Annotated in this window: 98 protein-coding genes, 4 pseudogenes and 1 riboswitch (2 of these 103 only partly in view); of the genes and pseudogenes, 51 read left to right on the top strand and 51 right to left on the bottom strand. The window is 48.2% G+C overall.

All coding sequences use genetic code 11. From position 1 onward, the window contains the following. From JOY44_RS11020 to JOY44_RS32815, 3 genes and pseudogenes are all read left to right on the top strand, one after another. A pseudogene (locus JOY44_RS11020) lies at positions 1-215 on the top strand (IS630 family transposase) (it extends 846 nt beyond the left edge of the window). A 47-nt stretch (positions 216-262) separates the two neighbouring features. Then, positions 263-538 (top strand): transposase family protein, encoded by a 276-nt coding sequence (locus tag JOY44_RS11015; protein WP_171573587.1) that lies wholly within the window; start codon positions 263-265, stop codon positions 536-538. A 26-nt stretch (positions 539-564) separates the two neighbouring features. Beyond that, a pseudogene (locus JOY44_RS32815) lies at positions 565-672 on the top strand (IS701 family transposase); the annotation flags it as partial. 241 nt (positions 673-913) lie between these two features. On the opposite strand, the gene JOY44_RS11005 reads toward JOY44_RS32815, so the two are convergent. Then, positions 914-1,837 (bottom strand): IS630 family transposase, encoded by a 924-nt coding sequence (locus JOY44_RS11005; RefSeq protein WP_203031966.1) that lies wholly within the window; start codon positions 1,835-1,837, stop codon positions 914-916. A gap of 335 nt (positions 1,838-2,172) precedes the next feature. Between JOY44_RS11005 and JOY44_RS32810 the strand changes: the two are divergent. Further along, positions 2,173-2,924, top strand: a pseudogene (locus JOY44_RS32810) (IS1 family transposase). A 232-nt stretch (positions 2,925-3,156) separates the two neighbouring features. After that, positions 3,157-4,059, top strand: coding sequence for a DEAD/DEAH box helicase family protein (locus JOY44_RS10990; protein WP_197985128.1), 903 nt, complete (start codon positions 3,157-3,159; stop codon positions 4,057-4,059). A gap of 1 nt (position 4,060) precedes the next feature. Here JOY44_RS10990 and JOY44_RS10985 read toward each other — a convergent pair. Further along, a pseudogene (locus tag JOY44_RS10985) lies at positions 4,061-4,984 on the bottom strand (transposase family protein). Between JOY44_RS10985 and JOY44_RS10980 the strand changes: the two are divergent. Next, positions 4,961-5,494 (top strand): hypothetical protein, encoded by a 534-nt coding sequence (locus JOY44_RS10980; protein ID WP_203031965.1) that lies wholly within the window; start codon positions 4,961-4,963, stop codon positions 5,492-5,494. The pseudogene JOY44_RS10985 and the gene JOY44_RS10980 sit on opposite strands and share 24 nt — an antisense overlap. After that, complete coding sequence (locus tag JOY44_RS10975; protein WP_203031964.1) at positions 5,487-5,654, top strand: hypothetical protein; 168 nt, start codon at positions 5,487-5,489, stop codon at positions 5,652-5,654. The genes JOY44_RS10980 and JOY44_RS10975 overlap by 8 nt, the downstream gene beginning before the upstream one ends. Before the next feature lie 204 nt (positions 5,655-5,858). Here JOY44_RS10975 and JOY44_RS10970 read toward each other — a convergent pair whose 3' ends face one another. Then, positions 5,859-6,908: an aromatic ring-hydroxylating oxygenase subunit alpha gene (locus tag JOY44_RS10970; protein WP_171573585.1), complete on the bottom strand. Its 1,050-nt coding sequence runs from the start codon at positions 6,906-6,908 to the stop codon at positions 5,859-5,861. A gap of 70 nt (positions 6,909-6,978) precedes the next feature. Continuing rightward, on the bottom strand, positions 6,979-8,631 hold the full coding sequence (locus JOY44_RS10965; RefSeq protein ID WP_197985126.1) for a M16 family metallopeptidase: 1,653 nt from the start codon (positions 8,629-8,631) through the stop codon (positions 6,979-6,981). 69 nt (positions 8,632-8,700) lie between these two features. On the opposite strand from JOY44_RS10965, the gene thrC reads away from it, so the two are divergent. Then, the gene (gene thrC / locus JOY44_RS10960) at positions 8,701-10,014 is read left to right on the top strand and encodes a threonine synthase (protein WP_171573584.1); all 1,314 of its coding nucleotides are present in this window, start codon (positions 8,701-8,703) and stop codon (positions 10,012-10,014) included. Positions 10,015-10,182: 168 nt separating this feature from the next. Beyond that, the gene (locus tag JOY44_RS10955) at positions 10,183-10,458 is read left to right on the top strand and encodes a MoaD/ThiS family protein (protein WP_171573583.1); all 276 of its coding nucleotides are present in this window, start codon (positions 10,183-10,185) and stop codon (positions 10,456-10,458) included. Positions 10,459-10,775: 317 nt separating this feature from the next. Here the strand turns inward: JOY44_RS10955 and JOY44_RS10950 are convergent, their stop codons facing one another. The 12 genes from JOY44_RS10950 to purM form a co-directional block, all read right to left on the bottom strand. Then, positions 10,776-11,717 (bottom strand): DNA-methyltransferase, encoded by a 942-nt coding sequence (locus JOY44_RS10950; protein ID WP_171573582.1) that lies wholly within the window; start codon positions 11,715-11,717, stop codon positions 10,776-10,778. After that, the gene (locus JOY44_RS10945) at positions 11,714-12,154 is read right to left on the bottom strand and encodes a bis(5'-nucleosyl)-tetraphosphatase (RefSeq protein ID WP_171573581.1); all 441 of its coding nucleotides are present in this window, start codon (positions 12,152-12,154) and stop codon (positions 11,714-11,716) included. Before JOY44_RS10945 ends, JOY44_RS10950 begins: the two co-directional genes overlap by 4 nt. A gap of 155 nt (positions 12,155-12,309) precedes the next feature. Next, a complete protein-coding gene (locus tag JOY44_RS10940) occupies positions 12,310-12,906 on the bottom strand; it encodes a cysteine hydrolase family protein (protein WP_197985125.1) in 597 nt (198 codons plus the stop codon). Between the two features lie 50 nt (positions 12,907-12,956). Beyond that, on the bottom strand, positions 12,957-13,811 hold the full coding sequence (locus JOY44_RS10935; RefSeq protein WP_171573580.1) for an ABC transporter permease: 855 nt from the start codon (positions 13,809-13,811) through the stop codon (positions 12,957-12,959). Between the two features lie 91 nt (positions 13,812-13,902). Beyond that, positions 13,903-15,261, bottom strand: a complete 1,359-nt coding sequence (gene glnT / locus JOY44_RS10930) for a type III glutamate--ammonia ligase (protein WP_171573579.1) — start codon at positions 15,259-15,261, stop codon at positions 13,903-13,905. Positions 15,262-15,295: 34 nt separating this feature from the next. Further along, positions 15,296-16,093: an MBL fold metallo-hydrolase gene (locus tag JOY44_RS10925; RefSeq protein ID WP_171573578.1), complete on the bottom strand. Its 798-nt coding sequence runs from the start codon at positions 16,091-16,093 to the stop codon at positions 15,296-15,298. A 140-nt stretch (positions 16,094-16,233) separates the two neighbouring features. Further along, entirely contained in the window at positions 16,234-17,298 is a 1,065-nt protein-coding gene (locus JOY44_RS10920; RefSeq protein ID WP_242541740.1) for an ABC transporter substrate-binding protein, read from the bottom strand. Further along, a complete protein-coding gene (locus JOY44_RS10915; protein ID WP_171573576.1) occupies positions 17,267-18,091 on the bottom strand; it encodes an ABC transporter ATP-binding protein in 825 nt (274 codons plus the stop codon). The genes JOY44_RS10920 and JOY44_RS10915 overlap by 32 nt, the downstream gene beginning before the upstream one ends. 291 nt (positions 18,092-18,382) lie before the next feature. Beyond that, positions 18,383-18,514, bottom strand: a riboswitch (guanidine-I (ykkC/yxkD leader). A 282-nt stretch (positions 18,515-18,796) separates the two neighbouring features. Beyond that, the gene (locus JOY44_RS10910; RefSeq protein WP_171573575.1) at positions 18,797-19,156 is read right to left on the bottom strand and encodes a DUF3082 domain-containing protein; all 360 of its coding nucleotides are present in this window, start codon (positions 19,154-19,156) and stop codon (positions 18,797-18,799) included. Between the two features lie 33 nt (positions 19,157-19,189). Then, the gene (gene ispE, locus JOY44_RS10905; protein ID WP_171573574.1) at positions 19,190-20,134 is read right to left on the bottom strand and encodes a 4-(cytidine 5'-diphospho)-2-C-methyl-D-erythritol kinase; all 945 of its coding nucleotides are present in this window, start codon (positions 20,132-20,134) and stop codon (positions 19,190-19,192) included. Positions 20,135-20,163: 29 nt separating this feature from the next. Beyond that, the gene (rsmA, locus tag JOY44_RS10900) at positions 20,164-21,000 is read right to left on the bottom strand and encodes a 16S rRNA (adenine(1518)-N(6)/adenine(1519)-N(6))-dimethyltransferase RsmA (protein ID WP_171573573.1); all 837 of its coding nucleotides are present in this window, start codon (positions 20,998-21,000) and stop codon (positions 20,164-20,166) included. 4 nt (positions 21,001-21,004) lie between these two features. After that, positions 21,005-22,033, bottom strand: a complete 1,029-nt coding sequence (purM, locus tag JOY44_RS10895) for a phosphoribosylformylglycinamidine cyclo-ligase (protein WP_171573572.1) — start codon at positions 22,031-22,033, stop codon at positions 21,005-21,007. Between the two features lie 451 nt (positions 22,034-22,484). Between purM and JOY44_RS10890 the strand changes: the two genes are divergently transcribed. Continuing rightward, complete coding sequence (locus JOY44_RS10890; protein WP_171573571.1) at positions 22,485-23,702, top strand: septal ring lytic transglycosylase RlpA family protein; 1,218 nt, start codon at positions 22,485-22,487, stop codon at positions 23,700-23,702. A 165-nt stretch (positions 23,703-23,867) separates the two neighbouring features. Here JOY44_RS10890 and JOY44_RS10885 read toward each other — a convergent pair whose 3' ends face one another. The 4 genes from JOY44_RS10885 to pdhA form a co-directional block, all read right to left on the bottom strand. After that, entirely contained in the window at positions 23,868-25,073 is a 1,206-nt protein-coding gene (locus tag JOY44_RS10885) for a class I SAM-dependent methyltransferase (protein ID WP_197985124.1), read from the bottom strand. A gap of 168 nt (positions 25,074-25,241) precedes the next feature. Then, on the bottom strand, positions 25,242-25,439 hold the full coding sequence (locus JOY44_RS10880) for a hypothetical protein (protein WP_171573570.1): 198 nt from the start codon (positions 25,437-25,439) through the stop codon (positions 25,242-25,244). A gap of 610 nt (positions 25,440-26,049) precedes the next feature. Further along, positions 26,050-26,517, bottom strand: a complete 468-nt coding sequence (locus JOY44_RS10875) for an RNA recognition motif domain-containing protein (RefSeq protein WP_171573569.1) — start codon at positions 26,515-26,517, stop codon at positions 26,050-26,052. Between the two features lie 507 nt (positions 26,518-27,024). Then, entirely contained in the window at positions 27,025-28,056 is a 1,032-nt protein-coding gene (gene pdhA, locus JOY44_RS10870; RefSeq protein WP_171573568.1) for a pyruvate dehydrogenase (acetyl-transferring) E1 component subunit alpha, read from the bottom strand. Between the two features lie 206 nt (positions 28,057-28,262). Here pdhA and JOY44_RS10865 point away from each other — a divergent pair, with 206 nt between their 5' ends. The 3 genes from JOY44_RS10865 to JOY44_RS10855 all read left to right on the top strand — a co-directional run bounded on the left by JOY44_RS10865 (position 28,263) and on the right by JOY44_RS10855 (position 32,764). Further along, positions 28,263-30,698 carry an IMS domain-containing protein gene (locus JOY44_RS10865; RefSeq protein ID WP_171573567.1) on the top strand — a complete coding sequence of 812 codons (2,436 nt, stop codon included), beginning with the start codon at positions 28,263-28,265 and terminating at the stop codon, positions 30,696-30,698. 27 nt (positions 30,699-30,725) lie between these two features. After that, positions 30,726-31,292, top strand: coding sequence for a 2'-5' RNA ligase family protein (locus JOY44_RS10860; RefSeq protein ID WP_171573566.1), 567 nt, complete (start codon positions 30,726-30,728; stop codon positions 31,290-31,292). Between the two features lie 113 nt (positions 31,293-31,405). Then, complete coding sequence (locus tag JOY44_RS10855) at positions 31,406-32,764, top strand: NAD(P)/FAD-dependent oxidoreductase (RefSeq protein ID WP_171573565.1); 1,359 nt, start codon at positions 31,406-31,408, stop codon at positions 32,762-32,764. Positions 32,765-32,798: 34 nt separating this feature from the next. Here JOY44_RS10855 and JOY44_RS10850 read toward each other — a convergent pair whose 3' ends face one another. Both JOY44_RS10850 and JOY44_RS10845 read right to left on the bottom strand, forming a co-directional pair. Next, positions 32,799-33,800: an NAD-dependent epimerase gene (locus JOY44_RS10850; protein ID WP_171573564.1), complete on the bottom strand. Its 1,002-nt coding sequence runs from the start codon at positions 33,798-33,800 to the stop codon at positions 32,799-32,801. 145 nt (positions 33,801-33,945) lie between these two features. Further along, positions 33,946-34,647: a hypothetical protein gene (locus JOY44_RS10845; protein WP_171573563.1), complete on the bottom strand. Its 702-nt coding sequence runs from the start codon at positions 34,645-34,647 to the stop codon at positions 33,946-33,948. Between the two features lie 339 nt (positions 34,648-34,986). Between JOY44_RS10845 and dxs the strand changes: the two genes are divergently transcribed. Then, complete coding sequence (dxs, locus tag JOY44_RS10840; RefSeq protein WP_171573562.1) at positions 34,987-36,894, top strand: 1-deoxy-D-xylulose-5-phosphate synthase; 1,908 nt, start codon at positions 34,987-34,989, stop codon at positions 36,892-36,894. Positions 36,895-37,048: 154 nt separating this feature from the next. On the opposite strand, the gene JOY44_RS10835 is transcribed toward dxs, so the two are convergent. The 5 genes from JOY44_RS10835 to JOY44_RS10815 all read right to left on the bottom strand — a co-directional run bounded on the left by JOY44_RS10835 (position 37,049) and on the right by JOY44_RS10815 (position 43,126). Beyond that, on the bottom strand, positions 37,049-37,981 hold the full coding sequence (locus JOY44_RS10835) for a hypothetical protein (RefSeq protein ID WP_171573561.1): 933 nt from the start codon (positions 37,979-37,981) through the stop codon (positions 37,049-37,051). 94 nt (positions 37,982-38,075) lie between these two features. After that, entirely contained in the window at positions 38,076-41,114 is a 3,039-nt protein-coding gene (locus JOY44_RS10830; protein ID WP_171573560.1) for a DUF3769 domain-containing protein, read from the bottom strand. Between the two features lie 124 nt (positions 41,115-41,238). After that, on the bottom strand, positions 41,239-41,355 hold the full coding sequence (locus tag JOY44_RS10825) for a photosystem II reaction center protein I (protein ID WP_171573559.1): 117 nt from the start codon (positions 41,353-41,355) through the stop codon (positions 41,239-41,241). 141 nt (positions 41,356-41,496) lie between these two features. Next, on the bottom strand, positions 41,497-41,925 hold the full coding sequence (locus JOY44_RS10820; RefSeq protein ID WP_171573558.1) for a hypothetical protein: 429 nt from the start codon (positions 41,923-41,925) through the stop codon (positions 41,497-41,499). A 235-nt stretch (positions 41,926-42,160) separates the two neighbouring features. Beyond that, positions 42,161-43,126 (bottom strand): TIGR04168 family protein, encoded by a 966-nt coding sequence (locus tag JOY44_RS10815; protein WP_171573557.1) that lies wholly within the window; start codon positions 43,124-43,126, stop codon positions 42,161-42,163. A 180-nt stretch (positions 43,127-43,306) separates the two neighbouring features. Between JOY44_RS10815 and JOY44_RS10810 the strand changes: the two genes are divergently transcribed. Next, complete coding sequence (locus tag JOY44_RS10810; protein ID WP_171573556.1) at positions 43,307-44,470, top strand: hypothetical protein; 1,164 nt, start codon at positions 43,307-43,309, stop codon at positions 44,468-44,470. A gap of 101 nt (positions 44,471-44,571) precedes the next feature. After that, a complete protein-coding gene (gene cax / locus JOY44_RS10805) occupies positions 44,572-45,663 on the top strand; it encodes a calcium/proton exchanger (RefSeq protein WP_171573555.1) in 1,092 nt (363 codons plus the stop codon). 177 nt (positions 45,664-45,840) lie between these two features. Here cax and JOY44_RS10800 read toward each other — a convergent pair whose 3' ends face one another. Continuing rightward, complete coding sequence (locus JOY44_RS10800) at positions 45,841-45,957, bottom strand: photosystem II protein Y (RefSeq protein ID WP_171573554.1); 117 nt, start codon at positions 45,955-45,957, stop codon at positions 45,841-45,843. 188 nt (positions 45,958-46,145) lie between these two features. Next, positions 46,146-46,676: a gamma carbonic anhydrase family protein gene (locus JOY44_RS10795; RefSeq protein WP_171573844.1), complete on the bottom strand. Its 531-nt coding sequence runs from the start codon at positions 46,674-46,676 to the stop codon at positions 46,146-46,148. A 114-nt stretch (positions 46,677-46,790) separates the two neighbouring features. On the opposite strand from JOY44_RS10795, the gene JOY44_RS10790 reads away from it, so the two are divergent. After that, positions 46,791-47,300: a TIGR02652 family protein gene (locus JOY44_RS10790; RefSeq protein ID WP_171573553.1), complete on the top strand. Its 510-nt coding sequence runs from the start codon at positions 46,791-46,793 to the stop codon at positions 47,298-47,300. A gap of 68 nt (positions 47,301-47,368) precedes the next feature. Here the strand turns inward: JOY44_RS10790 and JOY44_RS10785 are convergent, their stop codons facing one another. Continuing rightward, complete coding sequence (locus JOY44_RS10785) at positions 47,369-48,181, bottom strand: creatininase family protein (RefSeq protein ID WP_197985122.1); 813 nt, start codon at positions 48,179-48,181, stop codon at positions 47,369-47,371. 47 nt (positions 48,182-48,228) lie between these two features. Between JOY44_RS10785 and JOY44_RS10780 the strand changes: the two genes are divergently transcribed. Then, complete coding sequence (locus tag JOY44_RS10780; protein WP_171573552.1) at positions 48,229-48,663, top strand: ribonuclease III domain-containing protein; 435 nt, start codon at positions 48,229-48,231, stop codon at positions 48,661-48,663. Here JOY44_RS10780 and JOY44_RS10775 read toward each other — a convergent pair. The 4 genes from JOY44_RS10775 to JOY44_RS10760 all read right to left on the bottom strand — a co-directional run bounded on the left by JOY44_RS10775 (position 48,644) and on the right by JOY44_RS10760 (position 53,588). After that, a complete protein-coding gene (locus JOY44_RS10775) occupies positions 48,644-49,345 on the bottom strand; it encodes a carbonic anhydrase (RefSeq protein ID WP_171573551.1) in 702 nt (233 codons plus the stop codon). The two genes, JOY44_RS10780 and JOY44_RS10775, sit on opposite strands and share 20 nt — an antisense overlap. Before the next feature lie 161 nt (positions 49,346-49,506). Beyond that, complete coding sequence (locus tag JOY44_RS10770) at positions 49,507-49,779, bottom strand: hypothetical protein (protein WP_171573550.1); 273 nt, start codon at positions 49,777-49,779, stop codon at positions 49,507-49,509. 91 nt (positions 49,780-49,870) lie between these two features. Beyond that, a complete protein-coding gene (locus tag JOY44_RS10765) occupies positions 49,871-52,567 on the bottom strand; it encodes a DUF3536 domain-containing protein (RefSeq protein WP_171573549.1) in 2,697 nt (898 codons plus the stop codon). 499 nt (positions 52,568-53,066) lie between these two features. Then, a complete protein-coding gene (locus JOY44_RS10760; protein WP_171573548.1) occupies positions 53,067-53,588 on the bottom strand; it encodes a hypothetical protein in 522 nt (173 codons plus the stop codon). 576 nt (positions 53,589-54,164) lie between these two features. On the opposite strand from JOY44_RS10760, the gene bchI reads away from it, so the two are divergent. Beyond that, the gene (gene bchI, locus JOY44_RS10755) at positions 54,165-55,244 is read left to right on the top strand and encodes a magnesium chelatase ATPase subunit I (protein WP_171573842.1); all 1,080 of its coding nucleotides are present in this window, start codon (positions 54,165-54,167) and stop codon (positions 55,242-55,244) included. A 156-nt stretch (positions 55,245-55,400) separates the two neighbouring features. Here bchI and JOY44_RS10750 read toward each other — a convergent pair whose 3' ends face one another. The 3 genes from JOY44_RS10750 to JOY44_RS10740 all read right to left on the bottom strand — a co-directional run bounded on the left by JOY44_RS10750 (position 55,401) and on the right by JOY44_RS10740 (position 58,022). After that, complete coding sequence (locus JOY44_RS10750; protein WP_245404910.1) at positions 55,401-56,516, bottom strand: LptF/LptG family permease; 1,116 nt, start codon at positions 56,514-56,516, stop codon at positions 55,401-55,403. Positions 56,517-56,637: 121 nt separating this feature from the next. Beyond that, positions 56,638-57,366: an LPS export ABC transporter ATP-binding protein gene (gene lptB / locus JOY44_RS10745; protein WP_171573547.1), complete on the bottom strand. Its 729-nt coding sequence runs from the start codon at positions 57,364-57,366 to the stop codon at positions 56,638-56,640. 68 nt (positions 57,367-57,434) lie between these two features. Continuing rightward, on the bottom strand, positions 57,435-58,022 hold the full coding sequence (locus JOY44_RS10740; protein WP_171573546.1) for an LptA/OstA family protein: 588 nt from the start codon (positions 58,020-58,022) through the stop codon (positions 57,435-57,437). A gap of 380 nt (positions 58,023-58,402) precedes the next feature. On the opposite strand from JOY44_RS10740, the gene JOY44_RS32360 reads away from it, so the two are divergent. From JOY44_RS32360 to JOY44_RS10725, 4 genes are all read left to right on the top strand, one after another. Continuing rightward, on the top strand, positions 58,403-58,531 hold the full coding sequence (locus tag JOY44_RS32360; RefSeq protein ID WP_281063291.1) for a hypothetical protein: 129 nt from the start codon (positions 58,403-58,405) through the stop codon (positions 58,529-58,531). A gap of 325 nt (positions 58,532-58,856) precedes the next feature. Next, a complete protein-coding gene (locus tag JOY44_RS10735) occupies positions 58,857-60,929 on the top strand; it encodes a TolC family protein (protein WP_171573545.1) in 2,073 nt (690 codons plus the stop codon). 98 nt (positions 60,930-61,027) lie between these two features. Next, positions 61,028-62,122, top strand: coding sequence for a M23 family metallopeptidase (locus JOY44_RS32355; RefSeq protein ID WP_171573544.1), 1,095 nt, complete (start codon positions 61,028-61,030; stop codon positions 62,120-62,122). 6 nt (positions 62,123-62,128) lie between these two features. After that, on the top strand, positions 62,129-62,302 hold the full coding sequence (locus tag JOY44_RS10725; RefSeq protein WP_171573543.1) for a PCP reductase family protein: 174 nt from the start codon (positions 62,129-62,131) through the stop codon (positions 62,300-62,302). Between the two features lie 11 nt (positions 62,303-62,313). Here the strand turns inward: JOY44_RS10725 and JOY44_RS10720 are convergent, their stop codons facing one another. Continuing rightward, the gene (locus JOY44_RS10720; protein WP_171573542.1) at positions 62,314-63,381 is read right to left on the bottom strand and encodes a tetratricopeptide repeat protein; all 1,068 of its coding nucleotides are present in this window, start codon (positions 63,379-63,381) and stop codon (positions 62,314-62,316) included. Between the two features lie 24 nt (positions 63,382-63,405). Then, the gene (locus JOY44_RS10715) at positions 63,406-64,596 is read right to left on the bottom strand and encodes an aminotransferase class V-fold PLP-dependent enzyme (RefSeq protein WP_171573541.1); all 1,191 of its coding nucleotides are present in this window, start codon (positions 64,594-64,596) and stop codon (positions 63,406-63,408) included. Positions 64,597-64,743: 147 nt separating this feature from the next. Between JOY44_RS10715 and groL the strand changes: the two genes are divergently transcribed. Further along, positions 64,744-66,432 carry a chaperonin GroEL gene (gene groL, locus JOY44_RS10710; RefSeq protein ID WP_171573540.1) on the top strand — a complete coding sequence of 563 codons (1,689 nt, stop codon included), beginning with the start codon at positions 64,744-64,746 and terminating at the stop codon, positions 66,430-66,432. Positions 66,433-66,503: 71 nt separating this feature from the next. Here the strand turns inward: groL and JOY44_RS10705 are convergent, their stop codons facing one another. Then, positions 66,504-67,703 (bottom strand): type IV pilus twitching motility protein PilT, encoded by a 1,200-nt coding sequence (locus JOY44_RS10705; protein ID WP_171573539.1) that lies wholly within the window; start codon positions 67,701-67,703, stop codon positions 66,504-66,506. Between the two features lie 315 nt (positions 67,704-68,018). Here JOY44_RS10705 and JOY44_RS10700 point away from each other — a divergent pair, with 315 nt between their 5' ends. The 5 genes from JOY44_RS10700 (at position 68,019) to JOY44_RS10680 (ending at position 76,943) form a co-directional block, all read left to right on the top strand. Then, complete coding sequence (locus JOY44_RS10700) at positions 68,019-69,248, top strand: DUF58 domain-containing protein (RefSeq protein WP_171573538.1); 1,230 nt, start codon at positions 68,019-68,021, stop codon at positions 69,246-69,248. A 35-nt stretch (positions 69,249-69,283) separates the two neighbouring features. Next, on the top strand, positions 69,284-69,730 hold the full coding sequence (locus JOY44_RS10695) for a DUF309 domain-containing protein (RefSeq protein WP_171573537.1): 447 nt from the start codon (positions 69,284-69,286) through the stop codon (positions 69,728-69,730). A gap of 246 nt (positions 69,731-69,976) precedes the next feature. Continuing rightward, positions 69,977-71,557 carry a serine/threonine protein kinase gene (locus JOY44_RS10690; protein WP_171573536.1) on the top strand — a complete coding sequence of 527 codons (1,581 nt, stop codon included), beginning with the start codon at positions 69,977-69,979 and terminating at the stop codon, positions 71,555-71,557. Positions 71,558-71,626: 69 nt separating this feature from the next. After that, on the top strand, positions 71,627-74,398 hold the full coding sequence (locus tag JOY44_RS10685; RefSeq protein WP_171573535.1) for an ankyrin repeat domain-containing protein: 2,772 nt from the start codon (positions 71,627-71,629) through the stop codon (positions 74,396-74,398). A gap of 532 nt (positions 74,399-74,930) precedes the next feature. After that, entirely contained in the window at positions 74,931-76,943 is a 2,013-nt protein-coding gene (locus JOY44_RS10680) for a S8 family serine peptidase (RefSeq protein WP_171573534.1), read from the top strand. Between the two features lie 108 nt (positions 76,944-77,051). Here JOY44_RS10680 and shc read toward each other — a convergent pair whose 3' ends face one another. Next, entirely contained in the window at positions 77,052-79,013 is a 1,962-nt protein-coding gene (gene shc / locus JOY44_RS10675) for a squalene--hopene cyclase (RefSeq protein WP_171573533.1), read from the bottom strand. A gap of 60 nt (positions 79,014-79,073) precedes the next feature. Between shc and JOY44_RS10670 the strand changes: the two genes are divergently transcribed. Together JOY44_RS10670 and JOY44_RS10665 are read left to right on the top strand one after the other, a co-directional pair. After that, entirely contained in the window at positions 79,074-80,378 is a 1,305-nt protein-coding gene (locus JOY44_RS10670; protein WP_242541766.1) for a glycosyltransferase, read from the top strand. A 279-nt stretch (positions 80,379-80,657) separates the two neighbouring features. Then, a complete protein-coding gene (locus tag JOY44_RS10665; RefSeq protein WP_171573531.1) occupies positions 80,658-82,415 on the top strand; it encodes a GMC oxidoreductase in 1,758 nt (585 codons plus the stop codon). Between the two features lie 63 nt (positions 82,416-82,478). Here JOY44_RS10665 and lexA read toward each other — a convergent pair whose 3' ends face one another. Together lexA and JOY44_RS10655 are read right to left on the bottom strand one after the other, a co-directional pair. Further along, the gene (lexA, locus tag JOY44_RS10660) at positions 82,479-83,102 is read right to left on the bottom strand and encodes a transcriptional repressor LexA (RefSeq protein ID WP_171573530.1); all 624 of its coding nucleotides are present in this window, start codon (positions 83,100-83,102) and stop codon (positions 82,479-82,481) included. Positions 83,103-83,147: 45 nt separating this feature from the next. Beyond that, positions 83,148-83,813, bottom strand: coding sequence for a phosphorylase (locus tag JOY44_RS10655; protein WP_171573529.1), 666 nt, complete (start codon positions 83,811-83,813; stop codon positions 83,148-83,150). Positions 83,814-83,933: 120 nt separating this feature from the next. Between JOY44_RS10655 and JOY44_RS10650 the strand changes: the two genes are divergently transcribed. Then, positions 83,934-84,314 (top strand): four helix bundle protein, encoded by a 381-nt coding sequence (locus JOY44_RS10650; RefSeq protein ID WP_203031963.1) that lies wholly within the window; start codon positions 83,934-83,936, stop codon positions 84,312-84,314. A gap of 302 nt (positions 84,315-84,616) precedes the next feature. On the opposite strand, the gene JOY44_RS10645 is transcribed toward JOY44_RS10650, so the two are convergent. Both JOY44_RS10645 and JOY44_RS10640 read right to left on the bottom strand, forming a co-directional pair. Next, positions 84,617-85,495 carry a ferritin-like domain-containing protein gene (locus tag JOY44_RS10645; protein ID WP_171573528.1) on the bottom strand — a complete coding sequence of 293 codons (879 nt, stop codon included), beginning with the start codon at positions 85,493-85,495 and terminating at the stop codon, positions 84,617-84,619. A gap of 155 nt (positions 85,496-85,650) precedes the next feature. Next, a complete protein-coding gene (locus JOY44_RS10640; protein WP_197985119.1) occupies positions 85,651-89,829 on the bottom strand; it encodes a CheR family methyltransferase in 4,179 nt (1,392 codons plus the stop codon). A 275-nt stretch (positions 89,830-90,104) separates the two neighbouring features. Here JOY44_RS10640 and JOY44_RS10635 point away from each other — a divergent pair, with 275 nt between their 5' ends. From JOY44_RS10635 to JOY44_RS10620, 4 genes are all read left to right on the top strand, one after another. Then, the gene (locus JOY44_RS10635; RefSeq protein ID WP_171573527.1) at positions 90,105-92,858 is read left to right on the top strand and encodes an efflux RND transporter permease subunit; all 2,754 of its coding nucleotides are present in this window, start codon (positions 90,105-90,107) and stop codon (positions 92,856-92,858) included. Between the two features lie 48 nt (positions 92,859-92,906). After that, positions 92,907-93,887 (top strand): hopanoid-associated sugar epimerase, encoded by a 981-nt coding sequence (gene hpnA / locus JOY44_RS10630; RefSeq protein ID WP_197985118.1) that lies wholly within the window; start codon positions 92,907-92,909, stop codon positions 93,885-93,887. 182 nt (positions 93,888-94,069) lie between these two features. Then, positions 94,070-95,092 (top strand): adenosyl-hopene transferase HpnH, encoded by a 1,023-nt coding sequence (gene hpnH, locus JOY44_RS10625; RefSeq protein WP_171573526.1) that lies wholly within the window; start codon positions 94,070-94,072, stop codon positions 95,090-95,092. Between the two features lie 706 nt (positions 95,093-95,798). Then, positions 95,799-96,623, top strand: coding sequence for a squalene/phytoene synthase family protein (locus tag JOY44_RS10620; RefSeq protein ID WP_171573525.1), 825 nt, complete (start codon positions 95,799-95,801; stop codon positions 96,621-96,623). Positions 96,624-96,677: 54 nt separating this feature from the next. Here JOY44_RS10620 and gcvH read toward each other — a convergent pair whose 3' ends face one another. From gcvH to JOY44_RS10605, 3 genes are all read right to left on the bottom strand, one after another. Next, positions 96,678-97,067 carry a glycine cleavage system protein GcvH gene (gene gcvH / locus JOY44_RS10615; RefSeq protein WP_171573524.1) on the bottom strand — a complete coding sequence of 130 codons (390 nt, stop codon included), beginning with the start codon at positions 97,065-97,067 and terminating at the stop codon, positions 96,678-96,680. Between the two features lie 125 nt (positions 97,068-97,192). Beyond that, on the bottom strand, positions 97,193-98,326 hold the full coding sequence (gene gcvT, locus JOY44_RS10610) for a glycine cleavage system aminomethyltransferase GcvT (RefSeq protein WP_171573523.1): 1,134 nt from the start codon (positions 98,324-98,326) through the stop codon (positions 97,193-97,195). Between the two features lie 57 nt (positions 98,327-98,383). After that, the gene (locus JOY44_RS10605; protein ID WP_171573522.1) at positions 98,384-98,536 is read right to left on the bottom strand and encodes a hypothetical protein; all 153 of its coding nucleotides are present in this window, start codon (positions 98,534-98,536) and stop codon (positions 98,384-98,386) included. A 255-nt stretch (positions 98,537-98,791) separates the two neighbouring features. On the opposite strand from JOY44_RS10605, the gene JOY44_RS10600 reads away from it, so the two are divergent. Both JOY44_RS10600 and JOY44_RS10595 read left to right on the top strand, forming a co-directional pair. Continuing rightward, a complete protein-coding gene (locus tag JOY44_RS10600) occupies positions 98,792-99,307 on the top strand; it encodes a helix-turn-helix domain-containing protein (RefSeq protein ID WP_171573477.1) in 516 nt (171 codons plus the stop codon). After that, the gene (locus JOY44_RS10595; protein ID WP_171571904.1) at positions 99,304-99,870 is read left to right on the top strand and encodes an IS630 family transposase; all 567 of its coding nucleotides are present in this window, start codon (positions 99,304-99,306) and stop codon (positions 99,868-99,870) included. The genes JOY44_RS10600 and JOY44_RS10595 overlap by 4 nt, the downstream gene beginning before the upstream one ends. A gap of 80 nt (positions 99,871-99,950) precedes the next feature. On the opposite strand, the gene JOY44_RS10590 is transcribed toward JOY44_RS10595, so the two are convergent. Beyond that, on the bottom strand, positions 99,951-101,015 hold the full coding sequence (locus JOY44_RS10590) for an IS4 family transposase (protein ID WP_171573521.1): 1,065 nt from the start codon (positions 101,013-101,015) through the stop codon (positions 99,951-99,953). Positions 101,016-101,153: 138 nt separating this feature from the next. Here JOY44_RS10590 and JOY44_RS10585 point away from each other — a divergent pair, with 138 nt between their 5' ends. The 11 genes from JOY44_RS10585 to JOY44_RS10535 all read left to right on the top strand — a co-directional run bounded on the left by JOY44_RS10585 (position 101,154) and on the right by JOY44_RS10535 (position 111,202). Beyond that, positions 101,154-102,122 carry a sodium-dependent bicarbonate transport family permease gene (locus JOY44_RS10585; protein WP_171573520.1) on the top strand — a complete coding sequence of 323 codons (969 nt, stop codon included), beginning with the start codon at positions 101,154-101,156 and terminating at the stop codon, positions 102,120-102,122. 4 nt (positions 102,123-102,126) lie between these two features. Then, positions 102,127-102,438, top strand: a complete 312-nt coding sequence (locus JOY44_RS10580; RefSeq protein ID WP_171573519.1) for a P-II family nitrogen regulator — start codon at positions 102,127-102,129, stop codon at positions 102,436-102,438. A gap of 180 nt (positions 102,439-102,618) precedes the next feature. Next, positions 102,619-103,335: a carbonic anhydrase gene (locus tag JOY44_RS10575; RefSeq protein ID WP_171573518.1), complete on the top strand. Its 717-nt coding sequence runs from the start codon at positions 102,619-102,621 to the stop codon at positions 103,333-103,335. A gap of 190 nt (positions 103,336-103,525) precedes the next feature. Next, a complete protein-coding gene (gene nadA, locus JOY44_RS10570) occupies positions 103,526-104,500 on the top strand; it encodes a quinolinate synthase NadA (RefSeq protein WP_171573517.1) in 975 nt (324 codons plus the stop codon). A gap of 160 nt (positions 104,501-104,660) precedes the next feature. Then, positions 104,661-105,668, top strand: coding sequence for a glycosyltransferase (locus JOY44_RS10565; RefSeq protein WP_171573516.1), 1,008 nt, complete (start codon positions 104,661-104,663; stop codon positions 105,666-105,668). Between the two features lie 84 nt (positions 105,669-105,752). Next, a complete protein-coding gene (locus JOY44_RS10560) occupies positions 105,753-106,556 on the top strand; it encodes a WecB/TagA/CpsF family glycosyltransferase (protein WP_171573515.1) in 804 nt (267 codons plus the stop codon). A 342-nt stretch (positions 106,557-106,898) separates the two neighbouring features. Continuing rightward, positions 106,899-107,408, top strand: a complete 510-nt coding sequence (locus JOY44_RS10555) for a helix-turn-helix domain-containing protein (protein ID WP_171573305.1) — start codon at positions 106,899-106,901, stop codon at positions 107,406-107,408. Further along, a complete protein-coding gene (locus tag JOY44_RS10550) occupies positions 107,402-107,971 on the top strand; it encodes an IS630 family transposase (protein WP_171572047.1) in 570 nt (189 codons plus the stop codon). The genes JOY44_RS10555 and JOY44_RS10550 overlap by 7 nt, the downstream gene beginning before the upstream one ends. Before the next feature lie 191 nt (positions 107,972-108,162). Then, a complete protein-coding gene (locus JOY44_RS10545) occupies positions 108,163-109,287 on the top strand; it encodes a site-2 protease family protein (protein WP_171573513.1) in 1,125 nt (374 codons plus the stop codon). A gap of 120 nt (positions 109,288-109,407) precedes the next feature. Continuing rightward, positions 109,408-110,724, top strand: coding sequence for a cytosine deaminase (locus JOY44_RS10540; RefSeq protein WP_171573512.1), 1,317 nt, complete (start codon positions 109,408-109,410; stop codon positions 110,722-110,724). Between the two features lie 73 nt (positions 110,725-110,797). Then, the gene (locus JOY44_RS10535; protein ID WP_171573511.1) at positions 110,798-111,202 is read left to right on the top strand and encodes a hypothetical protein; all 405 of its coding nucleotides are present in this window, start codon (positions 110,798-110,800) and stop codon (positions 111,200-111,202) included. 1 nt (position 111,203) lies between these two features. Here the strand turns inward: JOY44_RS10535 and JOY44_RS10530 are convergent, their stop codons facing one another. Beyond that, positions 111,204-111,947: a TetR/AcrR family transcriptional regulator gene (locus tag JOY44_RS10530; protein ID WP_171573510.1), complete on the bottom strand. Its 744-nt coding sequence runs from the start codon at positions 111,945-111,947 to the stop codon at positions 111,204-111,206. Positions 111,948-111,976: 29 nt separating this feature from the next. On the opposite strand from JOY44_RS10530, the gene JOY44_RS10525 reads away from it, so the two are divergent. After that, positions 111,977-113,059 (top strand): alkene reductase, encoded by a 1,083-nt coding sequence (locus tag JOY44_RS10525; protein ID WP_171573509.1) that lies wholly within the window; start codon positions 111,977-111,979, stop codon positions 113,057-113,059. A gap of 126 nt (positions 113,060-113,185) precedes the next feature. On the opposite strand, the gene JOY44_RS10520 is transcribed toward JOY44_RS10525, so the two are convergent. Continuing rightward, a complete protein-coding gene (locus JOY44_RS10520; RefSeq protein ID WP_171573508.1) occupies positions 113,186-113,776 on the bottom strand; it encodes a GIY-YIG nuclease family protein in 591 nt (196 codons plus the stop codon). 156 nt (positions 113,777-113,932) lie between these two features. On the opposite strand from JOY44_RS10520, the gene JOY44_RS10515 reads away from it, so the two are divergent. After that, positions 113,933-115,343 carry the 5' portion of a protein-disulfide reductase DsbD family protein gene (locus JOY44_RS10515; protein ID WP_171573507.1) on the top strand. The gene runs 836 nt beyond the window's last position, so the window shows 1,411 of its 2,247 coding nt (coding positions 1-1,411); the start codon lies at positions 113,933-113,935; its stop codon lies beyond the right edge, outside the window.

Genomic DNA, 115,343 nt, shown 5'->3' with positions numbered 1-115,343 from the left:
GTTTGCACCTGGAATTTCTCCCCCCCTATTCACCTGAGTTACAGCCCGCAGAACGCCTGTGGTCAATTTTGGATGAACCGATTGTAAATCGTATCTTTGAGAAGATTGAAGACCTTGAACAAGTACTCTGTGACCGCTGCTGTGCACTGCTTAAACAGCACGAATTTATTCGAGGTCTGACTCATTTTCACTGGTGGCAGGAAGCTAATGCTTAACGATAACTACTTAGCCGGATTTCATATTACCGTTTGTCTGCTCGCAATTGTGTTTAGCTGACCGAGGCTACCAAGGCTTTGCTAAACTTCACGCTGGCGCTTGTACTCCGACCAAAAAACCTCGCAAACAACCGCTGTCACAAGACGAAAAGCAGCATAACCGAGCTTTAGCACGACTGCGGGTGCGAGTTGAACATGTGATTCGCCGCTTCAAGATCTTCCGCATCTTTTCAGGACGTTATCGTAATCGTAGAAAGCGGTTTGGCTTACGCTTAAATCTGATCGCTGGCTTGTTGAACTGCGAATTGGCACATGCCTCATGATTTATGCAGGAGGTCTATTGCTCAGTGTTGCAACTCAGTACAGTCTGAGAACTTGGATTGAGTATGGCTTCAAGCAAGTTAAGCATCAACTGGGCTGGCACGATTATCGCTTAACCGACTACAACAGCATTGAACGCTGGGGGGAAATCGTGTTTAGTGCCTATTTGCTTGTCAGCATCCACGCCGATGCATTCAGGCAGAAACTGCAAAGTCACACGAATAAAACACCTCAGGCAACAGCAACGCCAGTGCCGTTTACTCAGCATCCGCACTGGGAACTTGGAACAACTTGGAAGAGTGCGTTGAACAATCTACGACCCTATTGGTGTTGGGGATGGTTAGAAGTCTGGTTACAGGTATTTCCGATGCCGGGACTCAAGCGTGCACTTCATCAATTGATGGACTGGATGAATACGTTCCGAATAGCTCTAATCCCTCTCCCGCAAGCGGCTTGACCGTCCTCACCTTAAACTCTCTCGCTAAAGTAACAAATGAGGGATGAAACCGTCCGTTGTCCACTTGAAGAATGTTGAGGCTATGGGGATAAGCTTGAGAAAACTCATCCAGGAACCATTGGTAGCACACTGTATCCACGTGAGAGAATTGCAGAAAGAAGGACTCTCCTGTTGCCGACTCCACTGCACCGTATAGCCAGAATGCTTTGAACAACCATTGCCACTGCCCAATCGGTTTGACCCCACAAGCCGTTATCAACCGTCCGATGAAGGTATGCAGTCCAAACCGGATCTCATCCTGAGCAAAGTAGCGAATGGGGCGCTCATGTTGCCCCACCCGGTGAGTGTACTGGCTCAGCAGGTTCAGGGCATCTGCAATGGTTTGCTTAAAAGCCTCTCGCTGCACACTGTCCTGCTTGCAGTTCTGAGGACGGGCAACCTTGAGTTTCGCTTTGAGTCGGTAGCGGGTCATCTGGTAGACCGCATGATACTCTGCCTCTATCCCCAGCGTTTCGGCCAACCACTGCTGCACTTTTCCATAACTGCTGAAGCCGTGATTGAGTTCTTGCAACCGCCTGCCTAAAGCCGTCTCTGCCCATTGAGGAATGACTCGTACGCCCCCTGGCGATTTCTTGATTTTGAACATCCCTTCCACCCCACCCTCTCGGTAGTTGGATAGCCATGTTTGCACCGTGTTTCGATGTTTCCCAACACCCTTAGCAATGGCACTGATGCTGGGTGCCGGGTCTTGTTTGAGCCAGTAAAGCACTTGTAATCGTTCTTTGGCACTTGGCGTTTCAGCTTGACGCAACTGTTCGCTCAACTCGCTCAAACCTTCCTTCACATCAATTGACGTGACACCAACTATTAGTAAACCTACTAAACGACTTTTCTCAGTCTGCCCCTTTTGCCTTGTATTCAACTTAAATTGGTATGAGTTCTTGAGCAGGGTTGACTTTAAAGGAACGCTGGTGAGAATAAGCTATAGCGCATCTAAAGCTGGTAGCACAGGTGTCGAGTTCTACATTATTTGGGTTTTTCCCAAGTTTTGAGAACTGATGGCGAATACTGCTTAGCATCTGAAAGCCTTGAAGACTCGTCCGGTAATGTTTCAAACTTGTTGCTATTGATAACAAAGATTACTCTGATAGAGGACTCAAAGATTGCGGAGACTCAAGCATGGTTCTAGAGCCGATTCACTGCCCTCAATGTGATGGAGTCGAAGTGATCAAACACGGCACCACTCCAGATGGCAAACAGCGCTACTTTTGTCAAAACTCCCAGTGCCATCGGCGCACTTTTATTTTGCAATACAAACATCCGGGATATGTGCGTGAAGTCAAGCAGCAAATTAGCGATATGGCGATGAATGGGAGTGGCATCTGAGATACGGCCCGTGTGCTTCACATTAGCCCGACTACCGTGACTAAGGAGTTAAAAAAAAGGAGTGTCAACTCAAAGCGGTGAATGCAGCTAAACTCGCTGAACTAGAACCTACTCAAAACATCGTCAAGCTCTGCCAGTGGGAGGATACAGAAGCAGAAGCCGATGAAATGTGGAGTTTTGTTGAGTCTAAAGCACAACAACGATGGCTGTGGCACGCCATTGACCATGCGAGTGGCACCGTATTGGCTTATGTCTTAGCATCGCATCAAGATGAGGCATTTATCCAGCTGAAAATCTTGTTAGAACCATTCGGGATTATGCAGTTTTACACCGATGGTTGGGGAGCTTATGAAAGACACCTCGATCCAACTCTTCACACGGTGGGTAAACGTAATACTCAGAAGATTGAGCGCAAGCATTTAACTTTACGCACTCGCATTAAACGACTGACTCGCAAAACCATTTGCTTTTCCAAGTCCGTTGTGATGCATGACATTGTGATTGGACTGTTCCTTAACCGTTATGAGTTTGGCTTACCTATCTAACCTGAAACAACAACTCTAGAACACGACCGCGGCAAATACGGCTCAACCCGACACCCATGACTATTCCGAAGCCCAGACTCGCGACTACTTCATTGACCTCTTACTTAAAGAAGCAGGCTGGTCACTGGATCAATCCAAAGACCGTGAATTCCCTGTGCAGGGGATGCCGACCGCATAGGGCAAAGGCTTTGTCGATTATGTCCTCTGGGGTGATGATGGCAAACCGCTAGCATTGGTCGAAGCCAAACGCACCCGCCGCGACCCCCAGGTCGGGCAACAACAGGCAAAACTCTACGCCGACTGCCTAGAGCAGCAGTTTGGTCAGCGCCCAATCATCTTCTACACCAACGGCTACCAGCATTGGCTATGGAATGATGCCAGCTATCCTCCCCGTCTAATGCAGGGCTTTTTCAAAAAGCCAGAATTGGATCTGATGATTCAGCGCTGCACCACCCGTAGATCGCTCCTGACTACAGATATCAACGACACGATCGTCGAACGGTATTACCAAACCCGTGCGGTTCGGCGAATTAGCGAAGAGTTCGAGCGCCACAATGAGCGGAAAGCCCTGCTTGTGATGGCAATAGGCGCAGGCAAAACCCGCACCGTGATCGCTCTCTGCGACTTGCTCATGCGTTGCAACTGGGTCAAGCGAGTCTTGTTTCTCGCCGATCGCGTTGCGCTAGTAAATCAAGCCGCGAATGTTTTCAAAAAACAACTGCCCGCCTCCAGTCCAGTCAATCTCGTGACCGAAAAGAACACAGAAGGACGAGTCTACGTCTCCACCTATCCCACCATGATGGGGTTGATTAATGAAGTCGGCAATGGGCAACGTAAATTTGGTGTCGGTCACTTTGATCTGATTGTGATCGATGAAGCGCATCGCTCGGTCTATCAAAAATATCGCGCCATCTTTGAGTATTTTGATTCTCTCCTGGTGGGGCTGACTGCTACGCCTAAGGACGAAATCGATCGCAACACCTACAGTCTTTTTAATCTGGAAGCTGGCGTACCCACCGACCTTTACGAATTAGAAGATGCCATCAATGATGGGTTTCTGGTTCGACCCAAGTCGGTTTCGGTGCCGCTTAAGTTTCAGCGCGAGGGCATCAAATACAATAGAACTCTTGCGTGAATCAAGAAGAGAGCGAAAGTTCACAGTTGATGATCGCCGCAATCAGGTTGAAGCGCAACCCGAAGCGCTTGCGTCGATTTCGATACCGTTCAGCGAGAATCCGAAAAATCTTGAGCTTCCGATTCACATGCTCAGCGACCACTCGTAATCGGGCTAGAGTGCGGTTGTGCTGCCGCTCAGCTTTGCTCAATTTGCCTTTACGGGGCTTTTTGGTTGGAGTGCAACTACAGGGATGTAGCTTTGCCATACCCTGATAGCCTCTGTCCGCTAAACACAACTGCTCCGGCAGCATCGGCAGGCGATGGAGCTTGAACAAGCGAAAGTCATGGACTCGCCCTTTGCCAAAGGCTGTGCAGATAATCTGTCCAGTCGCTTGATTGACTACCACTTGAGCTTTTAGGGTATGCCGCTTTTTCTTGCCGCTGTAGTAGCCTCGCTGTTTTTTTGGGGACGCTCAATGGGGCTTTCAGTCACATCCACTGCCACTACGCTCCAAGTACTGGCATTCTGGTAGAGTTGCTTTTTGCCGGGTAGCCGAAACTGGTCTGAATTGGTCAATATAGCGTTTCCGGCTCCCGTGAGGTGCAAACTAGAGCCTCAAATCCCTTCCCCGCTTTGTCCCAACTGCACCTCATCCGACAGAGAACCGCTATAATCCTTCCACCTTTTGAATCAATCGACATACGGCTGACTCGCTCATCCCCCACGTGGTGGCGATATGAAACTGTGTCCGGTATTCTCGCCAGTATTCAAGTACGACCAACAATTGGTCTTCTACGCTTAATTTGCACTGTCCACCCCGTTTTCCCCTGCGGTCAAGATCGGGACGCAATATTGCTACCATCTGCTCAAACGTTTCAAGGTGAACCCCACATCGACGTTTGAAAGCTCCGGGTTTAAGTTGGCTAAGTTGCTCGTAGGTCATAATATCCTCCTCCTTGACCTAGTTCTAGCTGCTTACATACATTCACGCAAGAGGTCTAGTTATCTGTCCGAGGATGAGAAAGAGCAGTGGGACGAACTGGATTGGGACGAAGACGGCAATGTCCCCGATCGGGTAGAAGCGGCGGCTGTGAATCAGTGGTTGTTTAACGAAGATACTGTGGATAAGGTGCTGGCTCACCTGATGACACGGGGGCTAAAAGTGGCAGGGCGCGATCTCCTGGGTAAGAACATCATCTTCGCCAAAAACAACGACCATGCAAAATATATTTATGAGCGTTTCAATGCTAACTACCCTCACTACAACGGCGACTTTGCCCGCATCATCACCCACAAAGTTGAATACGCTCAAAACCTGATCGACTCCTTTTCCCATCCTGACAAAGCACCTCACATTGCCATTTCCGTCGATATGCTCGATACCGGCATCAAGTGCCCCAGGCAACTCCCTCAGCAAGCGACTATTCACTGCGCGCTTAGAGCTATTGATTGAACTGGACAAACGAGTCAAGGTTAGGGTGGTCGCAGAACAGGCTGGTATGTATGGTGCAGAGACTCTTGAACCAGCGACAGAAGTCGAAGTCCGGCAAGCGATCACCACACGTCTACAAACCGAAGTGGCTGCCATGAACCTGAATAACTTCATCATCTAAAGCTTTTAGATTGACCTCAAGGTATCCCTCACCTTCGTCTGTCAGGCACCATTCGCCTTGTTCGTTCTTGGCAAACAAGTAAGGCGGCTGGCGGTTTTTGTATTTGACAGTCTCTGCGTCAGGATAGGTGTGAATCTGAAGCATCACCCAGATTTGATTACTGAGCTTTTGAGTTTTAGTGAGTGTCCAGTACTATTGAACCCATCAAAGAATCACGCCGTAGGTGATGCCGAGTTGCTTCAGCCATTTGCGATAGGCAAGAGAACCGCGATCGCAGGGCACATGAAACTCGGTCTGAAGATTCAGCGGCAAGCGTTTGGGGTTGTGAGATTCTAGATTGCCGAGGTCTTGGGCAAAGACCTTATCTTGAAAGGCGATCGCTGCTGATTCCTGACTGGCATCAATAAAATTTGCGCCGACCCACATCCATCCAATGCACTCTTCTTCACTAACCGGAGTAACACAATACAAAATTGTTAGGCACTCACCGGTAGGGGTATCTTTCCGAAAGTAGGCGGTGAGTGGGCGTAAAGCAGAATATTGATAAAGGACGTAAGCACCTTGTCCTGTGCCAATTGGATCAGGCTGCCAAACTCGGACGTTGTGCAAATGAACACCGCGCTCGTCCGTCGAAACTTCATAATCATCCACGGCGGTGATGGCTGGGTCGCCTAATATGTCGGCATGAATGAAGGGAAAGTGTGCCACATCCAAAAAGTTTTCGATCGCCCGATATCCACCCGTTTGGCAAAAATGTGGTCCTGAAAAAAAGTTGAGATAACCCGGTGCGTTCCACTCAGGAAACGGTGAAATGTCGTTTGCAGGCTTTCCCAAACACACAAACACCAATCCATAGCGCTCTTGAACTTGAAACGTGCGAACACAAGCCTGCTTGGGCGGCACATAGTTTGGATGGGCAGGCACTTTGATACAATGCCCTGCTGTGTCGTATACCATCCCGTGGTAGGGACACACTAGAGTATTACCGACTACTAAACCGTTCGAGAGCTTAACACTTCGATGGGGACAGCGATCTTCCCACGTAAAAATTTGTTGATCGTGTCCGCGCCATAGGACTAAATCCATTCCTAGCAAACGGACGCTATGACAGGTTCCGGGCGCTAGTTCGTCTACTTTTGCCACTACATGCCAGTCGTTTAATAAAACTGGATCGGTAGAAGTGCTGTTTGCGACTCCCGTGGATGTGCTTTGCGGAGTCGCGACTGTAGGGGAAAACGAGTTTAGTTGAACCATTGAGCAGTCCTTTCTCCAGACTTTTTGAAGTTCATTAGTGCGTTAAGCGCAACCGAAACGAACTTTACATCTATCCCTTTTTAGGCGGCGGAATTGTAACATCGATTGCCGTCACCTTAGTATTTGCGCTTAAAGCAGATAGGGGCGGCTGTATTTGAGCGGAACTTCCAACAACTAAAGTCACTAACTTTTCAGGTTTGAGATAAGTCTGAGCCACTCGCTGCACATCTGCTACGGTCGTAGCTTCAACTCCTTGACGATATTGAAAAATAAAATCTTTGGGGTAGCCAAAATATTCATACCGGAGTAGGCGTGCGAGAGTCTGCCCAGGATCTTGAAAGTTAAATATAAACGAGTTGAGGACCGTGTCTTTCGCGTAGGCAAGCTCTGTTGTTGTAACGGGTTGTGTGCGGATTTTATCAATTTCTGCAAATATGCTTTGGATGAACGGCACCGTGGCATCGGAGCGAGTTTGTCCACCGGCAACAAATGTTCCAGGATAATCATAGTTGGGTCGCCAAGCAGCGTAGACTGTGTATGCCAAGCCCTGACGTGATCGCACCTGATTAAACAACCGTCCGCCAAAGCCATTCAACACGCCGTTCATCACTGAAAGCGCCGCATAATCAGGACTGTTGATCTGCCCGCCCAAATGCCCAATTTGCACACTGCTTTGAGTCAGTTGAGGTTGATCCACCAAAAATACTCCGCCCTGATTTGCCTGGGATGCCGACGGGATGGCATCGGTTGGCTGCGCTGTCGCCGATTGTGTTGCAGTCGGCTTCCAGTCGCCAAATTTTGCTTCGATCAGCGAGCGCATTTTGACTGGATTAAAATCCCCCACAATTCCTAACAGGATGTTTTTTGGCAAGAAATACTGTTGATAGAAGCGGACTAAATCTTCCCGAGCAATGCCATCTAGCGTGGCGTATTCCACCGTGCGCGCATAGGGACTGGTGCTGCCGTAGAGTAGTTTTTCAAACTCTCGCCCTGCAATGCCACCGGGGGTATCGTTCCGCCGAGCGATCGCGCCCCGTTGTTGAGTTTTCGCCAGATTTAGCTTGGCTTCAGGAAAAGATGGATTGCGAACGACTTCAGCAAACAGCCCAAACACCGTCTCCAAATCTTCTGTTAAAGCACTAAATCCTGCACTCCCCGACGAATCGCTCATCCCCGTTTCTACGGAGGCCGCTCGACGTTCCAAAAATCGGTTCAGGTCATCTCCCGATTGGGTCGCAGTACCGCCCGTTCGCATTACAGTTGCCATCAAATCCGCCAAGCCCACTTGATCGACAGGTTCTAGGCGATCGCCCGTCCGAATGATTGCCGTGCCACCCACCAGCGGTAGCTCATGATCTTCCATTAGATAGATCACCATGCCGTTCGCAAGCTGAAATCGCTCATAGGGCGGCACCTTCAACTCCGGCAGGGGTGGAAAAGTTAGCTCGGTATAGTGTTTTGGCGTAGCGGCTTGCACTGGCAGCATCGTGGTCAACAGCAGTAAAATCAGCGGCACCAAAACCAGCGAAAATCCCACTGTCAATACCTTTACAAGTTTTCGCCGCCGTTGGGGTTGCTGTTCTAGCGATCGCATGTCGATGATTCCTTCTTCTACTTGTTTAGAGCTTAGCGCGATCTGCAAGCGAACAGAGCCATTATTATTAATCCCGACAAATTTAGTCGGGTATGTTTGACCTGTTTCAGTGCGAGTGTTACTATCCAAAACAATTAAGAAATAGTTTTATAAAAATCGTTAACGCTCCCGCACAACCACACACCAGGCATTCCACCCATGACTCAGGCAACCGCTCGTCCAATCGCCGTTCAACCCCAATCTTCCGCCACCTTCCGAGCTTTGAAATGTAAGGAATGTAGCGCTGAGTATGAACTCAAAGCAATGCACGTCTGCGAATATTGCTTTGGTCCTTTGGAAGTTGCCTATGATTATGATCAGCTTCGCCGCACCGTCACTCGTGAAACGATCGCTGCTGGTCCCAATTCAATTTGGCGCTACCGTTCATTTTTGCCCGTAGAAACCAATACTCCGATTGATGTAGGCACTGGGATGACTCCCTTAGTGCAGGCAAAACGGTTGGCGCGGCGCTTAGGTCTGAAAAACCTATACATCAAAAATGATGCGGTCAACATGCCCACCCTTAGCTTTAAGGATCGGGTGGTATCTGTAGCCTTGACTCGCGCCCAAGAATTGGGATTTTCGACAGTGTCTTGCGCCAGTACAGGTAATTTGGCAAACTCTACCGCCGCGATCGCGGCTCATGCTGGGTTAGATTGCTGTGTCTTCATTCCGGCTGATTTGGAAGCCGCCAAGATCATGGGCACCTTAATCTATAACCCCACTGTGATGGCAGTTAAAGGCAACTATGACCAGGTGAATCGCCTGTGTTCCGAAGTCGCAAACACTCACGGCTGGGGCTTTGTCAACATCAATCTGCGTCCCTACTATTCCGAAGGTTCCAAAACTTTGGGCTTCGAGGTGGCAGAACAACTAGGCTGGCAATTGCCCGATCACATCGTTGCACCGCTAGCATCGGGTTCCTTGTTCACTAAGATTTACAAGGGTTTCCGCGAATTTGTCGAAGTGGGTTTGGTAGAAGATAAGCCTGTTCGCTTTAGTGGTGCTCAAGCGGAAGGTTGCTCCCCGATCGCTCAGGCATTTCGGGAAGAGCGAGACTTTGTTACCCCAGTGAAGCCCAGCACGATCGCCAAATCTCTAGCGATCGGCAACCCAGCGGATGGAGTATACGCGATCGACATCGCCCGCAAAACGAATGGCAACATCGAATCGGTAACCGATGCCGAAATCATTGATGGCATCAAGCTGTTGGCAGAAACCGAAGGCATTTTCACCGAAACCGCAGGCGGCACGACGATTGCCGTTTTGCAAAAGCTAGTAGAAGCAGGCAAAATCAATCCTGATGAAACCACGGTTGTCTACATCACTGGAAATGGGCTGAAAACGCAAGAAGCAATTCAGGGATATATTGGTGAACCTCTAACGATCGAACCAAAGCTCGACAGCTTTGAACGGGCGCTAGAACGTGCCCAAACACTAGGTCGATTAGAGTGGCAGCAGGTTTCAGTTTGATTCGCAGTTCGTTGCAATGCAAAGACTGCCCTCACCAGCCTTCTTCTACCGGAGAGGAGACTAGAACGCTTAACCTCTTTCCCTTGAGGAGAAGGCTGAGATAAGGGCGAATTAGTTCCATGTCGATTCAATTCATTATTTCCACATCCACTAGTTGATTAATTTCTTATGGCTATCAAAGTTCTCATTCCCACTCCTTTGCAAAAATTAACTCACGACAAACCCACTGTTGAATGCAGTGGCTCTACCGTCGTTGAACTGCTGGAGTCATTGGAAAGTAATTGTCCTGGAATCAAAGGTCGTCTGTGCGATGATCAAGGCGAACTGCGCCGCTTCGTCAATTTCTATGTGAATAGCGAAGATATCCGCTTTTTGGATGGAATCAACACTGCGTTAAACGATGGCGATGAAGTCAGCATTATTCCTGCGATCGCAGGCGGTTAATAACTGCTGGTCTGTTGTAATCAGATTTTCTATGGAACTGCTTGCATCGTCTAGACAGAAACTCATTTGTGGATCTTGACTCAAATATTTTTGAGCGATCGCCATTAACGCACCATCATTTTCGACCGCAACACTCGTTGCGGTTAACTTATGCCGCTCAAAAAATAGGCAGTTGAAACTCTAGTTCCGACACAACTACTCTACAAAACCGTTTCAGACAGCTTCAAAATTTGAGAAATACACTGGCGCATCATCGTGAGCTTACCGATGTAACCATAAAAAATGGCTATGCAATCCTTACCTATCTTGCACTCATCCTAGCTCTTTAGCTTTTGCCGTCCTAGAGTATTGCGTTCCCAAAATACGCTATCTGCATAGCCCTGAATAGTTTTATCCAATTCTGCTAATTCCAGACGTTTCTCTGCCAACAGACAGTAGTCTTCGTTGAAATCGATGCCGAGATAGCGGCGACCAAGTTTTTTTGCAACAACAGATGTAGTGCCGCTGCCTAAAAACGGATCGAGAACGGTATCCCCAACGCTTGTGCTGGCAAGAATGAGGCGGGCAAGCAGCTTTTCACTTTTTTGAGTGGGATGATCCGTATTTTCGGGCATCGACCAAAAGGGAATGGTGATATCGGTCCACAAGTTAGAGGGATGAGTATCGCGGAAGTTGCCATCGGGGGTTTCTTGCCAGTCTTTGGGCAATCCGTTTTGGCGATAGGGGGCAAGCACTTTACGTCGCAGTTTGACGGCATCCACGTTGAAAGTGTAGGCATCAGACATGGTGCAAAACCAGATGTCTTCGCTGGAATTTTTCCAGTTCGATTTGGCTCCCCGTCCTTTTTCGCGTTCCCAAGTGATACGGTTGCGGACGGTGAAGTGGGCAGCGGCAACCGCAAAGGTGGAGATCGAGGAGAACCAGTCAGCACAAATATAAATGGAAGCCGTGGTTTTGAGTAACGGTTTCAGTGTGGCGATCGCGTCATCAAACCAGAGTGTGTAAGCCTCAATGGTTTGGCGGGTAAATCGATTGCCGTGAAAGTCTTTGGTCAGGTTGTAAGGTGGATCGAGAATCAATAGATCAACAAAGTTTTTGGGCAAAAGCGTTGCCCACGCCAAACAATCACCTAGCAGTGTTCCTTGAAGCGGTTCTTGCCAGCCCGTTACAGGCATTTCTGAGATTAACCGCGATCGCAACCGAGCGCGATCACCTTCAGTCAGTTCTAAAGTACGATTTTTAGGAGCGCGGGAAGTCATGCAGTCCTTTTTTCAAGATACTGCTGCACTTCGGCTAATACCCGTTTGGCTCCATCAAACGTCAGTCGCGCGATCGCGCGATCGTAGCTCAACCAATCGTAGGCTTTAATTTCTTCGGGCTGACAATTGACCGTTGCCGACTGCACAAATGCCGGGTAGTAAACCACGGTTTTGTTGAACTTTTTGCCGTCGCGGGTGTAAGGATATTGCTCTGAAAAAGAGGTGCCATCTAGCAACGTAAAACTCGTGATGCCTGTTTCTTCCTCAAATTCACGGCAGGCTGCCTGTACATCGGTTTCGCCTGCATCTGCGTGACCTTTAGGAAAGCCCCAATGCCCTGCATGGTGCTGAATCAACAAAAATTGATGCTCATCGCCACTTTGCAAAATGGGGACAATGCCAAAGGCTGCGTCTTTAGCGATGTTGAAGTCGTCCATACTGATGTTGCCGCTTTTGAACGATGAGAGTGCTTACAGAAGCGATCGCTCAGGTCTATCTTGCAATTAAACTTGTTGATCATACACCTAAGCAACTACAAAGACTGATTTGTAGAAAACGAATGGACTATTCGCTTTCTCAGATCTTTGTTAACTCATAGACATAGTGCCTTTTGAGCTACTGCCTCAACAAACTCATGCTGTTGAATCCGCGATTGCTTTTGGAGATATGCCATAGCATTTAACGCAGCCCTGTGTGCTTCCCAATCAGAACCAATACAGCAGTCCTCAATTACATGGAAATGGTAATCGCGCTGATGAGCATCCACGGCGGTGTAGTGAACACACACATTGGTCATTGACCCCATCAACACTAAAGTATCAACCTTGAGTCCTCGCAGCAGAATCTCCAGGTCAGTGGCAAAAAAGCTGCTGTAGCGACGTTTGCAGACAGTAAACTCTCCTGCGATCGGAGCCAGTTCTGGGTGAAATTGGGTGCTTGCCCAGGTTTCTAAACAGTGTACAGGTTCTGCGCCATCCAGTTCTCGCCCAAAGTCCACCATCTCTTGACGATGCATTTCCTGAACGTGGATGACAGGCACCTTGGCAGCACGAGCCGCCGCTAAAACTCCCTTTGCCTTGGGCAACACCTCTGTTGCCCCCACATAAGACAACGCGCAATCTCCTGTGAATACTCCCGTTTGAAAGTCAATGCAGATAACAGCGGTGCGTTGAACATCTAAGGTGAACATGATTGAATCCTCATAGTAGTAACAAGGGACGAAATAGTAATGACTCCTAACTAATGCCGAACTTGATCCGCCCAGGGGGTCAGCTTGTGAGAAATCCACTTCAACCCGTAGTCAATCACTAAGCCAATCACTCCAATCACGGCGATACAAAACAGCACTTTTTCAGTTTGCAGAAACCGTTGAGCCTGAATGATTTTGAAGCCCAAACCGTTTTGAGCAGCAACCAGTTCAGCAATAATCAAAAAGTTCCAAGCACCAGAGATGTTCACGCGCAACGTGTCGAGAATACTGGGAAAGGCGGCAGGCATAATGACCTTGAACAATACATCCCGGCGACTCGCACCCAACGTATACGCCACATTAATCATCTCGTTGGGAATGAACTTCACCGCATCGGCAACCATAATGGCGTTGTACAGCACAACACCCAGCATGATGATCAGCACCTTAGAGGCTTCACCCAAGCCTAACCAAATCACAATCAGCGGCACAAATGCGGTGACGGGCATGTAGCGCACCGTGCCAACCAGGGGTGCAAATAGGTTATCCATACTGTGAAAAGTGCCCATGGCAATTCCTAGGGGAACACCAATGATGGCAGCGACGATAAATCCCGCTAAAACTCGTCCGCTGCTCATCAGCACATCAAAGAGCAAATTGTCTTCTGCAAACATCTTGATTCCGGCAGCAATCACGACCGTAGGCGCTGGCAGAAAGAGGGGAGTAACCAAACCGCCGTAGCTGACTGCCGCCCAAATTATTAAGGGGATGATCAAGGAGACGCTGGCGATCGCCAGTGCCAATCGTCTTGAGAAGCCTTGCCGAATACTCCAAAAAACGGATGGTTGGAGATAGCGATATTGACGACCGCTGGGCTGAGGTTCTGTGAGGTTAGATGGGGTCATTGAGTTTTAAGTTTTAAGCTTTGGATTGGGATGAAACTGAAAACGAAAATCCTGTCTCCTAATTCAATATCTCCTGACTCCTATCCCTTGATTAAAAGAATTTTAGATATCGCTGAATTTCCCAGTCAGAGATGTGGGTGTGGTATTCTTCCCATTCTTGGGATTTGAATTGAATGTAAGTGTTGTACATCAGGGCACCGAATACGTTTTTGCTCAATGGGTCGCTGGCAAAGGCAGCGATCGCCTCACTCAGGTTGCGGGGCAAGCATTGGATTCCCATTTCGGCAAGTTGTTCCAGACTGTAGCTGTACATATTTTCGGTGTGGGGTTCTCCCGGATCTAATCCTTCCTGAATGCCTTCTAATCCAGCAGCTAAAATAATGGCTGCCCCCAGGTAAGGATTGCTAGAAATGTCTGCGGCACGGCATTCTACCCGTCCGCCTGCCAGGGGAATGCGGAGCATGTTAGTGCGGTTATTGTTGCCATAGCAGCGATACACGGGTGCCCAAGTGAAGCCGGACATACTGCCTCTGGCAACTAGGCGCTTGTAGCTGTTGACGGTGGGGGCAATGATGGCGCAAATCGCAGGAGCGTGTTTGAGGATGCCTGCAATGAATTGGTAGCCCAGCTTGGAGAGTTTGCAACCGCGTGGATCGTCGGAGTCGTAAAACAGGTTAGTTCCAGTGTTGATGTCTGCTAAGGACATGTTGTAGTGGGCACCGCTGCCCGTGCGATTGGCGAAAGGTTTGGGCATGAAGGTGGCAAAAAAGCCATGCTTGCGGGCAATTTCCTTGACCATCAGCCGAAAGAAGGTGAATCGATCTGCCATTTTGAGGGAATCGCAGTAGGCAAAGTCAGTTTCAAATTGTCCATTGCCGTCTTCATGGTCAAAGGAGTAGACATCCCAGCCGAGGCTGTTCATGGCTTCGACAATTTCGGTGACCCAACTGTAGTTATCCAACAGTCCTTGGAGGTCATAGCAGGGTTTTGCTAAGGTATCGCGATCGCTCACCGGAATGGGCTTACCGTCAGTTTCCTTGAGCATAAAAAACTCTGTTTCAATCCCCAAATTGAAGGTAAACCCCATACTTGCGGCTGATGCCAGCACTTTTTTAAGAATGCTCCGGCAGCAGGCTTCAAACGGTTCTCCTTTCAAATACAGATCGCTGGCGAACCAGGCAACCTCTGGCTTCCAGGGCAAAATCGTCATTGAGTCAGGGTCGGGATGAGTGGCCACCTCTTCATCATTGATATCTTGGGGTACACCATCCAAAGCTGCGCCCGTAAACAGTTCTGACCCCGCCATCATTTGCCCCAAATGGGAGAGCGGCACGGATTTCGCTTTACACATCCCGTGAATATCCACAAAACTAGCAAGAGCATATTTCACGCCCTTAGCTTCTAGGGATGCTTTCAAATCCTGCACTTGAGCAGTTAGATTTTCCATCATGTTTTTTACTCGATTAATTGAAAATAGGGTGAACCTAGAGGCAGGTGCCGGATATCAGGGGATCCAAAGTTGGGGAGTCAGACGGGCATCCGGGTTGGCGACGACACTCTAGATACTCACTGATGATTTGGTGATAGCGATCGCGCCCAAAAATGGGATAGTGACCGGGATACACCGTTTCTACAGGCAGTTTTCGTAGGCGATCGTAGGTGTCGAGGTAGGTGGGAATATGGCTGCAATGCAGTTCATCCAACAGTTCCCCGTCGTAAATCACATCACCTGAGAAGATCTCTTGGGATTGAGCATCATATAAGGCAATACATCCGGCTGAATGTCCTGGTAGATGCAGCACTTCAAAAGCGCGATCGCCCAGATCTAACACATCTCCTTCCTGCAAAATCTGGGTTGGTTCAGTTCCCTGAAGTGTATATTGCTCGACGGTGAAATCCGCCTGGGGCAAGCACTCAAAGTGTTCATCCTGTACCCAGCCCTGTTCTGGCGCGCACAGTGCTTCGTGGTCGTCGCCCTGTCTTAACGCATCGGCTTCAGCCGCATGGATAGCACGTTGCTCGAACTCATGCATTCCACCTGCATGGTCGAAGTGAATATGGGAGGCGATCGCCAGCAGCGGTTTATCAAGCAGAGAGGCAATATAGTTCCGCAAACTGGCAACTCCCAGCCCCGTATCGATCAGCAAATCCTGCGATCGTCCTTTAATCAGCCAGAGATTGGCGCGGTTATACCAGTAATAGTGAGGCTCTGTAATTAAGTACAGACCATCTTGAATGCGTTGGGTCGAAAACCATTTTTTGCAGACTGGCTTAGGGAGCATAGGGATCAGGAATTAGAGGCCAGGGGTTAGGGAGTCAGGGAGATAAGAGCGGCGAGTGAGGGCTGACGAATAGCGAGAGACTTCTCTTCCCCTTTACCCGGTTGACTCCCTCGGCTCCCTTACCTCTCCTTTCGCAAATCTCAGTTCATCGATTTCACAATTGAATCGTCGTACAAAGACTCGACTTTAAGCGGCTGGGAAACGATTTTGGACTCGTAGGCTCCCTTTGCCGTAAGTTCCAGGTTGCCAATCAGGCTGTTGGAATCTGCCTTGTTGAACCCAACCGACTTGTTACTTTCCAAGTCAAACAATTTTGCGCCTTGCAACTGTTCTTTAACTTCCTCTCCGGTCACGCCTAGTTTTGCGCCTGAAATTTTAAATGCCTCTGGATCGTTGGCATTCAACAATTTCACCGCTTTGTCTACTGCTCGAAAATAGGCTTGCAGGTCAGTCTTCCGAGCCTGAATCAGCGTGTCACGGGCAATCACCACGTCGGCGATCAGATTAGTATCTTTGGTGGAGAAAACAACTTCGCCACCGCCCTGTTTTGCGGCTTTAGTCAAGTAGGGTTCATAGGAGACCGCCATATCTACCCGTTTTGCGCCAAACGCCGCTGCGGCATCTGCGGCTGCCAGGTCTTTGATAATCACATCTTTTTCGGTCAGTCCTGCTTTTTTCAGGTAAGCCGCCAAAAGGATTTTTTCAAACAAGATATCTTCACGGGCGATCGTTTTGCCCTTGGCATCCTGAGGTGATTTAATGTCGCGTCCAAGAATGCCATCTGCACCATTGGAATAATCCACCAAGTAAATTATTTTGACGGTGGGATCTTTTGCCATAATCTGAACGGCATCGCCGGAGGTCAACCAGGCAATGTCAACTTTGCCCGCTAGAAAGGCAGTGATTTGTTCCGTATTACTTTGAAAGAAGAGATCTTGAACGTTGAGTTTTTCGTCTTTGAAAAAGTTTTTGCCGACTGCCACATGATGACTAGAATAGCCAACCCAATTATTGGTAGCAGATACTAGGGGCTGAGATTGGGGTGCGGTGCCGTTGGGCTGCTGAGCACAGGCAACGACCAGTAGCAAGGAAGCGAAGGCTAAGGACAGCGATCGCACAATGGCAGAGAACTTAGGCATAACAGAAGTATTTTTAAGGAATGAATGGGTCAAATTAAACGGCGATCGAATCGCCGCGTAGAGCATGAATTACTTGGCGTTTGATATCGACAAACTCAGGCGACAGTTTAATATCCAGTTCTCGGTGTTCGGGTAAGAGAATGGGAATCTCTGAGTGCATCCGTCCCGGTCGGGAACTCATTACATAAACCCGCTGAGACAGGTAGATCGCTTCTTCTACATCGTGGGTAATCATCAAGATGGTGACATGAGTTTGCTCCCATAGATTGAGTAAAAACTGCTGCATTTGCTCTTTGGTTTGGGCATCCAGTGCGCCAAAGGGTTCATCCATCAGCAACACGGCGGGTTCGTTTGCCAGGGCACGGGCGATCGCCACGCGCTGTTTCATGCCACCCGACAACTGCTTGGGATAAGCATCGGCAAAGGGCACCAGTCCGACAACATCCAAAAAATAATGGATGCGTTCGCGTTGTTCCGCTTTGGGTAGCTTTTGCAGTTGTAGTCCAAAGGCGACATTTTGAGACACCGTTAGCCAGGGAAAGAGCGTATAGCCCTGAAACACCATGCCGCGATCAGAACCGGGACGACCGGTAACACACTGCCCATCCACCAGCACTTGCCCCGATGAGGGCGCGACCAGACCCGCAATGATACTCAGCAGCGTAGATTTGCCACACCCCGATGAACCGACCAAGCACACCAGTTCTCTTGGATAAATCTGAAACTGGATATTTTCCAAAACAGATAATTGCCCACCCTGGGCTGGGTAGACTTTGCTGATGTTTTGAACCTCCAGCTTTGCGATCGAGATCGACGGGCTGACGGAATCTGTCATGGCTATAGGATCTTGATGTTTCATCGCTCAAACTTTTTCTCAGGGATACCCAGGCTCTTACTCAAATGCCTTATGACATGACTCATAGCGTGCAACAGGTTTTGTGAAATATTTATTTATGCGGTGCTTTATGTTTCTGTTTATATAGATATGAAATAGATGTGAGTTGTTATAGGTATGAGTCGTTTTTTTGCTGTTATCAGGTGTCACTTTCTAAAACCGATTCAGGATATTAGTCTGATGTACTGGTGTGCTTAAAAAGATATCTTCAACGGAAAAGCCCAAGAGAGCCACAATCTGTGAGCGATTGCCAGCTTCTCCCGGGCTTTTTTCCCGCCGTGTAACTCCTATCTAAGCTGCCGTTTAGCAAATTAGTGGGAGCTTGCCTCTCTCGGACCAGACGTTCAATGAGCGAATCATCAAACCGGAACCCTAGAGGCTAATTATTTAAAACTCATACGCTTAGGCATACCAACCCTATAAAATTGAAGCTGTATCAAAAGCCACATATTTTGCATATTATTAAGCTCAGTAGTGACTGTAATCTGCTGGGGTGTCTTACTTTCAGCCTCTTCCGCAGGGTTGGAGTAAGTTAAATGAATTCAGGCGTGAAGAAACAGTGCGATCACATTTCTACTGATCATTTCGTTTGCCGTGTATTGCCTGACGCTGCTTGTTTTCCAGTCCTTTTGCTGTAGCAATCCCAGTTAAGGCTGTTTCGCCAAGTGGCTATGAATCTTTTGAGGTTGGCGGTTGGTTGTTTTTTTGAATGATCAACTGAATTGCCAGAGCGAATAGCCCAAGTGCTGCGACTCCAAATACGCCCATTCCGAGGGTTGTCATGCCAATCACTAAAGTGCGTACAGCAGCAGAAATCCTTTGAACAATAAAGTTGTCAGACTGGATTTTGTGGGCGGCGAAAGATAGAGCGATCGCGCCACTCATTCGATACATGCCAAATGCCATTACGCCAGAAATAACGGAACCCAGCGCACAGCTTTGTGGGGTGAGTGGTTTAGTCGTTACCTCAGTTGAGCCAGCAACGGATGCTTGTGCCGTGGATTCTACAGGTTGGGGAAGATCACTCATAAAAGTGCCGATAGTTATGCCTACGTCTTTAGCCTATTGTGCGATGTGAATTCCACAGTGGCTAAACTTTGATAGCCATACCTCCAGATCAGGGTCTGCGATCGCGCTTTTCACTTGATCGTATAACCGCTGTGCTTCAGCCTGAGTATGGGTCAGAGCAAAGACCGTAGGACCCGAGCCAGACATCATCGTGCCCAATGGTTGCATTTCACGAAACCGTTTTTGTAAATCAGCCACTTTAGGATGATGAGGCAGCACCACTTTCTCTAGATCATTGTGAAGCAACTGCCCAATTTGGGCGCTGTCTCGATGGGCGATCGCAGTGAGGATAGCACCCGAACGAACTTCTCGACGACGGTTTACTTGAGCAGTCGGTTCGCGCAAGTAAGACGACTCAAATTGCTGGCGATAGGTTTGATAGGCCCAGGGCGTTGAAACTGACAGGCTACGGTATTTTGCTAACACAACATACAGCTTGTCTAGATCCGGTAGAGCATCTAACTGTTCACCGCGTCCCGTTGCCAAGGCGGTTCCACCCGCAACGCAAAATGGCACATCTGACCCTAGCAACGCACCTAATTCTTGAATTTCTGGTTGGGTCAGCCCTAGTTCCCACAGCAGATCCAGCCCTACTAGCACCGCCGCCGCATTGGTTGAGCCTCCGGCTAAGCCTGCGCCCACCGGAATTTGCTTGTGAATGGTAATGTCTACCGCACCAAACCGAGCAAAGGCTTGGGGAAACTGCTGACCTATCAGTTGAGCCGCACGATAGGCCAGATTACTCGCGTCGTTGGGAACATTGGGGTGATCACAGTGAACGCGGGTCATCTCAGTCCCATTTAATCGCAGATCGATTCGATCTGCCAAATCAACACTTTGCATCACCATCACCAGTTCGTGATAGCCATCGGGGCGATCGCCCAAAATCTCCAAATACAAATTGATTTTTGCGGGTGCAATTAAAGAGTAACTACGCATAAAAGTAAAAAATCTCTAATAATTAAAAGCTACGAATCGACAACTAACTGATTACTTAACAAAACCCATTGTTCCACGCTTAAATCTTCGGCTCGTGATTGAGGATTAGCACCTAAAATTTCTAATAATTGGGATAGGCGATCGCGATCAATCAAGCTTTGCAAATTATTTCGGAGCATTTTTCGCTTGCTGCCAAATCCTAATTTAAGCAAGGTTTCAAAAAAACGAAGATCGTTCGCGGCAGGCTGAAAAGACCGAGGTCGTAGACGAATCACGGCTGAATCGACTTTAGGAACAGGCTGAAATGCTTTAGCTGAAACATCACAAATAAAGTCACAGTCGGCTAAATATTGCACCCGCACGGTTAAGGCTCCAAAATTGGTTGAGCCGGGTTTTGCATTCAGTCGCAAAGCAACTTCTTTTTGCACCAACAATACAATTGATTCAAATGGGTTTTCGGCTGGGCAGGCGATCGTGCCTAACAGCTTTTCAATAATTGGTCCAGTAATATTGTATGGAATGTTGGCAACGACCTTATTAGGATTTTGAAACTCTGGTAAGGGCGCAAGCATGGCTGGTAGATCTACAGTCAAAAAGTCTTCTTGCAACAGCAGGAAGTTATCGATCTTGCCTAATTTTCTAATCAACAGTTCACACAAATCCCGATCAATTTCTACCGCAACAACGGAGTCCGCTTGAGGCAACAACTGACGAGTTAAAACGCCGGTTCCTGGACCAATTTCTAAGACGCGATCGCCAACAGTATCAGGACTAGTTTTTTTAAGCTCAGCCGCTGCAACAATGCTGCTCAGCGCTTTTTCACTCTGTAGCCAATGCTGACCAAACTGTTTGCGCGGTTGGGGCACAGAGTTACTCCGGTATGCCAACGACTTCACCCGATCCCGTAATCACTTCACCGATGGCAAAAGCGGCGATGTTTTCGGCAGCAAAATGCTGAAGGGCTAAGTTTACTTGAGCAGGCGGCACCAACACCACAAAGCCGATTCCCATATTAAAGGTGTTAAACATACCCGAAAGACTAACATTGCCCTCTTGTTTTAACCACTCAAACACAGGCGGCACCGTCCATGCGGCGGCATCAATCTGTACGGATTGCGCTTGTCCTAAACAGCGGGGAAGATTTTCGGGTAAACCACCGCCTGTAATATGTGCCATGCCGTGAATGGTTAAGCCAGCCTGACGCGCATTTAAGATTGGCTTGACATAGATTTGTGTGGGAGTGAGCAGCCTATTGCCCAAGGATTGCCCCTCAAAACTTGCAGGACAATCGCTGAGATTTAAGCCGCGATCGCTGATGATTTTCCGTACTAGGCTAAACCCGTTACTGTGAATGCCTTGACTTGCCAATCCGATCGCTACGTCTCCAATTTGCACCTGTGAGCCATCCAAAAGCAGGCTTTTTTCCACCACACCCACACAAAACCCTGCCAAATCATATTCTCCCACTTGATAAAATCCAGGCATCTCTGCGGTTTCGCCACCTAGCAAGGCGCATCCTGCCAAACGACACCCTTTGGTAATCCCTTCTACCACTTGGGTTAATTGCTCTGGCTCTAGATGTCCGGTCGCTAGATAATCTAAAAAGAATAGGGGTTCTGCGCCACAGGTCAACACGTCATTGACGCACATGGCGACTAAATCAATTCCAACTGTATCGTGCTGGTTAAGACTGTGCGCCAATTTGAGCTTAGTGCCAACACCGTCCGTTCCAGAAACCAAAACAGGTTGATGGTAGCCTGCGGGTAGCTCAAACAAACCGCTGAAACCACCAAATGAGCCTAAAACACCTGGACGAGTGGTGCTAGCGACTAAATTGCGGATGCGATCGACAAACGCTCGCCCCTTTTCAACATCTACTCCTGCATCCCGATATTCCATGCAGATCTGCCAGCAACGACTCGGATGTCATTGTACTCTTTCGTCTTCAAGAACTTAAAGATTTGTTCTTTGAATAAATAACGGGTGGCTAAATTTGCGATCGCAAATATAAAGTTTTGATGAAGCTGGAAATTAAAATCCTGATTAAAAAATCATCCAAAAGTCTGAACTAGTAGTCTTTATAGTTCTTTTCTGGACAGAAGTTTCTTCAGAAGCTTTTTGGGATCCTTTGGCAGCACTGATCCCCAATACGAAAACTTCATGATAATCTGTTGCAGTTCTCATTTATAGGAGCGAAATCGAACCGAGTACGGGTTAAGACCACGAGCTTTTATGCAGATTCGTTAATTTTTAGCATTCAAAACACATAGTTGAGACCTGTTGCTTGAAGAAACGCAGAAGAATTGTGCAGAACTCGAACCCGAATGATGAGCCTTTTACCCAATGGATTATGACTCAAAAACTTTTTAGCAGTCTAACTGCCTCCCTGTTGATTGCAACTCTGGGTGTTTCCACTTCAAGTAATGCCGCTCCTGTTGAACCTAGTAAACAAGGTTCTAGCGCAGACCTTAAGCCGATAAATCTGAAAGCAATCCCCAGCGAAATTGCAGCCGAAACTGCGCCTTCATCGAATAAATCTCTGAGTGCTGTACCCCAGGCGAGAGAGGTTGTGAAAGTCGGTGAACAAGTTACTAAGCCTGAGCTTGATACCATTAAAGAGGTGATTGCTAAGGTTCAGCCTCATGAACTATCTGGACAAAAAGCGGCAACGTTGTATGTTCGCAACATTCCAGTCTTAACCTTCAAGGGTTCCATCAAAGCTTCCAAGGATGATACAAAGCTCGGAACTCAATTAAAAAATTCTTCTTTTGCTCCGCTTCATACTAATGCTCAGTCTCTTAACCGAGCGAAAGCACAGTCTTCTTCCCTAACTTCGCTGCTGAATTCTTCTGAGTCTTTGTCTGAGTTAGATTCACAAGAATTGAACCTAAGCACTATTGATAGTTCTTCTGAAGATGATCCTGTTTGGAGAGCCGCTGCGATTGCTGCAAGACTGAATCAGCTTTATCGCAATGGGCTAGATGCAGACAAAATTACTGTGGCTTGGGGCAGTCAAGCCGATAGCGCATCAGCTGAGCGCGATCGCTATTTTATTCAGGCAGACACTACCAAAATTGCGGTGATTGACGCCAACACCGTTTTGCCCGATTCTACCCGCAACCTAGAAAAAGATGCGCTCCAAGCAACTAACCGTTTAAGGCGGCTTTTAGGCGATGCTACTCCACTGCGCGGGGTCATTGGAAAACCGATCGCTTGGAGAAATCAAATTGTCTCATTGGGACCCATCCAATTTAAGCTAACCGGATTTGCCTCGTGGTATGGACCTGGCTTTCATGGAAATCGCAGCGCTAGTGGCGAAGTCTTTAATCAAAATGCTATGACAGCTGCCCACCGCACCTTGCCGTTTGGCACACAGGTTATGGTCACCAATGTGAACAATGGACAATCGGTGATGGTCAGAATTAACGATCGCGGTCCCTTCCACGGAAACCGCATCATCGACCTGTCTACTGCGGCGGCTCGTGTGCTGGGTGTGGTGCAATCAGGAGTTGCCCTTGTTAAGTTGGAAGTAGTCGATTCTAGAAGTGCAGCGGTTGTCGGTAATTAAGCAGACTCCCACCCCGTCAAACTTCTCGTAAGAGTAGATTTAATAGTTAGTTTACGGGCAGAACCGTTGAGTCTTGGCTAAACATGGTCAACAACAGCGGTAAACTTTCTTTCGGAAATTTTCTCAGGCGTGAATGGCTCTTAGCTATTCACGCTTTTTGTTTTTTTAAGCATTTGCAATCTCACCCATGAGTCCCATAAGTGGCACCGTCGATTCAACTCCTTTGCTTTGAATTAAAACCCCAAAATCACCTAAACCAATTGGGTTAATTAAGCTGTGCAATGCATCACGACGACGGAGAACTTCTTGAATCGATTGAGCATCTGTTGCAGAGGACTGACTCAGAGCCATTAGGCGATCGCCTAACCCTAGTGCCATCAAAAACAATGCCTGCTTGGTATATCCGACGCATTTCAGTCCATGAAGTTCCCCCTGCTTTTCTAAAGCGGTAAAATTAACGTGAGCAGTGATATCTTGTTGCCCTACATTGCGATAGGGGTCGGAGTGATGCTGGTGCTGAAAGTAGCACTGAAGAGTGCCTGTCCGAGCAGGATGGTAATAGCGATCGCTGGGATAGCCGTAGTCAATCGTGAGGACATAGCCTCGCTCAAGGTGAGTGGCAACAGTCGTCATCCAATCTAGGGCTGCCAAATTCACTTCAGTGCGATATCCATCGGGGTAAGGGGGCGATCGCAGATCGATGCCAACAACGTCAAAATAATCTACAAGCTGAGAGGTTGAAAGGTCGCCAACGACTTCTACAAAATGAGTTTGCGAATCTTGCTGATTTACAGAGATGTAAATTTCCCTTAATTGCCCTGCTTCTAACACCACTTGATGTACAGACAGTGCATCAACTAATTCATTAGAGAAAAAGCAGCCTGTGATTGAATCGGGGATATCTGCAAAATCGCACCAATTAATCAAGACTCCTGCTGCAAGAAACTGTTGCAATTGGTGCTGTTGTACTTGAATCAGCGCTGCTGCCCGCTCGATAATCACATATTCTAAACAAGCAAAACAATTTGGGTGATTGTGTTGTAGAGCAGTCAGCACATCCATCGCCAACAATCCCTGTCCCGCTCCCATTTCCACTAGAGTAAAGGGCTTTGGCTGCTTTAAAAGCTCCCACATTTGAACAAACTGTTCGGCTAATAATTCGCCAAAATCGGCACTCAAGTGGCAGGAAGTAAAAAAATCTCCGGCTGCACCCATTTGAGCAGAGGATGACGCATAGTATCCATACTGTGGATGGTAGAGCGCCAAGTCCATATACTCTGCAAAAGAAATTCTATGGTCAGGACTCTCGATAATCCGTTGAGTGATAACGTGATCAAGAGTCCTTTGATTACTGTCTGTTTCCAGTTGCACTGCCTTGTCCCAATCCTGCTCTGGCTTTTATTGTTGCACAGCCGCTTAGATAGAAAAGGCTGCTGACTAACTGACAAAGATACTCTTTATAAACACATGCGCAGAGGCGCGATCGCTATTTATTTTTTTCAACCCTACACTCTGGAGTTACCGCAGACTTCTTGACAATTACTCAGCTTGAGTGGCATATTCTCGCGTATCACCATCAAATGAAATCGCAAACTTTCCTTGGGGCTGCATCTCCTTGAGAACTTTAAGATACGCTTCTGCATCGTTTCTACGGCGAAAGCGAATTACAGCGAGTTGTTTAAGGTTAGGCAGCAGTTTGCTAATGACCCAGGGATTTAATCTTGTTTGGTAGTCCATAATTCACTTCTCGCTTTTGATGTTGATGATTGCATCGCACTGGATAAACCGCTAGCGCTGGCTTGAAATAGATCCAATCCAGAGTGGCAAGCGCTGCATGTAGGGCTATCTACCAGTTGACACTACTATAGATAGTGTTTAAATCTTAGAACCGCAAGCTTTTTTACAATTCGCAACAAATTTTGGCTATCATTTCCCAGAAGCTATGCTATCGAGTTGATACAGCAACAAAGCGGAATGACAAAGATTCAGAATTAATTAATAAAAGAAAAGCTTAGAAATTTAAGAGGAAACGATGTAGCGTCCGTGGAGTGAGTCAGAGTCTAGCTATAACGCATTAACTTTTGGGTGAGAGTACAATTACCGCAGCGTAGCATCTCCAACCCGAGTAACCCTACTAATACCCATCTACCTGTGTGGTGTCCGGCTATCCTAAGACATCACACAAGTTACCTTTGTCAGCTCTACTTATAAGGAGGGAAGTATAAAATCTTCTGAGAATCCTTCTTCCAAAAAAAATTTCATAGTGGAAACTCAGTTGCACATAACGTTTACATGCAACTGATTAATCCCCACATATAACCAAACCGTATCCGACAACGGCTTGCAGTTATGAGTTGGTTGTTTGTGCAGCCAAAAGTTGCTTTAACTTCTCTAAATCTTGTGCCCATCGAGGATCAGGCTGAACACTTTCTAAATCGGGGCTAGATGTTCCACCTTTACGGGCTTTAGCATTAGAACCCTTATTTACACCACCTTTGCGTGCCCCACTTGGCGCGGGAACAGAAGCAGTACTAACAGCAGGCTCCAGGTCATCCTCTTTTTCTTTGGCTCTAGGTAATGCCTTCTCAATTTTGATCGGGTTGTCGTTTAGCACATGCCCATTGAACTTTTCAATGAATGCATCTGCCTCTTCATCCGTTTTGACAGTCACAAAGCCAAAGCCTCTACACTTATTCGTTTTCCGATCAGTAATGAGCTTGGTAGAAATTGAATCGGCTACTTCGGTAAAAACCGCCTCAAGTTCTTGGCGAGTTAAGTCTTCCGAAAGGTTGCCTATGTATAGACGAACGGACATGAAAGATACCTCTAGACTTGGATATTAACTAAACAAACTTTTTCTATTAACGCGACTCTTAATTATGCGGTGACATATACACCCAAGACCTGAACCAGCTACTTCTTGCATCAAACAAATACTTAAAACACAGCTTGATCAAAGCAATTGATAACTCACCAGTTTTGCGGTTGCGCTAACGCTAACTAAATAAGGCTGCAATAGCATGACCGTTACGCAAGACTTTAGATATAAATCATGGAACAAATTAGGTGGCTGCTCTAATGTGTTGCTTTGCTTGAGTACGTATGCCATCCACTAAGGTATCACGGTAAGCCTACCCCTGCCATTGCGAAGCAGAATTTCTGCCTATTGACTGACAGGGATTCGTTTTCTTTTCCAAAAGGATGTCTCCTACTAAGTTAAAAATGAACGTACTAAAAACACTATGTAATTTACTTCACTGTAGCAAAAGCACAGCGCCATGCTTAGAGACAGTTATCTCAAGAAGAACGCATTGAATTGGTTCTAGTCCTCAGCAAAGATATATCGATAAAGTTCGGCAGGGTTAGGCTCTGGACTTTCTAGGGCATATTCAACGGCTTGCTCAACTTCTGCTTGAATTTTCTTTTCGATCGCCTTTAGCTCATCGTGGGTAGCTAAATTTTGTTCAATCAAATAAGCTGAAAACTTTTTGATTGGATCGCGCGCAAACCAGAGTTCTTTTTCCTCTTTGGAGCGAAGTTCATCTGGATCTGCCAGTGAATGCCCTCGGAAGCGGTAAGTCAGGCATTCAATCAAGGTAGGACCTTCGCCAGCACGTGCCCTTGCCACTGCTTCTTGAGCCACCGTGTGAACTGCCATGATATCCATGCCATCCACTTCAACTCCTGGCAACCCAAATACACTTGCCTTTTTGTAGATTTCTGGCTGAGAGGTTGACCGCTCATGCGCCATGCCGATCGCCCACTTATTATTTTCCACCACAAACAGAATGGGTAATTTCCACAATGCCGCCATGTTTAGGCATTCAAAAAACTGACCATTGTTTGTCGTGCCATCGCCAAAAAAGGCGGCAGTTACTTGATCGGCAGTTTCATCCCCCAACACCTCCCGCCGATACTTAGATTGAAAGGCAGCTCCAGTCGCAACGGGGATTCCTTCACCAATAAAAGCAAACCCGCCTAATAAGCGATGCTCGGCGGAAAATAAATGCATAGAGCCACCGCGGCCTTTGCTGCAACCTGTAGCTTTACCAAATAGTTCTGCCATGACGTTTCGTGCTGGCACCCCAGCACTGAGGGCATGAACGTGATCGCGATAAGTGCTGCAAACATAGTCTTCACCAGGGCGCATCGCTTTAATGACCCCACTGGATATGGCTTCTTGCCCGTTGTATAGGTGGACAAATCCAAACATCTTGCCGCGATAGTACATTTCAGCGCATTTATCTTCAAAAAAACGCCCTAAAATCATGTCTTCATAAAGCACCATCCCTTCTTCTTTCGTGATGGTGACGATCGCGGATAGCAAACTGGGAACCGTTCTCTCCTGAACCATGGGCGCTGTTTTGACCTCAGACACTCTTTAACAAGCTTCCTAGAATTTATGTTGCTGACCAGAGTATTTTGCTTATTCTGGGTGTAAGCTTCCACTCTATTGACTGAATCAGTCAACTGTCTGTCTTTTTGGCATCTTGACAGGATGCTGTAAGACGCTAACATAGCATAGCTTAACCTTGCTTCTTACCGTTGGGGAAGTGTACTGTGCGTATTCCGCTTGATTATTATCGAATTCTGGGCTTGCCCATTCAGGCGACCAGCGATCAGTTGCGCCAAGCTCATCGCGATCGCACGTTGCAGTTGCCCCGACGCGAATATTCCGACGCGGCAATCACTACGCGCAAACAATTAATTGATCAAGCCTACGCGGTGTTGTCTGATGCAGAGCATCGACAGCGGTACGACACCAGTTTTCTTGCCAAAACCTATGAATTTTCTGCTGAGACTGACTTGCTCTCAGCCCATGCTCCTTCAGCCTATATAGGAGCCGTAGACACCGCTGAAATAGATCCCCATGCACCTAGCATCGAAATTGAGCAATCTCAATTGATTGGCGCATTACTGATCTTGCAGGAATTGGGAGAGTATGAACTTGTCCTTAAGTTGGGGCGACCCTTCTTGACTGGAGGAACTGCAACCTTAAAGGACGGGCGCTATGGAGAACCTGCAATTGTTTTTTCAGATGTTGTGCTGACTGTAGCGTCGGCATGTCTTGAGCTCGGGCGAGAACAGTGGCAGCAGACTCAATACGAAAATGCCAGTGAAGCTCTCGAAACTGGACAACAGCTTTTACTGCGAGAAGGATTGTTTGCAAATGTGCGCGGAGAGATTCAATCTGACTTGTATCGTTTGCGACCCTACCGCATATTGGAGCTACTAGCCGCTTCGCAAGAAGCGGTGGATGCCCGAAATAAAGGCATTGGGCTTTTACAGGCAATGCTGCAAGATCGCGGCGGTATGGATGGGGTGAATGATGATCAATCGGGTCTGAATGTAGATGACTTTTTGCGTTTCATTCAGCAGATCCGCGCCTATCTAACGGCAGAAGAGCAGCAGTTCTTGTTTGAGCGGGAAGCGAATCGCCCTTCGGCGGTGGCAACCTATTTAGCCGTTTATGCCTTGTTGGCAAGAGGCTTTGCCGACCATTACCCAGAGTTAGTGCAGCGTGCAAAGCAGTATTTGACTCGGCTGAGCGATCGCCAGGATGTGAACTTAGAAAAGGCAGTCTGTTCTCTTTTGCTGGGTCAAACTGAGGAAGCCAGTCAAGCGTTGGAACTCAGTCAAGAGCAAGACTCGATTGCATTTATCCGTCAGCATTCTCAAGACTCGCCTGACCTGTTGCCGGGGCTTTGCCTCTATACAGAGCGCTGGTTTCAAGATGAGGTATTTCCCCACTTCCGCGATTTAGCGCAGTGCCAAGCGGTACTCAAAGAATATTTTGCTGATCCCCATGTACAGAACTATTTGGAGCAGTTGCCAGAGGCGGAAGCGGCTAATCATCGAGTCCCCTTTCGGTCTTCAGAAGTTGCAGACCTATCCAGTCGGACTGCGCCTAATCGGTTAGCAGCGGTTACCTATGCATCCAGTAATGGGTTACAGTCCATTGCGGAAAATCGTGAACCCGTTGTCAACTCTGGCTCTTATGCAAATTGGGAGCGAGAAACTGATCACGAGTCACTGATTGCAGCGGCAAAAGCTCGAATCACCTCTCGTTCAGCGACCGCAACTCTAAGTTCTGACCTGTCAAATGGCTCGGCGATGCCAATGGCAGAGCGAGATGGCGAAGAACCAATCAGTGAAAAGCAGGAATTGCCCACGCGCCCCACGGAACAGATTCGTCGTCGCAGCGATCGCCCCAAATCAGAAGATAGCAGTGGGTCAAATCGGAATCAGCAGAGCAATCGTTCTAGAATCGCTCCCCAATTTGCTCGATGGTTATTGCCCGGATTGGCGCTCCTAGGGGTTATTGTCTTGGGCTTTTTCCTCTCTTTGCTTGCTAAAGGATGGCAAAATACCTCCAATCAGGTTGCCCAACAGCAAGACGAGAAACTACTGGTGCAGTTGGATAAACCGTTGATGGATCTAGGTGATGGCGCGATCGCGCCTGTCACTGCTGCAACCCTGGATAAAGAGTCGGCTCAGACAGTACTTTCCTCCTGGTTCGCGGCAAAATCTAAGGCAATGGGGTCTACCTACGAAATTTCTCAGCTAGACACTATCCTGATAGAGCCAAGTCTTTCAGCTTGGCGCACGGATGCAGAAGATCTCAAGCGCAACGGTGAGTATCGAGTTTATCAACACGATGTCACGGTTGAGAGCGTAGAACTATTGCCAGCCAGTGCCGGTCTGGATACCAGCACTCCCAGCCCTCAAGTCAGTCTTCCGGCTTCAGAAATCAATTCCAGTACTACAGGCACCAGTCCATCACCGATGGCTGCCGCAACTTCATCGGGTACGCCATCTTCAGCTGTTTCTACCGCCGCAAATGAAGCAAGGGTCGTTGCGGATGTGAAGGAAACGACGGAAATCTATCGCAATGGCGCTGTTGAGGGATCTCCTCAAACTGACAGCTTACGAGTTCAATACAATTTGGTGCGGAAAGATGGTGAATGGCGGATTCAAGATTGGCAAATGCTTTAGATTTATCTTTTAGTGAAGAGGATAGATTTGGAACCTAAGCCGCAACGCTTTTTTGTTGCTCTTGTGCCGCCCCCAGAGATCCAAGCGATCGTCGACGATATAAAGCGTCAGTTTGCTGAAGAGTATGCCAGCCAAGCCGCCCAAAAATCGCCACCTCATATTACGCTACAGCCGCCCTTTGCCTGGATGCCGCAAGAATTACCCAAAGTAGAAGAGCAATTAGCCAAATTTTCCATGCAGCAAACGCCTTTTGAGGTGGAGCTAAATGGATTTGCAGCGTTTCCTCCCAGGGTAATTTACGTTGATGTAGTCAAACCTGCTGCGCTGCTCAATCTGCAAACAAGTTTGATGGCTGATCTAGAAGCAACCTTAGAAATTGTGCATGAAGCCTCTAAACGGCGAAGTTTCACGCCCCATATGACTGTTGCTTCTCAAGATTTGACCCCGCCAAATTTCAACGCGGCATGGCAGTCATTTCAAGAGCGATCGCTTCAAATTAAATTTCTGGCATCTTCCCTCAGTTTGCTAATCCACGATGAGCAATGGCACATTCATAAGACATTTCCACTCTCTAAAAAAGTCCACTCTCCGTAGCCAATGCTACCCAGCTTAAAAAATTAGTCGGTTATGCTGTATTCTTATAAAGTTTTGTTTAGTCATCTGCCAAAAAATCTTAGCCACTTGTTCAAAGTAAGGATGTTACACCGATGACACAAGTTGCTGAAACCTCTCTTCATCGGGTTGTGATTGTGGGAGGAGGCTTTGGAGGGTTATATGCAGCAAAATCCCTGCGGCGATCGCCCGTTCAGGTCACCCTCATTGATCGACGTAATTTTCACCTATTTCAGCCACTGCTCTATCAAGTTGCTACTGGCAGCTTGTCACCGGCTGATATTTCTTCGCCTTTGCGCGGCATTTTGAGCAAATGCAGAAACACCAGTGTTTTGATGGATGAAGTGATCGATATCGATCCGCAGCAGCAAATTGTCAAAATGCAGGAACAGGACATTGCATACGATTCGCTGATTGTGGCAACGGGAGTCAGTCACCACTACTTTGGTAATGACCAGTGGAAAGCCACCGCGCCCGGACTGAAGACGGTTGAAGATGCACTGGAGATGCGCCGTCGGATTTTTGTTGCGTTTGAAGCGGCAGAAAAAGAACTTGATCCAGAGAAACGGCAGGCATGGTTGACCTTTGTAATTGTGGGGGGTGGACCGACAGGAGTAGAGTTAGCAGGTGCCATTGCGGATCTTGCCTTTAAAACCCTGAAAAAAGACTTTCGCAGCATCGACACCACCGAAGCCAAAATCCTCTTACTAGAAGGAATGGATCGCCTGCTGCCGCCCTATCCACCTGATCTATCCGAAAAAGCCGCGATCGCCCTAACTAAGTTGGGAGTCACCGTTCGCACCAAAACCATGGTGACGAATATTGAAGACAACACCGTCACAGCCAAACAGGGCGATCACGTAGAGCACATTCCTGCGTGCACTATTCTTTGGGCAGCCGGCATCAAAGCCTCTGGGATGGGGCAGACTTTGGCAGACTGCACTGGAGCTAGCCTTGATCGCGTGGGCAGAGTGATTGTGGAACCCGACCTCAGCATTGCGGGGCATCCCAATATTTTCGTGATTGGCGACCTGGCAAACTTTCTTCACCAGGGCGAAAAACCACTTCCCGGCGTAGCTCCGGTTGCCGTTCAAGAAGGAAAATATATTGCTAAGCTAATCACCGAACGATTACGTGGCAACACGCTACCTCCTTTCCACTATGAAGAGGTGGGTAACCTGGCAGTGATTGGTCAAAACGAAGCCGTTGCCGATTTAGGCTTCGTCAAGCTATCTGGCTTTCTTGCCTGGTTCGTTTGGATCTTTGCCCATATTTACTATCTGATTGAATTTGATAACAAGCTAGTGGTGATGATTCAGTGGGGCTGGAGCTACTTCACTCGCAATCGTGGCGCTCGGCTGATTACGGGTGAAAACCTCCCTATTCCTGTGGAAGCTTCCAGTAAGGATGACGGGCGATCGCCTCTGGAACGCAAAGCTCCCGTTGAGGTTTAGATGAACTGACAAGTCAGCGCAAGCTATTGCCTTTCTAGTGGTAATAGCTTTGATACCAATCGACAAACCGTTTAATTCCTTCCTCAATCGCTGTGTTAGGCGCAAATCCCAAATCTGTTGACAAAGCCTGGACATCGGCATAAGTGGTCAACACTTCTCCTGGCTGCATTGGTAACAAGTTTAGAGTTGCTTCTTTGCCGATCGCTTTCTCCAATGTTTGGATCAGCGTCATCAGTTCAATCGGATGATTGTTGCCGATGTTATAAACTCGGTAAGGCGCATTACTATTCGGCTGTTCTGCTAGATCTACGCGAGAATTTACTCCCTGAGGCGGGTGCCGCATCACTCGCACTACGCCTTCAATGATGTCGTCGATATAAGTGAAGTCGCGCTGCATTTTGCCAAAGTTATACACATCTATCGCCTCTCCGGCAAGAATGGCGCGAGTAAATTTGAAATACGCCATATCGGGTCGGCCCCAAGGACCATAAACCGTAAAAAACCGCAGTCCCGTCATGGGCAAGGCATATAGATGGCTGTAGGTATGGGCAATCAATTCGTTCGCTTTTTTGGTAGCGGCATAGAGAGACACGGGATGATCGGTGCGATCGCTTTCCGCAAAGGGCACTTTTGTGTTGGCACCATACACTGAACTAGATGAAGCAAAAACCAGGTGCTTAATTGATTGCTGGCGGCACCCTTCCAGCACATTCACAAAGCCTGATACATTGCTATCTATATACGTCCACGGGTTTTGCAAGGAGTAGCGGATTCCAGCCTGTGCTGCCAGATTTACCACACAATCAAAGGGCTGCTGTTGGAAGAGCGCTGCAACTCCATCGCGATCGCTCAAATCTAGCGCTTGAAACGTAAAGCCAGAGTAGGGTTGCAATAGGGCAAGGCGATCGCGCTTTAAACTGACCGCATAATACTCATTCAAATTATCAACACCATACACCTGCATCCCATCTTGCAATAGCCGCTGCGCCAGATGGAACCCAATAAAACCAGCCGTACCCGTCACTAAAACTTTCATCCAGCTATTCTACTTACGCGTTGGAATCTTGCTCAACGTTGCACCAAAATCAAAAGCCAGAAGTCATTGCATGGACAACGCTTCTGGCTTTTGGACTCCTAACCTCTGAAAATTTGGTATTTACAAAAGAACGTTTCCAAGTTCCTTAAAAAAGCCCACGAACAGGCGCTGGCTCTGGAGTTTGAGGAGACGGGACGGGCTGTGCGAAAGGAGGCGCGGTGCTTGGCTGAGGAGAAAAATCCTGTGGGATTTGCAGCGGCGATTCTACGTAGGGAATGAAAGTTGGATCGACTTCTCGCGGAAATGCTTGGGTCCCAATGCAAGAACTAAGCGCTACTGGAGATGACAATCCCGTTGTGCCACGACTAATGCCAACAACGCAATTCGCATATTGCACAGGTTGCAGACTGCGGCGGCAGCTATCCAATACCTCTCCTGCAACAGAATCTGTTAAATAACGACGAATACCTGTCACACAGAATGCCATATCTTCTGGGCGGCGAACTTGGCGACACGCATCAAGTGCATCAGTCGGCTCGTATGCGGTAACTTTTGGGGTAACTCTGCTGATGTCAATGACACAGGTGGACAAATTCTGTGGATATTGCGCCCGTGAACACGCAGAAACTGCTAGCTCTGGGGAAATCTTGAGGTTAATTAAAGAAGCAGCACAGTTCCGGTAATCTAGTTCGGAATCCTTACGAGCCGCAATCGCCGGTGGAATGGGAGCCGCGATCGCGACCAACCCAGAGAGCATCACCATGCGTGTCAAGGTTTTAGATAAACAAGTTGCCCACAAATGAGAGAGTTCAGACAAGCTAAATGGGCAGATCCGGAGTAATTTCATACCTTTTGCAGCATTAACAACATATCCAAGGGCAAATCAAGACAGACGGGTTGAGTTGAAAGCGTGAAACTAGAATAACCGTAATTCAGACAAAAGCAACGAGCAGACGATCCAAAATTGCGTTCATTGTCTCATATTCAAGCAGTTCCAGAAAATGCAGCAGTTCCAAAAAAGGCCACAGTTGATCGCGTTTTTTCCTCTGATTACATGAAGAAATTCTAATTTTTGCTGCATAACTGATACCAAAACGCCCCTAAGTCTTTAATTTCATGTCTGTTGATCTACTACAGTGATAAAGGTAGATGATAAATTCACTGATCTGCCAAGAGGATAGCCCGTATGCATTTGAGTGAGCTGACCCACCCTAACCAGTTACACGGTTTGTCTGTGTATCAACTTCAGCAAATTGCCCGCCAGATTCGCGAGAAGCATCTGGAAACCGTTGCAGCAATTGGTGGGCACCTGGGTCCTGGTTTAGGTGTGGTAGAACTGACGGTTGCTCTGTATCAAACTTTGGATCTCGATCGCGACAAAGTGATTTGGGATGTGGGGCATCAAGCCTATCCCCATAAAATGTTGACTGGACGCTACGCCCGCTTTAACACGCTACGCCAAAAAGATGGCATTGCTGGATATTTGAAGCGCTGTGAAAGCAAATTTGATCATTTTGGTGCGGGTCATGCTTCCACCAGCATTTCCGCAGCCCTCGGTATGGCGATCGCCCGTGATCTTCAAGGCGATAACTACAAAGTGGCTGCGGTGATTGGCGACGGAGCATTGACTGGCGGTATGGCACTCGAAGCCATCAACCATGCCGGACATTTGCCCAAAACCAACTTGCTTGTGGTCCTCAACGATAACGAAATGTCCATTTCACCCAACGTTGGAGCCATTCCCCGCTACCTCAACAAAATGCGGTTGAGTCCACCTGTTCAATTCCTTGCCGAAAATTTGGAAGAACAGATTAAGCATTTGCCGTTTGTTGGAGACACCATTTCACCTGACTTAGCCCGCATTAAGGAAGGAATGAAGCGGTTAGCGGTGCCCAAGGTAGGAGCCGTGTTTGAAGAACTCGGCTTTACCTATATGGGTCCAATTGATGGGCACAACTTGGAAGAATTGATTGCGACCTTTCAGCAAGCACACAAGCACATTGGTCCTGTTTTGGTGCATGTTGCCACCACTAAGGGCAAAGGCTATGAAGTTGCCGAAAAAGATCAAGTCGGTTACCACGCTCAAAGCCCATTCAATCTAGCGACGGGCAAAGGAATTCCCTCTAGTAAACCCAAGCCTCCTGGGTACTCCAAAGTGTTTGGTGAAACGCTCACCAAAATTGCTGAGAGCAATCCCAAAGTGGTTGGCATCACGGCTGCGATGTCTACTGGAACTAGGCTGGATATTTTGCAAAAGCATTTGCCTGAGCAGTTTATCGATGTAGGAATTGCGGAGCAGCACGCCATCACCCTGGCGGCTGGACTTGCCTGCGAAGGAATGCGTCCGGTTGCTGCGATTTACTCCACGTTTTTACAAAGAGCCTTTGACCAAATTGTTCATGATGTCTGCATTCAAAATCTGCCAGTTTTCTTCTGTTTAGATAGAGCTGGCATTGTAGGAGCAGATGGACCAACCCATCAAGGCATGTATGACATTGCTTACATGCGCTGCATTCCAAATATGGTGATGATGGCTCCCAAAGACGAGGCTGAACTCCAACGGATGCTGGTGACGGGTATTAATCACTTAGATAGCCCGATCGCCATGCGGTATCCCAGAGGCAATGGCTATGGAGTGCCGCTGATGGAAGAAGGCTGGGAACCGTTACCCATTGGTAAAGGCGAAATTTTGCGCCAGGGGGACGACGTGCTGCTGGTTGCCTATGGCTCCATGGTTTATCCATCCATGCAGGTGGCAGAAATTTTGAGTGAGCATAGCATTGAAGCAACGGTGATCAATGCCCGGTTTGCGAAGCCCTTGGATACGGAACTAATTCTGCCGTTGGCACAGCAGATTGGACGAGTGGTGACGCTGGAAGAGGGCTGCCTCCCCGGCGGTTTTGGCTCGGCGATCGCTGAAGCGTTGCTGGATGCCGATATCACCGTGCGGCTAACCCGGATTGGCGTTCCCGATAAACTGGTGGATCATGCTTCACCCGATCAATCTAAGGCAGAGTTAGGATTAACGCCACCTCAAATGGCAGACCGAATCTTAAAGCTGTTTAGCAAACAGCTAGCAGCCGTTAGCGTTTAGAAAGTTTCAGGAAAAAAGACTGTTGTTGGAGCAGGTCAAGTTGATTCATGGTTTGCCAGTAAACGAGCTACAAACCTGCTCCTACGACAATGATTGGAATGTTGATTTTTGAAAGTTCTTAACTCGTCGAAAAGTTTTTTGATAGCACAGGTTGCTAAGGCGACTCTTCAAACCAGCTAGCGCGCCACGCATCTTGCGCAGAGGCGATCGCGTATTCTCGCTGCTTCTTGCGATAATCTTGCCCTAGTTTTTTCAATCGAGCAGTCAATTCACGAATTTTGCTCCGAGTCGCCATCGTTGGTGTATCCGCAAATTCGATTTCTACCAATCGTAGATGAATCGCCAGCACTTGTAAGATTTCTGGAGCCTTCTCATCATCATCCTGGGGTGTTTCTGCATCACTAACCGCTTCAACCAATACATTGAGCAGATTGGGCGATCGTGGCACTCCATCCAATAGTTCTGTTTTACTAGCATGTTGCAACAGAGCCTCAGGCAATTGACCGGGCAAAATATTAGATTGCTGAAGTAGCCGATTGGTTTGATGAGAAATAGTTGCTAGCTCCCTTCCAATACCTTGTTCAACCTCAACTTGCCATTGAATTAGGAGCGCTGGAGTTAGGGTGATGTCCTTTTGGTTAGACTGCTCGATAGATTGCTTAGCGGTTGATTGGGTAGAAGCTAAATCATCGGCATTGGCAGGCAATGCCTCTAGCTCAGTGGCTTGTGAGTCGTGGGCTTCTGCTACGGAGATACTTCGCGGAATCGCTGGCTGCTCTGGTCGTTTTAACAGTTCCTCCGGCTGAAACGGGTGCAGTTGCTCCAAAAGATTTGCTTGAGCTTGTTTTGCCAAATTGCTCAACGCCTGCTGCAAAATCTGCCGCTGACCCACTGACAAAGCCAAAAATTGCTGCGGATAGCCTTGAGTGCAAACTTGATATGCTGCCAAAACATGCTGTTTTCGCACTGCTTGCCCTAAAGCTGATAAGTAGGCTGTATAGGCATTTTGAAACGCCTCTGCTAGAGTCGCTAATGCTTGTTCGAGTAGAGCAATCTCTTGTTCAATGCGTTCAACTGAAGCGGTCATAATCTTCACAGCCCAATCTAGGCTTCTTTAGAATAATCATTAATGGAAAAAGCGAGTTGTAAAACTACCCCGTTTTTCCATGTACAAGTTTCACTTAAAAAGTTGAGGGTCGGTTGACTCCGCCTTCTACTGGTGTGACTCCTGTTCCAGAAAAAGGATCTGCTGTTCCAGTCCAGTTAAAGTCACTAATACGGAGAGTAATAGAACCAATTTCTAACACTGGGTTATATCGCAGGATAACGCCATAGGTGCGACGGCTGTACTCTAAAAAATAATCTGTACTAATAGGATCGGTAGTGTCCAAGCTAATAGCTGTAGTAAACCCGGCGCGAAATGGACCATAAATTTGCTGAATGAATGAGAGGGATACTACGCGAGTATCTACTACCCGGTCAAACAAAAAAGGAGATTCGCCAGTACCGATCGCCTGACTATAGGAAACGCTAAACGCCGTGTAATCAAGAAAATTACGGGAAAAGTGCCCAAACTGACCTGCCAATCCTGCCACTGCAAATACATTTTGCTGTACATCGCCGCTAGTGTAATTGCTATATACACCGCGCAAAGACGTATTGAAGTTGAGATAGGGCACAATCGGGTTAGCAGAGTACCGCAAACCAAGGTCGCGAGTTGATGGTAGCGGTTTTCCCTGCCATAAAGTAAACGTTTTGCCCACTCCAAATGTTGCTTGAAAACGTCCCAAATCAACCCGGTTATTGGTTCTTGTAACCGATAGCAACTCTGGGCGATCGGTGTCTGAGTTAATTGACTGATAGCCAATCTGGTAGTTCAAAACAACACCTGATTGCCCCAACAAAATATTGGGAGAAATCAATAACAATCCGATGCTGCTTTGCACTGTTTGAAAGCCAAGGGAGCCATTAAATAGGCGATCGCGGTAGCTGTATTCAAGCGCTAAAGTGTGTGGACCAATAGGTGTCGCCAGGATTTGGCGGACTCGCACACTGGCACGCAGACTATTTTCAAACTCTGCCGGATCAAAACTGGTCAGTGCCGCTGATCCTCGTAGAAACGTGCTGGGACTCAACTCAGCGTCCAACCGAGTTCTTAAGCCATAACTGCTGGGGTCAACTACCCCGATACCACCTTGACGATTATCAAACATCCGTTGGATGAAAATCTGGGGATACAGCGTGAAGGATAGTTTTGGTGACTGTAAAACATTAAAAACTCCTTCTAAGTAAAGCCCGCCCCGATCTTGAGCGTCATAGGCAAAGCGAAAAGGTGCAGCATCACGTTGGCGACGGTCTAAAACGGTGCGTGAGAACAAAAACGGTAGGGAAAACTTCTGGTCAAACACCAACCGAGGACGAGTCAGCCTTACTTCATCTTGTAAAGGAGACAGTCGCGTTAGGGTTGCTTTTTCTGCTCTCAGAACCAGTTCCGGTGGCGAAAAGGGATCATTAGTAATTTGAATATTAGTGGCAACCCATCCGTCTGGCGTGAAGTCAATTCGCTCTGCCTCAAATCGCAGCCGCTTTAGTTGACCGCCTTTAGGTAGTCCTCCAGGAATGCGATTTACATCTCGCCCTGCCCCGGCTGAGATCGAAACGCCTCCTGCGCCAGCCGGATTTTGGAGTGGCTGCTGAGAGGTAATGCGATCGCTAACAGGACGACCTAACACTGTTTCCGCCACACCATCGGTTGCGGCTGGAACGGAAATGTCTGTTCCAGCAGTGGGAATATAAATATCTCCCTGTGCTTGCTGAATGTTGCCGATACCCTGAATGAAATTGAGTTCTGCGCGTTGACCCCGTAACACCTGCTGTCCACGGGTAAAGGCAACGTTGCCCTCGGCTACGGCAATCCGATTGGTCAGGTTTACCTGCACGCGATCGGCATCTACCAGCCCATTGCGAAAGCGCATGATCACCTTGCCTTCCGCCGTGAATACCTGATTTCGCTCGTCATAATCTAACCGATCAGCCGTGACTTCCACTGGATCAACAGTTGGGTCAACGGTTGGATTGACGGTTGGGCTAGCGGTTGGGCTAGCGGTTGGGCTAGTAGCAGATTCACTAACAATCTGCCGCAGAATCGAAATCGGCACTTGATCAGTTGGCAGCGGATCAACGAGGGGAACTGAATTTAAGCTTTCAGGATTCTCACTCGGCAAACTCAGAGCATCAGGCGTACCGGATGGAGAACTGCTTGGAGGAATCAGAATATCTGTGGGAAGTTGGAGTGGTGTTGGAGCATCAGGAGTTTGGGCTGTTATTAGAGGAATTATTTGCCGGGGCGAACGTTTTGCTAGCCTTCTTAAATCCCTAGCAGTGAGTGAGCCGATCGCATCATAGACTTCAACTAACTGATCAAAAACAAAGGCCTGATCAAGCTTTTTCATCACCGCTGCTTCAGCCGTCTGGGGCAGCTTCCCGCTCACGCCTGAAATGCTATAGGACAAAGAGGGTGTTTGAGGCGGAGAAATTTTGGCCGGAGCGTTGCGTGAAACAATCCCTACGGGAACCGATGGTTTGGTGGGCGTTATCGCTTTTTTAGTGTTGGAGCGACCATCAAACGCTGATGGCGCATTTTTTTTGGTTGCGGCAGGTATCTTTTGAGTAGATGGCTTTTGAGCCACCACCACCGGCTTAAACGGCGGAATGAGTTTGCTGGAGGGCAGCGATCGCGGTTGAACGACCATCCGAGTTGGCGAAACCACCTTGTTTTGCGACCACTTTGATTCGGATTGAACCATCACCGTCTGCTTATTCAGCTTTACAGTTCCTCTCGATGAAACCACAGGCAGCAGCGACAGTTCTGGCGGAATATTTTCTGGCTTGGCGACGCTCTTAACTGATACAGATGATGGCAATGGCCTGAGAACATCCCCTGAAGATGACCAGCAAGATTCAGGTGTTTGGGGCGATAACTTGCCTTGTAGGGGCGAGATTGTGGAGGAAGCGATTCCCATAAGAGATCCGCTTTGTGGAGCCGCAGTTTTTAAAGAGCGTTCCATTTCAGGCGGGGCGATTCCCGTAGGGATCGTTTTACGAATCGCGGGAGACAAACCCTCTGAGATCGCGATCGATGGGCCTGATAGGGAAAGTTTTGGACAGAGAATCGTCTCAAGAGCTGGAGACGAATGTAAAGGCGGAAGTTCAGGGGGCACCGAGTAGGGCATAGTTTAAGCAAACATTAGACGGATACTGCCTATGGGCAAAATCTCACTGACGAAATGGGGCAGCAGAAAACCACCGCCCCAATGACGCTTACGAGACAAAGCCCAAAATTGGCTATTCCATATCTCGGCGTTTTGGGTTGCGAGATGGGTCACTCGACAGGAAGCCAAAAATAAACAGCCCTACGAAGAAGGTAACAACAATGTACACAACAATCTTGAGTGTGAGCATATGGATTCTCCGAAAATATCAAAAATACGATGTAATGGTTAGCACAAGTCAATCGCTATTCAATCATAGTGCTTAGCGACTTTGATTCAAAAATCCTTTTCGTTAAAAACTGTTCATGATTTCCAGGCGAAAAATGATCCTTTAGCACTCCAAAGAATTGAACAACTCAAGGGCTTGTTTCAAAAAATCCTTTAGGCGATCGCTCACCTGAACAACAGGACTACAACGTCCCTCAAATAGCCAACTTTCAATCGTCGAAAGCCGCCATTGTTTGCCACGATGATCAAAGCCTGCCATTTCTACCCCAATCACTCGGCGCTCAGAGGTCAATCCATCGGCATGAAACCGAATTTGGAGCAAAATACTACGGCTTTGAAATAACCGAGAAAAGCCCGGTAGATGAAACGCAATATCGATCGAGTCCGGATCAACCCACTCCCGTGTATCCGGATCATTTGCCCAAGGCTTTAAGTCAGCCCGTGCATCGGGAAACTCAGCTTTGAATAAATTGACGATCGCGGCTATTTTACTAGCAGTTTCCAGGCTGGTTGCCTGCTCGGCTGCATTCACTCGCGGCTCCTTTCTAGAAGGGGAGATACACCAACAGACTAATGCAGGTTTAATTAACGACAATCTACACCGCTTTGTAAAATTTGGCAGCAACTTTGATAGCGAATAGATTTTTTTAAGTGACAGTGATCAATTAATGCCAGTGGCTAGATCTTTTGAAAGCGAGAAGGATTTAGCAAATCTCTCTGTGCAAGAATGCCGGAAATTGTTTGTTACTGCAATATTTCTCGCTCAATCAACCATCGATCGCTAGAGCGGGTTGACTGTAGAGGATTTGCTCGCTGATTATGGTGAAGTTTGCATCTACCCAAATCAGTGACGTTTGCAACACAGTGCCGTTGAGTAGGTAAACCAGAGAAAAATTACGTTGACGAACCAGATCGGTTTGAATGATACGAGGAACGGCGGCGGCATTGAGATAGACCGTTGCTTCTGGACTAACCAAGAGCGGTGTTCGGAGAGATTGTTTTGTGTAACGCAAGTTGTGGTGCATGTGACCAAAGGCAACTAGGGGAATAGTTTTGCCCTGTTGACGTACATGGTCGATCGCCGCTGCAAAATCGGGATCGCCATGGTCGCCGCCAATGGGTTGCCAATCCTTGCCACAGGGATCATCTGGGCGATCGCCTAAGCCCAAAGGTCCGCAGTGTCCCAAAAAAATGATCGTGTTGTGGGCTGCCTGGTCTGCTGCCGATACAATCTGAGCAGTCGATTCAGCAAAATTATGAATACCGTAGCGCGCTTGATAAAATTCGGGGTTTTTCCAATCTGAGCCACCCCAGCTAAAGGGACGCGCGCCCACAACGGTTAAATTCAAATCAGAAAAATCTCGTTTGCTATAGCCAACGTGCAGATCGCCCAACAAATCAAGCTGTTGCTGAACACGGTCTTCTTTAGAGCGATCATAAGGACATTTTTGTTTACCCCAGTGCGAAGCGCTATACCAGGCATCGTGATTTCCAAAAATCACTGCTTTAGGAATCTCCAAAGCTGCGATCGCCCGAACGACCTCAACTGACTCATTGCCAAAGTCACCCACAAACAAGGCTAAATCAATCCCAAGCTGTTGCAGCGCCAATCCATCAGCGTCTTCCCACTGATCGTGAACATCGCCAATCACAGCAATTTTGATTAACTCTGGAGTTTGCTTTCCACCTATACTTGGCACTCCGGTTGCCTGTGTATGCAATGTCTCATTCATACTGTGCTGTTTAATGTTCACCTCTACAGTTTCTCCTATTCTCTCTACAGAATCCAGGTTGCCCTCTCACCTTGATTGCTGCCGTCGTAGCCACCGAACGATCTGATACTCTGTCTCAATAGGATCAAAACGTTTTTATCAAGTTCTTCAAACGTTTAAGATCGCCACCGCCCAGACATCATGCAATTTTTTCCCTTGATTGATCATTTCTTTACCCAAGTGCGGAAGTTCCCGGTACAGCTTTGGATTGGGCTGATCGTTTTGTTGCCGCTCGGAACTGGAGTGGCGGGGGTTTGGCTTTTGAGCAAAATGGATGATGTGGAATGCCAAACAGTTTGGCTGTCACCCCTAGCAACGGAATCGACGCGGCTGTATTGTGCTCAAGTGAGTGCTGATCGCCGAACTGCAACCGACTTAGGGGAGGCGATTAAACTAGCAGATTCAATTTCTCTCAGCCATCCCCTCCGGCAAGATAGCGATCGCCTAATTCAACAGTGGTCAAATCGCTTGCTGGAAATGGGCGACACTGCGTTTCAAAACGGCAAGCTGGATGATGCCATTATGATGCTTGAATCTATTCCAGACAGTACAACCCTGCGCAAGTCTGCAACTCAGAAAATAGAGCAATGGCAGGAAACGTGGAAACAAGCCGAAGGTATTTTTCAAAAAGTACAGGATGCGATCGCGGCTGATAATTTATTGATCGCGTTTGCCGAAGCCAGAACTCTTTTGAAAATCAATAATGAATATTGGCGAACCACGCGGTTTCAAGACGTTGTAAACCAAATTCAAACGGCTAAGGAAAATAAAAGCGCCCAAGCCGCTGCAGATCGTAAAAAGGGAATCGCCAGCGCTCCTTTTGGAAGAACGCGTCCCCTTACCACCACTGAATTAATGTCTCGCTGGCAAAAAGAACAGGATCAGGAAGCAGTGGGTCATCTGCAAAAAGCGAGATCGCTTGCCGCCACGGGTGAAACTAGCCGATTACGAGATGCGATCGCCGAAGCCCAAATGGTTCTGTCGGGCACTGCTCAATACACGGAAGCCCAGCAGTTGATTAAAGACTGGAACAATCAAATTGAAATAATTGAAGACCGCCCCGCCCTTAATCGAGCCACTGCACTAGCACGCAAAGGTGACATTGCCTCCCTCGAAGCCGCCATCACCGAAGCCAACAGTATTTATTTTGGGCGAACACTCTACCGCGAAGCGCAAGCCAACATTGACCAATGGTCAGCACAAGTGCGCCAACTCTACGATCGCCAGTATGCTCAAGAACTGCCGCCCAACAATAGCCAACCCTCACGAGATCCAAGCTTTTATCAAATTCCAGCCACTCCTTAAATGGAGAGATTGGCGAGTGGCAAATGACGAGTGGCGAACGACGATGAGGAGTATTGTTATAGCAGCCGTCTAGTCTAGTTTCTATTCCCTGCTTGAGCGCAATGCTAATTAAAAATCTAGTTCCGCTGATTCTGCTGATCTTTGTCCCAATTTCGATCGCGGCAGACTGGTTAGGGTGGGGCGAAACTGCCGTTTTTTTTACCTCCGCCTTTGCCATCATTCCCCTTTCCATTTGGCTCAGCACGGCAACCGAAAAGGTGGCAGTGGTTACAGGACCGACCCTCGGCGGATTAGTTAACGCCTTCTTTGGCAACGCCACGGAGTTGATCATTGCCTTGGTTGCGCTGAAAGAAGGGCTGGTAGATATTGTCAAAGCCAGCATTACAGGCACTTTGCTCAGCGACCTGCTGCTATTGATGGGGCTTGCCATGCTGACCGGAGGGCTACGTTATAAAGAGCAGGAATTTAAGCCAATTTTGACACGGGTAAACGGTTCATCGATGACCTTAGCAGTTGCCGCGATCGCCCTACCTACCTTAGTAATCTACACATCCAATGTGGTGGATGAAGTTGCCATTCGCAATCTTTCGCTGATTACTGCCAGCGTTTTGATTATTGTGTATGGATTAACGCTGCTGTTTTCCTTAGGCACCCACAGCTTTTTATATGATGTGGGCGTTGCGGATGAAGATCCAGTTTTGGAAGAAATCTCTCCCACTGAACAGCGCTCAAAACTGATCGGTTGGATCGTTGTCCTGCTAGTCTCCACAATCGCCGTAGCGTTTGAATCAGAGCTTTTTGTGGGCGTGGTGGATACCGAAACCGAGCGTTTAGGACTCACACCGCTATTTACTGGGGTGATTTTGCTGCCATTGATTAGTGATGTAGCGGCATTTGTGACGGTCATCCGCATGGCAATTAAAAACAAAATGGATCTAACCGTCGCTACAGCAACGGGTGATAGCTTGCTGGTCGCCCTATTTGTTGCCCCGGTCCTGGTATTTGTCGGACAGTTTATTTTCAACCAGCCAATCGATCTCAACTTCAGCCCGTTTCAAGTGGTTTCGCTGGCGATCGCCGTTGCCATCACCAACGTCATCACTTCTGGTGGGCGCTCCAACTGGCTCGACGGTACCCTTCTCCTTGCCGCCTACATCATTCTCAGCGTCGCTTTCTACTACCACCCCGCCTAAATCTGCACCCACCAGAGAGATGCAATTAGAATCCGATGCAGGTTTTGTTGATTATCTAAGTTCACGGCTTGGCAATTTCAAGTAAGGATTTACGGTTTGTGGCTTTAATTTTTTCCACAAAAATGCCTCCGTTGAGGAGGCAGGTTGGAATGATTGAAGTGAAAATAGACTCCAAAACTACTCTTTGGAGATAAAGTCTTGTCCTTGTTTGATAGCTTGTTGACCAATATTTCTAAAAACCCAACCCAGTGCCAGTGCCAAGGGAAGAATCACAATGAGTAAACGCCAGTCCATAAAGTACCTCTCAGCCCGTTGATAAAGATTTTTGAATGACTCTCATACTTCTGTTTTATCGTATGTGAGTGCGTTTTACTAGCCTTTGATGAAAAGACTGCCTTGTTAAAAGGCTGAATGGCTGGTCGATTGTGCCTCTGCTCTGCTCATTTAGATTTATATAGGTAACAACCTTAAGGCGGTAAACCCTAATCCGTTCTTTTACCCGCATGAGCAAGGGCAAGCTTCTCATACTTCTGAGCGTGTTTAATTAAATCAGCCGCCTCTAGTTCTGATAGTTCACGAATCACTTTGCCGGGAATGCCTATAACCAGCGATCGCGATGGAACATCCTTGGTAACTACGGCTCCTGCGCCAACAATGCTGCCTGCCCCAATTCGCACTCCGTTTAGCACGATCGCGCCGATGCCAATCAAACATCCTCGCTCTATGTGAGCGCCATGAATGACAGCACGATGCCCGATCGTGACGTATTCCTCTAAAAGGGTGGGTTCTCCTGGATCGCCGTGCAAAATAGCTCCGTCTTGAACATTGCTGCTTGCCCCAATTTGGATTTCTTCCACATCTGCGCGAACAACTGCACCATACCAAACGCTAGCTCCTCGCCCGATGGTAACCCGACCAATGACCGTGGCGTTGTCAGCCACAAAGGCCGCTTCTGAGAGTTCAGGAGAGTGTTCTAAGGCAGAAAGTAAGCCGCGATCTCCAAAATCTTTCACGTAGGTTTCTCGATCTAAGTAAAGTGTCGTCAAATTGCCTAAGAAGGCTGTAAACCTTCCTGTTTATAATAGAGCCACCGCCACTGATGCATAAGACAGGCAAACTCGCCATCAATGATAAACCTTGCATTGCAATACCCAATTTTTGGTCCTGAAATTCAGTGCCCCCATTGCCGCCAAACGATTCAGGCGCTGACGCTGACAGATACCTATCTCTGCCAGCGCCATGGGGCATTTGAAGCAGATTCTAAAACGAGCGAACTGGTTCATCTACAGTCTGGGCGGCACTGGAAGCAATGGGACAACGAATGGTATCGTCAACACACTCATCCTGATGGCATTCGGTTTGAAATTCATGAAGCTCTGGATCGGCTTTACACGCAAGGCTATCGGGCGACCCGTGTAATTATTGCTGGTCGTTACAAAGAGCTGATTAATACTTATTTAGAGCGGAGTGCGCCTTGGCGTGGGCAAAGTGAACCGACGAAACCTCGTCTCTATGGTTTGCCCGTGGAATTTAGCTCCGATGCTGAACAAAATCCCTGTTGGGAAGTTATTAATTTCGACTTAGAAAAAGAACCGGGCGCACCTGTCCGCTATCCCTACTTTCGATTATTTGAATAGGTTTCGGGTTTCAAACTCAAAACCCAAAATTTCCTTCGGCTTGAACTCAGGTTGAAAGTAAAAAAACCTTACTCTTTCCATGCTTGCGGTTGCTGAAACCGATGGACATCGCCAATTACCTGTGCCCAGCCATCAGCGAGAGATTCAAGGATGCGATCGCCTTTTTCAGCCGTGGCAGTTGTGGGGTCGCCAATCACGCCACTGCAGCTGATATCTCTGGTCATCCAGGGAATTGGCAGATTTCGTTCCAGGGTCAGCAAACTATCCTGGGGCAGCCCGTGGGGATATTCTGCCTTGGCACAGTCCATCTTTACCTGATCTGGCAAAATCGCCAGCAGTAGGCTCGTTTCGGCATCGCCGGCATGGATGCCCAATTGTGCTTCTTTTTCAGTCAAGAGTTGCTTGGTAATATTGGGCGCTCTCCAGACAAAAAATGGAAATACCTCAAAATCATCGTGGGCTTGGTGCAAATCGCGCGCCACAATCTCCATGATTTGCGGTTGTCCCCCATGAGCGTTGAGCAGAATAAACTTCCGAAACCCAGCTCTGTAAAGGCTTTCGCCTACTTCCATTAGCAGCGCAATCAAGGTTTGTGCCGTTAGAGTTACGGTGCCAGGAAAATGCCAGTGTTCGTTCGATTTGCCGTAGTACAACGAGGGCAAGGCGTAAGCTGGAATGATGGGATCGAGCTTGTGCAAGGCTTTACCTAATACAGACTGGGCGATCGCGCTATCCACTATCAGCGGGAGATGCGGTCCATGTTGCTCAACCGCCCCAATCGGCTGAATGATTACCACCTGATCTTTGTTAGGCATTGCCTCAATATCCGTCCAGGACAAATAGGCAAAGAAGCGCTCAGGGGGAATGAAGCCGTGCATCATAAGAAGAAGGGTGAAGTGGGAAACTATAAATGGAGATGTGGCTGTAGATGAGTTTGGAAGAAAATCTGGGTTATTTTTTCTTTGACAAGCGTATTCTGGCGCGATCGCTGACTCGCAGAAGCTATGCCATGGAACAGCCCCAACCTTGCGCTCATCAAGAAGCCTATAGTTTACTAGGAAGCGCGTTGATTGATGCCGTATTGACCGAGTGGCTCATTCGATCTGGCTGTGACAGTCAACAGGATATTGTATTTCGCAAAATCGAGCTGAAGCAAGTCGAAAATCTGGCGCGGATTGGTCAAGCTCTAGAAATAGGCTACCGGATTAAGCGAGGTGCGGCGGAAAACCAGCAGAACGTTGATGAACAGCCGGATGTGCTAGCGGAAACAGTGGAAGCGGCGATCGCAGCTATTTATTTTGATGGTGGCTATAGTGCGGCTCGTCAAACCATTCAGCGGATCTTCAAACTAGAACCTCTTTAGGGTTTTCTCTTGACGAGGACGTTGTGATCAACGGATCAAGCACGGGAAACGATTGCTTCTCAATCACCGTAAATTTCCGTTGCTCTGAATTGTAAACAAACACTTTACCGGTTTCAATTTCATACATCCAGGCATGAAGACTCAGTTGTTGACTGTGCAACTTGGAGCGAATTACGGGATAAGTTTCTAAGTTTTCGATTTGCGTCAACACATTTTGCTCGATCGCCATCTTCAATAGCTCATCGGCTGGCAAATCGCCATAATTGTCTAGCACCAGACGGCGAGTCGGTTCACCATGACGTTTCAGCCAATCATAAACCGCAGGCATTTGCTCGGCCAAAGTGCCCACTTGCAGCAATCCCCGCATCGCGCCACAGTGAGAATGTCCACAGATGATGATGTCGCGAATTCCCAATCCCTGCACTGCATACTCAATTCCGGCTGATTCGGCGCTACTCGCTGCCCCATAAGAAGGAATGATATTACCCACATTTCGCATGACAAAGAGTTCCCCCGGTTGCGCTTGAGTAATGAGGCAGGGATCAATGCGAGAGTCGGAACAAGTAATAAATAAGACTTCTGGAGACTGACCCTGGGAAAGCTGTTTGAACATCTCATGATGATCGCTGAAATAGCTACTGTGAAAGGCGTTGAGTCCTTTAACTAAACTTGTAAGCGACATAATTCCTTTCCTAATTTGAACAATAATTAACTTGCAGCCCAGAATGTCGATAGCTCTCGTCCTATCCTTCCCCCTTCTACATGATTAATGTATAGTTTTCCGTATTTTTGTATGCAAAAGTGAAATTTTAGATGGGTTGAGTAAGCCGCCAACAGCCAAGATCATTCATTTTTCGATACCTGTTCAATTGATTCTGGGACTGGTAGGGAAAGGGCGATCTCATCCGCAAGCATTGAATTTTCGGAGGCCCGTTCAATCGGTTCTAATACCGCAGCTTGAGGCAAAGATAGTGGCGTTGCTAGAGGCACTTTAGTGGGTTCAGCAGTGCGTTTCCAGGCATAAAGGGTGAAGGCAGTCCCCATGTAGCCAGCGGTGAAAAGCTCGGTCGCTAGGGCAAGCTTATCTAAAACCTGTTGAGCAACTTCGTAAGACATAGCAACTATCTCCAGGATTTTCCACCAATCAAACATATGCAAGAAAGTATTGCATACCCCTTGCAATTGGTATTTAACTTTTAGGATGTGATTAGGGCAATTGTTCCAGCCAACCTGTCACATCGATCGCCAACATTTGCCCTAACCGCAGCAGTAAACGAAGATGCGTCAGGCGAATTTCACTTTTTTTGCCATAGGCAGCAACTCTGTCTAGGTCTTGGGTTGCGGCAATCCAGGCAAGACATTGGGGCACGATCCAATGGTGTAGGGATCGCAAGTAAAACTCTTGGGCATGTGCCAAGGACAGATTCAAATTCAATTGCTGACCCAGACTAATCAACTGCCGCATTCGCTCTAAATCAGCCGTTAAAGTGGCAGGGTTAAAAGCTTGCAGGATATTCCGCAACGAATGTAGGATGAGCCGCTCTAGGGTTTGTTGAGCTTCGGGAAGCTGAACGTAATAGTGCATCTGAGCGGCTTCTGTTGCGATCGCTTCTAGCTCTGCCAAATGCCCTAATCCTACAGTTCCTTCCACTAACGGATTGCTCAGATCTTGCTCCAACAATCTCAGTGACAGCAGCACTCGATGGCTAAGTGCAACCTCTGCGGCTACCTGAAGCTCCCGTGGAACCGTTAGCCCATCTCGGTGAAATGCCATCAAAATACCGTAGTTATCACGATAAACCTGAGTGTAAAGCTGGTCTAAGCGGGTTAAGGTACTTTGGGTCAGCATTTGCATGATCCGATGGCGTTCTTCTGCAAACAGATTTTGTAAGCTGAAAGATTGATCCCCAAAACTACGGTGCATTGCCAAAATCACCTTGGCAGAACTAGCTTCTCCCAGGGCTGTAAACACACACTCCTTCATGTGACCGTAGCTGCGCCGTCCAGAAAAAGGTTGAATGCAGCAGTGAAAGTCCCATCCACCTAGATGCAGCACCGCAAACACCAAATCAACTGATTCTCTTGTTATTTCTGACACCAACTGAAGCTGTCCGACCGCCAGGGTTAGTGAACCCATTCGTTGGAGTTGATAATCCACTTGCTGGGCGGTGTAGCAGTAAACTCGCTGCTCTTTGGGCGCTGTGACAAACAGAGAGCTAATAGCATAATGGGCGGCAACCTGCTCTAGGCTAATTTGCGCAGTGGTAACTAGTTGGCGATAGACTTCTGCTCCATTTTTGAAACAGTCCACATTGCTGGGCGCGACCGCCAACCGTTTAACAAAGGCTTTTTCTAAATGAATTCCAGAGACATCTCCCGCGAGTTCCAGCGCTCTAGCAGCATAGCGAAGAATCTGCACGCCCTCAGGGCGAGAAAGCTCTTCAAAAAACCAGCCGCAGCTGGTGTACATCAGCAAAGCATGGCGCTGCATTTCTAACAAACGCAACACATCTACCCGTTCTACCGCAGTTAAAGAATGAGATTGATGGCGAGCCAAAAAGGCATTGACTGTGGACTGGGCGCGATCGCGCACCACCTCAATATATTCATCTCGTGCCTTCCAGGGATCTTGCAATAGCTTACTGCCCGCATCCTCATAGACTCGCACAAGCTGATCCCGCAGCCAATTGAGTGATTCTCGTAGAGGTCGCCGCCATTGTTGATGCCACTCACCGCCGCCACAGCCGCAGTCATCTTGCCAGCGATCAACTCCATGACTACAACTCCAAGCGGTCACTGGCTTCAGCTCAACTTCCCAAACGGGATCGCAGATGGAAAGGTAATGGGCAAAATTAGTTACCGTCCAGCCGCGACTTGGAAATTCATGCACAAACGAATAGGCAAGGCACTTTTCGGTGCCGCCCTTATGGTGCCCGAAGGTTTCGCCATCTGTGGCAGCGGCAATCAGTTGCGATGGTTGCTGATCTCCTTGAACTGCTTGCCCTAAACGTCCGGCAAACTGGTGGGCATCCGACAACGCCTGATCAAAACCCATATCGCGGGAAATGGGTCCATCGTAAAAAAAGATATCGATGTAGGGTCGAGTGGAATTCTGCTCTAAGGATGGTAGATAACAGCGATATGGACGAGTGGGATTAATTTGGCTACCACCCACTTCCTGCCATTCTGGTTCTGGTTGCTCAGCTGTTGGCATTGGGCGACACCGTTGTGCCTGAGACGGTGCCAAGATGATGAACTGAATTCCTTCAATTACGAGTGCTTCAAGAGTTTCGTAATCGACGGCGGTTTCTGCTAGCCACATTCCTTCAGGGTCGCGCCCAAAGCGAGAGCAAAAATCTGCTTTGCCCCAGCGAATTTGAGTTAACTTATCGTGCTCATTGGCCAAAGGCAAAATGATGTGGTTGTAAGCTTGGGCGATCGCGTTTCCATGTCCATTCAGGCGATCGCAGCTTTTTCGATCCGCTTCCAAAATCCGCTGATACACTTCTACATCATGCCGTTCCATCCAGTTCAGCAGAGTAGCCCCAAAATTAAAACTGAGGTATTCGTAGTTATTGACGATCCCCATCACTTCTTGGCGATCATTGACAATGCGGGCAAAGGCATTGGGACGATAGCACTCATAATGGATTCTCTCATTCCAGTTGTGAAACGGAGCCGCACTCGGTTGCCGCTCAATCACATCCAGGTAAGGATTTTCACGCGGAGGCTGATAGAAGTGCCCATGAATCGTAATGTAGATTCCTTGCGCTGCATGTAAGGCGTTGTTAGCCTCTGTTTTGCACGCATCGTCACGGTGTAATGTGCTGTCACTCACTTGAGACTTGGAAGCGGGGGGCAGAGACGAAGTTAGCCCAGAATACTGATTAAAAAAAGAAGTCATGTAAGAAGAAAACTATTTTCTAGAACAATCAAAAATAAAAGAATTAAATGCCAATACAAATAAAATTTAATCTTTTGTCATCAAATCAACTCTTGATATTTCAGCTCAAAACTTGACGACTAATTGCTATTAATTTTGTAAAAAGGAAAGCACCGGAGCAGTAAAGACTCACATTAGCTTTGCGCTATCGCATTAGTTGGCACAAATGTTATGAGTTAACTTACGCAGGTTGCAAACGGGATACTACACCGCCTGTAGAACTATAACTGATTCAATATTGAGTACTTAAAAACTTAACGGCAACTTAGGGATCACTACAAATGGTCGTAGTTAATGCAATTGCAAAGCACTATGCTACAAGCTGCATTAACTACGACCATTTTCAACGATAATTTGAGTGAATTTGCAAGAACTCTACGGTCAGCAGCAATAAATTTCTAGCTTTAGCCTCTCGCTTTTGTGTGGTGCTTCAGGATGAAGTCTGAGCTTTGCGGCAAGCCTATTGCGCTTTTTGACTGTCCAGCTTACAGACGTTTAAGAGCCGCAAGTCGTTTTGGCTCACAGCATTCAACTTGTGAAAGCCTTGTAACCCCAGATTCAACGATGGGTTGGCACTACTAGCAATAGTTGAATTGCGATCAAGCGCAATCTCAAAGGGGTTGGCGGTGCGATCGTAGCTATCAGTTACCATCAGTGCAAGCTGATTAGCTTTGAACTCGCCTGCGGCACAATCGAAAGAGGAACTAGGCATGTATAAAGCGCCTACAACCTTTCCAGCTTTGTTCTCAAATACAAAGTATCCCTTCCCAAGCTCATTAGGCTTAGGCGCTTGACCATACAAGTAAACACCGTCAGGTAGTGTAGCAGTTGGTACAGCAGGGGCTTGGGCTACTGGCTTACTGTAAGCAGCTTGAGCTTCAAACGCAACACTCAGGGTGACAGAAGTTCCTAGAAGAGCGATACCAACGCGGCTAGCTAGGGTAGACCATTTGGAAACAGACACTTTTAAAGACTTTTGCATAACTTCCTCCATTCACCCAGGGAAAATATTTTGTTCAATGCAGCGGATTCTGTAGAGTCATCTGGCAACTTTGATGAGATTATGCATCGCCTCATAAGTATTCTTTGACTCAACTATACAGAGCACCAAATCGATAGGCTTCATCCTTATGACTCATCTCGTGGGAGGAGGTAGATCTGTCTCTTGAAAGACTTTAGTCACAAGGGGAAAGGTAGCGATCTGGAAGCGGTGTGGAGCGAAAAATCTCTATAAATTCATCAAACCACTTCTGACTAATCCTCGGTATTACATTTGGTGACAGTTCTACGTCTGGCTACTGGCTATACCTACAGATACAGTTAAGAAATTACGGAATTTCTGGCAACTTTCTTGTGGATTTGCTGATAGGGACGCAAGCAGCCACTCAAATTGATTGAACAATTGCCTTAAAAAATGGCTTGGTTGAAATGAAGGTGTTGATTGAGCATGGGTCTATGCCATATGGCACAATGTTAAAGAGCCCTTCTTAGTGGCTTTTGTTTTTCAGGTAAGCCCGTGAGTCCCACCGCAAATCCAGTTTCAGTCAATCCAGCTTTAATTGAAAACGGTCAGTCTGTTCAAGTCTCTGCTGTTTCTCGCCGTCGTCCGGTTTTTCCTTTCACAGCGATCGTAGGGCAGGAGGAAATGAAACTTGCATTGCTGCTGAATGTAATTGATCCCAAGATTGGTGGGGTGATGATCATGGGTGATCGCGGCACGGGCAAATCCACAACCATTCGTGCGCTTGCCGATCTCTTACCTGAAATTGAAGTTGTTGCCGATGACCCGTTTAACAGCCATCCCAGCGATCCCGAAATGATGGGAGACGAAGTTCGGCAGAGAATTGATCAGGGCATGGAAATTGCGATCGCGCTAAAAAATGTGCAAATGGTCGATTTGCCTCTCGGCGCAACCGAAGATCGAGTGTGCGGCACGATTGATATTGAAAAAGCGCTTTCTGAAGGAGTCAAAGCCTTTGAGCCAGGGCTACTAGCAAAAGCCAATCGCGGCATTCTATATGTAGATGAAGTGAATCTACTGGATGATCATTTGGTGGATGTATTGCTTGACTCTGCCGCTTCTGGTTGGAACACAGTGGAGCGAGAAGGCATTTCCATTCGTCACCCGGCACGATTTGTGCTTGTTGGATCGGGTAACCCCGAAGAAGGTGAACTGCGTCCCCAACTGCTGGATCGCTTTGGAATGCACGCCGAAATTCGTACGGTCAAAGAACCTGCTCTGCGCGTTCAAATCGTGGAGCAGCGTACTGAGTTTGATCAAAATCCGCAAGAATTCTTGGACCAGTCTCAATCAGAGCAAAATACTTTACGCCAAAAGCTAGTAGATGCTCAAACTCGATTAAGACAGATTGCGATCGACCACGATTTACGAGTCAAAATCTCTCAGGTTTGTTCAGATTTAGATGTGGATGGGCTGCGGGGAGATATCGTTACCAATCGGGCGGCAAAGGCGATCGCAGCTTTGGAAGGTCGCACCGAAGTCACCGTTGATGATATTCGCCGTGTGGTCACCCTTTGCCTGCGTCATCGCCTACGAAAAGATCCCTTAGAATCGATTGACTCTGGCTATAAGGTAGAAAAAGCCTTTAACCAAGTCTTTGGCGAAGAGACAGCTTAACCGTTTGATACAGCTCGCAACAACGCTCCGCAATTCCGTCCAGCGATATTTCTTACTGAAGCTTTTTCCACAACAAAAAAGTCACTTTCAAAGCCCCTCTTCCTTTCTAGAAGAGGGGTTTGAATGAGGGCAAAAGTTGAAGCAGGAGATTTAGGATTATCGGTTGAGCTTGACGACCAAAACTATCCCTGCGGTTAGCGCCACGAGAGTGGGTAGCCAGCCGCCAATAAAGGCATTCACAAGGCCAGCTTGGTAAATAATTTGCCCTGCAACCATCAAGGCATAGTAAGAAACCACAATAATTAGCGTCAGGCCAAAGCCAGCAGCGCGACCAGAGCGTTGGGGTCGAATACCCAAAGTTGCCGCTACCAAACCAAACGCCAAACATGCAAAAGGCATTGAAGATTTTTGTTCAATCCGTAGACGCATTTTGCGAATTTCTTTTTGGTTGCCCGTTTGCCCAATTAAATCAATGTACTGGCGAATTTCAGCAATGGTCATTTCTTCAGAATCACGGGCGGTTTTTGCAATGTCTAGTGGAGTTCGGGGAAGCTGAATTTGTTGGCGATCGAACCGAACAATATTGCGATAAGAGCCATTCGGTGCAACGACATAAATCGTCCCGTTGAAGAAATCCCAGGTTTTTTCCTCGGCGTTCCACTTGGCGGAGTCTGATGCCACAATTTGATTCAATCCCTTTTGGGAGAAATCTAAAATGGTCAGACCCTTCATTTGCTGCCCATCAAATTCTCTGGCATAGAACAAGCGAGAAAGAAGCTCATCTTTTTCGCCGCTGGGAAGCCGAATCGTTTTTGACTCACGATAGAGAATGTTTCGCTCTTTAAAAGATGGCTTGTTTTTGTTAAGTGCCTGATCCAGTAATTGACTAGCTTTCAGGTTGGCAGCAGGAACCACTGCTTCATTAAAGGCAAACGTAATGCCGCTCATAATCAGCCCAATGATCACCGCAGGAGCCACTAATCGATAAATACTGACTCCACAACTGCGAAGCGCAATCAATTCACTATCGCTGGAGAGCCGCCCATAGACCAACAGGCAAGCCAAAACCATTGACATGGGAAAGGCGAGTCCTACAAAGTAGGGCAGCCTGAGAACAAAGAATTGCATGGCGATGCTCATAGGCAAGCCAGAGTCGCTGACTCGCCGCAGTAAATCTAGCAGCACACCCGTTGAAATACCAATTGAGGTGAAGGCAACGACCCCAAACACAAAGGGTGCAATCAGTTCGGTGGTAATGTACCGATCCATCATCGAAAGTCCCGGAATTCGAAAACTGGAGAGCCGAAAAGGGGGCCTTTTGGAGGTCGAAACGTCGATAGTCATGAGCTTTGTGCGGGGGAGGATACAGAGTTGGCGGGAAAAAGTTTAGCGTTTAGGGCTGGAAGCGATCGCCCAAATAATATTGCCGGACTGCTGGGTTATCGTATAGCTCCTCCGAACTACCAGAGGCAAAAATTTGCCCATCTCGCATGATGTAAGAGCGATCTGTAATTGCTAGCGTCTCCCGGACGTTGTGATCGGTGATGAGGATGCCGAGTTGGCGATCGCGTAATTGAGAAACAATTTGTTGAATTTCGTTTACTGCAATCGGGTCTACGCCTGCAAACGGTTCATCCAACAGCAAAAATTGAGGTCCATCCCGTCCGGTGGCTAATGCCCTAGCAATTTCAGTTCGGCGTCGCTCACCCCCAGAAACCCGAAGCCCTAGCGTATTAACCACTTTCTCAAGCCGAAATTCTTTGAGTAGTTGATGCAGCCGACTATTCCACTCAGAGCGGGGCACGCCCGTTTGCTCCATCACCAAAAGAATATTTTCTTTAACAGTCAAATGCCGAAAAATGCTAGCTTCCTGAGCGAGATAGCCAATCCCCATGCGTGCCCGTCGATGAAAGGATACGTTCGTAATTTCGGTATCGTTTAACCAAACGCGTCCCTGATTAGGTTTTTCCAGTCCTGTAGCAATGTAGAACGTGGTAGTTTTGCCAGCCCCATTAGGACCTAACAGTCCAACAATTTCACCTTGAGCGACTGAAAGACTAACCCGACTGACAACTGCACGCTGCCCATAAGATTTATGAATATTCTCAAGAACAATTTTCAACAGCCCACTCCTGGCTATGGTCACCACAATTCGCAGTATTTATCTTATCAGAGGCTATGAGGGGGCCATTAACGGGAGGGAGTAGGTACCGCTGGAATCGCTTCACCAGGAGGGGTTGAGGGAGTAAATTCAGATTGACCGAACGGATCCGCAGTTGGCGCAGGGGTTGGCGTGGCAACTGGAGCCGGAGCTTGAGCAGGACTATCTTGAACCAGGTAAATGGCTTCTACTTGTCTAGGAGACTGAGGGAGCGCAACAAAGCGTCCTTCATCGATTAAGTAAGTAATGGTTTCGCCACGAAGGCTATTGCCTTTTTGCAACACATAAACGTCACCCGTAAGAATAATTCGACGTTCACGGCTATAGTATTGGGCTTGTGCAGCAGTTGCCTGAATTTGTCGAGATGGATAGTAAATTTGAACGTTGCCGCGGGCTGTAATCACTCCCGTCTTAGAATTCGCTTCTTGAATATCAGAGCGTAATGTTAGCGGACGGGCTGGGTCAGATTGCCCAGTTTGAGCATTCACCGCCTGAGAGCCGACTGGAGTAAAGCCAATCAGACCGTCCAAAAGCAGCGCTGCGGCAATGGTTGCAGGCGCGATCGCAAACAGCGCCAGATTACGAAAGGGAACCCTGAGAAGTTGGGAATGACGCATAGTACAAAAAAGACTATCCAAAAACGGTGACCTTGCTACAACCCTGTCTTAACATAGAGACCTCTGATTGTCGCAAAAAGTTTCTGCAAACTTTTTATTAACCATACCTTGGAGCTTTAACCTCCCCACAAATGGCTTCGTGGACAACAAAGCTATCCAGGATAATGAATTGCTGAACTGGTCCGCATGGCAATGACGGCAGCAAGCGACTGCCCAGTTCTACCATTTCAAGCGTCGAGCGTTAACCATGCGGTGGTGAGAACTGCTCATGGTGCCTCCCCTAGAGATGCCTCCAGCAGACACAGCTGAGCAACTGTATGTAAAAGTGGTCTTCGCGTATACCTTGCTTTGGCTAGCAACGGCTGCATCGAGCGCTAGCAGTGGCAGACAATGAAGCTGATTTCGGCACTGTGCAAGCTCTTGTGGAAGCTAGTGGTTGGGTGCTTGCCGCTCCAGCAATTAGCCAAGAAGATGAGACAGGTGTGTCACCATCGCCCTATCTTGGTTGAGAGGGCGTTTCCAGTCGGATTAACCGAGGCGACAGTCTCACGAGTTCAAGGTGCTGTAGCAGACTGTGAAAGGTTGGTTTAGTTCGATTTTAGTCCTGCTAGTCCTGCTGATTTTTGAGATAGCAAATCTCGATATGAGACTGATTCTGAGATGAGGACCTACAACTGTAGCAATCAGCAACGGAACAGGAACCATGACTTGAGAGTGCGAGGAAAAAGCAAAAAATTTTGCCAGTTGCTCAACAACCCGGTATCCTGCTAGAGGTCACTTTCTAGTTTCGATGTTTGTTTCGAGAAGTCTTTTTGATTTAGGTAGTAGGTACGCATGGGATCATCTCATCCATTAGTTGCTATAGGTGTGGGAGTTTTAGTCGCTTTATCTCACACGGCTGCGGGATATTCCCAGGAACACGATTTGAACCCCGTTACGGCTGCAAACGAACAATCTTCATCAGAAGCACATTCCGAAAAAGTTGACGAGTTGCCATCCAATCAGAGCGCGACGCAATCAAAGCGGGCGATCACGGTTTCAGCTAAATCAGCGAAATCGCAGCCGATAACTGAAAAGCCTAAGCCGAACACTCTGAACGTTCAGAAAAAAGCTACAGAATCGGCATTGTCACCAAAAAATAAGCCAGCCAATGACGCTAAACCAACTAATAAAATAGCGCAAGCAAATCCAGAAACCTCCGCTCCGGCTGCGGGCACCACTCCTGCCCCGCTGGTTCCGACCCTACCAATCAATTCGACAATACCAGTGCTGCCGTTTCAAAGCATTCCCATCGGTCCAGCAAAGCCAGGAATGCCCCCCGACTATCTCAACCCAAATCCCAATCCGCTCAGCTTTCCCACCAGACCAGAAGAAGTGAAATTGAGGGGAATTCAACCAATTACGTTGCAGCAAGCACTGGAGTTGGCAAAACGGAATAACCGCGACTTGCAACTCGCAAATGAGGTATTACAGCGAGTGCGTGCTTCGTTGCGGCAAGCCCAAGCAGCCCGTTATCCCACCATTGGCGCGAATGGGCAAATTTCACAAGCGCGATCGGCTTCTGGGCAGTTATCGCAAGGAGCGCAAACACGGGCACAACAAGCCCAGTCTACATCTGGGCAATCTACATCTGGCCAGTCTACATCTGGGCAATCTACATCTGGGCAATCTACATCTGGGCAATTGTCGCAAGGAGCGCAAACCCAGGTACAAGAGACTCAATCTACATCTGGGCAATTGTCGCAATCAGTGCAACAGCAAACTATATCCAACAGTCTTCGACAAGGCTCTAATGCTGATCAGCAATCCACCGTGCTCAACGGAACGGTGCAGGTAGGCTATGACATTTATACCTCTGGTCGTCGTCCAGCCCAAATTCGAGCGGCAGAACAGCAGGTGCGATCAGAAGAACTTCAGGTTGAGGTCACGCTACAACAGTTGCAGTTAGACATTTCCAATGCTTATTACAATCTTCAAGATGCTGATGAATCGGTGCGAATTCAGCAAGCGGCAGTCCGAAATGCACAAGCTAGTTTGAGAGATAGCGCTGCCCTAGAAAGGGCGGGCATTGGAACTCGGCTCGACTTGCTCCGGGCGCAAGTGCAACTTGCAAACTTTCAGCAATTATTGGTAACTTCCCTAGGAACTCAGCAGGTCCGTCGCCGTGAGCTTGCTCAGCTTTTGGCATTACCCCCCTACCTAAATCTTGCAGCAGCCGATCCTGTACAAATTGCTGGGGTGTGGGATATGTCTCTGGAGCAATCCATTGTGACAGCGTTTAAAAACCGGGCTGAGTTAGAACAGCAACTTGCTCAGAGAGCGTCCGCAGAACAACAGCGAAAGGCGGCATTAGCGTCTTTAGGTCCGACCGTTTCTTTCAACTTTCAATACAACATCTTGAATAATTTGAGAGATCAATTGGGTTTTGCCGATGGCTTCAGCACTGCGCTTGGGTTCCAGTGGAATTTCTTTGATGGCGGAGCGGCACAAGCACAGGCAAGCCAGCAGGATGCCAATATTGCCCAAGCTGAAACCAATTTTGCGAATACTCGCGAGAGAATTCAGCTTCAGGTTGAAACGGCTTACACTAATCTGGGAACCAACTTTTTAAATATTGGCACTAACCGACAAGCGTTAGACCAGGCAAGAGAAGCATTGCGACTGGCACGGCTGCGTTTTCAGGCAGGGGTAGGCACCCAAACTGAGGTGATCAACACTGAAAATGAATTGACTCGTGCAGAGGGCAATGTAGTCACTGCAATTTTGAATTACAACCGTGCTTTGGCATCGCTCAATCGCTCGGTGACAAATCTGCCAATTCCTGCGGGGTCAACGACTCCAACTCTGCCAAAAACGGTGACAAATTCTACTCTTCCTGAAGCTTCCCCTGCTCCGCTGCCCAGATAGTTGGCAAGATCGTTAATATGAGATGGCTAGACGCGATCTATTTAGTTACTTCAAATTAGTTACTTCAAACAGTTGGTTTCTTAAAGCATGAGGATGGGATGATGAATCAACGGACTCAACCTCTAAGGATGATGCCAAGCTGGTCGCGATCGCTGATGGTGTCAGGGCTAAGTCTAGCAAGTGTGCTGGGCATATTGGGCGGCACCTTACAGGCTCAAACCTCGGTGGAATCAGGCGATGCGACCGCCCCAATTGAATCTGCGCCGATTCTATCAGAGCCGCAGATGGCCCCAATTGAACCCGCACCCTTTGTGCCAGATCCCGCTCCCATCGAGTCAGTAGCTCCTGCAAACGAAGCCTATATCGACTCAACGGACTACGGCATTGGAGCAACAGAACGCACCAGCCCAGTTGCGGCATCTCCTGAAATGCCCCAGATTCGTTTACCCAATGCTTTAGAGTCGGTTCAAGCGGGACCCATCAGCATCGCTACCGAGAGCTTAGGAGTTGGTACGACCGCTTCACTCAAAGATTTCTATCAGCGCACTTTCCGTCCACCAGGGCGCTTAGGTAACGGCAATATTCAACTGGTTTTCCCCCTATCCCTGCCCGCCCCGATTACTTCTGCCTTTGGCTGGCGGGTTCATCCTTTGTTTGGTGCTACTCGACTTCACTCCGGCACTGACTTGGGCGCACCGATGGGAACCCCTGTGCTAGCTGCTTACGCGGGGCAGGTCGCCGTGGCAGACTTCTTGGGTGGATATGGGTTGGCAGTGGCACTGAACCATAACAAGGGCACTCAGCAATCGCTGTATGGTCACCTTTCCGAAATTTTCGTCAAACAAGGAGAACTGGTTAAACAAGGTGAAGTGATTGGGCGCGTTGGCAGTACAGGTAACTCGACTGGACCGCACCTGCACTTTGAGTTTCGCCAGTTGACTCCAGAAGGCTGGGTTGCCTTAGATTCCGGCGACCAGTTGGAATATGCTTTAGCCTCGTTAGTTAAAGCGTTGGATATTTCCCAAAAGGGAATTGCTGCCGCCAGTGATCTAAAAATATCCTATCGGGGCTTGGCAGGTGTTTCTGGTGAAATTGATTGGCAAAAGGCGAAAATCAAGAACGCGCCTAATCAGCTCAGCTCAACCGTTCCTTCATCAACATCCTTGCAATCGATCGCTCGCGACGAACAATAACCTGCCATGAGCGATGCAATTCAATGGACATCAGAGGCAGAAGCGCGATTAAAGGAAATTCCCTTTTTTGTGCGTCCTGCTGCCCGTAAGAAAATTGAAAAATTTGCTGGTGAGCGGGGAATTACCGAAATTACTGTTGAGGTTTACGAGCAGGCAAAACAGAAATTTGGTGAGAAATGACCGGCGATCACCTATCTGAATAAGCCGGGTTGGTCGCGTTGCCCCTCTCCACCCAGCGATGGGGGGTTTCCGGGTGTCGGCATTTCGGGCAGTGCTGGTGGGGCACGACGCGTAATGATGGCGTTAAACGAACCCGATTCCAGCACGCGATCGCCCTGCTTAATCTCGTAGGTAAAGTCATTTTTGCCGTCCGTCAGAACAAAGGCATCGCCATCATGTTTAGTCCCAAAGCCTAAAATCAGTTCTTCCGATATCCAGCCTTTGTCATAGGTGCGATTAGTGTAGGGGAATGGTTTTTGGTTCATGCCAGCGGTGATATTGCGAATGATCACCCGCAGATCTGGGGCAGGTGGCAGGCTGGGAGAAACAAACCAAGCACGGAAACCTTCTGCAACGGTGCCAACATTGCGAGTTTGAGAACCTGCAAACTCCAAACCTGCCTGCATCGGTGCTATTACCAAGGGTAGTTCGTTTAACTCGCGTGCGACTGCAACACTTTGCAGTTCATAGGCTACCGCTTTAGCAGGATAGCCCGATGCCCGGTATGCCAAACCCAGGTTCGTTAATGCCTGCCGCTGACTCTGACGATTTTTTAGTTCCCGCGCGATCACCAAATCCTGCTCCATTACTTCAATCGCCTTGGCATAATCGCCCTGACGATAATAAATGGCACCCAAATTATTTAAGGTATTGCCTTCACTGCGGCGATCGCGAATTTCTCTGGCAATTTGCAGACTCTGCTGATAAGCGGCGATCGCCTTTACCGAATCTTTCTGTTGAATCAAAACATTGCCCAAGAAATTTAGCACTTGAGCCATACTGGGGCGATCATTCAATTCTCGATAAATTACCAACGCTGTTTGAGTAGACTCCAGAGCGGCGGCAAACTGCTTCAATTGATACTGTTGCCGTCCTTGGTCGTAAAGCTGACTAGCGACGATGCTACGAGGCTGTGCTGGCTGTGCTTGGGCTTGGGCACCTTCAGCAGCCGGGAACGTCTCGGTCGCACCTGAGATCGCCATCCCACTGAATAACCAACTGATGACGAGTACACCGGAAAAATTTAGAAATGGACGCATAGCGGATGCCTTTTTGACAAATTACTAGCCTTCAAATTGTTGAATAGCTTCGACCAAATGATCAATCTCCGATTCGAGGGTGAAGTAGTGAACACAGACCCGCACACAGTCAGGATTGAGAATCGTGCGAATCACAATCGTGCGGGCTTCCAGAAACCGAACAAGCTGCGCGTGGGATTTACCCGGTAGCTGAAAAGGAACTAAACCCGCTTGCGGAGGGCTGGTTTGCAAGCAAGTAACTCCTGGCGTTTCAGTTAGTTTTTGCCAGAGCGATTGACTTAACCGCCGAAGGCGCTGGTAGCGATCGTACGCGGTGCCAAATTGATGATGCAGAGCGATCGCTTCCCGCAACCCCGCATAAAGTGGATAGGCCGAAGTTGCCATTTCATAGCGTCGTCCATCAGGTTTCCATCCGGCAGGCATTCCAGCAGCGTCATTCGTAATACTGCGCCAGCCAATGAAGGTGGGATGCAGGCTTTTCATTGCTTCAGGGCTAATATATAAGCCGCCTAGTCCTTCCGGTCCGCACCACCACTTGTGTCCTGTAAACGCATAGAAATCCACCTTCGTCTCTGGCAAGTTTAAGGACAACACACCAACCGATTGCGCCGCATCCACCAATACGCGCACCGGGCGAGAGATGGAATAGCTATGGCAAGCCGCAACAATCTCTGCCAAAGGCAACACCTGCCCAGTATTCCAAAGAATGTGGCTCAGCACAACCAGGCGAGTGCTGGGGCGTAAATGACTAGCAACGACTGCAACAGGATCACCCTGATTTAAAGTTGCCTGCAACGGACAAGTCGTAACTTCGACTCCAAAGCGACGAGCAATTTCTTGCGTAGCAGCAATAATACCGGGATGTTCGCAGTCGGACAATAGAAGATGATCCCCTAAACGCCAATCGATACCCCATAATGCGATGTTGCATCCCGCAGAAACATTTTCGGTGAGGGTGATGGTCGCCGGGGAAGCCCCCAATTCTTGAGCGATCGCCCGCCGGGTCGCATCCCCTTCATGCGTCACCCAGGCATTAGCGCTATTAGAAAAAGGTCCTGCTGCTTGAATCTTTTGATAAGACCGGACAATCGCCTCCAGCGCCATTTGCGGCATGGCTCCCTGCCCACCGTAATTGAAATAGAATTTATTGCGCAGGGCTGGAAGCTCTTGTCGTAGGGCTTCAATTGATAGTGAAGGATTGGAAATGCCCGTCATAAAGTGCCACGACTAGAAAAATTTAAGAGCTACTAATTGTTTATGTTACAGGGCAAGGAATTGAGAGAGTTGGGAGAAATCATAAGATTTTTTAGCACTCTCCATCGTAGAGTGCTAAATTCAACTTAAAGAACTGTGAAGGTGAGTATGGTAAAGATTGTTGTCTTTAATGAAGAATCTCGGCAAGCGCTAGAGCGCGGCGTCAATGCACTGGCGGATGCAGTGCGCGTTACCTTGGGTCCCAAAGGACGTAACGTGCTGCTAGAGAAGAAATATGGTGCGCCCCAGATTGTGAACGATGGCATCACGATCGCCAAAGAAATCGAACTGGAAGACCCGCTCGAAAATACAGGTGCCCGCTTACTTCAGGAAGTAGCTTCCAAAACAAAAGATCTTGCAGGCGATGGCACGACGACTGCCACCGTGTTGGCACAAGCAATGATCCACGAAGGCTTGAAAAACGTCGCTGCTGGCACCAATCCGGTTGCGTTGCGACGCGGCATTGAAAAGGCAATCGCCAAACTGTTGGAAGAGATTAAAGCGATCGCCCGCCCTGTTGAAGGCAAGGAAATTGCCCAAGTTGCCACCGTATCTTCGGGAAATGACGAAGAAGTGGGAGCCATGATTGCCGCTGCTATGGAAAAAGTGGGCAAAGATGGCGTGATAACCGTGGAAGAATCGAAATCTCTGGCAACCGAGATGGAAATTGTGGAAGGGATGCAGATTGATCGCGGATACCTTTCTCCCTATTTCGTTACCGATTCGGAACGCATGATCGCTGAATATGAGAACATGCTGATCTTGTTGGTGGATAAAAAGATTAGCTCAGTGCAAGAACTGGTGCCCGTGCTAGAGAAAGTGGCACGAGCCGGTCAGCCGCTCTTGGTGATTGCCGAAGATATTGAAGGTGAAGCTCTTGCGACCTTGGTGGTCAACCGTTTGCGGGGCGTGTTGTCGATCGCGGCGATTAAAGCCCCTGGATTTGGCGATCGACGCAAAGCCATGCTGCAAGATATTGCCGTGCTCACAGGCGGTCAGTTGATTTCCGAAGAAATTGGCTTAAACCTCGACACTGCCACCCTTGAAATGTTGGGTAAAGCTCGCAAAATCACCATCACCAAAGACACCACCACCATCGTGTCAGATGTTGCAAACTCGGCTGACATTGATAAGCGCGTTGCTCAGCTACGTCAAGAACTGGAGCGGACTGATTCAGACTACGACAAAGAAAAGACCCAAGAACGCATTGCCAAACTATCCGGTGGCGTAGCAGTCATTAAAGTCGGTGCTGCAACCGAAACCGAACTCAAAGATCGCAAACTCCGAATTGAAGATGCCCTCAATGCCACTAAAGCAGCGGTGGAAGAAGGAATCGTACCCGGTGGTGGCGTGACCTTGATTCACCTAGCTTCTAAAATCAATGAGATTAAGGGCAGTTTGACCGCAGAAGAGCAAATTGGTGCGGATATCGTCAGTAAAGCCTTAGAAGCTCCTTTACGCCAAATTGCGGACAACTCTGGAGTGGAAGGCTCGGTGATTGTTGAGAAAGTTCGTGAAATGACCTTTCCTATGGGATACAACGCCCTGACAAACACCTTTGAAGATATGATTGCGGCTGGAATTGTAGATCCTGCAAAAGTGGTGAGATCGGCGTTACAAGATGCAGGCTCGATTGCTGGCATGGTCATCACTACCGAAGCCTTGATTGTCGAGAAACCAGAGAAGAAATCTGCTGGTGGCGGCGCTCCTGATGGCGGCATGGGCGGCATGGGCGGCATGGGCGGCATGGGCGGCATGGGTGGCATGGGCGGCATGGGTGGCATGGGCATGATGTAATCTATACATAGTCCGCAACAAGAAACCCCAGCCATGGCTGGGGTTTCTTGTTAAAGAGCCTTCTTAGGTACTTACTGAGCGTAGTTAAAGTCTCGATTAGAAGACCGTGACGGGTCAAACCCTTCATTTCGAACGCGGCGACGCAAATCACCCGGATCAGGAGAAGCTTTGACCGCTTCATCAGGGCTGATTTTGCCCAGCAATACCAGATCGCATAGCACTTGGTTCATGATCTGCATTCCATCATTGGCACCTGTTTCCATTAACTGGAACGCTTCAGATTCATTGCCCTTCACTAGAAAATCCTGCATGGCAGCGGTATTCACTAAAATCTCGTGAGCAGCCGTTCGCCGTCCATCCGTGGTAGGAATCAACATCTGAGCAATGATCGAAACCAGCGATTCGGTAATTTGAATCCTCATCGTGGTTTGCTCGTCTGGATTGTAGATATTTAATAGGCGATTGAGGGTATTAATCGCGCTCCGGGTATGCAGCGTTCCCAGCACAAGGTGACCTGTTTGAGCCGCTTTGAGAGCCGTATCCACAGTGACGCGATCGCGCATTTCCCCAATCAAAATCACATCGGGATCTTCTCGCAGCACCGCCCGTAAGCCATTTTGAAACTCCAGCGTATGCAACCCCACTTCTCGTTGACTGATCAAGCACTTTTGAGACGCATGGACATACTCAATTGGGTCTTCAATTGTCACAATGTGGCGGCTAGACGTTTCATTCATGTAGCGGAGCATTGCTGCCAGCGTCGTCGATTTTCCTGAGCCTGTCGGTCCAGTAACCAAAATCAGACCTTGAGATTGAGTCGATAAATGCTTGAGGACTTCTGGCAATCCCAACCCGTCAATTGAGGGCACATCTAGCGAGATTAACCGCAAAACGATCGCGCCACCTGTCAACGAATCAAAGCAGTTAACCCGGCAGCGCACCAACCCTGGATAGAAAACTGCTGTATCTAGCTCTTTTGTTTGAGCAAAAAGCTCACGCTGATGAGGATTCAAAACCTCAGATAAGTACTGCTCAAATAGTTGAGGAGTGACTTTTATTTGATCTCGCAGCAGTACCATCTGTCCTTGAATACGAAATCGCGGAGGTTCTCCTACCCGAATATGGATATCCGATGCCTGACGCGCGTGGGCATCTCGAACCATTTGCTCAATTGAGTTCGTTGCTTTGATAGTAGCGGAGGCTGAAGCAGGGGGTGGCGGAGGTACAGGAGATGAACTCTCGTTGAATCGAGGGGTCATGGAACTAGTCATTGGTATCTCCCTTGTAAATCACTCGTCGGGCAAGACAATCAAGCGATAGTGACAGGTTTGGTGCAGACGCACCACTGTAAACTAGCCAAAAGGCTTTAAAACGCTCAAAAAGACTGTAAAACTACGAATATGAATATTTTAAATTTCGATAATCTTCATTGTATCGACTATCTCGATCTCCGCTCTAATCTTTGAAGAGTATGCCGATAGAAGGATTTTCAGTCTAAGCAGTGGACTGAATCGGCAACGCCCAGAAATAGCTGATGTATAGTAGTCTGTGAGAAATACAGCAACCGATGGAGCTGTATGACGTAGATGCATCCCAAAGTTATTGTGAAGCGTAGCATTATCTGGTTAGCTCTGCGATCGCCCAAGAAGATTTTAGGTTGGCTAGAAACTCACTGGGTTACTCCTGCTTACAGTGGTGGGCTTTTAGGTGGGTTATCTATCTTTTTCTTTGTGGCGGCAACTAACACCCTATCCGGTTGGCTGTATGTCATGAGCGGAGTGGGACTGGCACTGTTGGCGATCGCAGCCATTTTGCCCGAACGTACCCTACGCCAAATATCTGTGCGTCGAGCGCCCATCCATCCAGTCAGCGCAGGCGATCAGATTACCGTGGAGTTGATGATAGAAAACCAGAGCAGCCAGCCTAAAATGCTGTTGCAAGTGGAAGATCTACTACCAGATGCATTGGGCAAACCAGTGATTCACTCGATCGAAGAAATTGCGCCCAATCGCGCCCATCACTGGATCCACTCTCAAACAGTTGAGAAACGCGGTATTTATCGCTGGCAAAGCGTTTATCTTCGCACAGCCGCACCTCTGGGTTTATTTTGGTGCCGGCGCTCCCGTATTGCCAAGGCGATCGCGATCGTTTACCCAACAGTATTGCCACTGACTCACTGCCCCCTGATTGATGAAATGGGACGCGATCAAAGTTTGCTGTTGAACAGCGATCGCCGCGCTCAAACTGCCTCCGAGGGACTGACCCGATCCCTGCGTCCCTACCGTTGGGGTGATCCGATTCGCATGGTGCATTGGCGCACCAGCGCCCGCTATGGTGAATTGCGCGTTCGAGAACTAGAGACGTTTACAGGCGGACAGGAGCTTGTGATTTGCTTGGATACTTCATTTGCTTGGCTTCCTTCTGCTAACTCCACCCAGAATGATTTTGAGCAAGCCGTGATTGCTGCGGCTTCTTTATACTTTTATGCCTGCCGTCAAAGCCTACAGGTGCAGCTATGGACGGCAAGCACTGGTTTGATTCAAGGTAATCACGTGGTATTGGAAACCCTTGCAGAAACGCGATCGGGCGAATCACTTCAGGCAAGCAGCCTACCCACCAGTCCTTTTCTATGGTTAACCCAAAACCCCGACAGTCTTAGCACCTTACCGTCTGGTAGCCGCTGGATTTTGTGGCAGGCGATCGCCCATCCTGACCCGGCAACCTCTCAAAATCTGGCTGTGCAACGTAATCCTGGCATTCTGGTGAAACCTGATCAACCTCTCCAGATGCAACTTCAATTGCCAGCTAATCAATAAACTTGAACAAGCGACGAAGGTAAGGAGACACGCAGATGGAAGAAATTCCTGATGAATTTTGGACTGGGGTTGATCAGTTTAATCAGCAACAATACTATGCCTGCCATGACACATTAGAAGCATTGTGGATTGAAGCTGAGCAAGCAGACAAAGGATTTTATCAAGGAATTTTACAAGTTGCCGTTGGGCTTTACCATCTGAGCAATGAAAATTGGCGTGGAGCCGTCATTCTAATGGGGGAAGGCCTCAATCGCCTGCATTCCTACCAGCCTTCCTATGCTGAAGTAGATATAGAAAGTTTTATCCTACATACCTCTCATTTGCACAAGTGGCTACAGCAGCTAGGAGCCGAACAGGTCGCGATCGCGCTCCAACAGCTTAACTATGGTTCTGATGCCACTGCCGCAAACTCAGACCGGATACTGCCTACGCTGCAAAAAATTAACTTAGAAAAGTTAGGACTCACGCAAAAGCCATGTTGAGGGACGGATTTTTGAGTTGCTGATACAGAAGTCATCGAGTACATTTTCCCGATTTGATCTTAGATTTATCCAGAACCTTTCCCACAAAAATCACGAATTAAGCCAGCTTGCTTCCGCTTGGTTGTCCCATTGATTTTTGAGAATCGCCTAGCAGATATCCGGAAAATAAAGATCTCAAAGAGAGCTTGGGAATCCTCTTATTAACGAGAGACAAGCTAACGAGAGACAAGCTTTGGTGAACTGACTATGTTGCAGGCACAGATTCTACAAGAGCGGTATCAACTTAAGCAACAGCTAGGGCACAATGACGATCGCCACATTTGGCTGGCTGTAGACCTGACCACTCAACCGCCTCAGCCTGTTGTTGTGAAACTGCTCTCGTTTGACGCATCCATGAAATGGGACAACTTTGATTTATTTGAGCGAGAAATCGCGGTTCTCAAAGCGCTGAACCATGCCAAAATTCCCCGTTATCGAGATTCGTTTTCGATCAATCGCTCTGAGAACCTCACCTGGTTTGCCCTGGTCGAAGACTATATTCCTGGGCGATCGCTAAGTCAACTGCTTCAGCAGGGCAAACATTTTACCGCCACTCAAATTCGTCAAGTTGCCATTCAAGTGCTGCTGATTTTGATCGATTTGCATGAACGGGAAACCGCGATTGTGCATCGAGATATTAAACCCAGTAATTTGATTTGGGGAGACGATCGCGAGATTTATTTGATTGACTTTGGGGCAGTGCAACAGCATCACGCGGAGGGAGCAGATTTGACGATTGTGGGCACCAGTGGCTATGCGCCGCCCGAACAGTTTTATGGACGTGCCGTTGCTGCTTCTGATTTATATGCGTTGGGGGCGACGTTGATTCATTTACTCACGGGAGTTTGTCCGGCTGATCTGCCGCAAAAAGATCTGCGAATTCAATTTCGCGATCGCGTTTCGATTTCGCCCAGCTTTGCTCACTGGATCGACACATTAACCGCGCCTGACGTGGGCGATCGCTTTCAAACGGCTCGTCAAGCACTCAAAGCACTACAAACTTCAGCAAAGAGCGTTGAAAAATTAGCCTTACCTCGCCCGGTCAACAGCCAAATTCAGCTTGATAAATCGGACTCGCAATTGAAAATTCGCCTACCCGGAATCGGCATATCTGGGAACACGCTGAGTCTTTTTCTAATGCAATTTAATGCGTTGGGCCTGGTTTTATTTGGCATTCTCTATTGGCTAATGCCTGCATTTCAAGCTGCACACAAAATTCAGCCCGAAGAAGCGCGCGGGTTTGCCACCTTCATCAGCATTCTGATTGCAATCCCTTGGTTGATGACGTTTCACACGGTGATGATTCAATTTTGGGAAGCGTGGCAACCGAATCAACTCATCTTTGATCAAGCAGCAAGAAAAGTGAAATTCCCTGTCCATCCAGTCTTGATGCTTTTTATCCTACTCTTGATTGCCCTGTTTATTGTGCCGATTATTTTAGTCCTTATGCCTTTGATCGCACTCTTGATCGTGTTCACATTAATGACCCCTCGGCAAGCTTTAGAGCAACCCTACGAGTCTCTTCAGGTGTCTGACTTTAGATTGGAGTGGCGATCGCTGGGGGTGCGGTGGCGACAAAAACAGGGAGTGCGGGAGCACATTCAAGACGTGACGGCAAGTGTGCAGGCATTAGAACACAAATCCTGGTTTCGTAAAAGACCCCGCGAAGTCCCAATCGTCCTGATTCAGGTGGGTCAGCAGCGACTCTCATTTGCTGCGCGATGCACTGAAGCTGAATGTGTCTGGTTAGCCCAGGAAATCAAAGATTGGTTGAATTCAAAACGGTAGAAGTGCAGATTTTGTTCGCTTCTAAAATCAAAAATTCGTTCAACTTAAACCGCATAGGAGTATGCAGTGATGCAGCCAGGACAAGTTTTACAGCAACGCTATCAGCTTGAGAAACGGCTGGGGCAAAACAACGCCAGAGAAACCTGGTTAGCCAACGACTTAGCCAGTCAGCCAGCCGAACAGGTTGTTGTCAAATTACTCGCTCAAAATCCAGAGTGGCAAGATATTCAACTGCTTGAACGAGAAGCCACTGTGCTCAAAAACTTGCGGCATCCCAAGATTCCTCGCTATCGAGATGCATTTTCGCTGGACTCACAAAATGCTGAAGGGTATTGGTTTGGCTTGGTGCAGACTTACGTTCCGGGCGTGACGCTGCGATCGCTGCTCGATCATCACCAGTGCTTGACTGAAAAACAGGCGCGGGCGATCGCCACGCAAGTGTTGCAAATTTTAATCCACCTACACGAACTCAATCCGCCTGTTTTGCATCGAGATATCAAACCCAGTAATCTGCTGTTGGGTGACGACAAGCAGGTTTATTTGATTGACTTTGGCACCGTGCAAAATCGCGCGAAACGAGAGCGAACAACCATGACGGTTGTGGGTACTTATGGCTACACCTCATTAGAACAATATCGAGGTCAGACTGTTCCGGCTTCTGATCTGTTTTCATTGGGGACATCATTAGTTCATTTGCTCACAGGCGTTGCTCCCAATGATTTACCCACAAAACAGTTGCGAATTCAGTTTGCCGATGATGAAGGGAATCTGCTCGGTAATCACGCGCCAATTTCGCCCCAATTTCGCCGCTGGTTAGAAACGCTGACTCAACCTGCGGTAGAAAATCGGTTTGGGAGCGCTCGTCAAGCTTTGGAAGCGTTGCAGACGGGGAGAAGTAGCCCGATCGCACTGCTTTCTCAACCTGCGGGGAGTCGAATTCGATTACAAGCATTGCCCCAGGAATTAATCATCAAAGTTCCAGCATTGGCACCGTCAAAAAGCACGATCGCTCTATCGCTACTCGGAGTACTAGCCTTTGGAGGGCTGCTAGCCTCTCTGACGATGCTTTTTCTAAAATCTGACATCAGGTTCCATTACCGCTTCGATCCGCTCTACATTGTTGCGGTGACAGTGTGGCTGGCGTGGCTGGTAATGGCGCTCTCCTGGCTAAAAGCGATTTATGCTTACACAAAATATCAAAAAGTTCGGATTGACAAAACTCAATTTTTGCTAGAGTGGTGGTCTTTGACAGGGCGCTATCGTCGGCAACAGGGGCAGGTTAAAGACATTCAAGAAGTAAAACAGAGCGTGCAATTTGCACCTGCAAGATCGCTGCGCCTCAAAACAGGCAAAACTGAACTGGAGATGGTGACGATCGCCACGGCACAACAACCCTACAATCTGGCGATCGGCTACACCGCCGCAGAATGCACCTGGCTAACTCAGGAAATTAACAACTGGCTGCAAGATCTGCCAACTGCCCAGTTGGCTAAAAAATCGCCTCCTGCTGAACTCACCAAGACAGCCAAACCGCTTAACGAAAAACGAGTCCATCAGTCAGTACAGAGTCAAGTAAGAGTAAAGCAAGAACGGGAAAAGGGTGATAGTCGTGCCTCTCAACCTACGCCTTCAAAAAGACAATCTATAATTACCAGAATTTTACTTTTCTTTGTAGCGGCGATCGGCACCGCGTTTCGGAGTGAGCCAGCACAAGGTCAACCGCAAATGCAGCAAGCCTGGGAAGACGGGGGTGATCAGCCAATGCCTCAAAGAAAACAATCCTTAATCGTCAATGCTGTAATCTCTTTACTATTGGCTGGGGTAGGAATCGTTGCTACGTTTTGGAGCGAACCCTTCCTTAATTTTGTGCAAGACTCGCCTCAACTCAGTTTTTTTCACCCCAAAACCACATCTCCGCGACTTACCCAATCTACTAATCTTTCTCCTTCGCTGCGTCCGCTCCCGCTTGCTGCTAAACAGGGAAATCTCCAGCAAGTGAATCATCTCATCAAAACGGGTGCCGATATTAGCGGAAAAGAGGGCGCAAATGCGTTTCTCCAAGCGGCACGAGGCAACCACACAACGATCATGCAAGTGTTGTTGCAGAAAGGAGTTAACCCCAACGCTAGAAACAGCAGTCTACTGTTGAGAAATGTCATGCGGGAAAACAACGCGATCGCTGTTAAGCTGCTCCTCAAAGCGGGTGCCAATCCTAACGCTACCGATGGTAATACCGATTCTATTCTGCTTGAATCGCTGCTAGGCAATCCATACATCGGCTTTCTATCTTGGGATTATCAGCTAAATCGGTTTCCCATCGTTGGCGAAACTCGGGTTGAGGTTGTCAAAGCCTTGATTGAAGCAGGCGCAGATCCCAAAGATCGCGATCGCTCGAATGGCACCAACGTTTTGATGTTAGCGGCGGGTCAGGGACACACCGATTTGGTGAAACTGTTAATTCAAAAAGGAGCCAACGTTAACAGCCCCAACGCCTATGGTGACACTCCATTAATGTATGCGGCTCGGAGAGGGTCGATCTCGGCGGTCAAAGTTTTGCTAGAAAATAAAGCGAAAGTGAATGCTCCGGCTCCCAATCCCTATCATCGCCGCACGCCATTGATGTATGCGGTTAAAAGTGGCGTGATCGAAATTGTCAAGCTGCTTTTAGCAAAGGGTGCGGATGTTAATGCTTTCACGAACGAGCGCGATATTGCATCTGGAAGAATTCGCTACTTCAAAAGCACGGTTTTGGATCACGCTTTACAAATTGGAGATCCAAACATTACCGCTTTGTTAAAGAAATCTGGAGCAAAATTTTATTTGCAATTGCCTCAACCGTGAGCGATCGCAGTTCCGTTTCCAATTTTTTGGGGCGATCGCGTCACAAGCAGCATTCTTCGTTGCGTTAAGAGATGTGATGCAGTTTGAAGTAAGTCGCAATGATTGTGGTGTTTGCGGTCTTATTTGCTTTCGTGATGTTGCAAAGCCGATAATTGTGCCCAATCTTGGTCTAGATTTAAGGACATTGGTGTACTTCATTGTTGCCCGATAATATAGCATTGCACCGGACGAGTTTAAGTTTGTAACGCTTCGTTCAAGTCATTCCGTCGCCAGTGAACTCTGCGATTAGACTGCTGAGTGCTGGTGGGATATTGTCAGATTATTGGTCTGTTAAAGCGAGTTCAAATCGTTTGAAAAGTACCCTTGAGGGTAATGTCAAAGGTGGTATAAGACTCATTACCCTAAGAAAGCAAGTCAACGGATCCATAGTGGAACGCGCCTCCAGAGATGTACTTTCAGCAATTAAATCTTGAATTAGTCTAACCCCTGTGGTTACTACGTTTTTGGTTTCCCCACATAGAAAGGAATAATCATGTCCAATAACTATTTTTGGCAAGGCGGACGCAGGATTCTCATTGAGCAGACAGAAAGTGATATTACACTGCACGCACCCGATGTAGAAACCGCACAGTCAGCGGCAGACGAGGCAGGAGTGTCGCTGGAGGAAGTGGATCAGGTTGGCCCTGATTTGATCCGGGCTACTGTCGCAGGCAATCGCGATCGCTCAATGGCTCAATTACGTGAATCTGATAACGTCGTTCACCATGTCTATCGGACTCCAGGGCAAGCCGATTCTGAGTATCTGATCACCGACTCGTTCTTCATCAAGTTCAAACCTGAAACCTCAGAGCAAACCATTGATGAGTTCTTGCGTTATGAGAAGCTGGAAGTGGTTCAAGATCTGGGGCAAAACACGCTGCTTGTTCGGGTGACGACTGCAACAAACCGGAATGCCATCAAAACGTCCAACTTAGCAGCTTCCCGTCCGGATGTAGAGTATGCTGAACCCAATTTAGTTCGCCAACTTCAACGGTTTGCTTTTATTCCAGCGGATGAGCAGTTTCCTAAACAGTGGCATCTGCATTCTCCAAACAATGGAACAGATCTGGTAGCTGAGGCAGGCATCTTCGCTCCAGAGGCGTGGGAAATCACCCGTGGCTCACGAGACATTGTAATCTGCGTGGCGGATGATGGGTTTGACTTGACCCACCCCGATTTTCAAGGACCAGGAAAGGTTGTAGGGCGATTGAATGCGGTTGAGAGCAACGGAACCGTATTTTATACAGATGAAGTCCTGCCGAAGGGAGGCGATTATCACGGAACTCCTTGTGCTGGCGTTGCTTTAGCCGAGATTAATGGACAAGGTACCGTTGGGGTGGCACCGGAATGTGCGTTTCTGGCAGTGCGTTTCCCGTTGAGTTTTGATGATGCTGCCATGATCCAACTATTTAACCGAATCTCTAGAGAAGCAGATGTCGTATCCTGCTCCTGGGGAGTTGGACCTGCCAATGCTCCGCTCAGTCGAGCGTTTTCAGATGCTTTATCGGAATTGGCACGGACGGGAGGGCGACGTGGCAAGGGACTGGTCATTTGTGTAGCGGCTGGCAATAACAATTGTCCGGTTAAGGATCTTAACAATACGCGAACCTACGAGTTCATTGATGGCAACAGACGTCGCCGCAGGTATAGCGGTCTAATCGATCGCTGGATTGCTGCTCATCCTGATGTCATTACCGTTAGCGGTTCGACTTCACTCAAAACCCGCTCGGCTTATTCCTCCTGGGGGCGCGAGATCTGTGTTTGTGCGCCAACCAACAACTTTCATGATCTGGGACAATTTATCCCGCGTGGTCGCGGTGTAGTGACGACTGATAATGAGAATTTAGGATCTGGTTTCACCCAAGGCTCTCGCTATACCGATCAATTTGGGGGTACATCGAGTGCAACCCCTACTGTAGCTGGGGTCTGTGGACTCATCCTTTCTCGTAATCCTAACCTCACAGCTTTGCAGGTAAAGCAGTTACTCCAGCAAACGGCAGATAAAGATCTGAAGATTGAATCAGAAACACCTGTGAACGAACCTGGTGATTTCAGCAATGGTTTTAGTCTTTGGTTTGGTCATGGTAAGGTCAATGCAGCCAAGGCAGTCAAATCAGCAGTTCCAGAGGCGGAAATAACGATCGATCAGGAGATTCAAGCAAGTCTGGAGATTCCAGATGCAGGCAGTTCTATTTTCAGCAAAATAGAAATCTCTCAAAATGGGGCTATTGATGACATCCGCGTTGGGCTTGATCTAACTCACACCTATATTGGTGATTTACGCATTGATATCACTGCCCCAGACGGCACTGCCGTAACCCTTCATGACCACAAGGGTGGTTCGACAGACAATATCCGCAAGGTTTATACGGTTTCGGAACTACCTGCATTGAGGGCTTTTACGGGTAAGCGTATCCAGGGAACCTGGATAATAAGCGTGGTAGACACTTGGAGAATGGATGTAGGTCGGCTGAATTCCTGGCGATTGATTGCCAAGGTCATCTAGTGCCAGCAAAAACTGGGGTGCCGCCCATGATTTCAGGGGATGAACTAATCACTAGAAAATCTTTCAGCATTAATCATTAACCTTTGGCTCATGTACTTACATAGTTTATCAATCCTCCTGGGACAGCCCGCCTAGTCTAAGTGCAGTGGCACGATAGCGACCGATCGCGGTTAGGGGGAAATGTTGCAGATACAGGTGATATTTCAAGTAGAAGTGCCCTGGAAAGCCCGTTCCGGTGAAGTAGTCTTCATCCCAGGTGCCATCGGAGCGTTGAGTATCGAGCAAGTACTGCACTCCTCGTTCGATCGCCGCCATTGCGTAAGTGCCAGTCGCGTCGCCTGCGGCTAGCAATCCCGTGAGTGCCCATGCGGTTTGAGAGGCGGTACTGTCTCCCTGTCCCATTAAGGAGCGATCATTATAACTAAAACAGGTCTCGCCCCAACCACCATCTTGGTTTTGGCAGGTGACCAGCCAGTTTGCGCCGCGATCTATTTCCTGGTGACAGCTATTGGTCGCCAGCAAGGAGAGTGCAGACAAAACACCTCCCGTCCCATAGATATAGTTGACTCCCCAACGACCGAACCAACCACCTTCGGGTTCTTGTTCGTGACGTAGATAGGTGATCGCGCGATCAATGGCAGTTTGCGACAGCGATGTCGGAATTTGGGCTTTGTCCAATCGTCCTGCCATCTCCAGCACTCGTGCGGTGACATCAGCAGTGTTGGGATCGATCATGGCTTTCAAATCGCCATAAGGCACCTGGTTGAGCCAATCAGCATCATTGTTTAAGTCAAAAGCCGCCCAACCGCCACCATTACACTGCATTGTGGCGATCCACTGGACGCAACGGGCGATCGCCTGCTGTTTCATCGGCTCATTCGGCATCTGGACGGCATTCAGCGCCATCACTACCACCGCCGAGTCATCCACATCGGGATAAAACCGATTGATAAACTCAAATGCCCAGCCTCCGGGCTTGCCAGCTTTATTTTTGACTGTCCAGTCACCATCATCCAAAATTTGGTTATCCAGCAGCCATTGGGCACTTTTGACTAAGGCGGGATGGTCGGGCGCAATGCCAGAATCGACCAAGGCGCGGATGACTAATGCCGTATCCCACACCGGCGAAACACAGGGCTGCATCCAGTAGCAGTCGTCTGTTTCAATGGCAAAGCGATCGACGGATTGCATTCCCCGCACTACTGCCGGATCGTTGGCATCGTACCCCAGCGCCCTCAATGCCAGCAGCGAGTTCAACATGGCGGGGATAATGCCGCCCCAGTCGCCTGTTGGCTCCTGTCTCTCCAACACCCATTTTTCCGCTGCGGCAATTCCTTCGTCGCGAAACGGCACTAAATTTAGCGCTTCCCCCAGCTTGAAGGCTTGGTCAAGCCACAAAAAGACATCGCTCCAATCACCTTTGCTGGGCAGTTCAAACTTGGCATATTCCCGCCCTTCGGCATACAGTTCATCTAAATTGATCGCGGGATCGACTCTATACACGGGCTTTCGATCAAACACAATCAGTAAGGGAACAGTGCTGCCCCGCGCCCAACTCGACATTTCATAGATTGGGAAGCTGTCGGGCAGTAGCATCAGCCACGGGGGGAGAGACGGTAAGCCGCTCCAGTCATAACAACCAATCAACGCCAGATGAAACTTGGTAAAAATGCGAGTTTTACTGATACCGCCGCGATCGCAGATAAATTTTCGTGCCCGTTGCAACGCCGGATCGGATGCAGGCACGCCCAATAACCGCATTGCCATGTACGCTTCAACGCTGGTGCTGAGTTCGCCGCGATCGCCATAAAAAAGCTCCCAGCCGCCATGATCGCGCTGTTGTCGGCGCAGATAGTTTTCAACTTTGTGCAATGGGCGAGTTGCATTGGTGCCCCAAATTTTGTGGAGCAGCACGACCTCTGATGCCATCGTCACGTTCGACTCTAGCTCTGCCCACCAGTAGCCTTCTGCCGCCTGTAGCGCTAGCAAATAGTTTTGGCTGCGATCGATGACCTGATTCAGTTTTTCTAGCGATATGTTCGACTGCGAAACTTGATCCTGCGTTTGCATTAACTCACACTCCTCCCCAATGTTGATGTATTGTGCCTTTGTACGTTAAGTTTGGCAATCGTGCTGATGGGTGAAGTGGTTTTAGTGATTGCGCTGCTGTCCACACTGATTTGGGCGGGATTGCTGGCATTTTGGGGACAGTTTTGGCGCTGTGATCAGCGGTTAGAGAGAAGTTCAGAGTCGGGAGTTGAGAGTTCGGAGTTCAAAGTAGAAAGTTCGGAAATTAAAGAGCTAATTACCCCCTACCCCCTACCCCGTAACCCTTTCTCTCCTTCCATTTGCGTGATAATTCCGGCTCGAAATGAAGCGGATATGCTGCCGATGACCCTGCGATCGCTGTTGCTGCAAAACTATCCCGGTCAGTTGCACATCATTTTGGTAGACGACCAAAGTACCGATGGAACAGGCACGATTGCTGAAGCGATCGCCCAAGAACTCAGTCAATCTAAAAAGCTAACGGTCATTAGTGCCAAACCACTACCCGCAGGCTGGACAGGCAAACTGTGGGCAATGGAGCAAGGGGTTCAACATGCCCAAACCTTTGATCCGTTGCCAGATTATTTTTTGTTGACCGATGCCGATATTGAACACGATCGCGCAAACCTACGCCAACTGGTCACTAAAGCTCAACAAGATAACCTGGATCTTGTCTCGCTGATGGTGCTGCTGCGTTGTCAGAGCTTCTGGGAAAAACTGCTGATTCCTGCGTTTGTCTTCTTTTTTCAAAAGCTGTATCCCTTTCCCTGGGTCAACAATCCTAATCGGGCGATCGCTGCTGCTGCTGGAGGTTGCATCCTGATGCGGCGTGAAGCGTTGTCAGCCATTGGCGGTTTACAAAGTTTGCGGCAAGCCTTAATTGATGATTGCTCCTTGGCTCAAAAGGTGAAAGGACAAGAGATTAGTCAAACCGAGAAATCTGATCATTCATCGTCTGCCACGTCGGGCAAAATCTGGCTGGGATTGACGCAAACTACGCGCAGCCTCCGCCCTTACGATACACTGGCAACTATTTGGGATATGGTGGCACGCACTGCCTATACCCAATTGGGATACTCGCCGTTCTTGCTAGTGGGAACCGTGTTTGGCATGACGCTGGTCTATCTGGTTTCCCCGATCGCTGCTTTAAGTGGAGCGCTAACCCAAAACTGGATGCTGAGCGCAGCGGGTTTTCTGGGTTGGGCGTTGATGACGATCGCCTATTTGCCAAACATCCGGCTGTATGGGCTGTCTGTTCTGTGGGCAATCTGTTTACCCGCGACCGCCCTCCTCTACAACTTGATGACAATCGATTCTGCAATCCGTCACTGGCGCGGGCAAGGTGGAGCTTGGAAAGGACGGGTGTATCCAACTAGCGAAGCTCCTTAAATTCTCCGTGGTGCGACTAAACATCAAAGATTCATAAAAATCGACAACATATTAAGGTCATGTAAATAAGATTGATTCAGTAATGTATTTAAGACTACGTTTAAGTACTCAGTATTGTCGATGAAAACGCTCTTAGCCGCTACTTCAGAAAAGTTACTAAAAGCGCAGTAGGGGAAAGACTCGATGCATAATTTGAAGCTTGATAAGCTACTGCCTTTTCCTTTATGTATAGTTTCAAATCATACATATCTTATTTAGATAACCTACTTTTTTAAAGTCATGATGATAGATGCTCGTCAAGTTCCTGATGGTGAAGTTATTACAACTGAAGTGTGTGTGATTGGTGCGGGTCCTGCAGGAATCATTCTGGCGCGGGAATTGGCTGGGCAAGATTTTCGGGTTTGTTTACTTGAAGCCGGTGGATTACAGCCTGAACCGGACATTCAATTGCTAGCCGCCAGCGCTGATGAAGCAATTGGCGATTTCTATCCTAATTTTCAATATCTCCATCAGCGCCAATTTGGGGGAGCTTCTAACATTTGGGGCATTCAGTACGGCAAGGACCGCAATGGAGTTCGCTACCTTCCGTTGGATGCGATTGATTTTGAAAAGCGCGATTGGATGCCGCACAGCGGTTGGGCTTTTTGTCGATCGCACCTTGATCCATACTATCAACGCGCTCATGTCGCCTGTCAGACAGGTCCTTACGATTACAATGTGACAACTTGGGAACGGGAAAATGCTCGTCAGATTCCGTTTCAGGGCGATCGCGTCAAAACCCAAATGTTTCAATTTGGTCCCTCCGATATTTTTAGAGACGAATATCGCCATCAGCTAGAACAAGCTCAGAATATTCAAACGCTGACCTATGGCACAGCCGTTGAACTAGAAACCGATCAACTGGCTCAAACTGTAACCCAGGTGCGGGTTGCTACCCTAAAAGGAAACCAGTTTCACATAGCCGCCAAACTTGTAGTATTGGCGATGGGTGCAGTTGAAAACGTGCGCTTGTTGCTGCTATCGGATCACCATCAGCAGGGCGGTCTGGGCAACCAGTATGACAACGTGGGTCGCTACTTTATGGATCACCCGCTGATTCGTTCAGGGTTGCTCCTGCCTCAGAACTCTAGTGGATTTAAAGCCTTGGGGCTATATGATGCCCACTGGACGAATGGCACCATGGTGATTGGTAAACCCGTTTTAACTGAGCAATGTCGGCAAGAACAGCAGTTGTTGGGCATCAACGCTGCTATCTTTCCCCGCCCCGCTCTATTTCGCATGAATCTGTTACGAATGCTGTTTCCTGACGGCAAAGCGTATCGTTCAGAAGCGGTTGAGGCGACTAAAGTCTTGCTCAATGCCTTTAAAAAGCGGCGACTTCCTGACAATGCACTAAGGCAGACAACAACCTGTCTTAAAGGCATTGACGACATTCTGTATTATCAGTGGCGCAAGAGAGATTCATGGGGCAACAAACCTCCGACCTATTTGTCAAAATATGGGTTTGATGTGAGTGGGTGGATCAACGAAATAAACCTGGAGAAGTCATTCAACTGCTTTGAAGTGGTACATATTACCGAGCAAGCACCCGATCCGAATAATCGGATTATGCTGGGGCAAGCGTGCGATCGCTTAGGTGCCCGTAAACCCCAACTCTACTGGCGCTGGAATGATATTGATATTCGCAGTGTGCAGCGGGCTCAGCAAATTTTTGCTGAAGAGTTCGCTAAAGCAGGCATCGGCACGATGAAGCTTGAAGGAGATAAGGGCTTGCCCCACCTATCGCTGGCAAGTCTTCACCATCACATGGGCGGTACTCGCATGAATGACGATCCCAGGCAGGGGGTTGTGGATGCCAATTGCAAAGTGCACGGGGTTTCTAATCTGTTTATTGCTAGCAGCTCTGTATTTCCTACGGGCGGCTATGCAAATCCCACACTGACTATTGCCGCCCTAGCCATTCGCCTTGCCGATCACATCAAGATCGAAATGCAGGCAACAAATTTGGAAGTACTTTCTTTATCATCCAAGGAGTGATATGTGCTGTGAGCCACTGCGTGGACAGGTAGAGCCAGAAAGGGATGGATATCTCGCAGTCCCTTAGTGCAGACACTCTCTATGTACAAAGACTAAAACGCCTTGAATTTGAACTTGGGAAGCATGTCTTTTCATCGATTTAAACTCAGGACTAGAGTTGGCAGGCTCCAATCTGACATAAGCGCCTTCCTGATAAAACTTTTTCAGCGTGGTTCCTTCTCCAGCAACCTGGGCTGCCACAATAGTCCCCGGCTTGAGTCGGTTTACCTCTAGGTTGTGGCCTAAAATTACAACATCGTTGTTGCAGATATGTGCGTCAATCATGCTGTCGCCGATCACCCTCAGCGCGTAGTTTCCAGGCTTATTCAGTGCTTCTGAAACAGCATAGGACTCTATCGGATGATCGGTGAAAGAGTCAACAATGCCTCCAGCCGCGATTGTCCCCCAAAGAGGAATGCAGCTTTTTTGGTCAAAGCAGTCAAGAATTTGAATTGTACGTGCTTTATTTGGTTGCCTCTTGATATACCTTTTACGTTCCAGACTTTTTACAAGATTTTGCACGGGAGATTTCGAGCGATAGCCCATAGCACTTGCCATCTCTTCATAAGAGGGTGAGCAACCGTAATCTTGCTCGTAAGCTCTTAGCAAGTCCATCAGTCTTTGCTCACGTGACTTGAGAGGCTCCATAACTTGCCTATCTAAAAAATATGGCTTTAGTATAGTACACGCGAATTACTTTCCAAATAGTCGATTGGTCAACTCTTGTAGGCTCCTTAAACCATGTAGGGAGCTACGGATAAGATGAGTGGCGGCGATCGGTTGGCGGAGCATGGCGATCGCCAAGGCTACAGGCTGCAAGGAACCCTCGGCGTTGAAGGCATTACTGAGATCGGGAATATTGTGATGGCAATCATCGCTAACGACGCGCAGGACAGCGGTAGAAACGCCGATCGCGTTCAAGATCTCTAAAGCAGCGGCGCTTTCCATATCCACCACATCAGCGCTGAATTGGGCGGCAAGCTGCCGTTTATCGTGAGTGGTGGAAATGACGCGATCGCTGGTGACACCACGAACTATAGGTACATCAAGCAGGGCTTGAAGTTTGGCAGTCAGAGTGCGATCGCACGCGTGGGCTATCGGATCAAGACTCTCGCCGTACAGCACAACATCACCAATTTCCAGCTTTGCAATTAAGCCACCGCATAAGCCCATCATCAGAATCGGCTGTCCCTCACGCAAAGAGCCTGCGGCTTGCAGCGATTGCAAGTAAGGTGCGATCGCGGCTCCGGCAGGCGTGGCAAACACTCTAGGTGGATCGGCAATGCCCCCCAAGCCTCGGCAGACGGCTTGGTACTCTGCTCCTTGAGGCACCAGAATTGTTTGAATGAGAGTACTCAAAATTAGAAGGGTATTTTAGGGGTAAGGAGTTCAGGGTTCGGGGTTCGGGGTTCGGGGTTCGGGGTTTGAAGTTCGGAGAGGGAATGAGTTGGAACACACTTAATCTAAATAAAGGGTGGCATGATGGCGGGAATTCAACGATTTGAGGAAATTCGAGCTTGGCAAAAAGCTAGGGAATTAGTAAAGGCAGTTTACAAACTAAGCAATGACGGTCAGTTAGCTAAGGATTTTGAGTTAAAAAATCAAATTCGTGGCGCTGCCGTTTCTGTGATGAGCAATATTGCTGAGGGATTCGCTAGAAAAGGACAAAAAGAATTTGCTCGTTTCTTGGACATTGCCCGTGGTTCGGCTATTGAGGTTCAGTCTCTACTCTATGTAGCACTGGATGTGGAATATATCTCTAGCACTAAATTTGAGCAGCTTTATAGTTTAGCTGATGAGACAGTATGCCTAATTGCAAAGTTTACCTCTTACCTTCGCAACTCCGCACCTCACATTTGAAGGCATCCTGTACGTGACTCACCCAAACTCCGAACCTCGAACTCCGTACTCTCTACCCTCTAAAGCATCCTGTACGTGATTCACCCCAAACTCCGAACCTCGAACTCCGTACTCTTTACCCTCTAAAGCATCCTGTACGTGACTCACCCAAACTCCGAACCTCGAACTCCGTACTCTCTACCCTCTAAAGCATCCTGTACGTGATTCACCCCAAACTCCGAACCTCGAACTCCGTACTCTTTACCCTCTAAAGCATCCTGTACGTGACTCACCCAAACTCCGAACCTCGAACTCCGTACTCTCTACCCTCTAGCGCCTATTTCCTCACCGACGGGCTGACTAGCTTTCCGCTTTGGCAATAGTTTCACCGTATTGTACGCAAGAGACGCGATCGCGGGGAGAAAATCGGGGCGCAGCAGTTCTTCAGGATACGCCTGCATCCGTTTAGCGTTTTCTGCAATGCACATTTCTAAGAAGGATTCCAGGGTTAAATCAACCTTCACTGCCTTAGCTCCCGCAGCGGTGAAGCCTTTTTTATTAGCGGTTTTCTTTTTACCCTTACCCATACTCATAAAATTATCCAGTCGCCGAAACGCTGCCCCGGTGTATTGCTGAAAGGAAGAGAATGGGCGCAGTGCCCCCCGACCTTCAGTGATTTGCTTGTGGGCAATCCAGTTAACAAAAAACACCATATGGCGGGCTTCTTCGTCTACCAAAGTGTTGAAAATCGTGAATAGGGCATCGGGAATAAAGCCCCCCTGACGAGCAATGCCAAACAAGCCAAAGGCAAAGAATGAGTCAAAGCATTCGCCATAGCCAAATTTGACGAAGGCAGGCTCTAAGTTTTCGGGCAATGGCTTTTCGGCACGTTCAGCGACTTGAATGCCATAGTGGTTGATCATGTAGCCAATCACGCGACCATGACGGGCTTCTTCTTCCGCTTGAAGGGCGATCGCCGCTCGAATCTGTGGGTCTTCCACGGTTTCTGCATACGCTTTCAGCATCACGCCGGCTTTCCGCTCGGTATACAATGCCTCATCCCAAAAGGGAATTCGCTGGAGCCGCTCAATAATGGCGCTGTCGAGTTCGGGCCACGCGAGTGTTTCTGGCTCATACAGCAAATGGCTATCCATAAAACTCTGGCAAAACAGATTTTTATGAGCCTCAGACCCAATTTTCATCGTTCACTCCCCTGTATCAGGTGTTAGGTGTCGGGTGTCAGGTTTTGATGGACACGCTTCTTCACTGTAAGCTACGACTTAAAAGAAGGCTATTAACACTTGCTTTCATAAACTGTTGTGGAACACACACCCCAACAAAAATTGCTGTTAGTTTTCTAAGCTCGTACTGCTAGGTCTGCAACTAACGACACCAATTCAACTGGCTCGACGGGTTTAGCCAGATGAGTTTGAAATCCAGCTTCGATCGCCCGTTGTCGATCAACCGCCCTCGCATAAGCAGTCAGGGCAACCGCTGGGATTTGCCCTCCGGTTTCTACACTCAGAGATCGCACTTGCCGGATCAACCAGTACCCATCTTCTTCTGGCATTCCAATATCGCTAATCAGCACGTTGTATTGATTGGGATCTGCATTAAGAACGGATAGAGCTTCTCTAGCAGAGGACACAGTTAATACTTCAGCCCCATAACTTTCCAGCACAAACTTAAATAGCTCACGGGTATCCATTTCATCATCAACGGCTAAGATCCGTAAACCTGCTAAAGAGAGGACAGGTTCACTCGAATTATCTTCAGAGGGTTCCAATGCGGTCGCCTCCAAATCGGTTGATCTGTTCAACTCTGAGGACAATTGCAGCGGCAACCTGACGGTCAGCGTGGCTCCTTGTCCCTCACCGGGACTCTCTGCCTCAATCGTACCGCCATGGAGTTCAACTAGATGCTTCGTAATCGAGAGTCCCAGTCCTAGCCCCGCTTTCGCTTTGGTAGTGCTGGAATCTCCTTGCCGAAAGCGCTCAAAAATGTGCGGCAATAAGTCCGCTGAAATGCCCTGTCCTGTGTCCATGACTCGAATTTGAGCCTGTCCCTGAACTGCCTCCAGCGTAATTTCAACGCGCCCATCGAAGGGGGTAAATTTAATGGCGTTTGACAGTAAGTTCCACAGGACTTGCTGCAAACGATCAACATCACCCACGATGGGTGTGGAACTCAACTGCGAAAAGATGCGAATGTTTTTGGCTTCGGCGGACAATTGAACGGTCTCGATCGCCGCTTGCATGATTAAACTCAGATCAATTGGTTGGGTGTTGAGCCTGAGTTTACCGCTCATAATGCGAGAAAGATCTAGGATATCTTCGACTAATTGAGACTGTGCATTGGCATTCCGCTCAATCGCTTCTAGAGCACGAGTTGTAATGTCTGCATTAAGGGTGCGGGTGCGTAGCATTCTTGCCCAGCCTAGTATGGCGTTGAGGGGATTGCGGAGTTCATGCGAGAGGTTTGAGAGAAATTCATCTTTGAGTCGGTTGGCATTTTCTGCCGACTGACGGGCTGACTGCTCTTGCACTAGCTGAGAGCGTTCCGCTTCAATCTGCTTACGCTCAGTAATGTCTAAAATTGACAGTAAAATCAGGGTTGCCTCTCCGTCTTGCTCCAGCTTGCAGGCATTTAGCAGCATGGTTTTTTGCCCAATTTGCTCGAAATAATGATCCACCTCAAAATTCTTGACTTGCCGAGAACTGGTTAAAGTCTCTTCCAGCAGGGATCGCAGTTGGGGAATATCCCATTGCCCATTGCCTAGCTCAAACAAGAGAGTGTGCTCGGTTTCTGGAACTGCAACCTGAAACGTCTCGCAAAATGCCTGATTAGCAGTCTTCACCCGTAGATCGGCATCCAGCACCAGTAAAGGGACTTGAACCGTCCGAACGATCGCTTCTGCATAGTTGCGGGCTGACTCTAAGTTGGCAGCATGACGTTTGAACGCATCGACATCGACAAAAACGATTGTCACTCCGTCAATTTGATTTTCTACTGTACGATAAGGACGAATTCGGAGGCTATACCAATAACCTGCTTGGGTTTGAATCTCTTGGTCTTTGGTGTTGAGGGTTTCTAACACCTCCAAAGCCATCGCTTCTAAGCTGGAAACGTCAAAATCGGTGCGGAAGTCGTTAAAAGGTCGTCCAATATCAGTAGGGATGAAATTGAAAAGACGCTGCGCTGCGAGTGTAAAACGGCGAATTCTCAACTCATTGGTCAGCATTAAAATCGGCACACTAATGCTGTCTACAAAATTGTTAAGGTCACTGCTGTTTCGGTTTTGTTGCAGATTGCGGCTAAGAAGTTCCTCGTTGGTGGTGGAGAGTTCTTCATTAGTCGCCTGGATCTCTTCTTTAGCGGTTTGGAGTTCTTCATTAGTGCTTTGCAACTCCTCATTGCTTGATAGGATTTCTTCGTTTGCCACTCGCAGGTTTTGGTTGAGATAATTTTGCTCCTTAATCACCGCTTGTAAATGGGCTTGAGCCGAAAGTTCTCGTTGAGTCGCGGCAGCGAGGGCTTGACGCAACTGCACAATTTCACGCTCTAAGGCTTCTGGTTCTTGGCATTCTGATGGAGTGGCAGTAGGAAAGGTGACTGGAGATGAAACGGCTTCAAAAATTACCAAGAAATACAGCCCATTTGAGGTCGTCGGCTGAAATGGAATGACTTCCAAATTGAGGTAGATCGGTGACCTCCGGTCGGTCGAAGACCCTCGCGCCCCGGATTCAATTTGAATCTGGTCTTGTCGAACCGCTATGTTCTGAGTTTGAGCTTGATACGTTGCCGTGCGAAGTGGGATCTCTAATCCTTCCCGTGCCATCAGCAGGAGATTAAGATCAGTTGTCCCCATCGGCAGCTTTAAGTAGAGATTGGTATCTCCTCGCAGATGGAGAATGTGCATCTGGTCGTCGACGAGTACAAAGACAGGGGCATAACGACTTGAAATAAGTTGGTCAACTTCTCGTCCCAACTCAAACTGATTGGTGATAGTTTCAGCCATCTGCCGCTGACTATCGACGCGGGCAGAGGGATAAAGACTATTCGTAAACGAAAACAGGGGACGAGACGGGGACAATTTTCGAGCATAGATTTTGCTGGGGTCATGCACCAAGGTAAACAAGTCTGAGGCTTGCTTGACGCTTTCTGAAGTCCCCAGCATCAGAAAGCCCGTTAAGTTAAGACTGTAGTGAAACAGAGAAATAATGCGTTCCTGCAACGGATCTGATAAGTAAATCAGCAGATTGCGACAGCTAACCAGATCAAGATTTGAGAACGGTGGGTCGCCAGTTAAGTTGTGTCGTGCAAACACACACAGTTCACGGACAGCGCTGCTAATTTGATAACCACCCGTTGACATCGCTACGAAGAAGCGGTTGCGACGCTCTAATGAAACCGCTTCCATCTGACCTTCTAGGTAAAAGCCCGACCTGGCTTTGTTGATCGCGGTTTCGCTGATGTCAGTGGCAAAGATCTGAATGGGCGGCACCGTGGCATGATCCTGGAAAAACTCTAGGAGGGAAATGGCGATCGAGTAAACTTCTTCTCCCGTGGAGCAGCCTGCTACCCAAATCCGAATGGGCGTGTCACTCGATTTGTTGTGACTAATGGCAGGAAAAACTTGTTCCTTTAGGTGTTCAAACGCTTGCGGATGACGAAAGAAACTGGTGACGTGAATGAGAATTTCTGCATAGAGAGCTTGCACTTCATCTGGATTTTTTTGTAAGTGCTGAGCATAGTCTTCCAGGTTCTCAAACTTATAGAGCAGCATTCGCCGCTGCATTCGGCGATTGAGCGTGGTCGATTTATAAGTAGTGAAGTCAACGCCAGTGGTTGTCCGCAACAGCGCAAAAATAGTGGTCAGCGCATTACTGAAATTGGAAGATTTCCCTACAATCTGAACTGGCTTTGGGTTGAACAGGTGGGGACTACGAGTGAGATTTACCAGTTCTGCGGCAATGGCTTGAGGCGGCAAAATAAAATCTACGTTTCCAGTGGCAACGGCAGTACTCGGCATACTGTTAAATTTGGCAGTTTCCTCACATTGAGCAAACGTCACACCGCCAGCTACCTTGATGGCTTTTAAGGACTGTGAACCATCTCCATCGCTACCTGATAGAACAACGGCGATCGCTTTATTACCCCGCTCTGCTGCCAGAGACTTAAAGAATATATCCCCCGGCAAATACTTTCCATCAGTCCTTTGACGCGGAGCGAGATGTAACAGTCCATCTACCAGCGTCATTTGAGTGTTGGGCGGAATCACATAAATCTCGTTTGGCTCGATCCTTATCCGGTCTTCCACCTGACGCACAGGCATTTCAGTCGCTCTACCCAAAATTTCAGATAGTAAGCTTTCGTGGTCGGGAGATAAATGTTGGATCAGCACAAATGCCATGCCCGTATCGGTTGGCAAGTGGCGGATAAGTTGCGTAAAGGCTTCCAGACCTCCGGCGGAAGCAGCAATGCCCACAACTGGAAAAGCAGAATCGGGTTGGGGGGACTGATCGAATTCGCTCACTTCAGATGTAGTCCAGTCAGATGATTTTTCTTCGGGGGGGGGGGAAATTCATTTATCAACGGCATGGGGTTTGGCGTTGCTTAAGTAGCATCAATGACGTTAATCAATATCTGCCTAAATTAACGGATGACAAGGTTGTTTATCAACTCATTAACCAGCGTAAAGCCACACGAACACATCAGCCCTTTGAAGGAAAGAGGGAATTTTTGGCGTAAGAAATCGAGAACTGTTCGGTACTATGGCAATACGCTTGTTACCTATCACCACCCGATTCAATGGATAAATCCAGTCCCGAATCTGCGCGATCGCGCTTCAATATTTCAAAAACTGCCATCCAGCGTCCGATTTTAACGCTTAGCTTTTGGCTGGCGGTGGTTGTGGCAGGAGTGCTGGCATTTAGCTCACTCAAATATGCGCTGTTTCCAGATGTGACCTTTCCGGTGGTGGTGGTGAATGCTTCTGCTCCGCTAAAAACTGCCGTGGACACTGAGCAAAAGCTAACTAACCCAATTGAAGCAACGCTGAGTAGGTTGGAACAAGTGGATGGGGTGGGATCTACAACCTATCCGGGACAATCGGTCGTGCGGCTGCGGTTTGCCGTGGGCACCAATTTGGAGGAATCGAGTCGTATTGTGGCGGCGGCGTTGAAAACGGTGAAGCTGCCTGCCAAAACAACGACGAAGGTGATTCCGGTTAATTTGAATGAAGCGGCGGTGGTGAGCTATGCGATCGATAGTTCATCCCAAAATTTAAAGACATTAAGCAAGACGGCAAAGGATCAAATTATTCCCGCGATCGCCAAACTACCCGGCGTGCTGAAGGTGACTTTGTTGGGGGAGCCGAGCAAATTAGATTTGACTAAACCGCCAAAGCTAGAAGATTTGACCAAAAGCGGCAACCTGGTCAGATTCAACGGGCAGGAAGCGATCGCATTTCAGGTGGTGAAAAAGAGCGATGCCAACACTCTGGAAGTGGTGCGGGCAGCAAACCAAGAAGTTGAGCGGCTACGAACCAAGCTACCCCAGGTGCAATTTTCCCTGGCAGCGACCCAAGCCGATTATATTGAAGCCGCCACCGATGAAACGGTTAAAGCGTTGATTGAAGCGATGGTGCTTTCAGCGATCGTGATTTATCCCTTTTTATGGAATTGGCAGGCGACCGTGATTTCGGCGCTGGCAATTCCCATGTCTTTATTAGGCACTTTCATCGTCATGGCGTTTTATGGGTTCAACTTTGAAACCATTACGCTGCTGGCACTGGCATTGGTGATTGGCAATGTGGTGGATGACGCGATCGTCGATGTGGAAAACATTGCTCGCCATTTGGAAGAAGGGGAAACTCCCAAGCAAGCGGCAATTTCGGCAACCGACGAAATTGGCTTGACGGTCACTGCCGCAACCTTAACCGCGATCGCTGTTTTTCTGCCCGTTGGCACCATGGGCGGCGTGTTGGGACAATTCTTCAGACCCTTTGGCATCACCATTTCGGCGGCAATGATCACGTCGCTGCTGGTTGCTCGAACTCTGTCTCCCCTGCTGGCAGCAGCTTGGCTCAAACCACCCAAACCTCGTAATCAGACCCATCCCAGCATTGCCGATCGCTTTCAGCGCGGTTTTGATCGGTTAAATCATCAGTATCAACGGCTGTTGCAATGGTCGCTGCATCACAAAGGCATTGTCATGGCGATCGCTCTTGCTAGCTTTGTGGGTGGGTTGGCGCTAATTCCGCTGATTCCTAAAGGTTTTATTCCCAAACTCGATCGCGGCGAATTTAATATTTCCTACAGCGCACCCACACCAGAAATTCCAGAAGCGCTAAAGCAGGCGCTATCGGGGCAGGTGATCAGTCAAGGCGCAATTGATCCTCGTCAACTACCACCCGGCGTATCACCAGAGCAACTAGCCGCACAGCGGTCTGCACAACCTTTACCAGAATTTGACCCGCTGAAGGATTCGCTCCAGGTTGCAAAACAATTGGATGAATTTGTCCAGCGATCGCCCGATGTTGCAAGTACTTTTACCGTGGTTGGCTCCCGTCAAGGCGAACCCAACAAGGGTACGATTTATGTGAAATTAAAAGACAACCGCACGACGACGACTGCCAATGTGCAAGACCGATTTCGTCGAGATTTGCCCAAAGTTGCGGGTGTAACCACCAGCATTGAAGACATTCAATTTGTGGATACAGGCGGCGACAAACCTGTGCAAGTGCAGATTCAAGGCAACGACTTAAATCTGCTGGATCGCACTGCACAGAAGATTCAAACCCGCCTGACAAAAATTGCTGGCTTGGTGGATGTATCTGCCACGACGCAGGCTAATTCTGACGGCATTCGCGAAATTCAACATGACAACAAACAGCGTGTTGCCACCATTAGCGCCAACTTAGGGCAAGGATTAACGATTGGCGAAGCGGGCGATCGCGCCACGACAGAGGCTAAAGCAGTGCTTCCAGCAGGGATTTCCCTGCGTTTGGGCGGCGATTCTGCCAGAATTGACGACATTTTGGGTAGCTTTGGCAAAACCCTGGCATTGTCCTTGCTGTGCATTGTGGCTGTGCTGTTTGTGCTGTTCCGCCGCTGGACAGACACCCTGGTGATTTTTCTATCGTTGCCGCTGTCTATTGTGGGTGCCATGGTGGGATTGCTAATTGCTCAAAGCGACTTTGGCATGATTTCGTTGATCGGCATTATCTTTTTGCTGGGCTTAACGAGTAAAAATGCGATTCTGATTGTGGATTACATTAACCAACTGCGGCGATCGGGTCTTCAGCGCGATGAAGCTATCCTCAAAGCGGGTCCTGTTCGCCTCCGTCCCATCCTCATGACTACCGTTGCGACACTACTGGGAATGCTGCCGATCGCAATCGGCTGGGGCGCTGGTGCGGAACTGCGTGCCCCTATGGCGATCGCCATCATGGGCGGCTTAATCACCTCCACACTGCTCAGCCTCATCGTCATTCCCGTTCTCTACGCTCTGCTAGATAACCTCGACAATGCCATTAAACACAGCCTACGTCGAAAGTATTAAAGCAGAGCTTTATGGTGGAAAAGTGCAAAGAAATCTGAGGCTTTTATAGTGCAAAAAGTATTTGTCACAGGAGGAACGGGGTTTGTCGGTGCCAACCTCGTGCGGCTGCTATTGAAAGAAGGCTATGCCGTCAAAGCGTTGGTGCGCCCTAACAGTCGGCTGGACAACTTACAGGGATTGGATGTGGAACTGGTGCAAGGTAGCCTCACCGATCGTGACTTGGATCAGGCAATGGCTGGCTGTCAAGGATTGTTTCACGTCGCCGCTCATTATTCCCTTTGGAGAAAAGATCACGACATTCTGCATCAATACAACGTCCTGGGAACGCGCAATATTCTAGCAGCAGCCCGTATTGCTGGAGTTGAGCGCACGGTTTATACCAGTTCAGTCGCGGCGATCGGAGTCAAACAAGGCGCGATAGCAAATGAAACCTACCAAAGCTCAGTCGAAAAGCTGATCGGAGCCTACAAACAATCTAAATATTGGGCAGAGCAGGAAGCCGTCAAAGCGGCACAATCGGAACAAAACATCGTCATTGTGAATCCTAGTACGCCAATTGGTGCCTGGGATATTAAACCTACGCCCACCGGAGATATCGTGTTGCGATTTTTGCGTCGCCAAATGCCTGTTTATCTTCACACAGGGCTAAACTTCATCCATGTGCAGGATGTGGCATGGGGGCATTTACTGGCATACCAAAAGGGACAGACCGGCGATCGCTATATTTTGGGACACCAAAACATGACCCTCAAGCACCTGCTTGACCAACTAGAGGAAATAACCGGACTCCCCGCCCCGCAGCGTTCTATTCCTGCCTGGATTCCTCTTTCTGTCGCCTGGATCGATGAGACTCTGTTAGCCAAATTAGGCAAAACGCCCTCTGTTCCAGTTGATGGCGTGCGGATGGCAGGACAACTCATGTACTACGACGCTTCAAAAGCGGTGCAAGAATTAGGGCTTCCACAAACTCCAATTGTTGTGGCTTTGAAAGATGCCGTAGAGTGGTTTGTAACCAAACGCTACGCATAAATCCTGGTTTGCTCAGCGATAAGTTACCTAAAGCTTAGGGATTTCTGAGTAAGTCAAGTACATTACCATTTAAGAGAGTCAAGGCAGTCAAGAGGAACGCAACTTTTTAAACCGTTTCTAAGTCCTTTCCCCTTATTCCCTTTTCCCCGTCCCCTATTTTCCAGTGAGGAGTAAATCGAGCCATGGCAGTTAGTTTTCAACAAGCAATGGATATTGGCAAGTACATCGTTACCCAGCGATTGAAAGGACGCAAAAAATATCCCTTGACGTTAATGTTAGAACCGCTATTTCGATGCAATCTTGCCTGTTCTGGCTGCGGCAAAATTCAGCATCCGGTCGAAATCTTGAAGCAAAACCTGTCGCCTGAAGATTGCTTTGCCGCAGTGGAAGAATGTGGTGCTCCTGTGGTGGCGATCCCGGGTGGCGAACCCTTACTCCATCCTCAAATTGATGAAATTGTGCGTGGATTAGTAGCACGGCGTAAATACATTTACCTCTGCACAAATGGTATTTTGCTAGAAAAAAGCCTGCATAAGTTTGAACCATCACCCTATTTTTCCTTTAGTGTGCATTTGGATGGGCTGCGTGAACTGCACGATAAATGCGTTGATCGCAATGGGGTGTTTGATACTGCTGTGCAAGCAATCAAGGCTGCCAAAGCCAAAGGGTTTCGCGTCACTACCAACACCACTGTATTTGAAGGCTCTGATCCTAAAGAAATTCAAAAATTCTTTGATTTTGTCGCAACCCTTAACGTTGATGGCATGATGATTTCTCCTGGCTATGGCTATGAGTGGGCACCGGATCAAGACCATTTCTTAAAACGGGAGCAAACAAAAGCATTGTTCCGGGATATTTTGGCTCCTTACACAGCAGGCAAAAAGAACTGGAACTTCAACCACAATCCCCTATTTCTCGACTTTTTGACAGGTGAGAAAGATTATGAATGCACGCCCTGGGGAATGCCTAGCTATAGTGTGTTGGGCTGGCAAAAGCCTTGCTACTTGCTGAATGAAGGTCACTATAAAACCTATCAAGAACTCGTGGACGGAACCGATTGGAGCCAATATGGTCGGGCGAGTGGCAATCCCAATTGTGCAGACTGTATGGTGCATTGTGGCTATGAGCCTACAGCAGCGGTAGACGCAATGAATCCTCAAAACATTTCGCGATCGCTGGGTTCAGTGTTTAGCATGAGTCGCTAAGGCGATCGTTTGGACTGAGATTGGACTGAGAACAGAGGTATCTTTGCTCTCAGTCCAAAAGAATTCAAAGTCACTCTTTATGGATGAATGTATTGGACATTACATCTGTTACTAATGTTGTAGTTTTGCAAATCGCAATTCTCTAATTAGAATCAAGCTTATTTTCCGGAAACTTGCGTGTCAGCGGTGGATAAATAGGAATGATTGTTGATTTTTGAGGGGAATTCCTAATTGTTTAGATTATAGATTCACCGATTAAAATTGAGAACTTCATTCTGTTTCAATTCCTATGGAATATCAATTTCAAACTTGATTGGGACTTTGTTTTGGACTCTTCGTATTACTGATTTAATTGAAGTTTGCCTTTTTGAAGAAATCTTTTACTCCCTTATTAAGTTCTAGTGTGATTGTGTTCCAGAATGCCAGCCCTAGCCTTTAAGCCCTTTTAGGGTGAGGAGATTACATAAGCAAAAACAGCTTATTTCTAATGAAAGCTTTTAATTCGGAGAAGACAGAAAACTAATTATCTTTAGTCAACAAATTAAATAAGAATGTTGATAGATAGAATACTTTTTAAGTTATAGATGGCACTAAATTACTTTAGAGAGAACGGATTTCTAGCTGAATAAGGCATTTTCATCTTAAATGAAACGTCTTGTTGTATATTTAGAGCCAACCTGGTGTAATGACTTAGAGGAGTGAATCCATGCAGCTGTGCAAAAGTGCTTTAGAAGTATTAGAAGAGACAAGTCGGACGTTTTACATTCCAATTAGTCGGTTGCCAGCGGGGCTTCAAGAAGCAGTGGCTTCTGGCTACTTGTGTATGCGAGCGATCGATGAAATTGAAGACCATCCAACCTTGGATAATGCGCTTAAAGCAAAGCTGCTACAAATCATCAGTCTGACTCTACAAGCTGGCACCCATGAAATGCGGGCAAGTGATTTATCTGGTGCGCTCAGCGATTACAAAGACGTGCTACCCGAAGTATCTTATCGAGTTGGGGAATGGGCGCTTTTAGCACCAGAGTCGATCGCACCGCGAGTATGGGACGCTACGGCAGCCATGTCCGATCGCATGGCATATTGGGCGCGCATCAATTGGAAAATTGAAGACCGGGCCGATCTAGACCAATATACTTTTGGAGTCGCTGGAGCCGTCGGTTTGCTGCTGTCTGATCTGTGGGCATGGTATGACGGCACTACAACCAACCGCTCTCACGCGATCGGATTTGGTCGGGGGTTGCAAGCCGTCAATATTCTACGCAATCACAATGAAGACAAAAAACGTGGCGTGGACTTTTTTCCAACCGGGTGGACGGATGAACAAGTTTACAACTACGCTCGTCAAAACCTAGAGCTTGCGGATACCTACACCGCGGCGCTTCCTATCGGTCCAGCATTAGACTTTTGTCGTATTCCCCTCACCCTGGCTCATGCCACATTGAATGCAATGGCTCAAGGCGAAGCCAAACTCAGCCGCAGCACCGTTATCGACCTGGTTAGCCAACTAACCGGCAGCAGTGTTGGATAAAGGGAACTCAATTGAGTGAAGGCGATGGATAATACCTCACTGAAAATGCAGGTGTTATTCTCCTTCAACCTGAGCTCGATATTCATCGGATGATAAGGCATCGTCCAAATCAATATCATCATCAATCCTCACCTTCAACAGCCACCCTTCCCCATAGGGATCGTCTCCAATCTGTTCTGGAGCATCTAATAAAGCACTGTTGATCTCAATTATGGTGCCGCTGACGGGCGCGTTGAGGTCTTCAACTGCTTTTACTGATTCGATCGTGCCAAATTTCTCGCCTCTCTCGATCGCATCTCCCATGTCAGGCAACTCTAGAAATACGATATCGCCGAGTTGATCCACCGCAAAAGCTGTAATGCCAATGGTGGCAATTTCTCCATCTAGCCGTGCGTATTCATGGGTGTCAAGATACTTCAGATCGCTAGGATATTCCAGTGTCATAGGTCTTCAAATTAAAGTGAGAGTTTTGCGTGAAAGTTAAATTTCAACTCTTATAACTCATACCTCAAAAATTAGAATTCCTGGCGATTTTATGAATAATTTCCAGGAATTCGTTCATATATCTGTTAAAAGGATAGTGCTGGAGGGCGACGATAAAAAGGACGCTTGACCACGATCGCAGGATAAGAGGTGCCTCGAATTTCAACCTCTAAGGGCTGACCTGGCTTAGAAAACTCGGTCGGTACATAGGCAAGAGCGATCGGCTGACCCAGCGTCGGCGATTGGGTTCCGCTGGTCACAATTCCTGCAACCTTGCCATTAGCCATCACAGGATAACCATGCCGAGCAATATTGCGTCCCTGCATTTGCAGCCCCACCAACCGACGCTGCACCCCATTCTGTTTTTGGTGGGCTAAAACAGGTCTTCCTATGAAATCTGCTTTACTGTCTAGGTGAACCAGCCAACCCAACCCAGCTTCCAATGGCGTAGTTGTTTCATCAATATCTTGTCCGTAGAGCGCCATTGCTGCTTCCAGTCGGAGCGTATCTCGACAGCCCAAGCCGCAGGGCACCACCTCTAAGGTCAGCAGTGCTTTCCAGAGTTCTACCCCTACTTCCGGCGGCACCATCACTTCAAAGCCATCTTCGCCTGTGTAGCCCGTCCGCGCTAAGAATCCAGGCTGTCCTAAGATGGTGCCCTCTAAATGCCCAAATGCTTTAACGGAAGAGAGGTCTTCTGTGACTAGAGTTTGTAATTTAGCGATCGCACTCGGTCCCTGCACAGCGATCAGTGCCCGATCTGTTGAACAATCCTGAAACGATACCTCAGTTGAGTCTAAATGATTCAACAGCCAGGCTTTATCTTTATTAGTAGTGGCAGCATTAACGATCGCCACCCATTGCTGTATCCCATCAGGGTCTATCCCCTGGTAATAAAAAATCAGATCATCAATAATGCCAGCCTGGTCATTAAGCAACACGGTGTATTGGGCTTCACCAGGTTGCAAACGGCTCAGATCAGACGGCACCAAGGCTTGAATCTGAGCTAAGACCGTTTTGCCCGTCAGCCGAAATTTTCCCATGTGAGAAATGTCAAACATACCTGCTGTTGAACGCACAGCGTGGTGTTCATGAGTGATACCAGAATATTGCACAGGCATCTCCCATCCAGAAAACTCAGTCATCCGAGCGTTTAGCTCTTTAGCCAAGGAGTAAAGCGGCGTGTGGGAGAGAGCAGTGGCGCGGCGTGGGTCAGTCACAAGAACAAATGTAAAAAGGAATACCCTTCATATTACCGGGCTAGTTCTTGCCAATGCTTACAAAAATAGGATCACTAACAGCAAAAAACCAAATAGAGAAACAGCTGTAGAGACGAAAGTACCCGCGATCGAAGGCTCGGGTGAAGCAGTCGTTTGGGCAAGAGCATTTGATGTAGAGGACTGTTGAGCAAAAGTCGTGACTTGTTTCACTGAAACCTCCAAGGTTTTTTCTTGATAAAAGATGAGACTTATATCTTTAATGTTTCTTAATTATCCACAATCGCACAAAACTTTACATACCCCCGATGGGGTAATTGCAAGAAGATCCAAGGGAGTATTTTAATTTGTTGGGAGCGATCGCATTCGAGATCCCAGCAATGAAACTGCATTGGTATGTTATACCAAATTAAATTGGAGTAGTTACAGATCAGATAAACTGAGGAATGTAGAGGTGAGAGTCTAATCATGGCTGGTGTCAGCGCAATCGTAATTAAAGAAAGTCTCGAGGAGTTAGGCACCCGCTTGCGAACGGTTGAACAGCCGATAGTTAAAGAACGATTGCAAGTGTTGTACTGGCTCAAACGAGCGCAAGCACCGAGCATCAGCCAGATCGCGGTTGCAATTGGCAGGCATCGAGGCACGGTGCAAAAGTGGTTAGCGCTGTATCGAGCACAAGGATTAGAGGCATTGCTGGTGGTCAAGCCAACGCCAGGAGGAGGCAACCGGATGATTCCAATGTGGGCAGAAGTTGCCTTAGCAAAGCGATTGCAGGAACCGGACAATGGGTTTGACAGCTATGGGGAGGTGCAGCAGTGGCTCTTGGAGAGTTTAGGAATAGAAGCCCAGTATCATGCGGTCTACCAGATGACCCGTTATCGGCTCAAAGCCAAGCTAAAAGTGGCTCGTCCCCAACACCTCAAGCAGAACCGAGCACAACGAGAGGCATTTAAGCAAACCTTGCAGACGACCTCGATTTGTTGAGCCAATACGCTCGGCAAGTGCGCCAGGATAAACGACCTATTCGCTATTTTGCTGGGGATGAGAGCCGCTTTGGGCTGCATACCATTATCGGGCGTTTGATTACAGCCTTTGGAGTGAAACCCATTGGCTCATGGCAACGGGTGTTCAAAGCATTCTGGCTCTATGGCGCTGTGGAACCTGCCACCGGAGAATCCTTTTTCTGGCAGTTCTCCCATGTCGATACCGAGTGCTACCAATGCTTCTTGGATGAGTTCTCCAAGGCTTACCCCGATAGTCTCAATATCCTGCAAGTGGATAACGGACGGTTCCACAAAGGCAAAGCGTTGATTGTGCCACAGAACATTATCCTGGTGTTCCAACCGCCTTACTGTCCGGAGTTAAATCCAATTGAGAGGCTATGGGAATATCTCAAGGCGGATCTCAAGTGGGTTTCGTTCAAAACGCTTGACCAACTGCAATCCAGAGTAGATCAACTCTTATCCCAGTTAACCCCTCAAGTGATTGCTTCTCTCACGGGCTACCCCTTTATCCTCAATGCACTATCTGTCATTGAAACCATTTAAATTGGTATAACAACCCATTTACATTGACATCAGGTGACCATCCGCGATACATCATGAGTCATTGGTTAGGTCAATTTTTTCTAAGTACAGGACAAAAGTTGTAGGGATTGCACAAAGTCGGACTCATTGGACAAGGATGGATTGAGTACCAAATGGCGCAAATAATCGAACCCTAAGCGAAACAGACTTTTGGCGCGACGACCGTGTTTTTTAATCTTAATGGGCTGCCATTGATGCAACCATAACCCGGTTCGCATCGCCCAACATAAAGCTAAAGTCAACAAGGCAAACAATTTACTCAACCGTTCATCATCGGTAAAGTGCGTCGATTCCAGACAGAACCCGCGAGTTTTGAAAATACCAAACAGCGTTTCAATTCCCCAGCGCAAGGCATAGTCTTTGACCAAATCTTGCGCCTTGAGGGGAGCAATCACCACGAGTAACTCCCCATCATCAAGTCGTAGCGCTTCAACGGCAACTGGGTAGCCCCAGACTCGGCAGGTGCCTGTGAGTTGTTGGGATTGACCGGGTTGCAGATGGGCAAAGACGACTCGCGCCGCCAGCACCCTGCCATCATGCTCAATCTGGTCACTGCTGCGAATCCGTAAGCGAAAGGCGAGGGTAGGTTCGAGTAGAAGATAGCGCACCCAGGCTTGCCCAATGAACTCGCGGTCGGCACACAAGTAGTTCACTCTAGCGGTGGGGAACCGTTTGGCAAAGGTCTCCATTAACCGCATCCGCTCGTCACTGTTGGAATTCCCCCGCTTGTCCAACAGCCACCACAGTACCGGGAAGGCAACTCCTTCATGAACTATGCCCAAAGTCAAAATGTTGTACCACTGAGTGCCAAATTTCCAGGTGGTGCGATCCAGGCTCAACACCCAGTCCTCCGGAATCTGCATCCAACTCACCACGACGCTAGCCAGTTGAGCTTCGTCGAGCGCAAACCCTCGGAAAAATCGCTGCAATCGCTTGTAGCTCGATTCGGGCAATGCCCTACCACCAAAGCCTACACACAGTTCGCTCAAGTTCACTGTCTTGACTTTCAGCAAGGCTAACAAGAACAATGCCAGAAATGAAATCCTCGCTCCGTGCCAGTTCAATTGTTCTTGGAGGACTCGCTTTAATTCGCTATATTGGCTCATAGGGTTTCTCCAGAGTGTGGTAATTCTGATGAAACCCTACCCTGCTCATCCTTTCAAGCTTTTTGTCCCGTACTGAGCAATTTTTTACATGCAACGTTTTTTGAATACTTGGATTTATTTGCATCAGGAGGGATGGGTATGAATGGCAGCTTGATCGTCTCCAGCATCCTCAATCCGCCTATCCTGTTTTTCTTTTTAGGAGTGACGGCTGTTCTCGTCAAGTCAGATTTAGAAATTCCTCCGCCAGTCCCTAAAATTCTCTCGTTGTACCTGCTATTTGCGATCGGATTCAAGGGCGGAGTCGAACTAATCAAAAGCGGAATTACACAGGAAGTTATTTTTGCGCTTGCTGCCGCAATCCTGATGGCATGTTTTGTGCCAGTCTACACCTTCTTTATTTTGAGGTTGAAGCTCGATCATTACGACGCTGCCGCGATCGCTGCTACTTATGGTTCCATTAGTGCAGTCACCTTCATCACGGCAAGTTCGTTCCTAACCGAGTTGGGAATTGCATTTGATGGCTACATGGTCGCCGCGCTAGCGTTAATGGAATCACCAGCCATTATTGTCGGTTTGATCTTAGTGAATCTTTTTACAGCCGACGAGAAACGAGAATTTGCCTGGTCTGAAGTGTTGCGAGATGCATTTTTGAACAGTTCCGTTTTTCTACTCATAGGTAGCCTGCTCATTGGAGTTTTAAGCGGCGAACACGGCTGGAAGGTAATGGAACCCTTTGCTCAAGGACTGTTCTACGGGCTGCTTACCTTTTTCTTGCTAGATATGGGACTTGTCGCCGCTCGAAGAATTAAAGACTTGCAAAAAACCGGATTATTTCTCATCTCATTTGCCATACTGATTCCTATACTCAATGCTGCAATAGGCATTGCGATCGCCAAATTGATTGACATGTCTCAGGGAAATGCACTGTTATTTGCAGTGTTGTGCGCCAGTGCTTCTTATATTGCCGTTCCTGCAGCAATGCGGCTGACGGTTCCTGAAGCAAACCCTAGTCTCTACGTTTCGACTGCTTTAGCCGTCACGTTTCCATTCAATATTACCGTTGGCATTCCGCTTTATCTATACGTCATTGATCGGTTCTGGAGATGATAGTATGCACACCGTTAAAAGAATTGAAATTATTGCTAACTCATTCGAGCTTGGCAAAATTTTGGATAGTTTGGATAAAGCAGGTGTTCACGGTCATGTGGTGATTCGCAACGTTGCCGGAAAAGGCTTGCGCGAAGGGAACGAAGATCTTGATATGACAATGTTAGACAATGTCTATATCATCGCGTTCTGTATGCCCGATCTGATTAAATCTGTAGTGGAAAATATCACTCCCCTACTCAACAAGTTTGGGGGGACTTGTTATATCTCAGAAGTCATGGAGATTCGCTCTATGAGATGTGTTGCCTCTCTGTAGAAGCGAGATTAAATTAACTTGGAATATCCCTCCCTCCAGCTTCCAATAGGGAAGGGAACCGGAAATGCTTAAAAGCTCTTTCGTGTGAAAGAAAAAGATGCAATATTTTGCACCCCTCTCCCATTGAGAAAGGGGCTGGGGGTGAGGGTATTTTCTAAAACATTTCTAGATAAAAAAGATATGAATATTCAAGAACAATTTATCGATCGCCGTCACTTCTTAAAATTAGGCGCTACGGAAGCTGTAATGCTGGCGATCGCTAGCAATCTATGTTGGCGGACCAAGCCGGTGCAAGCGGCTGAATTGCCAACCGACACTCTGTCTAAGCCAGATGCCGCCTTGCAAAAGTTACTCGAAGGCAATCAACGGTTTACTCGACATCAGCCACAATATCCTCATCAATCTCACGCACGAATGCAGGAGCTTGCTCAAACGCAGCATCCCTTTGCTACTGTTTTAACCTGTGCCGATTCGCGGGTGCCCGTCGAGCTTTTATTTGACCAAGGCATCGGCGACATTTTTGATATTCGCGTTGCGGGAAATATTGCGACACCAGAAACGATTGGTAGCATTGAATATGCAGTTGCCCTGTTGGGTACGCCCGTGGTGATGGTATTAGGTCACGAGCGCTGCGGAGCCGTGACTGCTGCCGTTAACAATAATGTGACGCTACCCGGTGAAATTGGTAGCTTTGTAGAGGCAATTTTACCGGCTGTGGCTAAGGTAAAGGGTTTGTCAGGTGATGCTGTGGATAATGCAGTGATCGCAAACGTGCACTATCAAATCGAACAGTTAAAGCGATCTCCCGTTTTAACCGAACGGCTACGATCAGGCGATCTAAAGATCGTGGGAGGTCGCTATGACCTGGATACAGGTACAGTCAAGATTCTGATTTAAGGTGCCAACAGTGTTTCAGTGCTCCCTTGGGCGATCGCACCAATAAACCGCACCAATAGACCAATCTGATTGCGAGTCCAACAGATTGGAAAAAGTGGCGGTGCTGGGCATCAGCAAGAATTGCCTAATCCGCCCAGTTTTGGTAAGAAATACTATAATTGATGGAGTCTTACCAATAGGTGCTATTTCTGTGTTCGCAACAACTCGACCCAAGTTTGACTCTCAAGCAACCGATTCTTTACCCCGCGATCTGTTTGCCGCAATCACTGCCCTAAAGCAAGAACTCAACGCCGTTATTTTGGCGCACTATTATCAAGATCCGGATATTCAAGATATTGCCGATTACATTGGCGATTCTCTAGGTCTTTCGCGGCAAGCTGCCGACACCAATGCAGAAGTCATCGTTTTTGCTGGGGTCCATTTCATGGCAGAAACTGCAAAAATTTTGAATCCGCATAAGCTGGTGTTGCTGCCCGATTTGGATGCCGGCTGTTCGCTTGCCGATAGTTGCCCACCCGCAGAATTTGCTCAGTTTAAAGCTGCTCACCCCGGACATTTGGTAATTTCTTACATAAACTGCACAGCAGAGATTAAAGCTCTGAGTGACATTATCTGCACGAGTTCCAACGCCGTATCGATTGTTCGTCAGTTGCCCAAGGAGCAACCGATTATCTTCGCGCCCGATCGCAACCTGGGTAAATATGTGATGAAGCAAACGGGACGAGAGATGGTGTTGTGGCAAGGAAGCTGTATGGTGCATGAAACTTTTTCAGAAAAAAAGATAGTGCAGCTCAAGGTGCAACATCCCGCCGCCGAAGCGATCGCCCATCCCGAATGTGAACCCGCTGTTTTACGTCATGCCAGCTACATCGGCTCAACAACGGCTTTGCTCAACTATGTGCAGCAAAGTTCTAGCACCGAATTTATTGTGGCAACAGAACCCGGCATCATTCACCAGATGCAAAAAGCCGAACCCGCTAAAAAATTCATTCCTGCACCACCGATCAACAACTGCGCTTGCAACGAGTGCCCTCACATGCGTTTAAACACATTAGAAAAGCTGTATCTGTGTATGAAAAATCGGACTCCCGAAATTACCCTGTCTCAGGAGATTCAAACGGCTGCACTTCAACCCATTCAGCGAATGCTGGAGATGAGCATCTAGCTCTTCCGCTTTCCGACTTGATCGCAAGCCGGACTTCAGCATTTTGCTTGATGTAAGCTTCACAACTTCATTAAGAACTTAAAGTAACTTAAAAAAGTCTGCAACTTAACAGGAAACGGGGGAATACTATATACGACGTTATCTTCTAGGGAGGTTGAGCTTGAGCCAGATTGGATTAGTTGCCATTGGACGCAATGAGGGCGATCGCCTGCGTCAGTGTTTACAGTCAGTCCTGGGCAATGTAGACCAGATGGTATATGTCGATTCAGGTTCTACTGATGGCAGCGTTGAAATGGCGCGATCACTCGGAGTCGAAGTCGTTGAACTGAATCTATCTATCCCTTTTACCGCCGCTCGTGCTCGTAATGCTGGGCTTGCGCGGCTGACAGAACTTGAACCTCACATCCAGTATGTTCAATTCGTGGACGGAGACTGTGAGATTGCTTCAACTTGGCTCAGTCATGCCAAACAAGCCTTAGAAGTTCATCCCGAAGTCGCTGTTGTCTGTGGACGGCGACGCGAACGCTTTCCCAATGCCTCTATTTATAACCGTCTATGTGACATCGAATGGGAAACCCCAATTGGAGAGGCTAAAGCCTGTGGTGGAGATGCCTTGATGCGCGTCTCTGCGCTGCAAGCCGTGGGTGGATATAACCCTAACCTGATTGCTGGCGAAGAACCCGAAATGTGTGTACGCCTCCGGCAAAACGGCGGTAAGATCTTGCGGATCGACTGCGAAATGACCCTGCATGATGCTCAAATAACTCATTTTGGGCAATGGTGGAAGCGTGCTGTGCGAGCAGGACACGCCTATGTGGAGGGTTCATGGCTCCATGGCGCACCTCCAGAAAAACATTGGGTGAAAGAAACCCGCAGCATTCAACTCTGGGGAATTGGAATTCCATTACTCATCCTTTCGACGGCTTGGGTTACAAAAGGGCTGAGTTTGTTGCTACTCGCTGGCTATGGACTAATGACTTATCGAGTTTATCAGTATGCCCGTCGGTCAAAGTACTCCAAACCGGATGCTCGTTTATTTGCTCTGTCTTGTACATTGGCAAAATTTCCCCAAGCTCAAGGGTTACTCCGATTCTATTGGGGCAAGGTGTTCAAAAAGCCGTCCCGGTTGATTGAATACAACGCAGCGGGTTCTGGAAATCTGGCTTGATGAATAAACCCTACAAGTCTTAGTCACGACTGGCACTTAAAATTTTAGTCAAACGGCGATCGCCATACAACCACACAAACTGCTATGTCTACCATTCAAAACGAGCAAGTTTATATTCTAAATGTCTCCTTTGACAATCTTTCTCTCAATCAGCTTTTAGAGCAGTTAAAGCAAGGGGTTGTGTTTACGCCCAATGTTGATCATTTAATGAAATTGCAGCACGACAAAGAATTCTTTACAACCTATGTAGACGCAGACTATCGAGTGTGTGACAGTCAAGTTTTGATGTACTCCGCTTCTCTATTAGGAACCCCCTTAAAAGAGAAGATTTCTGGTTCCGACCTATTTCCAGCGTTTTGCAAGTTTCATCGGCATAATCATGCCACCACTATCTTTCTGTTAGGTGGCAAAGCAGGGGTCGCCGATAGCGCAAAAAACAAAATTAACCAGAAAATTGGTCGAGAGATCATCATCGGTGCCCATTCTCCTTCATTCGGGTTTGAGAAGAACGAACAAGAATGCTTTGAACTAATCGAGATGGTAAATCGCTCGAAAGCAACTGTTCTAGCGGTTGGAGTTGGCGCACCCAAACAAGAGAAATGGATTCACAAGTATCGAGATAAATTTACCCATGTCAAAATCTTTTTGGCGATCGGGGCGACCATCGACTTTGAAGCAGGCACAATTCAACGCGCACCAAAGTGGATGAGCAAATTTGGACTAGAATCCCTTTTTCGCATTTATTCCGATCCTAAGCGGCTCTGGAAGCGATATTTAGTAGAAGATTTACCATTTTTCTGGTTGCTGCTCAAGCAAAAGCTGGGTCTCTATAAACCCCCCGCCTTTTCACGCTACGGAGTTTTTAGTAATAGACAGCTTCAAGACTAAAAAGAAGGTGCAGGTCGAGGCACTAAAACTGGGTTACCAAGCAAACTGCATCCATAGACGGACTAAACCATAGACTCACTGATGTGATTTCATCTATCCGGGAACGTATCCACAACTCCTCATTTGGAACCCGGAAGATATTTACTGGTTGATGAAAGCGATCGCAGAGTTGAAATCTGTTAGTTGATCGTATTTGAAACTTTTATGAGGCGGTTCACTGACCATAAGTTTGGCAATCACAACAGCGATCGCCCCTTTTATTGGTTGGCATTCTGATACCAATTTAAATTGAGTAAGCGGCAAATGGACTAGACTGAGCGGAGTTGTTTGGAGAGTCTAGTCATGGCAGGTGTAACGTCAATAGACGTGAAAGAAAGTTTGGATGACTTAGCTCAACAGTTGCGGCAAGCCGAAACGCCAAGCGCTAAAGAACGATTGCAAGTGCTCTACTGGTTGAAACAAGAGAATGCGCCGAGCATTAGTGCGATTGCCAAAGCGGTCGGGAAACATCGAAACACGGTGCAAAGCTGGCTATTGATGTATCGCACTGGAGGAGTGGGGGCGATGCTAGAAATCAAGAAATCGCCGGGGGGAGTGCGAGTGATACCCCAATGGGCAGAGGATGCTTTGGCAAAGCGGTTACGACAGAGACACGGCTTTCAAAGTTATGGAGCAGTACAACAGTGGTTGGCAGAAACCTTGGGAGTAGAAGCGGAGTATCACGCGGTCTACCAAATGACCCGCTATCGGCTCAAAGCCAAGCTAAAGGTTGCTCGTCCTCAAAATTGCCAGCAGGATAGTGAACAGCGATCTGCTTTTAAGCAAACCTCAAGGGCGACCTCAGCTTGCTGAGTCAGTATGCTCGCCACCGGGGGCAGGATGAACGTCCCATTCGCTATTTTGCTCAGGATGAGAGTCGTTTTGGACTGCATACTCTGATGGGACGATTGATCACGGCGTGTGGCATCAAACCGATTGGGCAGTGGCAGTGGTTGTTCAAAGCGTTCTGGCTCTACGGGGCGGTTGAACCTGCCACGGGAGAGTCCTTTTTTCTGCAATTTTCTCATGTTGATACCGAGTGTTATCAACGATTCTTGAATGAATTTTCCAACGCTTATCCGGATAGTCTGAACGTCTTGCAAGTGGATAACGGGCGGTTTCACAAGGGTAAAGCGTTGGTGGTGCCAGAGAACATCATCTTGTTATTCCAACCGCCTTACTGCCCTGAGCTAAATCCTATTGAGAGGTTGTGGGAACATCTCAAGGCAAGTTTGAAGTGGGCTGCGTTCAAAACGCTCGACCAACTACAAGTCAAAATCGATCAACTCCTGGCTGAGTTAACACCACAAGTAATTGCTTCTCTCACAGGTTATTCCTTTATCCTGGATGCCCTATCTGCCTTGAATACTGTTTAAATTGGTATGAGTAAGAGTATGAGATATAGAGTGAACTCGCTATTCGCTACTTTCTGTTAACCGAACTCAAGCAGGCGGTAATTACGTTAATGGAACGATTAACAAGCCTGTTACATTTCGTTACAGTAAGGTTATGAAGAAAACAACAAATATATTCAACCTGAATTGCTCAACTATTAGAGGTCACCGATATGAATAACAATATCCGTGTCGGCAATTTGTTTGGGATTCCTTTTTACGTCAATCCATCCTGGTTCTTGGTGTTGGGGTTAGTTACCCTTAGCTATGGCACTGGATTAGCAGCTCAGTTTCCAACGTTGCCTGCTGGTGCTTCTTGGGGGCTGGGTTTGGTGACTGCGCTGCTCTTGTTTAGCTCAGTGTTAGCTCATGAACTGGGGCATAGCTTCGTGGCGCTGAAGCAAGGAATTGGCGTGAAGTCGATTACTCTATTCCTGTTTGGCGGCTTGGCAAGCTTGGAAAAAGAATCAGAAACTCCTGGAGATGCCTTTTGGGTAGCGATCGCTGGTCCACTCGTTAGCCTATTGATTGCGGGTTCCGTAACGCTATTTGCGGCGCTCACTGGAATTTCTGGACCACTTGCTGCAATTCTGGGCGTGTTAGCGTCCGTAAATATGGCGCTGGCACTGTTTAATCTGATTCCTGGGTTGCCGCTGGATGGTGGCAACATTCTGAAAGCGTTGGTCTGGAAAGTGACAGGCAACCCTTACAAGGGCATGAAGTTTGCCGGACGAGTGGGTCAAGTGTTTGGCTGGCTGGCGATCGCATCGGGTATCCTACCGCTGGCATTGTTTGGTGCTGGAATCAACTTTTGGAACGTGTTGATTGGCTGGTTCTTGTTGCAAAACGCGGGTCAAGCTGCCCAGTATGGTACGGTGCAAGACAAACTGGCAGGGTTGACTGCAGCCGATGCGGTGATTGCAGATAGTCCGGTGGTGGCACAATCGTTAACTCTGCGCGAGTTTGCCGACCAACGGGTTTTAGATACAAAAAACTGGCGTAAGTTTTTGGTTACCGACGATGACGGGCAATTGATAGGCGCGATCGAGGTAGAAGATCTAAAAACAATTCCTAGCGCGCTTTGGTCAGAAACCTCGGTGCAAGCTTTGGTCACTACCATTGAGCCATCCTTAACCGTGGCGGGCGATCGCCCCTTATCAGAAGTGGTGCAACTGCTGGAAGAGCGCAAGTTAACGGCTCTGTCGGTTGTTCAATCCAACGGCATTCTAGTTGGGTTACTAGAAAAAACAGCGATTATCAACCTACTGAAAAACGGTGTTGCAGCAACTCCTGCGTAAAGCATGGTAAAAACGAATCGGCAAAGGGATGGAGAGTTTTGGCTCTTCGTCCCTTTGCTGTTTGATTATGCTTTAGTTATAAAACTGAGAATGCCTTCGTTAGACTTCTTTTCCTCACCTATGATTCCTAAAACTGATCATTACTGGCTACGAAATGCTCATGTACCTGACTCGTTAATGGTGCATAGCGATCGCTCATCTTTGCCAGAGGCAGTAGTGCAGGATGAGTTGCGGCTTGTGGATATTGAAATTGCAAATGGCGCGATCGCCAGTATCGTCACGGCTGAAACTCAGCCTACATCCGCTTATCCATCTGTTGATCTGAAAGGCGGCATGGTGTTTCCCTGCTTTGTGGATATGCACACCCATTTGGATAAAGGGCACCTGTGGGAACGCTCACCCAATGTGACAGGAACTTTTGCCGATGGACTGGAAACTATCCGTCAAGATTCTGAACATTGGAATGCAGAGGACGTTTATCGCCGGATGGAGTTCGGCTTAAAGTGCAGCTATGCCCACGGTACGAGGGCAGTTCGCACTCATCTTGACTCTGGCGGTAACTTGGCCGAGGTCACGTTGGAGGCATTTCGAGCCTTGCGCGATCGCTGGGCAGATCGAATAAGCTTGCAAGCGGTTTGTTTAGTTTCCTTAGAAGATTTTCTGACTCCCCAGGGTGAAAAGCTAGCCGACCAAATAGCAGAAATGGATGGCATTTTAGGTGGTTTTGCCTCCATGAATCCAGAGATTGAACTGCAAATTGACCGAACTTTTGAGATCGCCCGCGATCGCAATCTCGATCTCGATCTGCATGTAGACGAAAACAACGATCCCAATTCCATCTGTCTCAAAATTGTGGCAGAGACGGCTCTGCGGCAGCAGTTTCAAAAACAAATTGTTTGTGGTCACTGCTGTAGTCTGGCTGTGCAGCCCACCGAAGAATCAGCGAAGACTATTGATCTCGTCAAACAAGCAAACATTGGCATTGTCAGCTTGCCGATGTGCAATTTGTATCTGCAAGATCGAAAACCAGGGCATACACCGCACTGGCGCGGCGTGACCTTGCTGCATGAATTGAAGCAGGCAGGCGTTCCGGTGGCGATCGCTAGCGATAATTGCCGCGATCCATTTCATGCCTTTGGCGACCATGATGCCTTAGAAGTGTTTGCCCTCTCTGCCAAAATTGCCCACCTCGATCGCCCCTATGGCGATTGGTGCCGTGCCATCACGCTCACTCCTGCTGATTTGATGGGGCTGCCCACGACTGGACGGCTTGATATAGGCTTGACTGCCGATCTCGTCCTGTTCAAAGCGCGGCGTTACAGTGAATTGCTATCGCGATCGCAACATGACCGGGTGGTGTTGCGAAACGGCATCGCAATCGATACGGCATTGCCAAACTACGCTGAATTGGACGATTTGCAAACAAGCCACCAGTGAGCTGCCAGAAACGCTCAACAAACTATCAGATATGACTAAGATGAGAAAGGTTTTTCCATCGTAATTTTGACCAATGACTTCTATAAATTCTTCTTTAGAGCCTGAAATCCAACGTTTACGTGAGGTGCGTCATGGATTCCTACGGCTCCACAAAGCACTACTGGATGCTGAGCGAGAAACTTACGAACAGCATTTTGGCAAAATTCAAACCAATGGTGATTTTTTCCAGTTAGTTATTAGTCATGAATGGTTTGACTGGTTGCGCCCTATGTCTCAGTTCATAGTGCAAGTTGATGAGTTGTTGGATGACAAAGACGCGATCGCTGCCAGCCAAATTGATGACCTCATACAGCAAGCGAAAAAATTGCTAAAAGCTTCTGAAGAAGGCGCTCCTGCTGAACAGCGCTACGATCAGGCGATCCAACGCAGCCCTGATATCGCCTTTATGCATGCAGCCCTGTTGAACTCTCTAAAGTGAATTAAATTTGCATTCCAGCTAGTAAATGGTTGACCAATGCAGCGGCAAAGTCGTCATCTAGCGGTGCATGTTGCAGCAATAACCGATACCAAATAGGACCAAACAGGGTATCGATCGCCAGTTCCACATTTAAATCAGACCGTAGCTCTGCTCGTTCAATTCCCCGTTCCAAAATTGTGCGAGTTGCATCGCGGCGACAGGCAACAAAATAGGCGCGAAAGGTTTCAGCAACTTCACAGTTGTTTTGCGCTTCTGCAATCAAGCCTTTCACTACAGAACCAGACGTCGTTTGCGTTAACACAAAACAAAGATGTGCCAGCATCTGGTGTAAATCTGCTTGTACGGAACCCGTATCGGGCGTGGGAGGATTTTTTGCGGGACGTGTGGCGTAGGCTTCCATAATCACAGCGGCTTTGGATGACCACCAACGATAAATAGTTTGCTTCCCTACTCCAGCACGGGCAGCAATCCCTTCAATGCACACTCCGCTGTAGCCTTTTTCTTCAAGCAACTCTGCTGCTGCCTTCAAAATTGCCTGGTGAGATCGCTCATTCCGTCGCCGACAATCGGGCGTTTTATAGGGTTGTTCTACCGGAAGGAGGGTAGTCTCCACCTGCGATCGCGAAATATCCGATGAAAGGGGCGGTTCAGTCATACCTTTAGGATAAACGAGAGCAACCGTCTCGTCTAGGTTGACAAGACGAACCGTCTCGTCTAGCTTTAGATACAAGGACAGATGAGTCAAAAAACGACTGCAAATTAAAAGGATCAACCATGCCTGATTTATTCACTCCTATTCAAGTGGGTGCATTGACCTTACCTAATCGCATCATCATGGCACCGCTCACCCGCGCTCGTGCGGGTGTGGAACGGCTGCCTAACGCGTTGATGAAAGAGTATTATGTTCAACGCGCCACCGCCGGACTGATTATTTCAGAAGCGACGCAAATTTCAGAGCAAGCCAGCGGTTGGGTAGAAACTCCAGGCATTCATACCGCTGAGCAGGTGAAAGGCTGGAAAACAATCACAGATGCAGTTCACGCGGCTGGCGGACGAATTTTCCTACAGCTATGGCATATGGGACGCGCTTCTCATCCCGACTTTCAGCCCAATGGAGCGTTACCGGTGTCGGCTTCTGCGATTCGTCCTCAAGGCGATGCTCACACGCCTCACGGTAAAAAGCCATTTGTGACACCGCGATCGCTGGAACTAGAGGAAATTACAGGTGTGGTGCAGCAATATGTCGATGCGACCCTGCGCGCCCAGGAAGCTGGCTTTGACGGCGTGGAAATTCATGGTGCCAACGGCTATTTAATCGATCAATTTTTGCGAGACGGCAGTAATCAGCGCACAGATGCTTATGGCGGGAGCATTGCCAATCGATCGCGCTTCTTGCTGGAAGTAACAGAAGCGGTGGTCAATGCCTGGAGCGGCGATCGCGTAGGGGTGCGCCTATCTCCTACTAGTTCTTTCAATGACATGCGAGACAGTGACCCGATCGCAACGTTCGGCTATGCTTCTGGCGCGTTAAATGCCTTCAATTTGGCATATTTACACGTCTTGGAAGGCTTGCCGGGGCACATTATGGCATTGGAAGGAATTCACGTTGCACCTCATATTCGGCAGGCTTTTACTGGAGTGCTGATGTTGAATGGTGGTTATGACTTTGAGAAAGGAACCAACGCGATCGCCGAGGGTGAAGCTAACCTGATTGCCTACGGAGTTCCATTCATTGCCAATCCAGATTTGGTAGAACGCTTCCGTGAACAGGCTCCGCTAAATCCACCTGATCAAGCAACGTTTTATGCTCCCGGTGCAAAGGGCTACACGGATTATCCGGTGTTGCAGGCGGTGTAGAAGAATGCGGAGTTAGGGGGGACGGAGCGCGGAGTTTGGAGTTTGGAATCTGTTTTGATTTAAGAGATTGATTTCATCTTACTCAGTCCGCCGCACTCCCCACGCCGCACAGTCTACTAGTTTGGGTTAAGGCTCACCGACAAATGGAGTATTCCAATATTTCCAGTTTTCTTTGTTGAAGGGCGACTTCCACTTCTTGATCAGCGCCGATTCGAGCCGTTGGCGACCGCGGGTATTGGTCGGCGCATTGGACCAAAAGCTAATATTCACCGCCACAGGTAAACTGTGAGGACGATGAGCCGAAATGTAGTTAAGAATGTAGCGCTTGCAGTCATGCTCCCCTTTCCAGCGCATTCCCGACTTTATGGTTTCTCCCACATAAAGCACAATGGGCAGCTCATCATCCACTACAAAGTAGAGTGCTGAAACGCCGTCATCGTCCGCCTGCCACCGCCAAAATTCCGTATTCTGCCGTGGCAATTTGAATAGATCAATGCTTTCTGCCAGCTCTGCGTCGGTAGGTGGCAGTGTAAACAAACTGCCTTGAGAAGGTGCATTTACTGTTACTTGCTGTTGGTGCTGAAAAATTCGCTGTTTCCACGCCTGTAACGCATCCACTCCTATTTGAAGCGGTTCCTTGGACGGGACTCGATAGCCTCCCGCTACATCCGCTACCGAAAATAAAGAGGTTTGATGCCCGGTCGTGTACTTCGTCAAATTCAAACCTACCTACTTTGAACTGAGCAAAGATAGCATGATCCAGTTGGATGGGTACAGGAATGTTGTAAATGAGTGAATGCGGTTCATTTGAGACACCTCCTCAATCAATTCTCTACTGGCTACACTAGCAACGGAGTCTGTAAAACTGTGAGCATGATAAAACACGTTGCAAAGTCCTTCATCGCTGCATCATTCACTCATCTTTTCTGGAGGCTTCAGGTAACTCCTCTAAGATCGCTGAGGTTATGTTCATGGCTTGGCGCGAGCGCAATCCTCTTCAGCGCGATCGTCAGTCTTCCTCAGTCAGCTTGGGCGCAACCGTCTCAGCCTGAAAATGCACAAGCCCAACTGATCAGCGAGGTCAAAACGATTCAGGCAGGTTCGCCATTTTGGGTAGCGCTACAGCTTAAATTGCGTCCAGAGTGGCATGTTTATTGGAAAAATCCAGGCGACTCAGGTGCAGCCCCTTCTATTCAGTGGACTTTGCCTCCAGGATTTCAAGCTGGAGAATTGGTGTTTCCCTACCCAACGCGGATTCCAGTCGAGCCGCTGATGAATTTTGGCTACGAAGATGAAGTGTATCTGCTGACAGAGATCACCCCAACCGCTCAAGTGGCAAGCAAATCCATCACTCTACGTGCTCAGGCAGAGGTGTTGGTTTGCAAGCTGGAGTGCATTCCTGAACAAAAAACGTTGACCCTTACAGTTCCTGTTGCCCCCACTGCTTCCACCAAAGATCCAGCTTGGACGGATGCTTTTACGCGCACTCGCCAAGCTCACCCGCAGACTTCACCCTGGGAAAGCTCCTTTGCAGTGGATGACAAAGATTTGACGCTGTTTGTGAATGCGCCTGGACTAGCCGCAGGGCAATTAAAACAGGTAGAGTTCTTTCCCGATAAAGATGGTGTGATTCAAAATGCCGCCCCTCAACGTTTGACTGTGGCTCAAGATCGGATCACGTTACAAATTGAGCGCGGCTATCAGGAAAAGCAAGATTTAGTAGAAGGCTTGTTAGTCGTTCAAGAAGGCAGTGACGGCAAGACAAATGTTCAAGCGTTTACCATTCAGGCAAAACCTCAGTCTATTAACGCTGCTAATGCTGCTAATGCTGAAACACCTTCAAAATCACGCACTGAGGTTGCCAATTTTCCAATCTGGCAGGCGCTTTTATTAGCATTAGCAGGCGGTGTGGTTCTAAATCTGATGCCCTGCGTGTTTCCGGTGTTGTCTCTCAAGGTGCTGACGATCGCCCAACAAGCGCAGCAAAATCCCCGGCAAGCGCGATTCAGTGGACTTGCCTTCACGACTGGGGTACTCGCCAGCTTTGGATTGATCGCTGGAGCCTTGCTGATCTTGCGATCGCTGGGGCAGGAGATTGGCTGGGGCTTTCAGCTTCAGGCCCCTGTATTCGTCCTGTTGATGGCCTATGTGCTGTTTGCGGTGGGACTAAGTTTGTCAGGCGTGTTCACGGTGGGAGCCTCCATCATGGGGTTGGGGCACAGCCTGACGGCAAAACCGGGCTATAGCGGTGAGTTTTTTACGGGTGTGTTAGCAACCGTCATGG

Source organism: Leptolyngbya sp. Cla-17, from assembly GCF_016807185.1.
GTDB lineage: Bacteria > Cyanobacteriota > Cyanobacteriia > Leptolyngbyales > Leptolyngbyaceae > ULC077BIN1.
This window is presented reverse-complemented; position numbering and strand designations above follow the sequence as displayed.

What these genes read in the sequence shown, in the direction of transcription:
- JOY44_RS10910 (WP_171573575.1), bottom strand. Translation starts at nt 19,156, where the DNA reads ATGAGTGATCTTCCCCAACCTGTAGAATCCACGGCACAAGCATCCGTT.
- JOY44_RS10825 (WP_171573559.1), bottom strand. Translation starts at nt 41,355, where the DNA reads ATGCTCACACTCAAGATTGTTGTGTACATTGTTGTTACCTTCTTCGTA.
- JOY44_RS10880 (WP_171573570.1), bottom strand. Translation starts at nt 25,439, where the DNA reads ATGGACTACCAAACAAGATTAAATCCCTGGGTCATTAGCAAACTGCTG.
- JOY44_RS10845 (WP_171573563.1), bottom strand. Translation starts at nt 34,647, where the DNA reads ATGAAATTACTCCGGATCTGCCCATTTAGCTTGTCTGAACTCTCTCAT.
- JOY44_RS10810 (WP_171573556.1), top strand. Translation starts at nt 43,307, where the DNA reads ATGCAATTTTTTCCCTTGATTGATCATTTCTTTACCCAAGTGCGGAAG.
- JOY44_RS10775 (WP_171573551.1), bottom strand. Translation starts at nt 49,345, where the DNA reads ATGTCGCTTACAAGTTTAGTTAAAGGACTCAACGCCTTTCACAGTAGC.
- JOY44_RS10785 (WP_197985122.1), bottom strand. Translation starts at nt 48,181, where the DNA reads ATGATGCACGGCTTCATTCCCCCTGAGCGCTTCTTTGCCTATTTGTCC.
- JOY44_RS10535 (WP_171573511.1), top strand. Translation starts at nt 110,798, where the DNA reads ATGACTTCTATAAATTCTTCTTTAGAGCCTGAAATCCAACGTTTACGT.
- JOY44_RS10720 (WP_171573542.1), bottom strand. Translation starts at nt 63,381, where the DNA reads ATGCGTCCATTTCTAAATTTTTCCGGTGTACTCGTCATCAGTTGGTTA.
- JOY44_RS10715 (WP_171573541.1), bottom strand. Translation starts at nt 64,596, where the DNA reads ATGACGGGCATTTCCAATCCTTCACTATCAATTGAAGCCCTACGACAA.
- cax (WP_171573555.1), top strand. Translation starts at nt 44,572, where the DNA reads ATGCTAATTAAAAATCTAGTTCCGCTGATTCTGCTGATCTTTGTCCCA.
- shc (WP_171573533.1), bottom strand. Translation starts at nt 79,013, where the DNA reads ATGCAAACGCAGGATCAAGTTTCGCAGTCGAACATATCGCTAGAAAAA.
- JOY44_RS10945 (WP_171573581.1), bottom strand. Translation starts at nt 12,154, where the DNA reads ATGGACGACTTCAACATCGCTAAAGACGCAGCCTTTGGCATTGTCCCC.
- JOY44_RS10950 (WP_171573582.1), bottom strand. Translation starts at nt 11,717, where the DNA reads ATGACTTCCCGCGCTCCTAAAAATCGTACTTTAGAACTGACTGAAGGT.
- JOY44_RS10685 (WP_171573535.1), top strand. Translation starts at nt 71,627, where the DNA reads ATGCAGCCAGGACAAGTTTTACAGCAACGCTATCAGCTTGAGAAACGG.
- JOY44_RS32355 (WP_171573544.1), top strand. Translation starts at nt 61,028, where the DNA reads ATGATGAATCAACGGACTCAACCTCTAAGGATGATGCCAAGCTGGTCG.
- JOY44_RS10645 (WP_171573528.1), bottom strand. Translation starts at nt 85,495, where the DNA reads ATGAAAATTGGGTCTGAGGCTCATAAAAATCTGTTTTGCCAGAGTTTT.
- JOY44_RS10540 (WP_171573512.1), top strand. Translation starts at nt 109,408, where the DNA reads ATGATTCCTAAAACTGATCATTACTGGCTACGAAATGCTCATGTACCT.
- dxs (WP_171573562.1), top strand. Translation starts at nt 34,987, where the DNA reads ATGCATTTGAGTGAGCTGACCCACCCTAACCAGTTACACGGTTTGTCT.
- JOY44_RS10680 (WP_171573534.1), top strand. Translation starts at nt 74,931, where the DNA reads ATGTCCAATAACTATTTTTGGCAAGGCGGACGCAGGATTCTCATTGAG.
- JOY44_RS10780 (WP_171573552.1), top strand. Translation starts at nt 48,229, where the DNA reads ATGAGTTTGGAAGAAAATCTGGGTTATTTTTTCTTTGACAAGCGTATT.
- JOY44_RS10935 (WP_171573580.1), bottom strand. Translation starts at nt 13,811, where the DNA reads ATGACCCCATCTAACCTCACAGAACCTCAGCCCAGCGGTCGTCAATAT.
- thrC (WP_171573584.1), top strand. Translation starts at nt 8,701, where the DNA reads ATGACTCAGGCAACCGCTCGTCCAATCGCCGTTCAACCCCAATCTTCC.
- JOY44_RS10940 (WP_197985125.1), bottom strand. Translation starts at nt 12,906, where the DNA reads ATGTTCACCTTAGATGTTCAACGCACCGCTGTTATCTGCATTGACTTT.
- JOY44_RS10525 (WP_171573509.1), top strand. Translation starts at nt 111,977, where the DNA reads ATGCCTGATTTATTCACTCCTATTCAAGTGGGTGCATTGACCTTACCT.
- JOY44_RS10650 (WP_203031963.1), top strand. Translation starts at nt 83,934, where the DNA reads ATGATGGCGGGAATTCAACGATTTGAGGAAATTCGAGCTTGGCAAAAA.
- JOY44_RS10600 (WP_171573477.1), top strand. Translation starts at nt 98,792, where the DNA reads ATGGCTGGTGTCAGCGCAATCGTAATTAAAGAAAGTCTCGAGGAGTTA.
- glnT (WP_171573579.1), bottom strand. Translation starts at nt 15,261, where the DNA reads ATGATGGAAAATCTAACTGCTCAAGTGCAGGATTTGAAAGCATCCCTA.
- JOY44_RS10800 (WP_171573554.1), bottom strand. Translation starts at nt 45,957, where the DNA reads ATGGACTGGCGTTTACTCATTGTGATTCTTCCCTTGGCACTGGCACTG.
- JOY44_RS10575 (WP_171573518.1), top strand. Translation starts at nt 102,619, where the DNA reads ATGAATATTCAAGAACAATTTATCGATCGCCGTCACTTCTTAAAATTA.
- ispE (WP_171573574.1), bottom strand. Translation starts at nt 20,134, where the DNA reads ATGCGTAGTTACTCTTTAATTGCACCCGCAAAAATCAATTTGTATTTG.
- JOY44_RS10970 (WP_171573585.1), bottom strand. Translation starts at nt 6,908, where the DNA reads ATGGTTCAACTAAACTCGTTTTCCCCTACAGTCGCGACTCCGCAAAGC.
- JOY44_RS10560 (WP_171573515.1), top strand. Translation starts at nt 105,753, where the DNA reads ATGTCTACCATTCAAAACGAGCAAGTTTATATTCTAAATGTCTCCTTT.
- JOY44_RS10915 (WP_171573576.1), bottom strand. Translation starts at nt 18,091, where the DNA reads ATGAAACATCAAGATCCTATAGCCATGACAGATTCCGTCAGCCCGTCG.
- JOY44_RS10925 (WP_171573578.1), bottom strand. Translation starts at nt 16,093, where the DNA reads ATGCTCCCTAAGCCAGTCTGCAAAAAATGGTTTTCGACCCAACGCATT.
- JOY44_RS10835 (WP_171573561.1), bottom strand. Translation starts at nt 37,981, where the DNA reads ATGACCGCTTCAGTTGAACGCATTGAACAAGAGATTGCTCTACTCGAA.
- JOY44_RS10750 (WP_245404910.1), bottom strand. Translation starts at nt 56,516, where the DNA reads ATGATGGATCGGTACATTACCACCGAACTGATTGCACCCTTTGTGTTT.
- JOY44_RS10815 (WP_171573557.1), bottom strand. Translation starts at nt 43,126, where the DNA reads ATGAATGAGACATTGCATACACAGGCAACCGGAGTGCCAAGTATAGGT.
- JOY44_RS10665 (WP_171573531.1), top strand. Translation starts at nt 80,658, where the DNA reads ATGATGATAGATGCTCGTCAAGTTCCTGATGGTGAAGTTATTACAACT.
- JOY44_RS10855 (WP_171573565.1), top strand. Translation starts at nt 31,406, where the DNA reads ATGACACAAGTTGCTGAAACCTCTCTTCATCGGGTTGTGATTGTGGGA.
- JOY44_RS10920 (WP_242541740.1), bottom strand. Translation starts at nt 17,298, where the DNA reads ATGCTCTACGCGGCGATTCGATCGCCGTTTAATTTGACCCATTCATTC.
- hpnH (WP_171573526.1), top strand. Translation starts at nt 94,070, where the DNA reads ATGGCAGTTAGTTTTCAACAAGCAATGGATATTGGCAAGTACATCGTT.
- JOY44_RS10790 (WP_171573553.1), top strand. Translation starts at nt 46,791, where the DNA reads ATGATAAACCTTGCATTGCAATACCCAATTTTTGGTCCTGAAATTCAG.
- JOY44_RS10555 (WP_171573305.1), top strand. Translation starts at nt 106,899, where the DNA reads ATGGCAGGTGTAACGTCAATAGACGTGAAAGAAAGTTTGGATGACTTA.
- JOY44_RS10590 (WP_171573521.1), bottom strand. Translation starts at nt 101,015, where the DNA reads ATGAGCCAATATAGCGAATTAAAGCGAGTCCTCCAAGAACAATTGAAC.
- JOY44_RS10545 (WP_171573513.1), top strand. Translation starts at nt 108,163, where the DNA reads ATGAATAACAATATCCGTGTCGGCAATTTGTTTGGGATTCCTTTTTAC.
- lexA (WP_171573530.1), bottom strand. Translation starts at nt 83,102, where the DNA reads ATGGAGCCTCTCAAGTCACGTGAGCAAAGACTGATGGACTTGCTAAGA.
- JOY44_RS10580 (WP_171573519.1), top strand. Translation starts at nt 102,127, where the DNA reads ATGCACACCGTTAAAAGAATTGAAATTATTGCTAACTCATTCGAGCTT.
- gcvH (WP_171573524.1), bottom strand. Translation starts at nt 97,067, where the DNA reads ATGACACTGGAATATCCTAGCGATCTGAAGTATCTTGACACCCATGAA.
- JOY44_RS10700 (WP_171573538.1), top strand. Translation starts at nt 68,019, where the DNA reads ATGCATCCCAAAGTTATTGTGAAGCGTAGCATTATCTGGTTAGCTCTG.
- purM (WP_171573572.1), bottom strand. Translation starts at nt 22,033, where the DNA reads ATGGAATATCGGGATGCAGGAGTAGATGTTGAAAAGGGGCGAGCGTTT.
- pdhA (WP_171573568.1), bottom strand. Translation starts at nt 28,056, where the DNA reads ATGGTTCAGGAGAGAACGGTTCCCAGTTTGCTATCCGCGATCGTCACC.
- JOY44_RS10740 (WP_171573546.1), bottom strand. Translation starts at nt 58,022, where the DNA reads ATGCGTCATTCCCAACTTCTCAGGGTTCCCTTTCGTAATCTGGCGCTG.
- JOY44_RS10875 (WP_171573569.1), bottom strand. Translation starts at nt 26,517, where the DNA reads ATGTCCGTTCGTCTATACATAGGCAACCTTTCGGAAGACTTAACTCGC.
- JOY44_RS10735 (WP_171573545.1), top strand. Translation starts at nt 58,857, where the DNA reads ATGGGATCATCTCATCCATTAGTTGCTATAGGTGTGGGAGTTTTAGTC.
- JOY44_RS10770 (WP_171573550.1), bottom strand. Translation starts at nt 49,779, where the DNA reads ATGTCTTACGAAGTTGCTCAACAGGTTTTAGATAAGCTTGCCCTAGCG.
- JOY44_RS10725 (WP_171573543.1), top strand. Translation starts at nt 62,129, where the DNA reads ATGAGCGATGCAATTCAATGGACATCAGAGGCAGAAGCGCGATTAAAG.
- JOY44_RS10850 (WP_171573564.1), bottom strand. Translation starts at nt 33,800, where the DNA reads ATGAAAGTTTTAGTGACGGGTACGGCTGGTTTTATTGGGTTCCATCTG.
- JOY44_RS10705 (WP_171573539.1), bottom strand. Translation starts at nt 67,703, where the DNA reads ATGACTAGTTCCATGACCCCTCGATTCAACGAGAGTTCATCTCCTGTA.
- groL (WP_171573540.1), top strand. Translation starts at nt 64,744, where the DNA reads ATGGTAAAGATTGTTGTCTTTAATGAAGAATCTCGGCAAGCGCTAGAG.
- JOY44_RS10890 (WP_171573571.1), top strand. Translation starts at nt 22,485, where the DNA reads ATGACTCAAAAACTTTTTAGCAGTCTAACTGCCTCCCTGTTGATTGCA.
- JOY44_RS10585 (WP_171573520.1), top strand. Translation starts at nt 101,154, where the DNA reads ATGAATGGCAGCTTGATCGTCTCCAGCATCCTCAATCCGCCTATCCTG.
- JOY44_RS10955 (WP_171573583.1), top strand. Translation starts at nt 10,183, where the DNA reads ATGGCTATCAAAGTTCTCATTCCCACTCCTTTGCAAAAATTAACTCAC.
- JOY44_RS10620 (WP_171573525.1), top strand. Translation starts at nt 95,799, where the DNA reads ATGCAGCTGTGCAAAAGTGCTTTAGAAGTATTAGAAGAGACAAGTCGG.
- JOY44_RS10635 (WP_171573527.1), top strand. Translation starts at nt 90,105, where the DNA reads ATGGATAAATCCAGTCCCGAATCTGCGCGATCGCGCTTCAATATTTCA.
- JOY44_RS10695 (WP_171573537.1), top strand. Translation starts at nt 69,284, where the DNA reads ATGGAAGAAATTCCTGATGAATTTTGGACTGGGGTTGATCAGTTTAAT.
- JOY44_RS10690 (WP_171573536.1), top strand. Translation starts at nt 69,977, where the DNA reads ATGTTGCAGGCACAGATTCTACAAGAGCGGTATCAACTTAAGCAACAG.
- JOY44_RS10760 (WP_171573548.1), bottom strand. Translation starts at nt 53,588, where the DNA reads ATGCAAAAGTCTTTAAAAGTGTCTGTTTCCAAATGGTCTACCCTAGCT.
- JOY44_RS10765 (WP_171573549.1), bottom strand. Translation starts at nt 52,567, where the DNA reads ATGACTTCTTTTTTTAATCAGTATTCTGGGCTAACTTCGTCTCTGCCC.